The organism is Methylovulum psychrotolerans, assembly GCF_002923755.1.
GTDB lineage: Bacteria > Pseudomonadota > Gammaproteobacteria > Methylococcales > Methylomonadaceae > Methylovulum > Methylovulum psychrotolerans.
In genome coordinates this window covers 1,120,519-1,208,225 of the sequence record NZ_PGFZ01000001.1, presented here as the reverse complement: position 1 = coordinate 1,208,225, position 87,707 = coordinate 1,120,519, and the positions used below count along the sequence as shown (strand labels likewise).

The window sequence follows — 87,707 nt, the reverse complement described above, 5'->3', positions numbered from 1 at the left end:
AGTATTAGTTGAAATTATGGCTCTTTATGGAAAAGAGCTATGGTCGTTATTTGGCAACGCAATTGTTGCAGCTGATCCGATGACGCGGTATCAGTTCCAAAGTTTACTTGCCAGAGAAAACGGTTTCTCAAATGTGAAAGTTAGCGTATTTTCGGTGCTTCCTTTAGAGATTATAATTGACTGGTGTAAAGAAAATACAGATATTGCCCCTTATTTTGTGGCAAGAGCTATAAATATATTTGAAGAAAGTGAAAATGGTTCTAAAAAACCTACCAACCTATTTATTGAACTGCTTGAAAAATTTGGCTATTTGAATTCATTGGCAGGCGAGCTATCTGCAAATCTTAGCTCAAGAAGTTGGTCTGGTTCACTTGTTCCCTATTTAGAGTCAGATAAAAATGCTTTGCAATCTTTACTACAACATTCCAATCCTTACGTCAGAGATTGGGTTCAAAACTATATTGCTTATTTAGATAAATTAATTATTTATGAGTCAAGTCGAGATGATGAACATGATCTAGGGATTTATTAACCGACCAATGAATTGATGTGATAACCATAAGTTGTAAAATCGCCTTATATGCGTCTTTTAATATATCGGTACGCGCTAAACAGAGGCCTATCACAATGTGTTCGCCAAACACATCAAAAACTCACTACCGCTCCCCATGCAGCTTAGCCAACAACGCCGCCACTTTAGTTTGGATAATCCGTGTATTCTCCGGCCCCATGCGCAGCATTTGTTTGTTGACTGGGTTCATGGCTTCCAGTTGCGGGTCGGTGTAGTGGTAGTAGATGGAGTGCTTTATGACGCTGATATCGCCTTCGATAATCGGGGCGTTGAGGATGGCGGCGGCGGCTTTGCTTAATAAGGTATCGACGGTGTAGTCGTCTGGGTAGCCTAATTCGGCTAGGACTTGCTGGCCTAGGGGTTTGAAGGTTTGGTATACCCGCAGCACGGCATCCGCGTCGAGTTGGTCAATGGCCGAGACGAAGGGTTTGTAGCGTTGGTAGCTGGCGGGGGCGATAAGTGTGCCGGTGCTGTTGACGCTAAAGGGTTGGGACAGTTTCAAAAAGTCCAGGTGTTTGTTAGTGCGTTGGCTTTGGGATAGGTCGTTCGCTAAGAGTATGAATCTTCTGATCAGGTTATCGCCGACTAGCCACGGGGCAAGCTCTGGCGCGGCGGTGAGGGTTTGGGTACGGAACTGGTTGTCGCTGCTGTCCAAGGTCGGCAGGATGATCGGGGCGGGTGGCGGGCTGGTCGGCTCAAGTTCGGGGTTAGCGTCGGCAGGTACCGGGCTGGGGGTTAGCGGCGGCGGCGTGGCGGCTATGTCGGGGTGGACGGTTTTTGGGGTAATCGCCAATTCGGCTAGGTGCTTGAGGGGATCGACCAGGCCGTCGGCGACGGGTCTGAGGAAAAAGCCCGCCGCTATGCCTGTCAGCATGAGGATGATGGTCAGCCACGCCGGAATGCCGTTGGCCTGTTTGCCTTTAGAGCGTGAGTACCGCTTGGAATCCCGATCGTATCGTCCCATATCCGCCTCGCCGAAAAGTTAAGGTACTAATTTGATGCTAGTCTTGTCTAAGATGATTTTTTGGTCTTTGTATAACGCGCCGATGGCTTGTTTAAACACCTTTTTGCTGATGCCAAAGGCGGCATAAATCGCTTCCGGCGGGCTTTTGTCGCTCAGTTGCAGTTCCCCGCCGTTCGCGGCCAGTTTCGCTAAAATGGTGTCGGTCACTGAGGCGACTTTTTTATAGCCGGGCTGGTGTAAGGTCAGGTCGATTTTTAGGTCTTCTTCCCTGATTTGTTTGATGTAGCCGTCGATGTGCTGGCCGGGGGTGACGGTTTGGAACAGTTCGTTGCGGTAGAGCATCCCCCAGTGGGTCTGGTTGATGATGGCCCTGATTCCTAGGTCGGTGCTTTCGGCAATAATCAGAGCCACTTTTTCGCCAACTTTAAAATCAGTCGACGTTTCGCTTAAGAAACGGTTGATTTTGGTGGTCGCCAAAATCCGGCTTTTGTCGTCCAGAAACAGTTTCACCAAATACGATTGCCCGACCTGCATATCCAAATGCTGTTCGCTGAACGGCACTAGCAGGTCTTTACGCAAGCCCCAATCTAAAAATGCACCGACATAATTGACCGAGACCACGGGGAGCCAGGCAATTTCGTCCACTTGGGCGGTGGGGATGCGGGTCGTGGCGGCGAGATGGCCGTCGGTATCGACATAGACAAACACCTCCAGTTCCTCGTCGGCCTCATGGTTGGGGGGCAAGCGGTCGATAAGCAGGACTTTATTAGACGTTTCGCTGCCCAGATAAATGTCGGCGCCTTGTTGTTTGACGATTTTCAGGCGGTTGACTTTGCCGATCTGGATCATAAGGGAGGACTCTCTGAGGAAAGGGGATGGGGCTATTATACCGCAGTCTTGTGGACTTTTGGCGGGGGCTGTCTAAGCCCCGCCGTAATAAAGGCTGTTATGGCGGGGCGGGCGGCCTTGGTGGGGGCTTAAAATACAGAGGATTTTTTAGCGATCAGGTTCCAGGCCGCTAGCCAAGTTTGGGGGCGGTAGGTGTCGGCGGGTTTGCTCAGTTCGCCAGTTAAGACCATCGTTAAGGTGTTGTTGATGATGCCAAAAAAGTAGGTGTTCGCCAGCATGGGGTCAATGTTACGGATTTCTCCGGCACGGATGCCTGCTTGGATGATTTTGAGGATTTTAATAAAGGCTGAGGTTTGCTGGAGCGGCTTTTGTTCGGGGAGAAACTCATTGAGGGGCATGACCAGCAGAAATTTCATGATGGCCGGTGCGTCATCGGTGAGTTTAAACAATAGGTCGACCACGCCGCGCAATTGCTCGGATGATTTCTGCGTCCGCCGCCTGATGTCGTCTATGGACACGTTCAGGCTGTCGAGGATGTTGTCGTAGAGCTTGTTGGCGATGCTGTGTTTGCTGTTAAAGTGCTGATAAATGGCACTGACGGTTTTTATGTCCGCCGCTTCGGCAATATCGGTTAATGAGGTGTTGAAATAGCCTTGTTCCGCAAACAATTTGAGTGCCGCAACCAGTATTTCATTCTGTTGTTCAGATTTGCTCTGAGTAGTATTGAGTTCCTGTTCCATTTTCTTCTTTCACAGCCAGTTCAATAGGCTGTATCTTATAATTTGAGTGAAACCAAGGCACTATAGGCGGTGGTTTGTAATGTTTTAGGTTTTTGCTATCGCTATCAAGGCGGCTTTCAAATAGTTGACCATAGACCACAGCGTCAGTAACGCGGCGATATAGAGCAGGCCGTAACCGAGGCTGTTGACCGGGATGCCGAACAAATCGTCGCGGTATAAGAGCAGGCCGATGGAGACCATTTGGAAGGCGGTTTTCCATTTTGCCAATTGGGAGACGTTAACGGTCGCCCGTTGGCCGATTTCCGCCATCCATTCCCGCAGTGAGGCAATAGTGATTTCCCGCCCGATAATGACGGCGGCAGGGATGGCCAAACCCGGCGACCCCTGTTGCTGTACCAGCAAGACCAATACCATGGCGACCATCAGCTTATCGGCGACCGGGTCAAGGAAAGCGCCGAACGGGGTTTCCATGTTCATTTTCCGGGCCAAATAGCCGTCTAGCCAGTCGGTGATGCCCGCGACAATAAAAATCAGCGTACAAGCGACATTGGCATACTGCCAAGGCAAGTAAAAAACGACTGTTAAGAGCGGGATTAGCGCGATCCTTAACAGGGTTATATTGGTTGGTAAGTTAAATTCAATTGCCATCTTGATGATGAAAATGCTCGTAAATTCGTTGTGCCAATGGTTGGCTAATGCCGTCTATACTGCAAAGTGCGTCTACCCCTGCTTGGGCAATCCCTTGTAAGCCGCCGAACTGCTTTAATAATTGTTGCCGACGCTTAGGGCCTAATCCGGCAATGCCTTCCAAACTGGACTGTTTTTTGGCTTTGCCGCGCCGTTGCCGATGTCCGGTAATGGCAAAGCGGTGCGCTTCATCGCGGATATGCTGGATGAGCAATAGGCCGCTGGCGCCCGCTGTGATGTCCAAAGGGTGTTCCTGGCCGACCAAAATCAGCTGTTCCATGCCGGGTTTTCGGTCGGGCCCTTTGGCAACGCCGACTATCATAACATTGTTTATGGCTAATTCCTCTAGTGCCTTTTGCGCCGCTTTCACCTGACCTTTGCCGCCGTCAATAAATAAGATGTCCGGGGCGGGGTGTTCGCCCTGTTGCAGGCGTTTAAAACGGCGGGAAACGGCTTGGCCAATGGCGGCATAATCGTCGCCGCCGGTGATGCCTTCGATGTTAAAGCGCCGATAGGCGGATTTGACCGGGCCGTTTTGGTCAAAAACTACGCACGAGGCGACGGTTTGCTCGCCTTGGGTGTGGCTGATGTCGAAACATTCCAGACGTTGCGGCAACGTTGGGCAGCGCAATTGCTGTTGCAGGCTGAGAAAACGCCCGTGCAGGCTTTGTTTGTCGGCGAGTTTGGCGGCTAAGGACAGTTCGGCGTTGGTGACCGCCATTTGCAGCCATTTTGCCCGCTCCCCGCGTACCCGTGGGCTGATGGTGACGGCATGTTGGGCTTGGTGGCCGAGCATTTCCGTCAACAGTTCGGTTTCGGGCAGGGCGTGGCTGACGATCAGCTCGGCGGGGATGGGTTTGTTGAGGTAATATTGGGCGATAAAAGCCTGTAAAACGGCGCTGGCTTCGTGTTCGTCGCCTAGGCTGGGAAAGTAGGCCTTATTGCCCAATTGCTGGCCGTTACGGATAAAAAATACCTGTACGCAGGCACTATTGGCTTGGGTGGCGCAGGCGAGGATGTCGAGGTTGCCTTTTTCACCTTGGATATGGCTTTTTTCCAGCACCGTCCGCAGGCGGGCGATTTGGTCGCGGTGAGCGGCGGCTTGCTCAAATTCCAGGGCGGCTGAGGCCTGTTCCATGTTACGGATGAGCTGTTCGATCAGCAAGCCGCCTTGGCCGTCCAAAAACAGTTTGGTATGGGCGACATCTGTGGCGTAATCGGCGGCGCTGATGAGGCCGACGCAAGGGGCGGTGCAGCGGCCTATTTGGTGTTGCAAGCAGGGGCGGGTGCGGTTGTTATAAACGCTGTCTTCGCATTGGCGTACCGGAAACAGTTTTTGCAGCAGTTTCAGGCTTTCTTTAGCGGCGGTGGAACTGGGATAGGGGCCAAAATAGTGGCCGGCTTTTTTCTTCGCGCCCCGGTGCAAGGTGATGAGCGGGAATGCGTGGTCGCTAAGATAAATATAAGGGAAGGATTTGTCGTCACGCAAACAGATATTATAACGGGGTTTGTGGCGTTTGATTTGCTGGCATTCCAGCAATAAGGCTTCGCTTTCGGTGTGGGTGACGGTCACTTCAATGCGGCAAACTTTTGCCATCATCACCTGTTGTTTAGGTGAGGCCTGATTGTTTTTGTAGTAGCTGGAGACGCGGTTTTTGAGGTTTTTCGCTTTGCCGACGTAAATGAGTTCGTCTTGGCCGTTAAACATTTTATAAATGCCCGGCAAAGTGGTCAGGTTTTTTAAAAAGCTGGCGCTGTCAAACACCTGGCTGGGCGTAGTCGGTTCCACAATGGTTTGGCTGCAAAGTTGGGGGTAGTGTTAGGAATGGGTAGGAAATAATTTAGGCAAACGTTAAAAAGTATGGGTTTTGGAGCGCGGGCATCTTGTCCGCTCTTGCGGGCAAGATGCCCGCGCTCCAAAAATGCTTATGCCGAGGTTATTTTATGCACGTTCCTTAGGCGATAGGCGGTTAAAAGGCGGGTCTGTCACCGTTTACGGCATAACTGACCGCCATCCTCACTTTGCCGCCCGTTGCCGTCTGGCCTCTTTAGGGTCATGGTAAAGGGGGCGGTAGATTTCTACCCGGTCCCCGTCTTTTAAAGGTTGCGTTAGGCTAACCATGCGCCCGAAAATGCCGACGTTGAGGCTGGCCTCGGCCAGTTCAGGGCATTGCTGGGTAATCCCTGAGGCGTGGACGGCGGCGACGGCCGTGGCGGGTGCGGGCAATTCCACGGTGATGAGGAGTTGCCGGTCTGGTGTGGCGTAGCCGACTTCAATATGCAGCGGTTCAGACATACACTTGTTTGGCGCGGGTGGTGAAGGAGCTGACCATGGTGTTGCAGATTTGGTTAAAGACCGCGCCGAACGCTAGGCTGGCAAGCTTGCCGGACATTTCAAACTCTAAGTCCAGGCTGATTTTGCTGGCATCTTCACGCAAGGGCATAAAATTCCATACCCCTTCCAGATACGAAAATGGCCCGTCCAGTAAGGACACGGTGATTTTGCCGCCTTGGTCAATGCGGTTGCGGGTCGAAAAGGCTTTTTTAAAACCGCCTTTGGAGATGGATAATTCCGCTTCGACCACGCCGTCACCCCGTTTGATAATGCGGCTGCCGCTACACCACGGTAAAAACTGCGGATAAGCTTCTATGTCGTTAACCAAATCAAACATTTGTTGTGCCGAATATTTGACCAAGGCACTTTTTTGAACAAGCGTCATTCCTAGAGGACTCCTACAACGTGTAAAAAGACGAAAAACACACCCGCAGGTGCAAGATATTTAATCAGTAATTGCCAAATTTGATACTGTGGTTTAGGTAAGTCCAGTTCCGCTTCGCTATGGTCCGCCGTCATCATCCAGCCGGCAAAAATGGCAATGGCGAAGCCGCCTATTGGCAACATCAAGTTGGCGGTGACATAATCCAATAACTCGAACAGATTATGCCCGAACAGCTTAAATCCTGCCCAGCTATTGAAGGAAAATATACTGGCGAAGCCTAACAGCCAAGTCAGCAAACCGGCCCATAGCGCGGCTTTTTCGCGGCTAAAACCGCGTGCTTCGACCAGCCACGCCACCGCAGGCTCGATCAGGGCGACAGAGGAGGACAACGCCGCCAGCACCAGCATGACAAAGAACATAATGCCGAACAGCCAACCGCCAGTCATAGAACCAAACGCAATCGGCAGGGTTTCAAAAATCAGTCCGGGGCCGGAATTGACGGGCAGGCCGTTGCTGAACACAATCGGGAAAATGATGATCCCCGCCAGTAAGGCGACTACGGTATCGGCCAGGGAGACGATCACCACGGTTTCGGTGATGGAGACTTTTTTCGGCAAATACGCCCCGTAGACCATCACCGCACCCATGCCTAAGCCTAAACTGAAAAAGGCTTGGCCCATCGCGGTCAGCACCGAGCCGCCCGTTAATTTGCTGAAATCCAAATTAAACAAAAAATGCAGGCCTTGGAAGTAGCCGGGGGTGGTCATGGCGTAGCCGACCAACAAAATCAGCAGCACAAACAGGCTGGGCATCAGCCAACGCAGGGCTTTTTCCAAGCCGTTATGGATACCTTGTTTAACTATCCACATGGTTGCCAGCATAAACGCGGTGTGCCAAAAAGCCAATTGGATAGGGCTGCCGATAAAGTCGGCGAATTGCTGTTTGATGGCGGGCGCATCCGCGCCAAAAAAGCTCCCGGTAAAGGCTTTCAGGACGTAGCCCGATGCCCAACCTGCAATGACGCTGTAATAGGACAAGATCAGAATCCCGGCGCTGATGCCCATCCAGCCCAGATAATGCCAGTGTGGGTCGGCGTTGGCTTCGGCGGTCAAGGTCTCCATCGTGGTGATGGGGTTATGGCGGCCACGGCGGCCCATAAGGGTTTCCGCTATCATAATCGGCGCACCGATCAGCACCACACACAACAGGTAGACAAGCACGAAGGCGCCGCCGCCATTCTCACCAGTGATGTAGGGGAACTTCCAGATATTGCCCAAACCCACCGCTGAGCCAGTCGCGGCGAGAATGAAGGCGAAATGGGATGACCATTCGCCTTGAGGGGATTTTCTTGTGTCTGTCATGTGCGTAGCCTCAAAAACTCACTTTAATTATTATTATCGGATTATTATCGCGTAAAATAGCAAAATTATGCCGTTGCGTCAGTTTAATTTATCTGGCAAAGGCTTTATCCTTATCTATCAGTGTATTACCCGCCCTATGGCCGATAAAAATTCTAAAAAAGCAAAATCCCAACAAAACTCGACGATTGCCGTTAACCGCCAGGCGACCCACGAATATTTTATTGAAGAGCGGTTTGAGGCCGGACTGGTGTTGCAGGGCTGGGAGGTAAAAAGTCTGCGGGCGGGTAAGGTGCAGCTTAAAGAAAGCTATGTGGCGATTAAGCGCGGCGAGGCTTGGTTATCGGGGGCGCATATTTCGGCTTTGTTATCGGCTTCCACCCATATCAACCCTGAAGCGGTGCGCTCGAAAAAATTATTGCTCAACCGTTACGAGCTGAATAAGCTGATTGGGGCGGTGGAGCGCAAAGGTTACACGCTGATCCCTTTGTCGATGTATTGGAAAAGCGGCCGCGCCAAATTGGAAATTGGTTTGGCGAAGGGCAAGCAACTGCATGATAAACGCGCCGCGTCTAAAGACCGCGATTGGCAGCGCGAAAAAGCGCGGATTATGAAAAAAGGCTAAGGGCTTATGAATACACATCCTAATTTGGCGGCGGCGGCGAATAGCGTCCTTGTCGTGGTCGACATCCAAACCCGTCTGACCGCCGTAATGGCCGAAGCGGAGGCGGTGAGCCAGTGCGTGACGGTGTTGTTGGCGGCGGCGCAACGTTTGGCGGTGCCGGTGCTGGCGACCGAACAATATCCGCAAGGCTTGGGGGCGACCGAACCGGCACTGCTGGCGGCCTTGCCCGCACAGACACCCGTATTGGCTAAAACAGGCTTTTCCTGTTGCGCCGCACCCGGCTTTATGGAAGCGTTGCAGGTGACCGGGCGCAAACAGGTTATTTTAGTCGGCTTGGAAACCCATGTCTGTATTTTGCAAACGGCTTTGGAGTTGCTGTTTATGGGCTATCAGGTGCAGGTGGTGGCTGATGGTGTCTGTTCGCGCGATGCTGAGCATAAGCGCTTCGCGCTCAAACGCCTACGCCAGCAGGGGGCGACCATCACCAATTACGAATCCGTGTTGTTTGAGTGGCTGCGCGACGCCGCGCATCCTGAATTTAAACCCCTTTCCCGATTATTGCGTTGATTTATGTCCTTAACTTTGTTTCTTGAAAAATTAGCCCACCATATCCCGGTCAGTTTTGCCGAAACGATGGCTATTATTGAAAGTGCCTACCACTATACGCCCGTAGCCTTTTACAACGGTTTGGGCGAAGGCCGCCTGTTGAGTCCGGCGGGTAGCAATGAAGGCTCTTGTAAGATTTTTGCTTTTGCCCAGCTCCATCAGCTTGATGAGGCAACAACCTTAAGTTTGTTCGGGGACTATTACCGTTTGGATGTACTAAATGACCCGGATGGCCAGGGACATAAGAATATCAGAAACTTTATGAAGTACGGTTGGGCGGGGATTACGTTTGAAGCTGAGGCGTTAGCGGCTAAATAAAAACGGCCTGCTTCTGCCGGGATAGGCCGCGGGGTTATTTGAACATCCTTTGTATATCGGCTTAGCTTGCCCGAAATGCCTACAAGCCATTACCCTAATTCTGGCCCTTATAGGGCACAGGTTCGCAGGTATGGCAAATTACCATACAATTATTATGGTGTTTTTAGTCCAGCAAACCGTGCTTTAACGCATAACAAATAATATCGGCGGTTGAATGCAGGTGCATTTTGGCCATCAGCCGGGTCCGGAAGGTGCTGATGGTTTTGACGCTCAGCGTCATCTCTTGGGCAATTTCAGAAGTGCGCCTGCCCTTGGCGACGGCCAGAAAGACTTGGTATTCACGGTCGCTTAATTTGGTATGGGGCAGTTTGTTCTGGTCGGGGTTTAATTCCTCAATTAATTTATCGGTCATTGTGGCGCTGATATATTTACCGCCCTTCGCTACCTTACGGATTGCGGCGACCAATTGGTCGGGGGCGCTTTCTTTGGTGAGATAACCGTCCGCTCCAGATTTGAGCATTCTGATGGCGTATTGGTCTTCAGGGTACATGCTTAATATCAATATGGGTTGCTGCGGATTTTTCTGTTTGGCTAATTTGATCAGCTCCAGCACATTTTTGCCGGGCATGGCGATATCCAGCAGCAAAATGTCCCAGTTATCGGCCCTGAGCATTGCCAGGACATCATCACCTGAAGCCGCCTCCCCGGCGATTTCCATATCAGGCACATCGGCGAGGATTTGCTTTAAGCCCTCGCGGACAATCGCATGGTCGTCAGCCATCAGTATTTTAATCATTCATTGTCCCCACCGCCCTAAGCGGCTTGGATGGGCATGGACAAACTGAGCAGGACACCTTGTCCTGGCCGTCCGTCCAGCTTGAGTTCACCGCCAAAATAGCGGGCGCGTTCGTGCATACCTTTAATGCCATAGTGGTCGTGTTTATTGATCTGCGCATGCGTCATGCCACAACCGTTATCCAAAATATACATCTGTAAATTATTTCCGCTCACACTAATTTTAATGATGACCACAGTGGCCATAGAATGGCGGATAATGTTGGTTAACGCTTCCTGCATAATCCGAAATACCGCCATGCTGTGTTTGTCGTCGATGTCAATAGGGTGTTCCGGCATGGTTAACAGGCACTTCATTTGGGTTTGCTGGCGGATTTTTTCCAGATGCCACTCTATGGCCGCCAATAGCCCCAGATGATCGAGAATGCTGGGGCGTAGGTCGGTAATGATTTTTCTGACGGTTTGGATGGCATCGTCAACTTGTTCGGTCATATTGACCGTTTTGGCGCGGCATTTTACCCAGTCAGCGGGCAATTGTTTGTTTAGCCAGCTCAAATCCATTTTTAGGACGGTCAACAGGCTACCCAGTTCATCGTGGATTTCGCGGGCAATCCGGGCCCTTTCCTCTTCCCTGGCCAGTTCTAAGTGGCTGGATAGTTTCCGTAGCGCATCTTCAGCCTGTTTATGCTTGCTGACATCATGTACGGTACAGATAAACAAATGTCGGCTATCGACGTTAATTTCAATAATGCTTAAATCCATCGGGAATTTCGAGCGGTTTTTCCTCAGCCCGTAGGTTTCGTGCCCGGCGCAAATGACATTTTGGTCGCTGTCATTGTTTGTGCGGCCTAAATACGCATCGTGCCAATTCCACTCAGGATCGGTCAGCAGCAGGGTGATATTTTGGCCAATGAGTTCATGCGCTTGATAGCCGAATATTTTTTCGATGGACGGGTTAATGCTTTCAATAAGGCCTTGCTGATCGATAATAAAGATGCCGTCAAACACATTGTTGAAAATGGCGCGTAATTTGGCTTCTTTTCTGCTGAGTAAGGCCTGCATTTCGCAGCGTTCGGTGACATCTTTTTGCACTCCGACGAAATGGGTGATGACGTTATTTTGGTTGCGTATCGGCGAAATATGGATTTCATTCCAGAAGAGACTGCCATCCTTGCGGTAATTGCGCAGCACAACGTGTGCGTCGCAACCTTCATGCAGGGCGGTGCGTAATTGGGCAATTTCGGCTTGGTTATGGTCATGTTTATTCAAAATACGGCAATTTTGCCCGCGTATTTCCTCAAGGCGATAACCTGTCAAATTTAGGAAGGCATTATTCGCATAAATAATCCCATAATCTGTGTCGGCCAAGCCGGAGATGACGATGCCGTTACTGCTGGATTCGATCGCGCACTGCATCAGGCGCAATTGTTCTTCGGTTGCCCGCTCCCGCGTCAGGTCTTGAATGCTGCCGTAAATACGGATCACGTCCGCATGGGCCGGGTCACGGATAGGTAAGGCATAATCTTTCAGCCAGTAACAGCCGCCATCGTTGCCGATGACACGGTATTCGGCAATGTTTTCAAAGCCGGCCCGCAGTTGTGCAAACCGATATTGGATAATGTCCGTATCATTCGGATGGATGGCCAGTCCTGTGCCGTCAAGCGGTGCGGCGGCATCGTTTATGCTATCCCGACAATTGATGATGTGCTTAAATGATGGGCTCATCCACTCAAAGACCGGCTTATTATCAGGCCCTATGCGCATGGCATAGGTATAGTCGGATTTTAACCGTAAGATGCCTAATAACAGGCTATCGTTTTTATCCTGAAAGAGGGGAGGTAAGTCCGGCTTACAAAGGCTGGCGGTTATTGCGTCGCCTAAGGTATGGCGGTGGCTTTTGGGGATATAATCGGCCATGCCGCTTTTTATGGCGGCGGCGGCTAGCATTTCATCGCCATAGCGGGTCAGCATGATGACCGGTAGGACGGCATGGTCACGACGGATTTGCCGGAATAAAGCCAAACCGTCTGTCCAAGCCAGCCGGAACTCCGTCACCACCCCGTCGAAATCGGCTTGCACCATGCTGTGCGCGAAAGCGTCCGGGCCGGCAATTTCGACCGCCTCCAAGTCAGCAAATTGCTGGCTTAACACTTGGATGGTCAGGGCGCGTTCGGCGGCATCATCGTCAATAATTAACAGTTTCATAGGTTTTTCTGCGGTATGCCAGTTCCGTTCCGGCTTAACGTATGCCCCGCCCACCTAGGGCGGCATCAATTAACGGCCATTAAGCAAGCGTAGCGACAGCTCTTCGGGTAAATTGAATTGGCGCAGTTTGGCGATGACTGGGGCGTTGTCATAAGGCAGTCCTATAAAGGTGACTTGCTGTTGTTCTTTATCGTAAATGGCAAATTGGGCTTCTTGGCGGCCATTACGCGGTTGCCCTACCGACCCTGGGCAAACTAAGGCTTGTTGGTAGGTGGACAGCCGTACAGTTTGGCCAGTTTCGTGGCTGTCTTTATGTCTGTTACGCGCAAATACGCCGGGGATATGCGAGTGCCCGTGAAAGCATAGCGCCAAACCGTTTTGCTGCATATAATCCAGATTATCCTGGTAAGTCATAATGTAAACATACGCGTAAAAATAGTCCGCGTCCATCGGTGCGCCATGTACGGCATACCAGTCGTCCTGTTTGATAAACGGCGGCAATTCGCTAAGCCATTGGCGTTCGTCGGCGGACAATTGGCCGATTGTCCAATGAATGACGGCTTTGGAACTGCTGGAAAAGCTGCTTGGCGTATTGCCGCTCGCCACGCCTTCATCGTGGTTACCTTTGATGATATGGAAAGTGCTGTCCTGCAGGCGTTGTATACATTCTTTAGGGTCGGGGCCATAGCCGACAATATCGCCAAGGATAATGCCTTGGTCAATGCGCTCGGCGGCAAGATAATCCAAGACGCAGTTGAGTGCCGGATAGTTAGCGTGGATATCGCCCAGCAAGGCGAAAAAACGTCCGTTAGCGGGGCGGCGCACTACTTTAGGTGCTGGAGGGGCGGTCTCCACAATGGCCGCAGGGGGTGTTTTGGGGGGATGGTGCCGTAAGCTGCCGATTAAAGTGCGTAACAGGTACTCCTTATCGGCATTCGGCATGAAAACCGTTTGCAAGTGCGCGGCAATAGTCAGATGGGAATGTGTGCCAGGAAAAATGGTTTCGACCAGCACCTGTAATTTATGGCCTAATTCCTCTATAAAAGCATTGTCGAACCAGTGGTAAGTGCGGATATAGACACCGAGCATGACGGCAAAGGCGGTAAAATCATCCCAGCCATAATACTCGTCGTCCAAATAATACATGTCTCCCTCGGTGGAGAAGGCGAAGTTTGACAGGCCTTCATCCAATTTATGCCCTGTCGTTTTGGCCAAGTTTAGGTAAAGCTTGAATACAGCCATCAGCAAATCCAGATTATGCCGCCGATCCGCTGCGGATTTCAGGGCGATATTAACGGGATAAAGGCGCGGGCAAATGCTGCCGACTTGGCACTCCCCGGAAGGGGTCAGCAGTAACAGCCAGGTTTTATAGGGATGGTGCACGCGAAGGCGCTGCTCGTTATGCAGGGCTTGTTGTAGCCAAGCGCGGGCTTTGTCAACGGGCAAAGCCAGTTCGGTGCGCACTTTGATAACGTCAGTGTTGTTGACATACAGTTGTGTGCAGGGCCGGCCAACAAAGTCGCTCCCCAACGCTAAAGCTTGCGGGTCTGCATTTAACAGTTCGCCGACATATTTAGGGCTGTAGTGGGACTGTCCGTCAATAGAGCCGATAAGTTCGATAGTCCACATAAGGTTACGGGCAGCCTTAACTTAAGCGAAAAGTGCCGGAACGGCCAGCACCCTTAAGGTGCTGGCCGTTCCGCGAGGAATGCAGGGCAAGATGTTAAGGGCACAGCGGGGCAATCAGCGGCATATTTCTGCGCACGGCTGCCCAACCCATGCCTAAATGGGTTTTTCTGTTGGTGATTAAGACCACTAAGGAATCGGGTTTTTCTGGAACAATCGCCATAAAATGTAAGGTGTTTGCCGTGGTCATTTGCACTTCTTGGATGGTTTTTTCAACCACCTTACCGCGTTGGGTCGCCAGTAAAGACTCCACTGCCCGGACGTTTTTGCCGCGCAGCATATCGACAGCCGCCGCCGCGACGGCTTCCAGATAGGCATTGGTAAAGTAAGGCACATTATGCGCTGCGCCAATCAAAAGACCGGTCTCCAGATCAACCACGGCACATCCTAAAGCGCCGTCCACATCCGCGACAATGCTTTGTAAAAGATCATCTATTTTTGCCATTTTGAAGAATTCCTAAAATAATAAAGTTTTGGTAACGGCCTCTGGCCGGGGTGGGTACTGCTAGCCATGCTCAAGCAAGGCCAGCAAAGTATTCAGTAACAGCTTAATATCCGATAAGTTACGCGCATCGGCAGGGATAACTGGCCACGGGTCGCCGCGCTCTGCTAAGGCATCATAATAAGCGTCAAGCTCTGGCTGCTGAGTCTCATCGTAGTGGGTGACACCAATAATTGCCGGATTGTCGAGTAAGAAACGGTGGTTAAGGTTGAGGTAATAGTCCAGTTCCTGCAAGGGGTCGTCATGGCTATTGTCTATCAGGATAACCAGGCCTATTGCCCCTTTCGTCAGGATGTCGGTCATGAAATCAAAGCGGCGCTGACCGGGTGTGCCGTAAAGGTATAAGGTTTCACCGTTTCCTAGGCTTAGCGTCCCGTAGTCCATTGCCACTGTTGTTGATGGCTTGCGTTTGATGACGCTGGCTTCGGAAGGCTTAACATCGGTTGATATGGGTATGTCTTCGCTAATAGTCTGTATGGCGGTCGTTTTTCCTGCCCCGACACAGCCTGTAAAAACTATTTTGATTTTATTCGCAGTGTGCATTTATTTTAAACGGTTCCTGATTTTGTTCAGAAGGCTTTCCCGCTCGGTATTGGGGATTTTTTTATGTAATTGGATGGTCAAGCCTTTTTCAATTAAGCCGATTAAGAAGCACGCATTATAAAAATTGTAAATATCGGTCGCTGGCATTTTGACAGACGCGGCTATTTCTCCTAATGCTAAGGCGTTGCTGTGCATAAACGCCGCCAACCTGACATAATTGCCGCACTCCGGCAGTTTAAAATTGGGCCACTGGAGCAGGTTAACAATGTCTTCAGGGCTGCTGCCCTGTAAAAGGCGGCCTTGCGATGACTTATACGCCACATACCAAATAAGGTCTTTAAGCGGGCCGGTGGGCATATCGGCGTTGCTGACCGTGCGTTGTAAGTCGGCTGGCGTAACCGGATAGGCCGATAGGGAAGGAGGGTTGGCTAGACAATAAGGGGCGAGGTTTTCTAAGGCTTCAGATGAGTAGTAAACGTTGGCTACCGGATCAATCCACAGCTTAAGCGCATTAGCAGTAATAGCAAGGGGTTGGGCGGCGGATCTGGCTTCTAACAAGGCTTTTAACAGGCCTTGTTCTGGATAAAAAACCGTCGATGTGTCGGGTACTTCCGCTATAGTATCGGTGATAGGTGGTGCTGTAGCGGTTGCGGCTTGGGCATCGGCGTGGGGTTCTTCTTTGGTGGGTGCGGATGCCGGATCGGCTGGCTGAGGTTGTTTTTGCCGGTTGAGTACGGCCACCAAAGAGTGCAAACTCGGAATCATGCGGGTATTGACGAAAATACGCTGTTCGGCATTATTAGGGTCTTGGGTGCACAACAAACGCCGCTCTAAGGGGATGCTGGAGTCTATCGTTGCTTGCAATGGTTCTTCGGTGAAGATAAAAAAATCGGCTTGCCCTTCGCTGCTGACGATTTTCCATTGCTGTTGCAATTTAGATTCGGCCAGATTTAGGATGGACTCAAAATTAGAGCGTTGCGCTTCGTTAAATCCTACCAATTTGATAGTTAATTCACTAACAGACATCTATCGCATCTCCGATGGGCTTTAATTTTGTGGGTGGATAAATTAAAAAATAGCACTGTTGTGGTGTCACGCCCCTGATAAATTCAACTCAGTGAATATATAGGGACGTTTTCCGAACCTGTTAGCCTGTTTTTCTGTATTGGGCAGTTCTTATTCGGTCTGTAGTATTTTTTAATCTATTGCAATAAAAGCCATTGATGAAATTCGGTTTAATTAGCATATTAGAACCCACTATTATAAATTTAAAGATAGGGGTTTAAAAGCAGCTAAGGGCTTTAATATTTGTAGGAAAAACCTTACAAATATCAAAATATTCCTACAATTTAGTCTGATTTGTTAAAATCACTGAAGAGAAGCCCTGTTCGCCGCTTACAGCGGCACTTACACTTAAAACAGGCAATGCGCCGCTTCGTTTCCGCGCCATGCACAATTCTTTACGGTCAAAATGCCATTTTGCATAGTATTGCAATAGATTAAGCATTCCCCAGCATTTTATCCTTATCGGTTCTTACCTTCCCCCTTTCCCCCATTTGTCTGTTTATGATGCCTAATAAAAACCCCCATAGTAACTTCAATATATTTTTAAAATGGACTTATCATCATTTTCATCATATTATATATTTTCACCAGTAATCTGACGATTTTTACAGGCCGTAATCGATTTCTTTACTGAAAAAAACGTTGTCAGATTTATTTTGGCGGTAACGAATTAATTTTTATACAAAATAAACGATTTTTCAGGATGAATGGGGACATTAAATATGCAACAAGCCACCACATCAATTAGCGCTGTACAGATAGCTCATAACATCGAAAAACGTAGACTGTTTATAGAAAAACCGCAATCCCAAGCCCATGTAACCAATATGAAAGATGCGCCTATTTACAAAACCCGTCCGGCAGTTCTGCAACGCGCCCAAAACCAGGATAGAACGCCTTTATTAAAAGGAGAGCCTGTCAAAGAAGTCAAGATTATTCTGGCGGGTAATGTCGGTTCTGGCAAATCGACTGCCATTAGAGCCATTAGCGAAATCCCCGTGATTGGTTCCGATGCCAAGGCGATTGAACGTAATGCTTTGCATAATAAAGAGTCCACAACCGTCTCTATAGAATATGGCATGGCGTATCTGGATAATAGCAATCTGCATATTTACAGCACACCCGGACAAAGACGCTTTGATTTTATGGCAGATGTTTTATGCAAAGGCGCTCACGGTATGGTGGTGATGATTGATAACGGTTGCCGTGACCCGTTGAATGAAATGGACTATTATCTGCACCAACACGGTCGTTTTTTACAAAACTATCCGGGGATTATCGCCATTACCCATTTTGATGACAACAATACTGACACCAGTTTGTTGGATTACAGCACTTATCTTTTGAAACATGGGTTAGCTTGCCCTGTGGTGTCGCTTGATGCGCGTAACACACTTGAAATAAAACAGGTTCTGATGAATTTATTGTTACAAATTGGCGATTTTAAAACCGGAAAAAAGAGAGCTTAGATCTATGGAAAACAGCGTGGATACATTACTGCCTACATTGGATGACGGCATTAAGTGCAGTGCCATTACTTCCACAGACGGCTTGGTGCTTGCCCATACAGGCAGTGGGGCAACCTTGGATGAAGATTTCCTTGGGGCGATGGGGGCGGCGCTTTTTGCCTTTGGCTCAAAGAGTATTGCCAATCTGGTCGGTGGCAAAATGAAAGACATTGTTGTTGAGGGTGAGCAAGGTTTTGTAAAGGTCACTATCTTGAACGATAAGCTGTTAATGGTGACGGTTGCGGAGCCGCTTAAGCTTGAAAGTTAAAAATTTGGCGGGTTACCGCCTATAAAAAAGTGCTGGACTTATATACAATAAGCCTGTGAATTTATTTCAGGCCGCTATAAAGCACAGTATAATTCCGGTTGCGTGTGTTTGTGTGTTTTATAATGCGTAATTCAGTGTGGCCCAATAGCGAATGCAACATCGGTTCGACAAAAATACGGGCATCAGCTCATCCGTTAACAGATGTTTCCATAAAGTCTGCGTGGTATTTATAGCTATTGTAGAATGGTTATTTCGGCAATCCGCTTGAGCCTTTGGGCAAGCCGGAATGACGGCGTAAAAGTTGTGGGAATATTTTATGCTTTGGGGCTTTTAAGAAGGAAAGATCATGAAATTGATTTCAGCGCCATCGGTTTAAAGGCGATTATCAAACACCAAAAATAAAAAACTTATGAGTGAATCCAATACGTTAGAGCCTGAAAAATTTCTTTCCACCCGCGCGGCGGCAGCCAAGTTAGGCGTGGCGTTGTCAACAGTGCAGGTTTGGGTTGAGTCGGGGATATTGCCCGCCTGGAAAACTGCCGGGGGCCATCGGCGTATTGCCGTCTCGGCGGTCGAGGCCATGCACTTGCGGCAAAAGGCTATCCTGAGCACCGAATCGTCGCCGGCACCGGATCAGCTTCAAGTCTTGATAGTGGAAGATGATGCGGTACAGCGCGAAGTTTATCGCCTCCAATTTAACGAATGGCGTTTACCTGTCCGTTTGTTGACGGCAAACGATGGTTTTAAAGGGCTTATGATGATTGGCCGCCATAATCCGGACTTAATCATTATTGACTTGGTTATGCCGGAAATGGATGGGTTTAAAATGATACGGAGTTTGAAATCCCAGCCCGCCCCGACCCAGGCGACTATCATTGTCGTCACTGGCCTTACGGCTTCCGAAATTGAAGAACACGGTGGGCTACCGTCCGGCATTCCGGTCTATTCCAAACCGATTCCCTTTGCCGTTTTGCGTCCGCTAGTGGAGCATTTGAGCAAAAAGTTGGCATGATGGCAGCCTATTGCTACGGTGCACAACGGGTATTGCAAAGTCATAGACTTCAAACGGTCAAGTTTTCGGTTTTAGGATTAACCGAAAACTTGACCGTTCAGAGTATAGGTTGCCTGACGGAGAACTGTCTTGGCAAAAATCGATTCGGTTAGGCATAAGTAAAAGCTAGCAATGACTGACCAACAACATCAACCCCAACAACAGCGCATCGACAGCGTAGGGCAAGTGCCGGATGCAGCCGAACCCGTTAGCCATGCCAAGTTGGAAGACTTGGCTAATTGGGGGGACAAATTACGCGCACCGTTACACACTCTTCTTGCTCAAATCAACATTCTGCAAATGGATAGGGCGTTGGATGCCAACACCCGCCAGCAAATCGACAAAATTGCCAAAGGTGCAAAGCGGCTCGCCACATTGATTAGCGAACTGCCTGAACATATTGATTCCAACTGTTCAACGTCTTCTGAATCCGCCATCGTTACCACAACGGTAACTTCTGACAAGACGGGGCGGCGTTGTATCCTTGTGGCCGAAGATCGCCCCGCCAACCAAATGTTGCTACAAATGCAACTGGCGGCGTTAGGCTTTGATGCCGATATCGCCGCTGATAACACGGCGGCACTGTTCAAATGGCAGGAGGGTGGTCATGATCTGGTTCTCATCGGCCATCAGATACCCGATTTGGATAAGGTGAAATTAGCCCGCGCCATACGCGCCGCCAAACGGGCTAGTGGTGCGTATACACCTATTATCGCCATTACTACCGAACTGTACCCGAAAGGGCCGACAATTTGCCGGGAGGCGGGTATAGATGCCATGCTGGCCGAACCCGTCGAGTTGGATGCGTTACGCTCCCTATTGGAATACTGGTTGGACAAAACGTCGGTAAAGCCGGCAATCGCAATCCTAAATACCAGCAATTTGGTTAATCTTATCGGTGCCTCAGATGTCCAGCAGATGCGCGAGTTTGTCGGCCTGTTCATCACGACGGTACATACGGATATTGCCACTTGCCGCCAGCATTTTACCGAAGGTACGGCCCATGCGCTGGCTTTAGTCATGCATAAAATCAAATCGTCGGCGCGTATTGTTGGTGCGTTGCACTTTGCCAGCTTGGCGGAACGTATCGAGGCGGCCGCCAAAAATAGCCGCCTCGATACCGCACAAATGCTTTTTATCGAACTGGAAGATGCCTTGGAAAAGGTCGAAATTGCCGCTGAAAATCTCACCGTATCTGAGGCTTACGGTCTTGGCGATGCCGCATTGATGCCGGATAAGATAGGGACAAGCATGAAGGTAACAGAATCGCCAATAGTGGCAACCGTCAGTCCAAACCATTATCTTGGCTCAAGCACCTCCGTCCGGCCTACTACGCTAAGCATTTCGTCCAATGACATCTTGGCAGGCATTCGCCATGCCGAATTTCAGTTGTATTTTCAGCCTAAGGTGGACAGCAGAACGTTGCATGTCGTCGGTGTGGAAACGCTGGCGCGTTGGCAACGGCAAGGCGAATCACCGCCACCCGATGAGTTCTTCGCTATAGCCAAGAAATATGGTTTGGTCGCGCCGTTATCCGAGGTGCTGCTGACTAAGGCATTGATCAGCGGCATACAGTTTACGGAAGCAGGTTGCCCTTTGGCTCTCTCAGTTAATCTCTCGGCAAATTGGCTGGCGGATACCCGCTTTCCGCAATTTATCCTTGCCAGCATCCAGGCATTCAATTTTAAGGCCGAGAATCTGATTTTGGAAATTACCGACCTTGACATGATGTCGGACATGACAGCCATTCTGAAGGTTATGAACCACTTGCGGCTCGAAGGCTTTAAGCTGTCAGTCACCGATTTTGGCAGTGGCTATCCGCTTGCCGCGTTATTGCCGCATCTTCCCGTCAATGAGCTAAAATTTGATCGCCGTTTTGTGCGTGCCGCTAGCCAAAATCCCGCCGTCCACGCAACAATGGCGGCAACGTTAGCAATTGCCAAGAGGCTTAAGCTTGCCACTGTAGCGGCAGGGGTCGAAACTCAAGCGGATCTGGATAGGGTGCGTGATCTGGGTTGCGGTTTCGTGCAGGGCTGGTTTATTGCCAAGGAAATGCCGGAGGATCAGCTTCTTGAGTGGCTGAAGGGACACGTCGCTTAAATCAGGGGTTCCCTTGAAGGGCGCTCCATAATCCGGCGCAATCCGTTTTTAGGAACAATAAAAATGTCTTCAAGATCTGCCTGTTATTATGTAGGTGCTGCAAATGGCCGGGCGGTAGCTAAACCACTAGCAATCGGCAGGATGATGCCCCGCTTGGTATTTTGCCTATGCCTGTTGGCATCTGGCAGGTCGGGGGCGGATAACAAAGCTTTGCCTTTAACTTTGCACTATTTCGGAACGGCGGGTTTGGCCCATTCAGGCTCAGGGCAAGCCGAGTTTGTCCGTGACTTATCCCAGCCTGATGGCGTAAAAAGCGGCCAATGGTCCGCTACCGTGGATTCCTTAGCCGGCTTGCAGGCTAACTTGACAGTCAATGACCAACTTGAAATCGTCGGTCAAGGTGTCAGCCGCTATCACTTCGGCGGCACTTACCTGCCTGAACTGACGTGGGCTTACGCGAAATATTCGCCCCGCCCCGAATTGGATCTGCGGGGCGGACGGCTAGGTGTTGATTTTTACATGCGTGCCGATTCCAGGCTGGTGGGATATTCCTATCTCCCCGTCAGGCCAGCGGTGGACTATTATGGCGGCTTGCCTTATCAATACATTGATGGGCTGGATGGCACGGTCAAGCTGCCTATGGGTAAAGGCATTCTGCGGGCCAAGCTGTTCGGCGGCTATAGCCCTGAAAAAATCCCCCCGGCGTGGGATGTGAGCGGGGCGCTCGTGTTAGGCGGAAATCTGGGCTATCAGTGGGACAGTTGGCAGTTGCGCTTTAGCTACACGCAAATCCAGCACGCACGGGATTTGGCCAGAATACAGGAATTACTAGCGGCTTTACGCGGGATTCCCCGACCGGAAACTCAAGCCGCCGCCGATGCGCTGACGGTTCAGGATACCATCAGCCGCCATTATTCGCTGGGCATGACCTATGATAAAGGCCCTTGGCAAGTGGAATTGATGGTCAGCGGAGCGGTACATGAAACGGCCTCTTTGCAGGACAATTTTGCCGGCTATCTCTTGGCTGGCTATCGGGTCGGTGCTGTCACGCCTTATGCAGGCCTGTCATGGAGCCAAGCGGCCACCAATACTATTGGCAGGACAAAAATACCGTTGTTGGATGCGGCGGTGGCGAAGGCCATCGGCGCATCCCATAGTAACCAGCATACGTTCATGCTGGGTTTACGCTGGGATTTTTACCGCGGCATGGATGCAAAAATTCAATGGGATACCGTTCTTGGGAGTCCAGATTCGGTCTTTTTAGTCCGGGGCGAACAACCGGGTTGGAATGGGCAGACGGATGTCCTCTCGGCAACCTTAGATTTTGCTTATTGAATATGGATATTTTAGCCAAGCTATTAACCTTTCTTATGCTGGTTTTAATGCTAGTGGGGGTTAATGCGGTATCGGCGGATATGGTACTGATCGCCAACGCCAAAATTTCCGTAGCTAGCATTAGCCGTGAAGAAGTGATCAACATTTACATGGGCCGGTTGCGTCGGATGCCTTCAGGTGCTGCCGCGCAGCCCCTGGATTTGCCGTCAGACAGTGAGGAAAAAGCCCTTTTTTATCGCCTTTTAGTGAATAAAGAGATGGCGGATATTGATTCTTATTGGGCGCGGCTGATATTTTCCGGACGGGCTTCGCCGCCGCGTGGAGTAGCAGACCAAAAAGCCGTACTCGAAAGTGTGGCCAGCGACCCGAATACTATCGGTTATGTAGAGCGTGCCATTGCGGACAAACGGGTAAAGATCATCCTGGAATTGCAACCTAAAGGCGGCAAATAATGCGTCATTGGTTCCCTGCCAATATATTGGCCCGCACGTTACTCTTTCTGCTGGTGGTTTCCGGAGTGACGGGAGGCGTGTTTATTGCCTTTGCCTCTTCGGTCATTGCCAATTATTCATACCGCCAAACCCAGGGGCGTCTAAATGAATTGATAGACACGGTGGAACGGACTGCCAGCATTGCTTGTTACTTGAATGACCAACCACTAGCTGCCGAAGTGGCGCAAGGGCTGATGAAGAATAGCGAGGTTGCGTCGGTCGTGATTTACGATATCGGCAAAGCGGAGTTGGCTAACTTTTCGCGTCCTGGCCATTTTCTGGAGAGCGGCATATCCGAAATAGCACCGATTCATCGGTTAATCCTATCCCCGTTCAGTCCCGATAAAGTGGTCGGCGAATTGGTTTTAGTCCCGAACCCTTTAAAAATAACACAGCGTATCGACTTGGATGTGGGCTTTGTCAGGAATCTGCTGATTTTCGAACTGGTGGTATTGGGCGGCGTAGTGCTGGTGATGGTGTCGTTTTTCGTGATCCGGCCCATCGGGCAGGTTTCGGATAACTTACACGCAATGGATGCCTGTGCGGGCGATACGCTGGCTTCACCGCGTGGCCATCAGGATGATGAAATTGGCCGCCTAGTGGACGATGTCAACGCCTTGGCAAAGCAACTGGTGTCCGCCCTGCATGAAGAGCAAAACCTTCGGCTACAGCATGAGGCCGGCGAAAAAAAATATTTGGCTATTTTTGACAATGCCAAAGCGGGGATCTGTCTGCTGGATAGTAACAGCCGGATAGTGTCCTGTAATCCTGCTTTTATCCAGATGATAGGCATGGATGTTGCATTAACCGCCGAACCAAATGCTACCTTCCTGAATGCGCTGTGTTGCCGTGACCCTAACAGTATAGGCAAGGCTTTGGCGCGATGCCAAGACCAACGGGTCACGGTGACGGAGGAAATTGAATTGCCGCGCCCCGATAGCAGTAGCGTCTGGTTACATCTGAGTTTGACACCGATTAGGCAAGGGCTGGTGCAGTGCATCATTAACGACATCACCGAACTGACCTTAGCAAAGCAAGCCGCAGAGAACGCTAACCGTGCCAAGTCCGAATTCTTAACAAACATGAGCCACGAATTGCGTACGCCGCTCAACGCCATTATCGGGTTCGCGCAATTACTGGAAATGGGTGGGCTGTCGCCGCTCATAAACGAACAAAAACTGGCGGTTGGACACATCATAACCAGCAGCCGCCATTTGCTGATCCTCATCAACGAAATCCTCGATCTCGCTTGCATCGAAAACCAAAAACTGAACCTTTACACCGATAAAGTCGCCTTAGTGCCGTTGCTTGAAGAGGTGGTGTTGCTATTGCGGCCTACCGCAACGGCACGAAATGTCACTATTATCCCATCGTACCAAAGCGAAATGGCCATCTACGCCGACATGTTGCGGGTGCGCCAGGTTATATTGAATTTATTGTCCAATGCGATCAAATATAACCGAGAGGGGGGTAGCGTGGGCTTATCCTGCGAAGTGTCTGGGGATTTTGTGCGCATTACTGTCGCCGATACGGGCTTAGGTATAGCCGAGGGGAGATATACAGAAATATTTCAGCCATTCCAACGCTTAGGGGCGGAAACAACAAGTGTCGAAGGTACGGGGATAGGGTTGGTTGTCAGCAAGCGGCTAGTCGAAGCGATGGGAGGCAGCATTGGTTTTGACAGTGTTATGGGAGTCGGTAGCCGCTTCTGGGTTAATTTGCCTAAGGCAGCCGTTAACGATAGGTCTGCGGGGATAGCAACTAAAGCGGCCATGGATCTTTCCGATATCAGCGGGCGTGTTATCTATATTGATGACTGTCTTATCAATATCAAGGTTATGTTACATATTTTCCGAAAGCTTCCGGGTGTCGAATTGCTAACCGCCAACACTGCCGAATGCGGCTTGGAGCTAATCTGCCAAGAATCGCCAGATCTTGTGTTGATGGACATCAACCTGCCAGAAATGAGTGGTTTGGAGGCTCTGCATTTGCTTAAAGCCAATCCTGGTACAGCCCTGATTCCGGTGGTTGCTGTCAGTGCCGCCGCCATGCCGAAGACCATTGATGAAGGTTTAAAGGCAGGTTTTCTGGCCTATTTGACTAAGCCGTTCGATGTGCCGAATTTGCTTGAGCTGGTCATTGATATTTTAAAGAAAAATAAGTAATAGGCTATGCTTTAGCCTTTTTCCTTAACACAAAGATGCCCATGCGTACTTTCCGGGATAGGTAACTCTGTCGGTGCAGGGAATTTGCAGCTGAATTCAGCCGTTTTTTGAAGTATAGCGAGGATTGCTTTACAGTTGAGGCGTACACCAGAAATAATAAAGGCGGCAATGATTGCCGCCTTTATTGCTTTGCAAGCGCTTGCAAGCAAAAACCCTCCGGCTTAAGTGCGCGGAGGGCTTTTGGTTTTATTTGCCAGCTATTTGAGCAGCTGTAGAGTTGTTGCTGGTGTGTCTTTTTTCTATTTTAGAAAAGGTTTCAGTTTGAAGTGCCGCAACAGCACCGCTTTGCAAATGTTTGGTTTCGTCTTTTTTCAATAAAACGACCAACAGAACGATTGCAGCGATACAGCCACCAACGATGAACCACAGTGAATTGTCTTCTTGTACTTCAGCCATTTTTAAATCCTCATCTATAGTTATTAATATTTTTGTTATTTCCCTTTCCTACAAGGGAGCAACTCAGCTTGTATGAGTCGGTTGTCGAAAGTTTTCTTAAACAACGGTGCAATTTTTATCACGATAACCGTGTTGTGTCAAAACTATAAATTAAAAAAATAATAGCGGAATCGGTATGCGATATGCGTGTATTTTGCAACAAATTGAATATAAATAAGAAATAATTTAAAAAGAAAATCTGTGCTGTAAAGGTAACTTATTTTTTGCCGAAAAAGCTTTCGGTCAGGCGTAATGGCTGCATCTGTGCTTAGCTAGGAAAAGTGTCTATTAAGGGTTATCATAAGCCTAGATGCTAAGCTAGCGGCAGGGCGGCGGCTGTGTGCCGAAAAACTGTCCCCTTCTTGTTTTTGGATCATTGCATCCCCATCTATAGATGAACCTGACCATCACTAAAATGAACGGAGATTGATTTTTATGAGTATTTCCTTAAGCAAAGGCGGCAACATCAGTTTGTCCAAAACCGACCCGAGCCTAAAAAATGTTATCGTCGGTTTAGGCTGGGATGCCCGGCCTACGGACGGTGCGGATTTTGATTTGGATGCCAGTGCCTTTATGGTCAACAGCGACGGTAAAGTCCGCTCGGATGCCGATTTTATTTTTTATAACCAGCCCAAATCCGCTTGCGGTTCGGTCGAGCATACTGGCGATAACCGCACGGGTGCAGGCGACGGTGATGACGAATCCATTATCGTCTTGCTCGATAAAATTCCCGCCGACATCCAACGGGTTATTTTTACCGTGACCATCCACGACGCGGAACCCCGCAAGCAAAATTTTGGTCAGGTTAGCCAAGCCTTTGTCCGTATCGTCAATAAAGATTCGGGCGTGGAAGTCACCCGGTTTGATTTGAGCGAAGATGCCTCTATCGAAACCGCGATGATTTTCGGCGAAATTTACCGCCACACTAACGAGTGGAAATTCCGTGCGGTCGGCCAAGGTTACGCGGGCGGCTTGGCGGCTTTGGCTCGCCAATATGGCATTAATGTATAGTTTTAACAATTTTAGTATAAAGTTATAATTTTAATAGTCTAAAAACAACTAAAGAGGACATGGCATCATGGCAATATCACTGACAAAAGGCGGCAACGTAAACTTAAGCAAAGAAGCGCCAGGCTTGAATAAAATCATCGTCGGCTTAGGCTGGGACGCACGCGCTACCGATGGGGCGGCATTCGATCTGGATGCGAGCGCCTTTTTGGTGAAAGCGGACGGTAAAGTCCGTTCTGACAGCGATTTCTGCTTTTTTAACAATAAGGTCGTTGCCGACGGTGCGGTCGAACACATGGGCGACAACACCACAGGCGTAGGCGACGGCGACGATGAAGTGGTCAAAGTCCAATTGTCCGCCGTTCCCGCCGATTTGGACAAAGTGGTGTTCACGGTTACGATTTACGATGCCGAAACCCGTAAACAAAATTTCGGCCAAGTCAGCCGCGCTTATATCCGTATAGTCAACGAAGAAAATAGCCAAGAAATTGCCCGTTACGATTTAAGTGAAGACGCTTCTGTCGAAACCGCAATGATTTTTGGCGAAATTTACCGCAATGGTGGCGATTGGAAATTTAAGGCGGTCGGCCAAGGCTTTGCGGGCGGTTTAGGGCCATTGGCCACTTCCTTTGGCGTTAATGTTTAAACGACGAGGAACGTGACGATATGTCCGCCCTGAATGCCGACTCTCAGGTACTGGCAAAAGGGCGGCGGGTCGCCCTAGAGCAACTGTTCGCTAACTATGCGCCAGCAGAGCGCTTCCAGATAGGTGTGTCTATAGCAGGTCTGTCGGTAGCGGTAGATTTTGCTTGTTTTGGTCTGGATGCCCAACAGAAGCTCTCTGATGACCGCTATATGACCTTTTTCAACCAGCCCCAAACACCGTGCGGGGCTGTCGCTTTAGCGGCACCGGCAGGCGATATGGCAGGATTTACTTGCCAATTGGCGCTCTTGCCTGCCACGGTTGACCGCTTGGTGTTTACGGCGGCAGTGGATGGCAACGGCACGATGCGCCAGATGCAAGCAGGGTATTTGCGCCTGTTGACCGGATTAGGGCAAGAAGTGGCGCGGTTTGCTTTTAACGGCAACGATTTCGCCGATGAAAAAGCCCTGATGGTCGGCGAGTTGTACCGCAAAGACGGCACTTGGCGTTTCAATTCGATAGGCCAAGGCTTTAACGGCGGTTTGGCGGCGTTGGTCAAGCATTTTGGCGCGGAAGTGGCAGAGGAAGTCCAGCCGCCAAAGCCAGTAGAGCCTAAAGTATCCCTGTCAAAAATCACCTTAGAAAAACGTGGCGACAAAATTTCTTTGGATAAACCTAAAACGGCCAGTGGTTACGGACGCATTGTCTGCAATTTGAATTGGTCGGCGCAGCAAACCCAGAAAAAAGGTTTTTTTGGCGGCAAGAGTGCCGATAAGGCGGTTGACCTTGATCTGGGGTGTTTATACGAACTCAGTGATGGCACTAAGCATGTGGTGCAAGCGTTAGGCAATTGTTTTGGGTCTTACGAAGATGTGCCTTATATCCACCTCGCGGGTGACGACCGTTCCGGCGCAGTTGCCGAGGGCGAGTTTCTGTACATTAACGGCAAGTATTTTGACCGTATCCGGCGCATTTGCATTTTTGCCTTTATCTACGAAGGTGCGGTGAGTTGGACACAGGCTGATGCCGTTGTTACCCTGACCGTCCCCGACCATCCGGTCATTGAAGTGCGTTTGGATTCCCAAGGCAAGGACTCGAATATGTGTGCCATAGCGATGTTAGAAAATAGCCATGGCGCGTTAAAGCTGATGAAGCTGAACGAATATTTTGGCGGCCACGAGAAGCTGGATAAGCATTATCAATGGGGGATGAAATGGCGTAGCGGTAGCAAATAGTTTGGACATCATGCAGTTAACAATAATTATTCACTATTGAGCAAATAAAATGGCTATCAGTTTACAAAAAGGACAAAAAATCTCTTTGTCCAAAGAATCCGGCGGGGCCTTAAGCAAAGTGGTTATGGGCCTGGGTTGGGATGCGAAAAAATCCGGCGGTGGGATGTTGAAAGGCCTGTTTGGCGGCGGCAACAGTGAGTCTATTGACTTGGATGCCTCGTGCGTCATGTTTGATGACAATAACAAAGCCGTGGATACGGTGTATTTCGGTCATCTGAAAAGCAAAGACGGTAGTATCGTCCATACCGGCGACAACCGGACTGGTGCGGGTGACGGCGACGACGAGCAAATTATCGTTGAGCTGGATAAAGTACCCGCCCATGTCAAATCTTTGGTTTTTACGGTCAATTCTTTTACCGGACAAACGTTTAATGCGGTCGAAAATGCCTATTGCCGTATAGTCGATAGTGCCAGCAAAACTGAAATCGCCCGTTATACGCTGAGCTCCCAAGGTTCGCATACCGCGCAAATCATGGCAAAACTCTATCGCCACAATGGCGAATGGAAAATGCACGCTATCGGCGAAAATGGCACCGGACGTACCATTGAAAACTTGCTGCCACAAATTGTCGTCCATCTTTAAACGCTGATGCGCATTTGGTTTAATAAAACATTCTCTACAATTAGTGCGGTTTTTAATAATTTGCACTTGGCCTATAGGCCAAGTGCCGTAACGATTATCTGCACCCACACCCACACCACCGCTTCGGCTTTTTTAGCCGCTGACGAGAGCTATCTGGAGCCTAGCGCTCTGGTCGGACAAGACTATCTGGATTGGTGCTTAGAATTTTGCCAACGCCACCGCATTGATTTGTTTTGGCCCGGCAAAGAAGCGGCTTTTATTAGCCTGCATCAGGCGCAGTTCCATGCTCTGGGGATTCAAGTGCTGTCGGTGGCGGATTACGACACTTTAAGCTTATTGGATAACAAAGCGGCTTTTTATGCCGCGCTAGACCCCGATGTCGCCCAGACAATGGAGTTTATCGCCGTCGATAATTTGTACGCTTTCGACCATGCGGTTGCCGAATTGTCAAGACGGCATGACAGCTTGTGCGTTAAGCCTTCGGTGTCGGTATTTGGCTTAGGGTTTCGGGTTCTCGACACCCGCCGCGACAGTATCACCCATTTGCTAAAAGGCGTGGAATACGAAATCCCGTTGCAAGAATTGCGGCAAGGCATGATGAATACCCGCTCGTTCGATACCATGCTGGTCATGGAGCATTTGGACGGCCATGAGTGGAGCGTCGATTGCGCCGGACGGCACGGCAAATTGCTGTGTGCGGTACAACGCCGGAAATCGCTGTTATTAGGCCACGGTCAGGAAATTGACAATAACGCTGAAATTGCCGGCATGGTGGAGCGTTTGACTGCCCATTACTATTTGAACGGCTTGTTTAATATCCAGTTTAAAAACGGCAAGGATGGCCCACGGTTGCTGGAAATTAACCCCCGCCCGTCGGGTGGTTTCGGCATGGCCTGCTTGGCGGGGACTAACCTTGCCAAGTTGGCTTTACAGGCGTTTAAAGGCGAGAAGGTTAGCCCGCCTGAGATACATTATGGCTTGAAGATTGCCGAGGTTAACACGCCTGTGGTGTTGCGGGATAAGGTGTGATGGGGCGGCGGTAGCTTATGGCTAGGATTGAGGGGATTTGGATACAGAATTTTAAGTCCTTAAAACATGTAGTTCTAGGCAAACTGCCCGATACAATTGGAGAGGGATGTGAGCCGTTAACCCCCATGACGGTTGTGATTGGTAAAAATGGTGTCGGTAAGAGTACATTGTTTGATGTGTTTGGTTTCTTGGCGGATGCCCTTAAGTTTGGTGTAGAAGAAGCCTGTGATTTACGTGGGCGGGGGGGATTTGAAAAAATCCGCTCTCAAGGGCAAACAGATTATATCTTATTTTCAATTGCTTATAGGGAGGATGAAAATGCGCCTCTCTTAACCTATGTAATCGATATTGGCGTTGAAGATTTTGGCAGACCCGTCGTAGAACGGGAGCTTCTTTTTCAAACCCCCAATAAAGATATATTTGAAAATTCTACGGTTTTCTTAATGCTGGCAAATGGGAAAGGTATTGTATGTAAAGGGGGGGGCAAGGGACTTAATGGCTTTAGTTACCGCGAAACGGTTGATATTTACGTTACTGGCGGTGATTTTGAACAGCTAATTGATGAAAAAGTTTTAGAAGCGGAAAAAGTGACTCTGGCGGATACCAGAAAACTCGGCCTAGCCACCCTAGGCGCATTGAATGAACACCCCAAAATCGTCGCCTTCCGGCAATTTATAGAAAGCTGGTATCTCAGTTACTTTACCCCCGATGCGGCAAGAACCTTGCCTCTGTCAGGTGTACAGCAGCACCTTAACAGTAAAGGCGACAACCTCGCCAATGTGGTGCAGTTTATGGAGCGTGAGCATCGGGATAAATTCCAAAGCATCTTAAACCGTATCGCCGAAAAAATTCCTGGCATAGACACAATCGACACCGAAAAAACCTCTGACGGGCGTTTGTTGTTGCGCTTTAATGATAAAGGCTTTATCGACCCGTTCTATGCCCCGCAAATGTCCGACGGCACGTTAAAAGTCTTTGCCTATTTGCTACTCTTAGAAGACCCCGACCCCGCGCCGTTTATCTGTATTGAAGAGCCGGAAAACGGTTTGTACCATAAATTATTGGAAACCTTAGCCGCCGAATTCCGCAGCCACGCGACAGGCCGTAAAGGCGGCTCGCAATTGTTTATCACGACCCACCAGCCGTATTTTGTCGATGCGTTAGAGCCGGAAGAAGTGTGGATTTTAGAAAAAGGGTCGGATGGTTTTGCCACTATCCGCCGCGCCAGTGATGACGCTTTAGTTAAAAGCATGGTGGCCGAGGGCTTGCCTTTAGGAGGGCTGTGGTATAGCGATTATCTGGACGCAAGCTAAACTATGCACTTTGAGATACTCGTGGAAGACCAATCAGGCAAAGCGGCCTTGGATATTTTAATCCCGAAAATGATTGGCGAGGAACATAGTTTCGCTGTCAAAGCGTATAAAGGGGTTGGGCGTATCCCCAAAAAGCAGCATTCGGCAGTAGAGGCCAGCAAGCGTATTTTATTGGATAATCTGCCCAGATTATTGGCGGGTTATGGTCGGCAATGGCAAAACTATCCCGCTGCGGTGATTGTGGTTTGTGATTTGGACGACAAATGTTTAACAAGCTTCCGTCAAGAATTGCTGGCACTGTTACAGGCTTGTAACCCGCAACCGGAAACCCGTTTTTGTATTGCCGTGGAAGAAGGCGAGGCGTGGTTTTTAGGCGACCGCACCGCGCTGAAAACAGCCTACCCGAAAGCCAAGGAAGCCGTGTTAAAAAATTATACCCATGATGCCATTTGCGGCACTTGGGAAAAGCTCGCCGATGCCGTTTATCCGGGTGGGGCTAAAGCGTTAAAAGAGAAGGGCTGGCAAGCGGTAGGGGCGGAAAAATTCCAATGGGCTGAGGCGATTAGCCCACACATGGACATCAATAACAACGCCTCGCCCAGCTTTAATTATTTGCTGGGTAAGCTTAAGGAATTGGCTTTGGCTGATAGTCAAATTAACAGATAAGGAGAGGCTATGTCCGGCGTTAGTTCGCTAACCATAATGGGTTATAAATCCATCCGTGAATTACGCGATTTTCCGCTCAATAACCTGAACGTGCTGATTGGCGCAAATGGTGCGGGGAAAAGCAACTTTATCGGTTTTTTTAGGCTATTAGCGGAAATAGCCGAGCAAAATTTGCAACTTTATGTGCAAACCCAAGGCGGGCCGGATAGTTTGCTTCATTTTGGCCGTAATGGTACTGACTCATTGTTAGGGCAGTTTTTTTATGCCGAACATACTTATAGTTTCCTGTTGGTGCCAACCAATGACAACCGTTTAATTGTTTCAAGTGAAACGGGGCTTAATGACACAGCGCTTTTTGATGATGCGGCTCCGCTTTTGGGAAATTTTTTCCACGGAACAAATCGAAACGAGTCCGTCTTAAAAACCTCTCTTGACCCCTATGCCCGGCAAGTAAAAAATTGGATAAGCAATTGGCGCATCTATCATTTCCACGACACGGGCGAGAGGGCAAAAGTTAAGCAACCCCACGGGGTTAATGATACCTTACGCTTAAAAAGTGATGCCGCGAATCTGGCGGCGTATTTGCGGATGCTGTATAACGGTTATCCTAGCCATTATCAGCGCATTGTTGATACCATCCGCTTGGTCGCCCCGTTCTTCGGTGATTTTGTCCAGCGTCCGGGTACGCCGGATTATATCGAGTTGGAATGGACGCAAAAAGGCCAGCAGGACACGCCATTTAAGGCGCATGTCTTATCAGACGGCACGTTGCGTTTTATCTGTTTGGCAACCTTGTTGTTGCAACCTGTGGAATTGTTACCCGATACCATTCTGATTGACGAACCGGAACTGGGCTTGCATCCCTATGCCATTAGCATCTTGGCGGATATATTTAAACAAGTCGCGGAAACGAAGCAACTGATTGTCTCCACGCAATCGGTCGAGTTGGTCAATGAATTGTCGCCCGAAGATGTTATCGTGGTCGAGCAAGAAAACGATGCTTCCGTGTTTAAACGCTTTTCGTCGGCGGAATTGTCCGGTTGGCTGGAAGAATATGCTTTGGGCGAGTTGTGGAAAAGCAATGTCTTGGGTGGGCGGCCTTAAAATGGTGGAAGTGATTGTTTTTGCCGAAGGCCAAAGTGAAGAAGCGTTTATTAAGCACATTGTTGCGCCGACTTTGCGCCCTGCGCAGATATACTTAAAGCCGCAATTATTGCCGACATCAAAAGGTGCCGAGGGCGGGGCGGTCAGTTTTGAGCGCCTTAAATTTAATGCCAGAAATACCTTAAGGCAACATCCGCAAGCGGTACTGACGACATTTTTGGATTTATATGGTTTGGCGGGCGATTTTCCGATGTTTCACGAAGCCAAGCGGGTCGGTGATGTCTATGGCCGCTTAGACATCATGGAACAGGCTTTAGCAGCAGCCATTAGCAATCATGTAGGATGCCGCCCAGAACGGTTTATTGCTTATATCCAGCCGCATGAGCTTGAAGGGCTATGGTTTTCTGATGTCGGGGCTCTAGTCCGTACCGAGCCAGACTGGCAGAAACATCTGGCAAGCTTGCAAAAAGTGCGGGCTTGCTTTACAAGCCCCGAACACATTAATGATGGTTATGACACTAAGCCATCCAGACGCTTGGAAGACATCTTAAAACCTGCCTACAAAAAAACTCGCCATGCCCCGCTGATTGCCGGACACGTCACGCTTGCCACAATCGAGCAAGAATGCCGGCATTTTAAACACTGGCTAGACCAACTGCGTGGTTTGGCCCAAGCATAAACGCTGTAAACTAACGAGACCCCATGCCCAAAAAACTCTCCATCCAACTCGCCACCGGCACCCTCCATCTTGACTTAAGCCCTGGGCGCATTCCGCTTAAACGACTGCTGGGTTTTGCCGCGCGGGTCAGCAGTAAGCGGAAATTTTTATTGGTCAGCAAGGTGCTGGGTAAGCATTATCCGGTGTCGCCGCGTTTGATGTATTGGTCGTATCGGGCGTTGGCGCGGTTGGTGTTGGCTGATGGTGTCGGGGTGGGTTCGGTATGGATAGGTATGGCGGAGACCGCGACCGGGTTGGGTTATGGGGTGTTTGCCGCCGCCAGTGACGAGGGGGTGCAGGGGGCGTTATTTCTGCAAACCACCCGTTATGTGCTGGAAGGCCACGATTATTTGGCGTTTGAAGAGGCGCATAGTCATGCTACTGACTTTTTTCTGTATTATCCTGAGCGGCCTGAACATCGGCAACAGTTTTTGCAAGCGCGGACGCTGGTGCTGATTGATGACGAAATCAGTACGGGTAAGACTTTTTTGCGGCTGATTAAGGCCTATCAAACCGTCAACCCGTTACTGGAAAAAGTCTTTATTGTCAGTCTGGTTAACTTTGCCCATCCTGATGACCGCGCGGCGTTGGAAAATGAAGCGGGCGTGGCGGTGGTGTGGGTGTGTTTCCGCGAAGGCGTGTTACGTTTTGAGGACAGCTATAATGCCGCCTTGGATGAAGTGACCATCAATGTCTCCGGTGACGGGGCGTGTAAAAAACATTTGTTGGCCTGGCCTGGGCGCTTAGGTATGGACGCGCCTTTGCGTTGGCAAGCCGATACCATAGGGCGTTTGTTGCCGTTGTTGGCGGCGGAAGACCCGCGCCCTTTGTTGGTGTTAGGCACGGGCGAGTGCAATGCGCCTGCGCTGATGCTGGGGCGGGCCTTGGAATTGGCGGGGTTTGCGGTTAAAGTACAAAGTACCACCCGTTCGCCCATCCATCAGGGCAACGATATTGCCGCCGTCTGCCAATTTACCGATAACTATGCCGACGGCATCCCTAATTTTCTTTACAATCTCGATTTGGCACAGTACCGCCAAGTGATTTTGTGCCATGAAACCCCCTTGTGTGCGGCATTGTTGGGGCGTTTGCACGCTTGGCAAGCGATCAGTGCGCGTTTTGAACTTAGCCCGACCAACGGACACGATGCAACGTTACATTTTTCTCGACCTTGACGACACCCTGTTCCAAACTTTACGCAAATGCGCCAATGGCGCGGCTGATCCGGCGCTACAAGTACGGGCGCGGTTAGCCGACGGTAAGGCCAATTCTTTCGCTACCGCTAAGCAACAATGGCTCTGGGATTGGCTGAGCCAAGGCTTCCGTATTGTGCCGGTCACAGCGCGGGAAATGGCTTCGTTCACCCGGGTGGAATTGCCGTTTGTGGAGGAAGTGGTCATTAACCACGGGGCGGTGATTTTGGATAAGCAGCGCCAAGCCGACCCGGTGTGGATGGCGCAGATGCAGCAAGCCTTAGCCTTGCACCGTGCGCCATTCGTCAGCTTGTGGGCGGAGATTGAAGCCTATTGTCGGCAGGATGAGGGCTATAAAGCCCGGCTGGTAGTGGATTTTGGTGTGACCTGGTATGGCTATGTCAAACACCGTGCGGGTACGGAAGACATTTTACAGCACCTGCTCGATACCTTAATCAAACCGCATCCGGCAGTTTTGGACGGCAGTTTGTATTGGCATATTAACGGCAATAATTTGGCCTTGTTGCCCCGTTGCATTAATAAGGAAAGTGCGGTGGCGTATTTGCTGGCGCGTTACCAAAACCAATATGGCGAGTTGCTGACCTTCGCCGCAGGCGATAGCCGCACTGATGCGCCGTTTCTTGCCTTATGCGATTACGCGCTAATTCCTAAGCAGACGCAATTGGGGGCGATATTGGCGGCGGTGTCATAATAATCACCCTTAAATTAGCTTACATTTAGGAGATGACCATGTCTGAAACGGTTCTGCTGTTCCGCCCAACCGGCCCCGAAGAAATAGCCTTGGTCGCCGCCAGTGATTATCGGGCTTGGCCGCCAAGATTGCCGGAACAGCCGATTTTTTATCCTGTCACCAACGAAGCCTACGCTATCGAAATTGCTAGCGATTGGAATGTCCAAGCGAGCGGTTACGGTTGCGTCACACGCTTTGCCGTGAAGAAGGCTTTTATGGATAAGTACCCTATCCAAAAAGTAGGCGGCGCACAGCATACAGAGTGGTGGATTCCCGCCGAGGATTTGCCTGAACTTAACCAAAATATTGTCGGAAAAATTGCCGTGATCCACGAGTTTAAGGCATAGCAAGCTCCGCGATAGGTTTAGGCGTGTTGTACACCACCCGCACTTGCCAATATCTTTGAATATCAAATAAACCCATTACCGCCACTGGAAGCCATGACCCCATTCACAGGAAGTTACCCTGCCGACGATGTGCAGTTTTTACTCAAACCGATGGCTATTAGCGATACCCCGGTCGCTGTTAAGGAGGCCTTGATCCAATCCGGCCAGAAACATTATTCCCAAATGCTTTCGCATGAGTCGGTGCCGTCTGAGTCTTACCTACAGTTATTCCATCAGGCCTTAGCCGCGAATAAACAGCGGGTGGCGGCGGATATTATCCGCTTGAGTGCGGGGATTGTCGCGACCCGTCCGCACGGTGTCACCTTGGTGTCGTTGGCGCGGGCAGGTACGCCGATTGGCGTGTTGCTCAAGCGGGTGTTACAGCGTTATTATGGTATCGGCGCGGCGCATTACAGCATTTCCATTATCCGGGATGTCGGCATCGACCAAAACGCCTTACGCCATATCCTGCAACACCATGCCCCAGAAACTATCGTCTTTGTTGACGGCTGGACGGGCAAAGGCGTAATAGCCCGGCAATTGGCCGCCAGCTTGGCCGCGTTTGCCGTCTCGGATGGGGTTAATATCCCCGCCGAATTGTATGTGCTGGCGGATTTGTCCGGCAGTGCGGCGGTGGCGGCTTCGGCGGAAGACTACCTCATCCCTTCGTGCATCTTAAACGCCACCGTGTCCGGCTTAGTCAGCCGCTCGGTATACGACCCGCATACTGCCGGGCTTGGCGACTTCCATGGCTGCTTGTACTACCAAGAATTTGCGCCGCACGACTTATCAGGGTATTTTATTGACACGATTCTGGACAGTGTCGGTGAGCAATGGCCTAGCGCTATCACACCGTTCAGCCCACCCCCCCAGCTTGTTGGGCAAGCCGTTGCCCAAGCTCTACTGAAAGCTTTGGCGGAACGTTATCAGGTCAGCCAAGCCAATTATATTAAACCGGGCATCGGTGAAGCGACGCGGGTGTTGTTACGCCGCGAAGCCAGATTATTATTGTTACAGGATAATAGTGCCGAAGCCACCCTGCATTTGCGGTGGTTGGCGCAAGCCCGCGCCATTCCGGTCGTGGTCTGTAACGATTTGCCTTACCGTGCCGTGGCCCTAATCAAAGAGATAGCCTTATGACTTTTTTACATCCCTCGCTTCCTGAACCCTTTTCGCCGTGGATGTTGGGTGCGCCGCTGTATATGCCGGCCCATCGGCGGGATTTGGTGGACATCGCCAACGGTGAGAAGCTTAAATTTCTCCGCTCAATGATTTTTTGTACTGAAGACGCGGTTTCGGATCAAGACATTAGCAGTAGTTTGCAGCATTTAGGCGCGTGCTTGCCAGATTTTGCCGATAATGCCGGACGCTACCGCTTTATTCGGGTACGCAATCCCGACGTGTTGGCGCGGCTGTTAGAACTGCCTGCCATAGATAAAATTGACGGCTTTGTATTGCCTAAATTCTCCGAAGAGGTGTTTGATGCGTATTTTCAGCATTTGCACGGCACACCGTTTAAAGTGATGCCCACCTTAGAGACTCGCGCCGTGTTTGATAGCCAAGCCATGCTACGCTTGCGCGAGCGGCTGGTGCAGCCGGATGTGTTCCCGCGCATCTTAATGTTGCGTATCGGCGGCAATGATTTGATGAACGTGTTAGGCTTGCGCAGGCCGCGCGGCCTGACCTTGTATGATACGCCGATGAGTTATGTGATCGCCCAATTGGTGACGGTCTTCAAACCTTACCAGTTTGCCCTGTCCGCCCCCGTGTTTGATTATCTTAACGATACTGCCACCTTGCAAAAGGAAATTGTGCTGGATTTGGCACATGGCCTGACGGGTAAAACCGCCATCCATCCCGACCAAATCGCCGCGATTGAAGCCGCGTATGCCGTGGATAGGGATGATTATGAAATGGCCTTGAGCTTAAGTGATGACGATGCCCCGGCGGTATTTCGGATGCACAATGCCATGTGCGAAGTCGCGACCCATCAGCAATGGGCAAAAACTATACTGAACCGACAGAGCTGTTACGGGGTCACAGCTTCTAATAGGCTAGACGACTATGCGGATATGTCCAGTTAATTGGGCTTACGTCAGCCAAGCCACAATATTATAGCTAACGCAGTATAAATTGATTGTAAAGCCGTTCGCCTGTCGCCAGCCCCCCCTTGTGGGGGAGCTTGTCGAAGGGCTATGGTGGTCTGACGACCAACGGAAGTCCCTGTGGGACAAGCTCACCACGAACGACATCATTTTATTGTGCTTTAGCTATATTACAAGGGCAGCCGCCCTGACTTTTCCAGCCATTATTATATAAATACAGGAGCTAATTATGAGTTTTGACAGTTTTTTAAGCCAAATAAAATCTAAGGCGAGCGAGCTAAAGACCGATGTCTTAAAATTTAAAAATAAAGATTTCCTCAATGCCGCCATGGCGGGTTCCGCCTTGATTGCTATGGCGGACGGTAGCGTCAGTGCGGAAGAAAAACAAAAAATGCTCAAATTCATCGAAGGTAATGAGGCTTTATCGGTATTTTCCACTAGCGATGTGATTAAGGCATTTAGCGATTTTATCGGCCAATTGGAGTTTGATAAGGACATTGGCGAAGCCAAGGCCTACCAAGCGTTAGGCAAGATGAAAAACAACGTCGAAGCGGCCCGCTTACTGATCCGCATGATTATCGCCATCGCGGCGGCGGACGGCAGCTTTGATGTCACCGAGAAAAAAGTCGCCCAGAAGATTGCTCAGGAATTGGGCTTGAATCCGGCCGATTTTGAGTTGTAAGCCGAATCAAGCGGTGTGCCGCTAGAGGTGGGGTTAACCGCAGCTGCATAAAAAACCCGCCAAGCAGTTCGGCTTGGCGGGTTTTTGTGTTTAGGATGGACTTAAATATCGGCCAACCGCTGAGTTTGCCGTTACTTATTGTCCGGCGTTGGAGCAGAATGTCGTTGGGGTGGTGGCGGCGGGGATGCTTTGTAAATACGCATAAACTGATTCTAAGTCGGTGTCGCTCATTTGGCCGACGATAGGCCACGGCATGACTTGTAACAATACGCCCGCTGGGTCGTCGGGCGAGTGGCCGGTGCGCAGGGTGCTTTTGAATTGTGCTAAGGTCATCCCGGCGGGTTTGCCGGTGCTGTCGGGGGTTAGGTTACGCGAAACAAACGGCCCGAACGCCACCCCGCCTGCCAGATAGCCAGTTGGGTTGAATTGTTTGCTTTTGCCTTGGAAGGGGTTGTGTCCGGCTTTGTAAGTCGGGCAACTGTGGCAGTCGGCGCAACTGCCTTGGGTATTGACGATGTAGCTGCCGGTATAGACTTGGGTGGCGGATTTTCCGGCCAAGTTCAGGGTAATGGGCAATACCGCCGCCGCGCCGCCTGTGACGATTTTTTGGCCGATGAGGGCGCGGGTTGCGTCAGGCGTGCGGACGACGATAGTGCCTTTCATAGTCGGATGGATAGCACAATGGTAGGTATAGGTGCCGGCGGTTTTAAAGACCCGTGCAAATGAGGCCCCACCTGCAAGGTTGCCTGACCATAAGCTGGTTTTGTCTTCAGTGGAGGTGTGGGTAAAACTGTCTTTATTGACCCATTTGACGGTATCGCCTTGGTCAACCGTTATGGGGGTCGGGGTAAAGGCAAAGTTTTGGATGTTGACGGTAACGACGCTGTTGTCGGCTAAGGCGGGCAGGCTGGCCAACATTAGCACAAAGCTTAGGATAGGGCGGGTGATGCGGTTCATAATTCCTCCGACAGTACAGTCTATTTAGTTGTTTTAGATTTTTTGTTTGTCCAAGGCCTTTACGCAGGTATAGGCCGATTTAAGTGCATGATGGCAACCTCCTGGGCTAAGGTGATGGTATAAAGCAGTTTCACGGTAAAGGCTATTAAGCTATCTTGGCCAGTAGGTTTGTCTTGACACGGGCCAGCAATTCTTCCCAAGCATCTGCCTCGGTTTGCCGGAACAGCGTCATGCTTGGATACCACAAGCTCTCTTCGCCCGCTATGCCCCACCGCCAATCGGCTTGTTTATCGACTAACAGCCAAGTCGGTTTGCCTAATGCCCCCGCCAAATGCGCCACTGAGGTGTCGACGCTGATGACCAGATCCAATTGCGCCAATAAGGCGGCGGTACGCGCATAATCGGTCAATTCGGCTTCTAGGTTGCTGACCGCGTAGTCTGCCAAGAGCTGGGCATCGGTGCTGGTCACTGGCGTTTGTAGGCTATAAAACGCCACGGAGGGTACGGTAAATAGTGGTAACCAGTGTGGCAGCGGGCAAGAGCGGTGGCGGTCGTTTTTGTGGCTGGGGCTACCCGCCCAACAAACGCCGACCTTGAGTGCTGAAGCGGGCGGCAGGCTGACCACTGTAATGTATTCGGGAATAGGCAGATAAGGTTCATTCATGGCCAAATTTTTTTCGTCTAACCCTAGGGTATGCGGCAGGCTGAGTAAGGGGCAGAGAATGTCGAAGCTGTCGAGCGCGACCATACCGGGTAGCCGTGCTTCGCTAACCCCTGGAATATGCGCCAGCAATGGGCGCAAGGCTTCGGGGCAGGCTAAGATTAATTTTTGGCAACGTTGTGCCGCCAAAGATAAGAAACGGGCAAATTGTAGGGCATCGCCCGCACCTTGTTCGGTATGCACCAGCAAGGTTTTGGTACGGATGTCTTCGCCTTGCCAACGCGGTTGCGGGCAGGCAAACGGCGTGAAGGCCGGGGTTTGCCAACGCCATTCGTAGGCGGCCCAGCCGTCGCGGAACCGTCCCAGTTTGAGCAGGATCATGGCACGGTTCATTTGCGCGACGGCATATTGCTGGTCGGCGGCGAGGGCGAGGCCGAACTGGTCTAGGGCTTGCTCCCATTGTGCTAGGGCGGCATAACACAGGCCCAGGCTATTATGGGCTTCGGCATGGAGGGGTTGCCGCGCCAGTAAGGCCTGTAATTCGCTGATGGCTTCTTGCCAACGTTCCATATCGGTTAAGGCCACGCCCAAATGGAAGCGGGCGGGCAGATGGTCGGGGGCTTGTTGAAGTAAAGCCCGATAGTCGGCGACTGCCGCTTCCCATTGGCCTTGGCGGTGTTTGTAGGTGGCAGCTTCAAAGGCGACGGCGAGCGGTTCGGGGGCGGCGACTTCGGCCAAGGCGGCATCGGGCAGCGAGTAGGAATTACGCAGTAAGGGGTCGTCCATATCCAATAACACCGGAAAGCGGTGCGGCACGACTTGTACGGCAAACACTTCTTGTACCGAGCCGGTAAACACCACGCAAGCGACAGTTTGCCCATTGTCAATATCCACCACCCAGACCCCGCAGTGCCGTTCACCTGGTTGCGCCGTTAGCGGCAAGCCGGAAAATACCGCCGTCTCGCGGACTTGTGATAGGCCGATAAACGCATAACGGCCCACAAAATCCAAGCCACGGGTAAAACCGGGGACATGGGCTATGACGGTGCGGGTTCCGGTGCGCGGGTTAACGGTACACAATTGCCCCGCGCCTGATTCCAGATACCATAATTTATCCTGATACCAGCGCGGCGAATGCGGCATGGACAGTCCGGTGCAGATAATGCGCCCGTCGCTCACATCCATTAACAGGCCGCCAGAGGCTTTGTTCGCCCGCCAGCCAGCGGCGGTGTCGGTTTTACCTAAGGCGGTGACAAAGGCGGGGGCACCGTTTTTAAAAGCCAAGCCGTTCAGGTGGCAGCGGTCGGTAAGGTCGTAGGCGCTGACGAAAGGTGGCCGCCAACGCGGTACGACGCTATAAGCGGGGTCTAGGGTGCATAAGCAGGACATGCGGGTGTTAACTAACCATAATTCGCCGTCTTCGGTGTACGCCAGTTCGTGGATGTCAATATCGCCCGTGATGTGGACCGTGCGCGGCAGATAACAGGCATCGTGCGGGGCAGGGTCGGTGAGTTTGGCGGCGACGGCGGGCAGATTGGCGTATTCCCTGAGCTGGTAGCCTGTGCCTACAGCCAGTTTCTCCCGATGCGCCGCCATGCCCATGGGCTTTTCCAGGCCGCAGAAATGGGTGTTCAGCACGTCATCTTGGGTGCGCAGGATAATCAGTTGTCCGGCCTGATAAGTGGACACTAACACCGATACGCCCAAAAAATTCAGTAAGGCGGGGAAGGAAGGGGTGTGTTGGCTGGCGAAGGGGATGCTCATAATGCGTGGCGGGTACGGTTAGGGTAGGTTTGGGGCGAGTTGCCCTAGCGGTCAGATTCCGCTAGGGCAGCGGTGTGTTACGGACAAGCCCAGTCTGTGCGCAAGCTGTCAATCTGGCCTTTTAAGGCCGCCACTTGGCTACCCGTCACATAATCATTCGCATCTGGGCTGTTATCGGTATCTAAGCGGCTTAGGGCTTTTGTCAATTGTTGGCAGGCTTGGGTATCTAACAGGGCGGCTTTATTGTCACCCGCTGTCAACAGTTGGTTGCGTAAGGCTTGGGTTTTTGGCACCGCCAGTTGCCCGATGCCGATAATGCTGTGGTTAGCGGTTTGTGCGTCGAAAAAATGCACTAATGGCGCAATGGCGGCGGCAGGGGTTTTGATCTGCTCAAACGCGCCGATGTCGCAAACGCCGCCAGTAGGCTGGGGGCGGCTGACATAGCGTTGGTCGATTGCTACGCAGAGCGCATTGGCGATGTTGATGGCCGGGCTACCCGTGTGTATAGCATGGGTAAGGGTGGGGCCACCGTTGTCCAAGAGCGGCGCGAGTTTGGCCGGGCCGCTGAGAGTGGCGTTACAAGTGCCGTCAGCGATCAGATTTTGGCCTTGGAACACCGTTGTGCCGCCATAGCGGGTATTGGTATAACAATCGCCGCCGTTTTGGCTGTTGGCAATCAGGGTGTTAGTTAACGTCAGTGTGCCGGTATTTTGAATGCCGGCGACATTGCCGTAGCCGGTGCTGTTGTGGGCGATGGTGCTGTGGTTTAAGGCCAGTACCGCGTCGCCGCCGTTGCTGATGCCGCCGACACCCCAAGCCCCTAGGCTACGGTTGTGGGAGACAGTGCTGTTGGTCAAGACCATGACTCCACCATTGCCAATCCCACCAATCCCACCGCTACTGGCTTCGTTATGGTCGATGGTACTGTTGTTGATGGTGGCGGTCGCGCCAGGAAAATTCATAATGCCGGCACCGTGGCTGGCTTGGTTGCCTGTGACGGTGCTGTTGTTAAGGGTCAGGCTACTTTGGTACATGGTGGCGATGGCACTGCCGATGGCACCAGTCCCTACACTGCTGTTATTGGTGAGGGTGCTGTCGTTTAAGCTCAATGTGCCGCCGTTATTCAGAGCGCCGCCATATTGGTAGGCGGTGCTAAGGTGTCCGCCTCTAATGGTCAGGTTGTTGATGGTCAAATTGCCGCCGTTGATCCGTATTAGCCGGAAGTCCGCCGTACCCGCCGCGTTATTGCGCCGTAAGGTCGCACCGTTACCGTTAAGGGTGATGGTGCTGGTGATTAAGGGCAAGCCGTTCGGGCCGGTCGAATCTTGGTTGTTGACGCTATTGACGGTGTAAATGGCGTTGGCTTTCAGATTTAAGGTATCCGCGCCGTTACCCGCCGGGCAACCGCCCGTGCCGTCGGTATCGGTATCGGTGTTGGCATTATTGATGGCGTTAATTAAAGTGCACGGCGCGGTCACCGCCATGGTGGCGGCTTGTGCCGAACCCGCCAAGGCGAGTGCTAACACTAAGGCGTGGCGGCGATAAGGCAGCGGTTGGGATGGTTGGGCCATTATAAATCTCCAAACAAAAAGGGTAAGAGTTAAGCGGGTGGGGGGTATTTTAACTCTTCTTGACAAACGCCGTGTGAATGGCGGCAAATCGCTTTGCCGCCTTGGTGGCAGGGTTTGTTTATGGGCATTTCCAGGTGCTATGAAGGTCGTTAATGGCGGTCAGTAACACTACGGCCTGGTCGCCTGTGGCATAGTCGTCGGCTTCTGGACTATGATCCGGGTCGATGCGTGCGGCACTGCGTTGGAGTTGGCTACAGGCCAGTGGCTTTTGGTGGTGGGCACGCAAATCGCCCGCCACTAGGAATTGGTTCATTAGGGCATTCAGTTGCTGCATCCCTAAATTAGTGCTTAGGGTCGGCCTGAGGTTGCCGCTGGCGAGTAAGCCCTGAAAAATTTGCATAATGTCGGTAACTGGCGCGGGGATGAAGCGGATCTGTTCAATAGCCCCTATGTCGCACCGCTTGTCCGAGGTTTGGGGGCGGCTGACATGGCGCTGGTCGGTGGCGGGGCACAAGGCGGAACTGGTGGGTTTAACCATTTTATGCGGGTAAATGGCATGGGTGGCGGTTACGCCGCCATTATCGAGTAAGGCATCTAGGTTGATGTTGCCGCTTAAGGTTGCGTTGCAAGAGCCGTCTTCAATCCAGTTTGAGCCTTTAAGGATAACCGCGCCGCTGTTGAGGCAATCGCCGTTGCTGTTGCCTGCAATTAGGTTATTGGTGAGTATCGCGGTCGCCTGATTGTTTAGCCCGCCGCCTTGATTCTTGGCGATGGTGTTGTGGCTGGCGGTGAGTGTCGAGGCAAGGTTGCCAATACCGCCGTTTTGTTGCGCCTTATTGCCCGATATGGTGCTGTTGCTCAGGGTGACGGTCGCTTGCTGGTTACTGAGGCCGCCGCCGTCATTGGCGGTGTTGCCGGACAGTGTACTGTTGCTGAGGCTGACGGTGGCGTGGTCGTTCATCATGCCGCCCGCGATAAAGGCCTTATTGCCGGAAACGCTGCTGTCCACTAAGGCCGTCGTGCCGTTGACGGTGATAATGCCGCCGCCGACTGCGGCACGATTGGCCGTTATCCGGCTGTTGCTGAGTGCCAGTGTGCCGCCAAGGTTGGCAATGCCGCCGCCATTGTCCACTTGGTTCTGGTCGATTTGGCTGTTGCTGATGGTCAGCGTACCGTGGTTAAGGATAGCGCCACCGTAGAGATAATCGCCGTCGAGGTTGCCGTTGCGCAAGGTCAGCTTGTCTAGGGTCAAATTGCCGTTGGCGGCGATGTGCAGGAAGCGGAAGTCGGGGGTGTCGGCAGTGTTGGCGCGTTGCAGGGTCGCGCCGTTACCGTTGAGGGTAATGGTACTGGTGATGGAGGGTAAGGCATTTTCGCCTTCGCCGTCGGCATAGTTGTCGGGGCTGCTTAAGGTATAAACGCTATTGGCCTTGAGTTTGATAATGTCCGCACCATTGCCCGCACTACAGCCGCCCGTGCCGTCGGTATCGGTGTCGGTGTTGGCGTTATGGATAGCGTTAAGCAGCGTACAACTGCCGCTGACCGTTAGAGTGGCGGCAGATGCCGCCCCGCTGGCGAGCGCCAGTGCCAGCACTAGGGCATGGGGGCGGAAAGGTAAAGCTGAAAGTTTGACAGGCATAAGAGATTCCTCGTCATCATTAATGTGTTGGTGAAGTTGCGCCTAGGGGTAAAGCCGCATAGGCGCAGCGTCTTATCGGCATTGCCACGCGGTGCGTAGGGCGGTGATGTTTTGCGCAAAAGTGGCGGCGGCGCTGCCTGTTATATAGTCGTTTTGGTCGGGTGTGCCGTCAGTGTCGATATAGGTCAAGGTTTTATGCAGTTGGCCGCAGGCTGCGGCGTTCTGGTGGCGGTCTTGGTATTCGCCCGCCACCAGCACTTGTCGCCGGACAGCATCTTGCTTGGCTGGGGTAATGCCGATCAGGGCGTTAATTGACGCTTGGTTATCAAAAAATTGCAGCAGGCCGCTGGTGCTGGCGGGCAGGAATGTCAAACGTTGGTAAGCGCCGATGTCGCAGGCTTGGTTGACGGCAAGCTGGCGGTTAACGTAGCGTTGGTCGGTTTTCGGGCAGAATATTTCCGTCGCCTTATTATTGGCGGGGCTGCCAGCCAGCAAGGCTTGGGTCGGGGTGGGGCCGCCGTTATCCAATAAGGGCCCCAGTTTGGGGTTGCCGCTGAGCTGGGCGTTACAGGTTTTATCGCCGATGAAGTTGGTACCGTTGCTGGCAAACACTTCGGCATGGTTGGCGCAGTCGCCCGTATTGGCGGCTAAGAGACTGTTGCCGAGAATCAGCACGCCGTGGTTATCGGCGCCGCTGCCGCTATTATTGGTCAAGGTGCTGTTGACTAGGGTAAGCTGGCAACGCTCTTGGATATAATAGCCGCCGCCACCGTCATAGTAATTGTAATGCTTTGTGCTATTGATCTGTTGGTTTTGGATGCCCATGCCTTTATTCCCGGACACTGTACTGTTCAACAAGCTGGCGCGGCCATAACAGCCGTAAAAATAGCCGCCCCCGGCATTAGAAACCGCTGCGCCGTTGCTGGCGGTATTGCCGGAGACCGTGCTGTTGGTTAAGGTCATGGTACTGTCTTTATTCCAAAGGGCGCTGCCGTCTACGGCGTGGTTGGCGCTGATGTGGCTATCGGTCAGGGTCAGTTTGCCGAGTGAGGCGATGCCGCCGCCATTCGCCCCGGCACGGTTGCCGGAAACGAGGCTGTTGTTGACGGTTAGGTTGCCCAAGTTGTGAATGCCGCCACCGTCATTGCCGGCACGGTTATCGGTAATGGTACTGTTGTTAAGGCTGACGGTGCCACGGTTGTAGATGCCGCCGCCCCGGTGGTAGTTATAATAGGCTGGGGCTTTGCCGCCCGTCACTTGCAGACGGTTGAGGGTCAGGTTGCCGGTGCTGCCGACATGCAGCAAGCGCATAGCGGGGGTGTCAGGGGCGGTGCTGCGTTGCAAAACGGCGTTGTTGCCGTTGATGGTAATGACACTGGTGATGGAGGGCAGGGCATTGTTGCCGTCGGTGTTGTTATCGGTTTGGCTAAACGTATAGGTGCTGTTGGCCTTAAGGTTAAGGGTGTCGGCACCGCTACCCGCAAGACAACCGCTGGCACCGTCAGTATCGGTGTCGGTGTTGGCGTTGATAATGGCGTTGCGTAAGGTACAGCCCTCTTTAACGGCAATGGTTTGGGCATGGCTGGCGGTAACCGCCAAGGCTAAAGCGAGAACTAGGGCATGGCGGCGAAAAGGTATTGGGTGTGCTGGGCTATTCATTAGGATAATCCTGAGCATAAAAATGAAGAGGGGCTAAAGGCCTTACTGGCAAGACCAAGGGCCAAAGAGTCCGGCAAGTTTTGCCGCTAACGCGGTGGCGTCGCTACCCGTGACATACTCGCCAGAACTTGGCGTATTGTCGGTATCGATGCGTTTTAGCGTCCGGCTAAGTTGGCTACAAGCGGAAGCGGTTTGGTTTTGGTTTTTATAACGTCCGGCGGCTAAGAGTTGGTTGCGCAAAGCCGAACTGAAAAGCGGGCTTTGCTTGGTGTTGCCCGTACCGACTAAAGTGCCGGTCAAAATACCGTTGTCAAAGAATTGCACAACACTGGCGACGGTATTGGGGATACTGGTCATCCGCTCAAACGCACCGATATCACAACCGCCCCCACTCGGTTGTGGGCGGCTGATACCACGCTGGTCTTGATTGGTGCAGAGCGGTTTATTGGCGGTATCTAAGGCCGGGCTATCGGCAAGCAGGGCTTGGGTGGCGGTGATGCCGCCGTTATCTAACAGCGTCACCAGTTTGGGGTCGCCCATGATGTCCGCACCGCAACTGCCGTCTTCAACCAAATTAACGCCTTGTAGGGTAGTGATGCCGCCGCTTTTGTTCACGCAATCGCCGCCGCTTTGGCTATTGGCAATCAGCGTGTTGGTCAGGGTCATGTTATGTAAGTTAAAGATGCCGCCGCCGTTGCCTTTGGCCGCTTGGTTGGCCGATAAGGTGCTGTGCGTCAGGTTTAATACGCCTTTATTGGCGATACCGCCGCCGCTGTTGCTGGCTTTGTTGGCCGACACCGTGCTATTGCTCAGATTGAGGACTTGGGCATTAAAAATGCCGCCGCCCCCAGTTGCTTGATTATTGACGACGGTGCTGTTGGTCAGGGTCAGGGTGTTGCTGGAAAAGATAAAGTGGCCGCTGTAGATACCGCCACCAGACGGGGCGTTATTGTGCGAGACGGTGCTGTCGGTCAGGGTCATCGTACCCCGGTTACGGATGCCGCCGCCTTCGCTGTCGGCGCTGTTATTGGCTACGGTGCTGCCGTTGAGGGTCATGGTACCAAAATTGATAATGCCGCCGCCCATAGGGCCTTCGCCCCGATAATGGCTGCCGAGGGTTTTGTTATTGCTTACGGTACTGTTGGTTAGGGTCATGACCCCGCTGTTGTAAATGCCGCCGCCCCGACCACTGTCGCCATTAATCGAATAGCCCGCATCGGCAGTGTTGTTGGAAATCTTGCTATTAGTAAGGGTTGCCGTCCCGCTGTTAAAGATGCCGCCGCCGTAACTGCCAAAGCAATAATAATCACAGGCTGCATAAACGCCGTTTCCGGTAATAGTGCTGTCATTCAGTTGCAATTGGCCACGGTTGAGAATGCCGCCGCCTTTCTGTTCATAACCATTCTTTACGGTCAATTTATTCAGCGTCAAATTCCCCGTGTTAGTGATGTAAAAGGCACGGGCGTAAAGGGCTTTACTGTCGATGGTGGCGTGGTTGCCATTGATGGTGATGACGCTGCTGATGGTCGGCAACAGTTTGTTGGCTAAAGCATAAGTGGCTTTTTTGGCCAAATTGATAACATCAGCACCATTGCCTGCGGGGCAGCCGACATTGGCGCCGTCGGTGTCAGTGTCGGTATTGGCGTTGCTGATGGCGCTATCAAGGGTGCAAGTGCCGCTGACGTTAAACGTGGCGGCGGAGAGTGTGGGACTGGCTAGTGCTAAGGTAAGCGCTAAAACTAAGGCATGACGGCGGTAAGGTAAAGTAGGGCTTTGGGTCGGGTTCATCAGATGTTCCTCGCTCGGTGAAAGGGGTTAAAAAAGTAAATCCTTTTTTTGGCGATAGCGTGTTAACACAGCAATGCCCTATCTGCCCAAATTCCTGTGTTTAAAATGAACTGTTTGTATGAAAATCTGATGACAACAAACCGTCTGAACGCCTAAGGTAACTTCATTTTTTATAATATAATCAATTAATAATGGCTTGGTTGAGGCCGTGTAGTCATATTTTGGCAAAGTTCATTTTTACTTGCCGAGCATAAGCTAAAATGCTGTCAGTAGGCTGTGATTTATTACCCAAACTGGGTCTGTCGCCTATAAAAAGCCTAACCGACCAGTTGCCTGATGGCAACGGTTTTAAGCTTTTTAATTTATTTGCCGCATTGGGGGCAAAATGTCTGTAGCATAGGCACAATGCCAACCCAAACTTCGCCGTCCCTAGCAACTGGGAGTCTGCGGTAAATGACCCTTAAAACGCTGGATTTTTGGTCAGATGGGGCAGGATGCATTTTAAATGCCCTCTTTATTTACTGATTTTCAGACTTATCATGCACACTACAGACCTCCAAGCCTTGCCGATGCCCGCTATTGGGGTTGGGGCTATTGTTTTTAATGGCGGGCATGTCCTAATGATTCAACGCGGCCAGCCGCCCGCGCACGGCCTATGGTCGATACCTGGCGGTAAGCAGGAACCGGGGGAGGGTTTGGCCGAGGCTTGCTGCCGCGAGGTTGCCGAAGAAACGGGTTTGGCGGTAACGGTGCAGCAATTGGTGGCCGTGGCGGAAAGGCGGCTGGAAGGTTTCCATTATGTAATTTTGGATTTTTTGGCGGTATTGGCTGATCCCGCCGTGGCGGAACCGCAAGCCTATAGCGATGCGTTGCAGGCCCGCTGGGTCGCTTTATCGGACTTGGCGGATTATCCGATGGTGGAAGGCTTGGCAGTGATTATCACGCGCAGTTATAAGCTCTATAGAAACGGCGGCGCGGCAGGTTTAATAGCGGCCTTGCCACCGTACAGCGATTTTATTTTACCCGCCCAACCCTAGGCCTAAAGCCGTAACCCTGAACCAGCGAGGATAGCAAAGTTCCATGTCGGAAAAGCTTATTTATAAAGTGACCTTAGTCAGTCATGAGCAAATCTATGAACTCTATGTCAAAAATGTCTACCAGAGCGAATTGTATGGTTTTGTGGTCATTGAGAATTTCGTGTTCGGCGAAAAAAGCGCGATAGTGGTCGACCCGTCCGAGGAAAAACTCAGGATCGAATTCGAAGGGGTCGAGCGCTCGTTCATACCCGCCCACAAAATTATCCGTATCGACCAAGTCAAACAGCAAGGCAAGGCCAAAATTGTCGCGGCCGGGAAAAGCGAAGGCGAAGGCGAAGGGGGCGGTAAGGTGTCGATGTTGTATAGGCCGGATAAGAGTTGATTATTTGCCTAGTCCTTGGCGTACATAGAGTAAGCACAGACCCGCTATCCCGGCCACGAGACACAGGCTGTGTAATGTGTCGATGGCGATAATACCGAGGAGCGGGTTGGCATCGCTAAACGGTGCGAACGGGCGGATGTCGGTGTGCATGACGCTATCGAGCAAGACGTGGGAATAGCAACCCGCCGCCGCACCGAAGGTAACAGCGGCGGGGCTTAAGCTTTGCCAAGTAAACCAGTTTGGTAGCCAGCGGCTGAGTTTGCGGGCTAAGACAAACAATGCCAAGGTGGCAATGATGATGATAGATGCACCGAGATAAGTGTGCAGGAACCGATGGATAGGATACTGGGCGTTAAGTATGAAATACAGCGGTTCAATATCAATCAGGACATTGGCCGCACAAAAGCTTAAAAAGCTGATGTGTTTAGGGGCTAGGGCATTGATCGCCGCCCCAGGACCAAAATGCAGCGGTGTGAAGGGCATAGGGGCGGCTAGAGGCAGGCGTTATTTGACCACGCGCAAATTGGGCCGACCGGTAGGCGGCTTGTGTTCGGGTGGCGGCGCTTCGGTTTCGGGATAGTCTTCAGGATCAAAGCTCATGCCCTTGTTAGTTTCTTTGGCATAAATCGCCAGTACGGCAGCAACCGGAACGATGACCAACATCGGTTTGCCGCTAAAACGGGCGTTAAATTGGATGTCGTGATTGCCTAATGCTAAGGCATCGACCGCTTGCGGTCTGATGTTCAGGACAATTTTTCCGTCGTCGACAAACTGTTGCGGCACGACCGCTTGGCTATGCTGGGCATCGACCAGCATGTGCGGGGTCAGGTTATTGTCAATAATCCAATCGTAAATGGCACGGATTAAATAAGGTTTTAAAGAAGTCATGTTGGGGCTATGGGTTATTTGATAGGGTCTGCCATTTCTTTTTCGGCATCGCTCAGGCTGCGTTTAAAGGCGGTGCGTTTAAACAGGCGTTGGGCGTAGTTGCCGATGATTTCGTTTTGCGACATGACATCAATACCGACACTGGGCAAGCGCCATAATAATGGGGCAATGACGCAATCAATTAAAGAAAATTCGTCGCTCATAAAATAGGGCCGGGCACCAAAAACCGGCGTGGCCGCAATCAGGCTTTCGCGTAACAATTTTTTTGCACGCGCGGATTTTTTCTCGCCTGATGATGATATTTCGTCCAGCAACTGATACCAGTCTTGGTCAATGCGCTTAATGACCATGCGGGCAGTGGCGCGTGAGACCGGATCCATTTGGTGTAAGGGCGGATGCGGGAAGCGTTCGTCCAAATATTCCATGATGATACGGGAATCGTATAACACCAGTTCGCGCTCGATTAAAGTGGGCGACACACCGGTCGGGTTGAGTTCGAGCAAATCTTCCGGCGGATTGGCCGGGTCGTAATATTCTATGTCGGCGGTGATCGCTTTTTCGTGCAGGACGAAGCGGGCGCAGTGGCTCATCGGACAGGTTGCGGATGAAAAAAGCGTCATTACAGATTTACGAGTAATAATATTTGCCACAGATAACAACCTCTTTGACGTATGTAGGGCGATAAAATTGGCTATTATAGCATGAATCGTAAAGCTTTTTGTGGCTTCCTTCCGATTGCCTGCGACAGGACTTAAGGATAAGAAAACATCCTTGTCTTCTTATGCACTTAGGGTGGAAAAGACCGGGTACTAATGGCTTTAATGGATGTCTTTCCAATATTCTTTTTTCAGCAAGTAGCCGATGACAAAGAAAATCAATAGGAAGAACAGTACATATTTACCCATTTGTTGCCGTTCCAATTGAACGGGCTCGCCGACATAGACTAAGAAATTGACCAAATCATTTACCATGGTATCAAACTCTTTTTCAGTCAGGGTACCCGGATCATGTTGGACCAGTTCGATATGTTCGCCGTAAATGGTTTTCCTGACGGTGGCGTGTTGCTCGCCCTGCAATTCCCAGAACGGGTTAGGCATCGCCGTGTCTTTGAAAATCAGGTTATTGACCCCAAATGGCCGTTTCGGATCCAAATAATAGCTTTTTAAGTAGCTATAGAGCCAGTCTTGGCCGCGTGAGCGGGCAATTAGGGATAAATCAGGCGGTTGGGTACCAAACCATTTTTCGGCATCGTGCTTGTTCATGGCGCTGTGGATTTGGTCATAAATCCCAGCACCTTCAGGGGCGATGTCGTTCAGGATGACTTTTTCATCCACTTCCATGTCTTTGGCGATACGCAGGTAACGCATTTGCTTGATGGAGTGGCAGCCTAAACAATGGGTGACAAAATGCTTGGCACCGCGCAATAACGACAGGTTATCGGTTAAATCAATGTCCGCGCTGTCCAGCTTGACACTTTCGGAGGCGTTGACGCTGAGCGATACCAAGAGTAGTGATAAAGTGAGAAATTTTTTCATATTAGTCGAGGCTCTCTACCAGTTTTTTTGCAAAGCGAGTGAGGACATGGCGTATACCGGTAGGGTTAGGCCGTCGGCTGAAGAAAGAACTTCTGAACACGCCATGGTCAGGTTCGCCTGTTTCGGGTTTGAGTTCAGTGATTTCTTCAAATAATGCCGGCAATTGCTCGTCAAGCGAATGGTGTTCGGTAACGCGTGTCGGGACGGGTTTGGTGCGTTCCCAACGGGTGTAAATGGGCATCAGTAAAAAGAAGCCGAAGTACATGGCGGTAAAGATACGCGCCACGATAGTCGCGCTGGGTGTCGCGGGTTGGGTGCCTAAATAACCCAGCACCAAGAAGCTGATGGCAAACATGACCAAGGCTTTTTTATACACGCCGCCCCGGTAACGGATGGATTTGACCGGATTACGGTCCAGCCACGGCAACAGGAACAGCACCACAATCGCTCCGCCCATGCCGATGACACCGGCAAATTTGTCGGGGATGGCGCGTAAGATCGCGTAGAACGGTGTGAAGTACCAGACCGGGGCGATATGCTCAGGGGTTTTTAGCGGGTCGGCCGGAATAAAGTTGGCGTGTTCGAGAAAATAACCGCCCATTTCCGGCATGTAAAAAATGACGGTGGCAAAGAAAATCATAAACACGCCGACCCCGGCAATGTCTTTAACGGTGTAATAGGGGTGGAAAGGGATGCCGTCTAAAGGAATGCCGTTTTCATCTTTATATTTTTTGATTTCCACGCCGTCAGGATTGTTGGAGCCGACTTCATGCAGGGCGACGATGTGCAGGAACACCAGCATGACCAGCACCAGCGGCACGGAAATGACGTGGAAGGCGAAAAAGCGGTTTAAGGTGGCATCGGACACTACATAATCGCCGCGTACCCACAGCGACAACTCGTCGCCGATGACCGGAATGGCGCTGAACAGCGAGATAATGACCTGTGCGCCCCAGTAGGACATTTGCCCCCAAGGCAACAAATAGCCCATAAAGGCTTCCGCCATCAGGGCGACAAACAGCAACATGCCGAAAATCCACACCAATTCGCGCGGTTGCTTAAACGAGCCGTACAGCAGGCCACGGAACATGTGCAGGTAAATGACGATAAAAAACGCCGATGCCCCGGTCGAGTGCATATAACGGATCAGCCAGCCCCAGTGGACATCACGCATGATGTATTCCACCGAATCAAACGCCAATTTGGCATCGGGCTTGTAGTTCATGGTCAATAAAATGCCGGTGACAAATTGGTTGACCAACACCAGCAGCGCCAGCGAGCCAAAAAAGTACCAGAAGTTGAAGTTTTTCGGCGCGTAATAATGCGCCATGTGATCGTTCCACAATTTAGTGAGCGGGAAACGGTCGAGAATCCAGTTACCGGATTCGGTAAATCGGTTAATTTTCATGCGTTTTTCCTTATGCCTGTTCGCCGATGATGAGTTGCGTGTCGCTTACATAACGGTAAGGGGGAACTTCCAAATTGGTCGGTGCCGGTACGCCTTGGTAAACGCGCCCCGCCAAGTCAAACCAAGAGCCGTGGCAAGGGCAGAAAAAGCCGCCTTTCCAATTTTCACCCAAATCGCTAGGGGCGATTTCCGGTCGGAAGGTCGGCGAACATCCCAAATGGGTGCATAAGCCCACTGCGACAAAGACTTCCGGTTTGATGGAGCGGGCGGGATTTTTGCTGGATTCAGGCTGTAGGGACTGCGACGACAGAGGGTCGCGTAGCTGCGAATCCAAGGTTTTTAAGGTTGCCAGCACTTCGGGTGTCCGGTTCAAAACCCATACCGGCTTGCCGCGCCAAGCAACCCGTAGCAATTGCCCAGGTTCCATTTTGCTAATATCTATAGTAACAGGTGCGCCCGCCGCCATGGCCTTAACGCTTGGCTGCATCTGCGCGAGAAAAGGCACCGCTATAAAGCCAGTGCCGACTGTGCCAACCACGGTTAAGGCCGAGGTCAAAAACTGGCGTTTAGACTTATCGACGCCTTCATTAATCATTACAAAGCTCTCCTCATTGTTATGTGCTGTGCTGCACTTTTTTTATCCGCGCCAATATACCACCAGAACCTAGTGGATTTGAAGAGCTTATGTAAATTGTTTGGCAATCGCTGAACTGTAGTGAGAAATGTTCCTATTTAGAGCGTTTTTTTTGGAGAGTATGCGGCTCGAAGAACAATAAAGCCGGTTAAATATTCGGGGCTTTGGATTAGGGTTTAAATGCAATTGCATTTTATTAGTATATCAAGGTGTTTTTTAACCGGTTGTTTTGTAAGCTTGTCTGGATAAATACGGTTCTTAGCTGTTTAGGCAAAGGTTGGGTGGCTCTTGTTATCGGTTACTTGGAACATGTAGTTTTGAAAATAGGAATCAGAAGTTTTGGGTCTGGCTTATACCGCTATGCTTTTCGGTGGCGAAGTGGCCGGATGATCGGCTAGTGCGGTTAGAATATCTTGTACCGCAGAACTTGCCGCGTTGAGGTTGTGAGGTCTTACCGGATAACGCGGTTAATATTTAGGATTTACATAGGTTATATGTCGCTGCCAAAAATAGTTCTTGGCTTTATCATGATGTCTCCCGTTCGATGAACGAATTACTTAATTGAGGACAATAATCATGTTAAAAAATATTCAGTTATCTTCTTGCTTGTCTGTCGTTGCCATGACTGGCCTGGGGCTGTTATTACCCGATTTGGGCAAAGATTTGCAAGCGGCTCCTATTACTTTCCAGCCTAAGGCAGATTATGCCACGGATGCTACCCCCATTGATTTGGCGGCAGGCGATGTCAATTTGGATGGTAAACCTGATCTGGTTACGGCGAATATTGGTGCGGGTACGGTCAGTGTATTGCTCAATAATGGCTTTGGGGTGTTTTTGCCGAAAGTGGATTATACGGCGGGGGCTAACACCAATGCGGTGGTGATCGGTGATGTCAACAGTGACGGTAAAGCCGATTTGGTGACGGCAAATTATGCGGCGAACACCGTGAGCGTGTTGATAGGCAACGGTAACGGCACGTTTCAACCGAAGACCGATTATACGACAGGCCTAAATCCCTATTCGTTGGCTATCGGCGACGTTAACCGCGACGGTAAGGCGGATTTGCTGGTCACCAATGCGGGCGGCAATAGTGTCAGCGTATTGTTGGGTACAGGTGGTGGGGTGTTTGGGGCGAAAAACGATTTCATCGTTGGGGCTTTTCCCCAAGCGGTGGCAGTGGCCGATGTCAACCGTGACGGTAAGCCAGATTTGGTGACGGCAAATTACAGCGCCGATACGCTAAGCGTATTGATCGGTAAGGGTAATGGCAGTTTTAATTTTAAGGTCGATTATAGTACCGGCACTAGCCCTTCTATGGTTGCGGTGGGTGATGTTAACCGTGACGGCAAGTTGGATTTGTTTGCCCCCAACGCCAACGCCAATACGGTTAGCGTACTGCTGGGTAAGGGTAATGGGGTTTTCAATGCCAAAGTTGATTATGGTACTGGCGATAGCCCTTATTCAGTTGGCATTACTGACATCAACCGTGATGGCAAGCCTGATCTGGTGGTGGCTAATGGTGTCAGCAATACCGTCAGCGTGTTGCCGGGTAAAGGCAATGGCGTATTTTTGGCCAAAACCGATTATGCGGTAGGGGCAAATCCGAGCGCTGTTGCCGTAGCGGATGTGAATGGCGATAGCAATGTTGATGTTTTAACGGCAAACCTTAGCGACAGTACAGCCAGTGTGTTGGTGAATACTACGCCTTAATATCGCGTGAGGCTGCTTATTTTAATTGTTACGCACGTTCTTGAATTCGCACCAGTATGGGATTTGTTTTCCTGTATTGGTGCAATTTTACTGAGAGTTGCCGGTTAATGTGCAGCAGAGAATGTATTTGCACCAATAAAGGACTGCTTTGGTCGCTTATGGTATGAATAGTGCTTAATTTTGGTGCTAAATACCCTTGATTTGGATTCTATAATGCCATCGCAGACCTTTAACCTCTTTTCTTTTTCGGGCAAAATGAAAATTTTGCACCTTACTTGGCTGGCTTTTTTTATTAGCTTTGTCGTCTGGTTTAATCACGCACCACTGATGTTGGTTATTGCCCAATCATTGGGCATGGATGCGGCTCAGATCAAAACCATTTTGCTTTTAAATGTGGCGCTTACTATTCCGGCGCGGATTGTTATCGGCATGTTGGTTGATAAATTCGGCCCTAAGCGGACATACTCGACGCTCTTGGCAGCGGGTAGCGTGCCGTGTTTTATGTTTGCGTTTGCCAGCAGCTTTGAACAACTGGCTCTGGCGCGGTTTTTACTGGGCTTTATCGGCGCAGGTTTCGTGATTGGCATCCGTATGGTCGGCGAATGGTTTCCAGCCAAGCAAGTGGGGCTGGCCGAGGGCATTTATGGTGGCTGGGGCAATTTTGGTTCGGCGGCGGCAGCGGGGCTATTGCCGATGCTGGCTCTGTGGTACGGCGGGGCGGACGGCTGGCGGTATGCGGTAGCGACGACGGGTATGATGGCTTTGATTTATGCGGTCGTGTATTTTTTTAGCGTGACCGACACCCCAAAAGGCTCGACCTATTTTAAGCCCAAAAAAGCCGGGGCGATGGAAGTGACCAGCCGGGTCGATTTGTATTTGTATATGCTGATGACTTTGCCGCTGTATTCGGCATTAACTTTGCTGACCTGGAAGCTGTCTAACGGAGTGACTGCTTTACTGTCAGCGGCGGCAGCCGGGGTGATCTATGCCGTGGTGTGGCTGGTATTTATCCTCAATATCAGAAAGATTTTCCACGTCAATAACGGACTTCTTTCGCAGGAGATTGAAGCTATTCATCGTTACAAATTCAAGCAAGTCGCTATTTTGGACTTGGCATATTTCATTACCTTTGGTTCGGAATTAGCCGTGGTGTCGATGTTGCCGATGTATTTTTTTGAGACTTTCCATGTGTCGCAAGGCATTACTAATGTGCAGGCGGGTTTGTTGGGCGGCAGCTTCGCTTTTATTAATTTGGTGGCACGTCCGGCAGGCGGTTGGCTGAGCGATAAGTTTGGCCGCAAGCTGTCCTTAAGCATTTTCATTGCGGGTTTGGCGACAGGTTATTTTGGTATGTCCCTGATCACTCCCGATTGGCCTATCCCTTTGGCGGTACTGTTGACGATGGCCTGTTCAAGTTTTGTGTCCGGCGGTTGCGGGGCGGTGTTCGCTATGGTGCCGTTGATTAAGCGCCGCATGACCGGACAGATTGCCGGTATGGTCGGCGCTTACGGCAATGTCGGTGGAGTGCTGTTTTTGACTGTGCTGGCGTTTGTTTCGCCCGCCGAGTTTTTTGTTATCATTGCTGGTGTGGCTATCGTGGTTTTGCTAGCTGTGCAATGGGTCGACGAACCGAAAGGCCACATGGCGGAAGTGCAGGAAGATGGCTCGGTGGAAATGATTGAGCTGAATTGATGGGCGGTAACGCTGATTTAAGGCATAACCCTTTCGGCAATTTTTAGTGGATTAACCATGACTCTTGCGGTACGGCCTGAATTGGCGATTGATATAGGCTCGGCCAGCGATAAGGGCGTTAAGGCCGATAATGAAGACTGTTGCGGGGCGTTTATCCCGACTGACCGCCAGCTCAGTTATAAGGGGATCGCTATTGCCATTGCCGATGGCATGAGCGGCAGTGAGGCGGGCAAGCAGGCCAGCCATTGCTGTGTGGTGGGCTTTTTAAGCGATTATTACAGCACCCCCGATTCGTGGTCGGTCAAACAAGCGGGGCAGAAAATTCTCTCGGCGACCAATTCTTGGCTGTACAGCCAAGGCCAGGTGCGCTATCAATCGGCTAAGGGCATGGTCAGCACTTTGAGCATTTTGGTGCTGAAATCGACGACGGCGCATATTTTTCATATCGGCGATTCGCGGATTTACCGTTGGCGGAACGGCAATTTGGAGCAGATCACCCGCGACCATCGGGTCTGGTTGGCGAACGATAAAAGCTATCTGAACCGGGCGATGGGCATAGAGCCGCGCCTAGAAGTCGATTATAAGGCCATGCCCTTAGTCATTGGTGATGTGTTTTTATTAACTACGGATGGCGTACACGATTTTTTGGACGCGAAAGCCTTAAAAAAGCAGTTGCAAGACGGCGGCGATTTGGCGGTGTTGGCGGAGGCGATGGTGCGGCAGGCTTTGGCGAACGGCAGTGATGATAATTTGACCTGCCAACTTGTCCGTATTGTCGCTTTGCCGGAGGCCAAAGAGGATGAAATACTGCGCCGCCATGCCAATTTGCCGTTTCCGCCGCCTTTGGCGGTGGGGGCGGTATTGGACGGTTACCGTATCGAAGCCGAACTGCACGCCAGTAAGCGCACACAAATTTATCGGGCTTTAGATATGCGTAGCGGTGTGCAGGTGATTTTAAAAACCCCGTCGGTGCTGTATGACGACGACACCTTGTATATCGAGCATTTTCTCCATGAAGAATGGGCGGGTAAGCGCCTTCGGCATGATCATGTGTTGCAGGTGCTGGGTATCGACCGGGTTAAAAGCTGTATTTATTATGTCACTGAGTATCTGTCGGGATTGACGCTCAGGCAGTGGTTGGCGGTGCATCCGAAGCCGGATCTGGATACGGTATCGGTGATTGTCGGGCAAATCGCCAAAGGCCTGCGTGCTTTCCACCGTATGGAAATGCTGCATCAGGATTTAAAGCCCGAAAATATTATGTTTACGGCGGACGGTACGGTGAAGATTATTGATTTTGGTTCGGTGAAAATTGCCGGTATCGCCGAATTGGCTCCGTTGGCCGACCAGGAAGAAAATATTTTGGGGACGCTCAATTATACTGCGCCCGAATACCATTTGGGTCAGCGGGGCAGTACCCGCTCAGATTTGTTTTCTTTGGCGGTGATCACTTATGAAATGCTGAACGGCGCTTTACCTTATGGGCCGATGCCATCCCAGCCCGACAAGCATAGTCTGGCAAAGTTGGTCTATGTGCCCAGCTTCCACCATAACGATAGGGTCCCGGTCTGGGTGGATGGGGCGTTAAAAAAAGCCACCGCGCTGAATCCGCAATTGCGTTACGGCGATTTGTCGGAGTTTCTCTACGATTTGGGCCATCCCAATCCCGCTTTTTTAAATACCCCCCAGCACCAGCCGCTGATGGAGCGCAACCCGTTACTGTTTTGGCAAGGGCTGTCACTGTTGCTGCTGTTGGTTAATTTTATTTTACTGTATTTCGTCAGCAGGTGATGGCCGCGTTTTTTAGGGAACTCCGATACCGGCTATTAGGCAACGCCACACCCTTGGCTTGCCTAGTCAAAGCAAGGCCGTTACGAACGGACGCTGTTGCGGAATCTGGCTATGTAAGCCGCCGCAGGGCCGAATTCTTGTAGACGACGCGCCGCAAGGCATTGATGCTGCCAAGCGGTTCATGCGCTTGCAAACAATGCCAAGGATTGTAAGACAGCCGCTCACCTTCTGTGAATAGTGCGGTTGCCAAAATATCCTGTACTGGAAAGGTTAAGCGTCCGACAAGATGCGTAGGGCTTTGCCAAACTTGAAACAGGTCGTCCACCAAATCTGTTGCCAATGTTTTTGGCTGAATGAAAAAATCGAACACCAAATCGGTTTGCAACAAATGCGAGTGTAGCCGTTCACGCAGAGTGCGGCCTTTGCCCATTGGTGTGCTCGCCGGGCGGAACTGATATTTCATGGCGCTTGTGCCGAGCCGGTAAGGGGAGAGGCTGTTGTATTGGTATTGCGTGATGTCCCGCCGCCGGAAGGCTTGGCCTAAGGTGCAGAGCATTGCCTGCACAAAGCCCCATCGCGCCTTTAGCGGATTTAAGCTAGGAAAGGTGTAGGTCGGCGGCGCGACGTTAAAAGGGGTCAGCTCTTTCACTCCGTCCATTTTGCGCATAAACGCCAACATATCTTCCGCATCCCGCGCAATAAAGGTCGGTTGGTTGATGGTAACAATCGTATGTTCGCCTTCGGGTGCCTCTTCACAAACGGGGCCACTGACAGCGTGTATTGTCAACGCCATCCCTCGTGCGTCAGGGTAGTTTTCATTGGCAAAAAGCGAACTGGAAAAACGTGCCGTGACTTTGTAGGTTTTGGGTTCGAGAAACAGTCCAAGCCGATATGGGGTAGGCACGGCAGAAAAAATTTCCAGTTCGCCTTCTAGGTTGGCAATCAGCGGGGCATGGAAGGTTCGCCGATAACTGCCATCGGGTTGGATTTTTTGAAAAGTTTTCGCGCAGATGCTGTTAATCTCATCCGCCATCGCTGCGAACGGGCAGGTCGTTTTCATAATGGGTATCCTAGTATTTTTAAGCCCGGTTCACACGCTTGGGTAAGCGCAAGCCGCTCCGCTTCGGATAACTCACGGTATTTTGAACGTGTCGGCCTAGGGATTTGCGACACGGTATCCAACCAGTGGGCATCTTCCAGTTCCGGGCTGATAAACCGGATCAATTCGTTCAGTTCCTTTCTGGGGTCTTGCTGGACGGCTTCAAATTTTACGGAAAGCAGACGGTCTTTAGGAAGGGTAGCCAAAATGGCGCTGCCTGCCAGAATCATGTTGCTCCATAGTTTTCCGTATTCCACGAGCGGAAATTCTTGTGATTTCATCTGCCGGGTATTGAAAAAAGGCATCAGCAATTTTTCAAGCCACAGTTTTTGTGGCCCGATGTGCGGTTTATGCCAAGCCTTAAAAACATCGATGCCTAGGCTTTGGCTTTTCTGTAGCATGGCCAACAAGAGACGAAAATTGTGATGCTGGCTCATCGACAAGGCGGTGTCGCGCCCATCCCGAAAGACGTGGATGACTTTGGCCTGTGGGAACAGTTTCAATAAAGTCGCGGCGATCATAAAAGAACCGCCTGAGCGCTCGACCCAGACATCACGTTGATATTTATTCGCCAAAGCCTCAAATAAAAACTGATACTGTTCCGCAAGCGGACAACGTGGACGTGCCTTTACAAGCAATTCCAATTCATCGTACAGGGCTTCGTGTGCGTCGGTCAGGTGCGGAAGTGCCACCGACAGAATGGGTGGGATATTTTTTGGGGTAAACCGCGCCTGCGGGCTATTAAACGGATATAAGCCTTCATCGACAACAATGCCATCTTCCAACATCATCCGCAAAGCGGGAGTTTGTTGGCTCAATATCTGCCACATTTGCGGCCCGGTAGGGGCTTTGTTTGAAAACGCCGCTGACCCTAAGGGGACAAAAAACTCCGATAGACTGAGCACTTTCGGATGCTTGCCCAGTATGTCCGAAATCATTGTGGAGCCACATCGCCCCGTGCTCAAAATTAAGATAGGGTCGGTTTTCATAATTCTTGATCTTGTTCAGCGTATAAATGCCCTGGCATCCGGTAGCGGATACCATTCTGATTGTATAAGGAAACCTCTAGTAGCTGCATAAACTGCCCGCTACGGCTACGCTTTTCCAGGCTTGGAAACAGGCGTTGCAACAAGTTGCCCAGGCCATTTTTGAAACGGAAAAACGCCAGCACCCCAAAGGGGTTATGGTTCGGAAAATTCAATTGATCAGCTAACTCCGTGCCGATCAAGGCGCGTGAGATCCGATAAATGTAGTTTGCCAAATTGCGCCGTGCTTTTGGCTCTGTGATTCCGGCAACAATAGGTGCGGAATTGATCAAGGCGTTTGCCATGATGATCGATTCATAAGTGGGGGAGGGCTCACACATCGCGCCGACCCGTTGTAAATGCAACGCGCTTTGTTCCGAATCAAACAGGATGCTTTCAGGAACGCCCATCAGATAACCAGTATAACGCCAAATCATCATGAAGCTTTCCCGCTCTTCCTCGGATAGGTTTACCCCTAACGATTTCACACGCTTGAGCAGTAACGCAGAAAAAACCGTTGTTGCCAAACCGATGTGCGCGGCACTGATTGGCACACCCCAGGCCGCTGTATCCCAATCTTGCGAGTGGCTCAACATTAACCGGATGCGTGCATGGATCAGGCGCAAGCGCATGGACAGTTTCCAGCCGTCGCCGTACCGCTCCAAGCCGCCGGGTAACATGATTTCCATCAAATGCAGGTTATTTTGTTTCAGCCGCCGTACGCCCTGATCAATAACCCGCCCAGTGATACAAAAAGATTTGCTGATTAGCGTCGCAAAGCCTTCCACCAAAACCCCGGCGACAAAAGCCCCTACAAACATCGTCGAATGGCGGTGAAATGCCGCACAGCCTTTATTGACTTTTTGGGGGTCAAACCACGCAGGTACCGTCTCCATTTTCGTAAAAAAATCACGCACCTCATCGGGCGCATCGGCTAAGCCGTCCAGGCCAATTTCTATGCCTTGGCGTAGCCAATTTTCCGCTTCTTCAGGCGATAACGTGGAGAGATAGGCAATCAGGGCATCGGCATCAGGATCACCGATAAGCGTGTGGCGTATATAGTTTTCGGCGAGTGCCTCATCAATTAACTTGCCTTGTATAAAGCCAGCCCGATAGTCGGTCGGAATCTCGTTTTCGTTAAGCCGTTCAGTCATTTCTGCATCTCTTTTATGGAAGGCAATCCTTATTTATTCGGCAAGCTTCCTAGTTATGCCGGGAAGCTGATAATGTTTTGGCACATCGGAGAATTATCGGGAAGCTTTGCCTATTTGTAAAAGCGTAAACGATAAAGCTGTCGGAAAGTTTAAATCATACAAACTAGAAATGTAAGTATCCCCCTCCAATACTTTGGACGGTTTGTGTAAAAGTGGCGGCGATATTATTCGGGATGGGATAGCGCTTCTTGCACCGTCTGTCCTTGAATAAAAGTTCAGCTACTCAATGTGTTAGGCTAAGAAAAAATGGGCGCTTGTTATGTCAAAAATAGCTTACACGCCACTTGTGCAACTTCGGGGGCTGATGGGTTAATGTCCGCCTGAGTATGGATGAAAAAATGGGCTATAATATACTTAAGTATCTATATGGGTTTTGAAGTCTTTTTGCCGTCGATAAATATGATGTCGATTACCCCATCCCTCTCCGGCCAATCTCTTGGTTTCTGAGAAGATGCCGGAATAACGGGTATTTTGGAGATCGCCATGCTTATTAACGGCTTAGCGCTACACCTCTAGCAAAATGATTCTAAAACCCCTATAGACAGGGCTTATCTCAACTAGGCTTTTTTCGTATCGGTAGCGGCTTTGCCGACTAGACAGTAGCCCCATTAGCAACTATGCTGAATGGATTATTGGGTAGGAGAATTAGCTGTAAGTGATGCTGGCTGTTTATGGTTACGCGCATATTTATCATTAGGAATTTCCGGCAGCTAAATTTATCTGTTAATTCCGTTAATGTTTGCGGGTTAGGTTGAAAAAGCCAGCGGATTTAGGAAGTTCAGACAGCGTGTTTTATGCCTGCTAAGAATTCACTTATAAACATTTGCGGTTAACCATCAAAATAGTTCAAGAGAGGCCTTAAGATGTATGCTTTGCTTTCTGCGTTTAACAATACAGACCCCCGTATTCAAGCGTCTGCCGTCACATCTATAGATGGGGTGGCGCTGGGCTATGCGCACCAGTATGGCGGCAATGAAGACCATGTTTGCGGTATGGGTTCAGCCCTTTTTGCGGTCGGTAAAAACAGTATCGCCACTCTGCTGGGCGGCGACTGTAAGCACCTTGTTGTTACGGGCGAACAGGGTTATGTGTTAGTTGCTTTATTGAATCAGGATGTCTTATTAGTGGCGGTAACACAAGAAGGTGTTGATCTGCCAAAACTAATGCAGGCGATGGATGGCTTTCGGGAGGATTTTTTGCTTGCGCAATAAAGGCTTGTCCGGCTTTATCGCTTTGCACACCCGTGTGTGGACTAAAATGTACGCGGCTGATAGCGTATACAAGCGAAGTGCCTTAATTTTCGTAGGTAAACCTTAATTAGTTGGTTAAGGTTAATGCTCCATTTTGCGGGGGGAGGGGGCTATATACTTCAAACGGCCAGATTTTCGGTTTTTTTGGTAGGGTACAGCGTACCCTACGGTGAATTGTAAAAGCCGAAAACTTGGCCGTTCACAGTATATTTGTCAGTTCAGTAACCGTTCATTCTGTTTTTTTTAAGATAAGCTCAAGCCGGACAATAAGGGTTGTACTTAACCGATTGCTTGGCGATTACCGCGCTTTAATAGGCTTTTTGTCTTGTTGTGGGCGGTTTTTGACGCTTTTATCATTTTCAGGCACAATCTATGGTTAAAATCCTTATAAATCTTGTTGGTTATGGTTTAAATAATTTCTTACAAGTTTTGTATCGCGTGTAAAATAAGGGGCGCAAAGCTTTTTTGCCGCTTTGTGTTAATCCTAAATGATTTCCGTTGGATTCAAAACATCCTCCACAAACAAATTCCCGCATCCCCCCGATGAAAACAAAAATAGCTACTGTATTGGCACTTACTTTGCTGGTTATGATTAATTTCAGCATTTGGAGCTTTGTCAACAACCCCTTGCAGTTACAGCCGTGGACAAAAACCACGATGGGCTTGACCTACGATCCGACCCGTAAGACGGATGACCCCCGCGACAATATCTTTGTCAGTGAAGAAGACATGGACAAAGACTTGACCTTGCTGGAAAACAAAGTCCATGCTATCCGTACTTACAGTATGTTACGCGGCCAGAATAAAATTCCTGACATTGCCGCCAAACATAATCTGAATGTGACAATGGGCGCGTGGATAGACGGCAATTTGGAGAAAAACCGCCAGGAATTGGAGGCGCTGATTAATGTCAGCCGCCAAGACAATCCCAAAATCATCCGCGTGATGGTCGGCAACGAAGTCTTGTTGCGTAACGAAATCCCGGAAGATGCGTTGATTGAATATATCCGCGAGGTGAAAAAACGTAACTGGCGGCCAGTCAGTACCTCAGAAACTTGGGCGGAATGGTTAAAGCACCCTAAAGTGGCGGCGGAAGTGGACTTTATCGCCGTGCATATCCTGCCGTATTGGGAAGGTATTGCCGCCGAAGATGCCGTGGATTATATTTTCGACCGCTATCATCAAGTGCAACAAGCCTATCCTGATAAGCCGGTCATCATTACCGAATTAGGTTGGCCCTCTGACGGCCAGCCCGCCAAACACGCCACAGCGTCGGTGTCTAACCAAGCAAAAATATTGCGGGAATTCTTAAACCGCGCCGACCAAGAAAAAATCACTTATTACATCGTCGAAGCCTTCGATCAACCGTGGAAGCAATCCATTGAAGGTTCTGCCGGGGCCTATTGGGGTATTTTTAATGCCGACCGCCAAGCTAAATATCCGATGGACGGGGATGTCCTGACCTTGCCAAGCTGGAGCCATTGGGCGACGGGTGCGGCGGTGTTAAGCGTGGTGCTGATGGCCCTATTCCTGTTCACCCGCCGCAGCTTGAAACTGCCGGGTATGGTATTTTTCGGCTTGATCACCAACTTGGCGGTATCGACCATTTTTTGGTCGCTGTCGATAGGCGCACAACAATACCAAACGCCGTTGACCATTATTTTTTGGGTGGTGTTGATCTTAATGCAGGTGCTGGCGGCGATTATCTTGCTGATTGAATCCTTAGAGATTGCCGAAGTTATCTGGCATAGGAAAACCGCGCGTACCTTCCAGCCTTTAACGCCGTCACCCGATTTCAAATACCCAAAAGTCTCCCTGCATTTGCCCATCCATAACGAACCGCCACTGATGGTGCGTAAGACCTTGGAAGCCTTGGCAAAAGTCGATTACCCCAATATGGAAGTTTTGGTAATGGACAACAACACCAAAGATGCAGGGATTTGGGAGCCGGTGCGCGACGATTGCGAACGCTTAGGGCCGATGTTCCGGTTCTTCCATTTGGAAAACTGGCCCGGTTTTAAAGCGGGGGCGATTAACCACGCACTGGAGCAAACCGCCGCTGATGCCGAAATCATCGCCGTCATTGACAGCGACTATATTTTGTCGCCGGATTGGCTGAACTGTATGGTGCCGTATTTTGATAATGAAAATGTCGGTTTTGTGCAGTCGCCGCAAGATTACCGCGACCGCCACCAAAGCACCTTCAAGGACATTTGTTATTGGGAATATGCCGGTTTCTTTAATATCGGTATGGTGCAACGTAACGAATATAACGCCATTATCCAACATGGCACGATGACGATGGTACGGAAATCGGCCTTGCTGGAAGTCGGCAAATGGTCGGAATGGTGTATTTGCGAAGACAGCGAACTGGGTTTGCGCCTGTATGAGGCCGGGTATGATTCGGTCTATGTGAAAGACTCGTTTGGCCGTGGCCTGATGCCGGATACCTTCTCCGGTTACATGACCCAACGCTTCCGTTGGGTGTATGGCGCGATGCAAATCATTAAGGCGCATTGGCGCAGTTTCTTGCCGACGCAAAAATCACCGCTGACCTCGGCACAACGCTATTATTTTGTTGCGGGTTGGTTGCCGTGGTTTTCCGACGCGCTGGCTTTGGTGTTCACCATTACCAGCTTGTTATTGACCGCGATTATCGTTTATGACCCTATCCATAGCGAATTGCCGATTAACGCCTTCTTGTTGCCGACTATCGGCCTGTTTACCTTTAAGGTGTTGCGCGGGCTGTGGCTGTATCAGGCGCGTGTCCCGTGTTCGTTCTGGCAATCCTTGGGCGCGGCTCTGTCCGGGCTGTCGTTGACCCATACCGTAGCGCGGGGCACTATCCAAGGTATGTTCACATCGGGCAAGCCGTTTATGCGTACTCCTAAATATGAAAAACAAGGGCCTTTATTTGCGGGTCTGATGATTATCAGGCAAGAAGTGATACTGATGCTGTTGTTGGCGGCGGCAATGATCGCCATGGCCTCCTTAGAGCATTTTGATAACCTCAGCGGCAGATTATGGATTTCTATCCTGGCTGTCCAAGCCGTGCCGTATATCGCCACGGTGGCGACTTTGTTGATTAGCATTGCTCCGCATTATGGCAAAAATGCCAAATTGGCCGAGGAATTGGATGAAGTGTAAGCGGCACAAGATACGCAAGGCATAGCGTTGTTGGGTCTTCTTGCTGGTTTAAAAGCTGGCAAGAAGGCCTGATGTTATTATGCCTATTCCCTTCTTTCCCCTATATCTGCCGTTAGTTTGGGCAGTTTCTTTTTGGGCAAGGCGCAGGTTCCCTCCGCTCCTATAAGCCCTATCCATACGCTTAATTTCCCCTGCCGAATGGCTGGCCGCCAAAACAGCCGCTAAGATAATGGTAAAGGTTATTGATAGCGGACGGTAGCAATGATAAGGTTTAGGGCATCTTTGCTTAACCGATACCCTCCCTGCGCTTTATACATGATGATCTTAGCCATTAACCGAACCGCCATTCTTTGCTGTTGCTTGGTCTTGCTGTCTGCTTGCGGGGCGTGGGAGAGTGTTCCGGATGCCAGTCGGGGGGCGGCGAAAGCCTTTAGTGTGCCTGACCGTTCAACACGCTATTCGGAAACCAGCGCCATCGAAGCGTTTAAAACCGACACCAAAAGCGTTACCGATTATTTGTTGTATGATGGTGACGACATTAATATTGAAGTCATCGGCAGACCAGAATTATCGGGCTTACAGCGTATCGGCCCTGACGGGCAAATCACCTTATCGGTGGTCGGGTCGGTATCAGTGCGCAACATGACCCGCGAACAGGCCGCCACCACCATCAATAACGCCTTGTCGCCGTATTATCTTAACATTTACACGACGGTGCGGGTTGAGCATTACAATTCAAACCGGGTCGTGATTATCGGGCGGGTCGAGCATCCGGGGGAATTGCTGTTTAATACGCCGCCTAATTTGCTGGATATTCTTGCCCAAGCGGGCGGTATGCCGTTATTGCGTAAGGAGCAGGTCTTGACCCGCTGTGCGATTATCCGTAAAGAGAAAATCCTTTGGATAGACCTGACCCGCCTGTTGACAGGCGATATTAGCTTAAATGTACCGTTGCAGCGCAATGATGTGGTGTACATCCCTGATGCTACCGACACCTCCGTGTTTGTGTTGGGGGCGGTGAATGCGCCAGGGGTATTTCGTTTGACCCCGCAAATGTCGTTTATGGATGCCCTAGGGCAAGCGGGCGGCATGACCAAGGACGGCAACACGCATGATATCCATTTAATCCGCCCCAGTGCCAATGCCAATATGCAAATTGATTTGAGTGATTTGTTAAAACCTCATGGGCAATTAAATGTCGCCATTAACGAAGGTGACATTATTTATGTGCCTAAACACAACGTCAGCAAAATTGGTTATATCGTGCAACAAATCAATCCCTTCAGTACCTTGTTTACTATCAGCCAATTAGGCGCGGTCATCCCATAGCCCATGTCTGAGTCCGCCTTAACACCGACGGCTAGCGAATCGGTTTCGACCGGGGCGATTATGCCTCTGGTCAGCCTAAAAAAACATTGGAAAATCAGTGTAGGCATCTTTGTCACTTTGGCGGTGCTAGGGGTGCCGATTGCCTGGAAAAAGGGTACGTTGTACTATTCGGTGACGGCGGTCGTCCATGTCGCGCCGCGTATCGCCAATATCCTGCAAGACAGTAAAGAGCAAGAGATCCCTTCTTATCAGCAATATCTGCAATTTTTGACCCAACAAGCCAGTACCGTCGCCCGCTATGATATTGTTTTGTCGGCCTTACAAAAACTGGGCGACAAACGCTTTGTTTGGCAATTGCCGAATGAAAGCGAGCGTCATGCCGCCGAACGCTTGCAAGCGGCCTTAGTGGTTAAGCCGGTTAAAGATACTTATTTGTTTACCGTCACGCTGGAGTCGGACAATAAGCAGTATCTGGACGAGTTGGTCAATACTGTTGTTGCCGAATATTTTGAGGCATCGCGTAAAGATTTGATGCTCTATGCCTCAAAAGAGCGGCTGGCGTTTTTATACGGGCAGCGGGAGAAATTCCAAAAAATTATTGCCGAGAAAAAGCAACGCTTAGCAGACATCACCCAGGCGATTAGTGTGACGACCTTTGTCGATAATGCCCCTAACCCTTATGACGATTTGCTGGCCGATAGCCAAAAAGCCTATTCGGTCGCGCAACGCGAACGCATGGCGGCCGAAGCGGGCCTGCAACTGTTTGAAAATCCCAAAGATGCCAAAGCCACGGCGGCACTGGAATCTATGGTGTCCGAACAAGTCTACAAAGACCAAGGCTTATACAGTTTAAAGGCCAATATGTATTTGCGGCGCAGTAAGCTGGTTGAACAAATCAGCGGCTTGGATGTAAAGCATCCGTGGCATGAGCAAATCAAAAAGCAATTGGAAGTGATTGAGGCGGAAGTGGTCGAGGCTACCCAGCAGTTAAGCAATGATGTCAAGCGGATGCTGATTGAAGAACGCCGCTCTAAAGTGACCTTGACACGGCAAATCGAGCAGGGATTATTAGCGCAAATTACTGAACAAAAGCAACGCGCGGCTTGGTTTTCCTCTAACTATAACGAGGCCTTGAGCCTGACCCAAGAAATCAAGCGCAATTACAGCCAATTGGATACCGTAGAAAACCGCATTAATTTTATTGAGCTGGAATCCAATGCGCCCGGTTATATCCGTATGGAAAGTTACGCCCGGCCACCTGAACAAGCCATACGCGGCGGCAAGAAAAAAATCATGGTGATGATGGCGGTAGTGGGCGGCATTCTTGGCCTGATTGTGCCGATTATTATGGATTTGTTAAACAAGAGTATCAGGACTGCCGGACAAGTCGAAAAGCTCTTAGGCTACAAACCCTTGGCGGCGTTGTTGGAAAGCGGGCAGGCGGGCGTGGCGCCGCAAGTGCTTGCCGACCAACAGCGCCGCTTGGCTTTGGCTTTAAACCGAGAACGCTTGCGTACAGGTAAATCGGGCAGTGTGGTGTTATTGACGGCGGTGACCCATCACAGTGCGCAGACTTCGTTAGCGTTTGAACTGGCGCAAAATTTTCAGGCTATGGATGTACGGGCCGTGGTGGTGGAGGTCAATACCTTAAAGCCTGATACCCGTTATGTTTGTAGTTCGGCCAGCGCAGGCCTGTTCGATGTCTTGGTTGATTCCGACATTACCCTGCAACAGGCGCTCAGTCCGGCAGATGCTGAATATCCCGATCGGATTGCCATCGGTTTGCCTGCCGAAGGTTTGTTATTCGGCTACCACCGCTTACAGACCCTGTTAGAACAGCTTGCCGAAAGCTATGCCTTTGTTATTTTAGATGCCGCGCCGCTGTTGTTGTCGGCGGATGTGGAGTTTTTCGCCAGCATCAGCGATATTACCTTGCTGCTGATTGCGGCGCAAACCACCCAACCCGGCGAGATCAAGCGTTCGGTGCAGATGCTGGAGCGGGTTGACCCTAAAGTCATCAGTTTTATTGTCACCCGCTTGCAAATTTTTCACGGTGGCGGCTATTATTCTAAAGTGTATACTAAACCGCCGAAAGGGTAGGGGGCTGGCACGCTAAAGATACCTAGCTCTGATAGAACGCGTTTTACCCAACAGCAAAACATAAAGGCCTAAGAAAACCTATTTTTAGGCCAGAACAATAACAATTGCTTTCAGGAGAACAACGATGGCGCAACCCACACAGCTGCTGTATCTGTTACACAGCGGCAACTTATACGGTACCGAGCGCATGGCTTTGGTCACCTTGGAGGGATTGCGCGATCAGTTGCAGCCCGTCTTGTTCGCTCCGCCCGGTCCCGTTCATGTCGCCGCGCAAGCGGCGGGCATCGCCACCCATGTTTTTAACGGCAGCCTCGATTTGCTTAAGCAACTGCCGGGCTTTTTGCGTGGCCGCACCCGCATAGCCATTTGCGCCACAGGCGTGTCGCATTCGCTGATTTTCTTGCTGTTAAACCTCCGCTTTCGGCTACCTAATGTCCATTTGCACTTGGTGCATGGCGGTACGGATGAACGGCTCAGTTACGGCAGAAAAAAGCTGTTAAATTTCCTGCCTGTCACTTTGGTCGCCGTGTCCGAGTTTGTCCGTGAGCGCTTGCTGGCGCACGGTGTCCGGCCTGCGCAAATTCAGGTCTTAGAAAATTTTCTGCCCGATGCGCAAATCGCCACCACCTTGCAACGGCCCCGGTTTAACCTTGCCGGTATCCGCAACGTGCTGGTGGTGTCGCGGGTCGATCCCATCAAACGGCTTGATGTGTTATTGGACGCATTGGATATTGCCCCGTCCTTACAGCGGTTAACTATCCGTATCCTCGGTACGGGTTGGGATTTGGATACCTTACGCGAACGCGCCCGCGCGTATCCAAACGTCACCTTTGTCGGTTTTAGCGAGCAGGTCGCCGAAGAATTAGCCACCAGTGATTTATTACTGCATTGCTGTCCGGTCGAACCGTTCGGTTTGGCCATTTTAGAGGCGATGGCGGCGAAAGTCCTCGTATTATTGCCCGATCAAGGCGGCGCGGCCAGCCTAATCCCAACCTACAACTTGGCGGATGAAGGCGTGGCAGGGCTGCATTTTACAGCCAATGACCCGCAGGACTTAGCCCGGCAGCTTAACCTTCTGCAAGCCGCCACTGCCGAACAATTAAACCGGATGGCTGACAACGCCGAACAACGCCTGTGGCAACAGTATTCCAGCCAAGCGCGTTTACAGGCTTACCGTGAACAATTTGCCAAGGTGATGCTATGAATGCCCCTAGCGTGTCCGTCGTGGTCATAGGCCGCAACGAAGGCCAGCGTCTGGCCGAATGTTTGGCCTCCATCCAAACCATTAGCCCTATCGGCGGCCCTATTGAAGTGATTTATGCCGATTCCAATTCTCAAGACGGTAGCCCCGAATTGGCGGCCAGCTACGGCGCAAAAGTCTTGCGCGTCGTCCCCGCCCGGCCTTGCGCGGCGATAGGCCGTAATGCCGGGTGGCGGGCGGCTAGTGCGCCGCTGGTGTTATTCTTAGACGGCGACACCCGTTTGCACCCCGACTTTTTGCCCGCCGCGCTCAAAGCCTTGGCAGAACAGCCCGAAGTCGCCGTCGTGTGGGGCCATCGCCGTGAACGTTATCCCGAACGGACGCTCTATAATCGGGTCTTGGATTTGGATTGGATCTACGCCCCCGGCATCACGGATTTTTGCGGCGGCGATGCCTTGATGCGCCGCTCGGTCTTAGTGGCGACCGATGGCTTTAGTGAAGACTTAATCGCCGGAGAAGAGCCGGAACTGTGCCAACGCATCCGCGCCTTAGGCCACAGCATCCTGCACATCGACCAGCCCATGACAGACCACGATTTGGCGATGGGCCGCTGGCAAGCCTATTGGAAACGCGCCCTACGCGCAGGCCATGCGTATGCGGAAGTATCGCAACGCCTGAAAAACACCGACTTCCCGCTCTGGGTCAGCGAATGCAAACGCAACGCCATCCACGCCGGGGTTTTACTGGCTATGCCCATTGCCGCCCTTGCCTTAGCCGTGCTGATGGGCGATGTGTTGCCGTTACTGGGCTTGCTGCTGGCCTATCTGTTTTTGATTGTGCGTTCGGCTTACAAAGCCCGCTGGAAATGCCGCCAACCCGTGACCTTATTGTTGTATGGGCTACATTCGCATCTGCAACAAATCCCGATTGCTTTAGGGCAGATGGGTTATTGGTATAACCGCTTGAGAAATCGGCGGCAGGGGTTGATTGAGTATAAGTGATATTTTGAACAAGGTTTTACATTATTAATGGCATAATTGTAGGTGTAAGATTGGTGTGATTTTTTTGATATAAATTACTATTGGATTTCAAATGATTAGCGATAATGTTCCGTATTCTGATTATTTTGTAGCTTTTCTTGATGTATTAGGATTCAAAGAATTGGTGATGAGTAAGGCGCCAAAAGATAAGAAAAAAATAAGCGAATATTTTCAGCTTATTGAAGAGGTTACTTATGGTATTCGCCGTTTTGAATTAAAAAAAGAAATAGCTACAATTACAATTAGTGACTCAGTTATCATTGCTATACCAATGGATATTAATGATAGTCAAAACCTTAATAACTTAAGGCAACTTTGCATAGCTATACAAAAAATACAATTCAAATTGGCTGAAAAGAACATTTGGTTAAGAGGTGCAATATCCTCAGGAAAAGCATATTTTAATGCTGAAAAGAGTCAAGTTGTAGGGCCTGCCTATATTAATGCCTATCTCTTAGAGGAAAGGTTAGCGATAAATCCTAGGGTGATATTAGATAATAAGCTAATAAGTGCGCTTAAGTTTAAAAGTGCAGGAGAGCTGATAAATACAATTAACAATCATGGTCTTTCCAATTCAGAATATAATCTGCAAGAACGAGATATTTTGTTTGACTGGACGGGGGTTGGACAACCAATAGAAGGTCTAAATAAAGATGTGGCGTTATTTATAAACTATTTGAGTTACGCATTTCAAGATGAGAATAAGTTAGGGGCGATAGTTGAAAATATAGAAAAATCCATTTACACAGATACTCAAATTTATCCAAAGTATAAATGGGTTGTTGATTATCTTATAATGCTTTGTAGGCATCCTCTTATTACAAGCAACATTAATGGTCATTTAATAAACCAGTATTGTAAAAGACTTCAAAACCTTTAGTTTTATGCCAAATATTCTTTTTTCATACATGATTTCTATTATAGGGTTGTTGAATACAATGTTTTCGATGCCCGTATCTTTACAATAAAATGTAGGCTCTATATAGGGTTCAGCGTCTTTTGTCTATTAATCAACATAACGACCTTCAAAATACTCGTCATTCCGGCAGATTTCCGGAATCCAGTTTACAGGGATGTGAACAGTTACAATTACGCCAAAAAATAGAAGTTCGACTATTTTAAAAGTTCGTTGTGGAACAAATGCCATCCATGGCATCTGGATTCCGGCAATCTGCCGGATTTAAGGTTGCCATGCTTATTAATAGCTTACCGTACCGTACAGTTTTAGCAAAAGAGCCTAAACCCTATATAGAGCCACAATAATTTAGGAGTAAAGTCATGCAATCCGTACGCAAAGTCATCTTTGACGCGCCTGAATTCATCCCCAACCCCGTGGAATTTCAGCATCGTGATATTGAATTGATTATTAAACCATTGGATGACGTTGAGGCAATAACGGAAAAGCGTAAACCTACTTTTTTAATTGCCGATGTAGATTATATTGTTATGCTTTCTAGGGAAGAGCGGAATGCCTGAAATTGATTTTTGTTGTATGTTTTGTACCTTTTGGATTCATACCGTATTAGCGTAGCAATTACCTGAACAAAGGGGGCTAAATCTATGTTAAATTATCCTTTAACTCAATTTAACTCCTAATAAAACCCATGGTAGATGTAATTAATTATGCAGAAGGCAATAAAAATAGTGAGCTATCCGTAATATTAAGCGAACAAAAGTTTGCCGATATGATACTGAATTTTCTTGGAAAAAAAGAAAAGCTAACTTATCACCTTAAAAAAACCGCTTTTTTGATAAGGCAAAATGACATAGAACAATTTTACTATTTACTAGATTCAAAAATAGCGAAAGAACATCATGTTTATATAGACCATTTTTCAGTGAATATATCTTATAATGATAGCACTTCAAGAGAAATTTCGGGTATAGAGTCACTAAATAAATTTCTTGAAACACGAGATGTTATCCCATCTGATGTCACGATGTCGTGGAATATAATTATCAAATATCCAAAATCAGACACTATTGAAAATCAACGTGTACAGCTTTCCTTTATTAAGGGCAATAATTCTGATAATTATGGTAATGGCGAAGTTTTGTTAGTTATTGAGCATACTAATCAAGCGTGGGGGGTGGAAGTATTGAATCTATTTAAGGATAAAATTGCGGAATTATCTATAAAACAAACAAAGAAATTTAATTTTATAAAATCGTGCATGGAAATTGCCAGGGTCGGTGGGTTTTATATTATGTGTTTTATTGTTCTTATCTCTCTTGTGATTATGAATGATGTGTCTATGTCGAATTATACGACAGATAAAAAAAACAATGATTTGTATAAGCTGATCTCTTTTTATAGTAAAGGGAATGGCCTTGTTGAAAATGATACAGCAAGTTTTATTGAAAAAGATATTGCATTTTTTCGGTTTTAAATCTTAAAAGTGATTTTTTAAAAAAGAATGTCAATGATATAGTGCGCAATCCCGATCTTAAAACAATACTAATTGATATTTCTGATGATAGTAGATTGTATTCATTAAAGAATACAATTTTATTTATGGCTTTTTCTATGCTTGCTTTAGCAGTGTGTATACCCATTTACCTTAAAAAAGCCATTTCATTCTATCAAGTTCAAAGTTTTATTTTAATTAGTCGAAGGTCTGAATCTGAATATCAGCAATATATAGACAGTAAAAATAAAACGCAGTTTTACTCTATTATACTTACTTTTTTTTCGGCACTATGCGGGGTTATTGGTAATTTTATATATCAACTAATTATCGAATTAATTAAAACCATGCCGAGCGGTTAAGTAATATTATTTGCCTATCTGTATGGCTTTCAAATCTCACTCTAAAAAGCCCTCATGAGCCAACAATTAAAAAAAATCCTCGTAAAAGCCCTGCAACCTATCGCCGCGCTGACCAATAAACTGGAGGCTTGCAGCCGTTTGTGGGCTAATGCGCGTTTAAACAGTGCTTTAAACGGTAAGCTGCACCCGTCGGTGGTGGTGTTGAACACGCCTGAGTTGCACGGCACCAAAAACATTGTATTAGGCAAAAACCTCTATCTTTACCGCGATTTGTATTTTGAAACCCAGGAAGCCGGGCAGATTGCCATTGGCGATGAGGTGGTGTTGTCGCGGGGGGTGCATTTGGTGGCGTTTGCGGGCATCACCTTGGAAGACGGGGTGATGATTGGCGAATATTCCAGTTTGCGGGATGCCAACCACCGTATTGTCAGTGACGGTTCCATGCGCCATAGCGGCCATGTCGGTCAGCCGATTGTGGTGCGGCGCAATGCTTGGATAGGGCGGGGGGTGACGATTTTGGGCGGGGTGACGATAGGCGAGGGCGCGGTGATTGGGGCGAATGCGGTGGTGACCAAAGACATCCCCGCCGGGGCGGTGGCGGTGGGTATCCCTGCCCGTGTCATTAAGGCCTGAATGTTATCGTATATCGCGTATTTGCCGGGGCTGTGGGCGTATTATGTGGCACAAAACCAATCGGTGACCAAGGCGTTCATTTGGGTGTATATCCCGACCTTATTGCTGTTGCCGGACTATTACCGCGCCATCACCCCTGGTTTGCCTGACCCGTCGTTTAACCAAAGCGCGTCGGTGGCCTTGTTTGCGGTGTTTGTCATGCAAGGCTCGCCGGGATATAAGTTTAGCCTGACCGATTTGCTGGTCGGTTTTTACGCCTTTTCGGTGTCGTTTTCCGAGTTTCTCGCTTCCGGCTATGCCGACGCGCAGAATCTGATGTTTTTTGAACTCACTTCGGTGATGTTCCCGTATATTTTCGCCAAAAGCCTGATTGAGCCGTTTAATTTGCGCTATGACTTCGCCAAAAGCGTGGTGCTGTGTTTGTCGTTCGTGTTTGTGCTGAATTTGTTCGAGAATAAGTTTGGTTTCAATCTCTGGCAAGCCTATCTGGGGATGTTTTTTCCTGGACAGGGCTTGGGTTGGATTACCACCTTCCGGTTTGGTTTGGCGCGGGCGGCGGGGCCTTATGGGCATTGTTTGCTGGATGGGGTGATTATGGCGGTCGGCTACCGTTTGCAACGTTGGTTGCAGTGGTCGGAGGCGTGGCCTGAGAAAATGAAGCATTTGACATGGTTGAAGGCGTTCAAGCTCAAGCCGGGGCAGTTTTTTACGCTGATGATTTTTGGCGGCGTGTTGTCCACCTTAGGCAAAGGCCAGTGGTTAGCGGGGATTGTGGCGGCCGGGATTGTCATCATTGGCCGCTCCAAGCAACGGGTGGCGGCGGTGACAGCGGTGGTTGCGGTGATGGTGTTCATCGGTTTGCCGTTGCTGCTGGCGTTTTTAAGTTATGCGTCGGTCGGGCGTAAGAATGCCAAAGATGATAACCAAGAAACCGCCGCCTACCGTTATGAACTGGTGACGGAGTACATGGATGTTGCCAGCGAACGCTTATGGTGGGGCTGGGGACTGATGAAATGGCCGGAAGTGCCGGGCTTTGAGTCCATCGACAACCATTTTTTGCTGACCTATTTAAACCACGGCGTGATTGCCTTAATGTTGCTGCTGGTTATTATGCTGGGCATGATGGTGCGCCTGATTATCCACGGCATGTCTCGGCCCATAACCGAGCCTAGGGGCAGTTCTTTGGCGTTCTCGTTATCGGCGATTTTTTTGATGTATTTTATCGCCGTGGCGACCGTGGCGATGATGAACCAAAGCTGCACCTTGTTTTTTATTATTGTCGGCCTGTCGGATGCGTATCTGCGCTTAAGCACTTGGGACGGCGACCAAGGCGGCGGCAAAACGCGGCAGGAGCCGGATACCCGCAAGTTTAAGTTCCGTAAGGTGTTGTAAGGGACGCGTCTAAGCCGTATTTTTGGAGCGCGGGCATCTTGCCCGCGCTCCAGGCTTTTGCCTTATTCGCCCACCGTCTCGGTTTGGTCGGTATAACGGGCTAATAAGCCATAGCCGTTCGCCCCTGTCGGCAAGGGTATTTTGACTTCGTAACCGCCGCCGGAAGCTTCGTGCATGGCTTGCCCGTGCAGGTTCTCCATATGTTCAACAGTAATATCCTGATTGCCTTCCGGCAAGATCAATTCCAGCTTATCCCCTACTGAAAATTTGTTTTTCACATCAATAGTCGCCAGCCCAGTCGCTGGGTCGTAGTCTCTGATTTCGCCGCAAAACTGTTGCTGGTGGCTTTTTGAGTAGCCACTGATGTAGTTTTGTTGTTCGTGGGTGTGGTGGCGTTGGTAAAAGCCGTCGGTATAGCCCCGGTTAGCCAGGTTTTCTAACACGCCTATCAGTTCCGGTTGGAACGGGCGGCCTGCCTGGGCATCGTCAATGGCTTGGCGGTAAGACTGTGCGGTACGCGCGACATAATAATGCGATTTGGTGCGGCCTTCGATTTTTAGGCTGTCCACACCGATGTCGACCAAGCGATGGATATGCTCAATGGCGCGTAAGTCTTTGGAGTTCATGATGTAAGTGCCGTTTTCATCTTCCATGATCGGCAGCAGTTCGCCTTTGCGGCCTTCCTCTTCCAGAAAATAAATATTGTCGGCTAAGGGGTGGCGTTCCGCGCCGCCGCAACTGGCGGTGCTGATGTCGGCTAGCGATAAGGAGCCGCCTGCCAGTACGGTGTCGCCTTCGGCATTTTCATGTGCGGGCAGGGTGTCGTATTTCCAACGGCAGGAGTTGGTGCAGGTGCCTTGGTTGGGGTCGCGGTGGTTGAAATAACCGGACAGCAAACAACGCCCCGAATAGGCGATGCACAACGCACCGTGGACAAACACTTCCAATTCCATATCAGGGCAACGCTGGCGGATTTCGGCAATTTCATCCAAGGACAATTCCCGCGACAAAATCACCCGCTCAACGCCCATACTTTTCCAGAAATTGACCGCCGCATAATTGACGGTGTTGGCCTGTACCGACAGGTGTATCGGCATGTCCGGCCAGGTTTCCCGTGTCATCATCATTAAGCCGGGGTCGGCCATGATTAATGCGTCCGGCTGCATGGCGATAATGGGGGTCAGGTCTTTAATAAAGGTTTTGACTTTGGCGTTATGGGGGATGACATTGGTCGCCAAAAAAAACTTTTTGCCTTGTTGGTGGGCTTCATTAATGCCTTTCGCCAAATTATCGGCGAGAAAGTCGTTGTTGCGCACCCTAAGACTGTAGCGCGGCAGGCCTGCGTAAACGGCATCGGCACCAAAGGCGAAGGCATAGCGCATGTTTTTGATGGTGCCGGCGGGGGATAGGAGTTCTATGGGTTTCATGTCGGTCAGGTTAATCAAATGGGTTAAGCTGTATTTTTAGTACCGTCATTAATCGCGGCACCGAACGGTATCGCCTAAGGCTGGTGCCGTATAAGCGCGAGGGGCGTTAAGCCGGGCATAGCAGGCCGGAAAAAGGCGGGGTCTGCACCGCAAAAGATGGGTGTAGGCAGAAAACGGCTGGCGGTGTGGGGGCACCGCCAGTGACAAAGTGGCTAGGTGTTTGCAGATTGCGGCAATCTGCGGCCTAGGGCTGCCTTAACCTTCTTGCTGGCTGTTCTGTGATTGTTCCATAGCGGCGACGCGTTGCTCTAAGTCTTCCAATTTGCTGCGGGTTTTGGCCAGCACCATTTTTTGCACTTCAAACTCTTCACGGGTTACCAGATCCAGTTTGCTTAACGCGCTTTGCAAAATGGCGTGGAAGTTTTTTTCCAAGTCTTCTTTAAAGCTGTTCAGGCCGGGCGGGATAGCGCCTGCCAAACGGTTGGCGATGTCATCAATGGCTTTAGGGTCAAACATAAGGGCTCTCACTATAAAAAGGGTCTACTAGGGGGAGGTGGCAGTAGAGGGGCCAAAGCCGTCAGCAAGGACATGCTCACGGCAAATTTTAACCGAATCGTTTTGGCTTAAGGGCAGTTGGGTCAAATTGCAGAGATAGTGGTTTTCCACCTCAACAAAATTGATGCACGAATGGCAAACCCCAAAACTTTTGGCATTGTTAGCTTTTTGCAGTTCAATCAAGACGCTGTTTAAGGCATCTTCCAGCGTCGTAAAGTTATGCGACGAAATAATGGCCTGGGCTTGGGCAAACACGTCTATTGGCTTAATTTCTTCCAATAATTGCCTGCCGGCTTCCGATAAGGCCAAATGCACCACCCGTCCGTCCTCGCTATCTTGGCTTTTGCTGACATAGTCTTTACGCTCCAGCACTTGTATGGATTGGGAAATGGTGCCTTTGGTCAGGCCTAAGTATTCGGCGACCGCCGCTGGCGTATCGCTAAAGCGGTTGCAGGTGGACAGGTAATCCAAGACTTGGATATGCACAGGCTGCAAACCGATAGCGGCAAATTTTTTTCGCTCTTCCGAGCGCAACAGGTTACTGATACGCTCTATAAGCCTAAATGTATTCAATTCCTGCATCCGGTTTTTTTATAATGAAAACGCTTTTTTGAAAAATTCGGGTTGTGCCAACGCCGCTCTATGAATATCAACATTGTAATAAGTGGTATCAAAGGGCTTATTGGCGGCTTCCAATTCACGGAATTTTGCCAAGCTGGCTTTGCTGGCAATGGTCGCGCTCCACCAACCCGAAGGGTAGATGCACTGCGGGAAGAACAGGGTTTGCAAATGCCCGAACCCCGCCGATGCCATTGCCCCGCGCATTTCGCCGATCAGTTTCAGATGGTAGAGCGCCGATTCGCTTTGTTGGACGACCATGCCGTGTTCGGACAGGCAGTTAAAGCAATCGTGGTAAAACGCTTTGCTGAACAGGCCTTCGGCAGGGCCTACCGGGTCGGTGCTGTCGACAATGATAATGTCTACTGAATTTGGCTCGGCCTCTTTGACCCATTTAATGCCGTCGATAAATTTCAGTTCCGCACGCGGGTCGCCGTTGGACTCGCACAATTCGGGGAAATAAATTTCCGCCAAACGGGTCACGCGCTCGTCAATGTCAATTTGTACGGCGTGTTCGACAGAGTCATGTTTTAACACTTCTTTTAAGGTTCCGCAATCGCCGCCACCGATAATCCAAACCCGTTTTGGGTTAGGGTGGGTGTACAGGGCAGGGTGGCTCATCATTTCATGATAGAAGAAGTTATCACGCGTAGACACCATTGTACAACCGTCAATCACCATCAGGTTGCCGAAGGTTTCGGTTTCGTAAATCTCTAAAAATTGGAAAGCCGATTGTTCTTCGTGTAATTTCTTTTTGATTTTTAAAGAAAAGGCTGAGTCCGCTCCGGGGAGCTGTTCGGTAAACCATTCTGAGGGGTTCATCTATGTTTCCTGAAAAGTAAATAAGTTAAGCGGCTATTATATTAGAATTTGTTCGGGTTTAAGTATATTTGTCGGCACTACTTAATGTTACGGTTATGTTAATGGGCAATAGCCCGCCGCGTATCGGAGTTATAGGGAGAAGGGGCGGGTAGTATTGCCCCAAAAGATCAACCAATACTACCCGAAACATCTTTGCATATACTTCAAACGGTCAAGTTTTCGGTTTTTTGGTAGGGTACAGCGTACCCTACAGTGAATTGTAAAAGCCGAAAACTTGGCCGTTCACAGTATAGATGCGATGTTTGGCGATTTTAAAGGCCGGAATTGCCAGTGGCAAACGAATAGGGTCACGCGGGCTTCTAAACGGGTTTTGTGCCTGCTGAAGGGGTTCCCCACTTTGCATGTCTTTAATTTTTTTGTATAACTAATTGATAAACGACAATTATTCTTATAAAAAAAGCGTTCGGTAGCAAAGCTATTCAAAGCCATTTAATCAGTTTTTTTGCCTTAGGCACAAGCCTGAAATTAATTTTAAAGGTAACTCTTTATTTTCTTGCATACCGCCCTATACCTGTTATACTGAGGTTACTTTTTAATAATTGAGCAATTTATGACTAAGAAAAAAGATAAACGGGGACGTAAGGCCTTACCGCCGGAGCAAAAGAAACCGCCGCAACCGACCTTAAAAATCAATCCCGCGCTACATCCTTTTGTTAAGCAGTTAAAACGCCATTATAAAGCAGGTCTTGTCGATGCTGATAAGCTCGCCGCCTTAACGGCCTTATTGCTTGACGACAGTCATCAGCCTTCTATTGAAGAGCAGGCAGCTCTTCCGTCGGGTGACGACGTTTTTCCAGACACTGACGAAATGCCCCCAGAAGACGGGGGCTAGGGTGTTGTAAGCCGTCCGATCGAATAGCTTCCGTTTATTGTGATAATGAATGTCGGGAGGTATCTGATGATGAAACGAGTAAAAAAACAGTTTGATGAGTTAAAGTTATTTTGGGTTTTTGGCCTAGTGGTGGTAAGCGTCATGTTTTTCACCGTATTTTTTGGCAACGTTTAATCATACTCCTCATCCAACCCGCAGAGCCTCAACCCTTGTGGCTCTGCCCACAAAGCCCCCTTAAATACCCCCGCACCATTGTTTATATCTCGCCCAATCGGCTGGGGTGTCCACATCCCATTGTTCCCGCAATTCATAGCATTGTAGTCCTAAACGCTGGCTACGTGCACGGGTTTCCGGCAGCACTTGCGGCGTACTCCACGGCATAGCAGCAAACAGTTCAGCAGCGGTTTGGTTTAGGCCAATTAAGCTATAGCCGCCATCTTCGGTCGGTGCTAATACACTGTCATAGCCTTTCTGTAACACGGTTAATGCCTGCGCCAAATCCGCCTCAGTCAAGGATGGGCAGTCGCAGCCAATCAGGAGCGCGTGGGCGTAGTTTTGCAAAACGTCCTGAAATGCGTCCGCCATCCGTGCGCCTAAGTCATTGCCTTGCTGGGTTTTTAACGTCACGCTAAAATTCTGCGCTGCGGCCTGAAAAAAAGGATGCGCTGGCGATGGTGCGCACCATAATTGTACGGCGCATAAAGGCCGTTTAGTTGCTATATGCAGGGTATGGCGGGCAAGGGCGATATGTGCGTCGGCGGCTTGCCTAGCACTGAGGGTGGGGATTAAGCGGGTTTTAACCTGCCCTGGGACAGGGGCTTTGCAGAACACCATTAATACTGCGTCGGGATAGTGATAAGTCATAGCATCAAAAGTAACGAGTGTATTTCATAGGGCATGACAACAAAGCAAAGAGATACTGTGAACGGCCAAGTTTTCGGTTAATCCTAAAACCGAAAACTTGACCGTTTGAAGTATACATAGAATACCCGATCAACTACACCTGCACCAAACATCCTACAATTCAGATTGAAAGGTAAAGTGATGATGGCCTATGTGGTGAATAAACATAATTGTATAAACGCCCTTATTGATGAACAACGCCATTTTTCAAGTGTTTGATTATGCTTTGCTGTTCATTAGGGAATTCTTGGCGGCGGTTGCTTACATGGGTATCAAAACGGGTTATTAAACAATTCAATGTGAAAGGGTTTCAATAGCGGGTCGCTGTGTTTTAGTAGTTGGTTGCTGCGCAAATGCTTATTTTCCGATAAATCCAGTAAATCCAGTGCTTAGCTGATGTTATACAGCAAAAAATTGGACATTTTCTCTGCTCAGAGTATATATAACAGGTTAACATGGGGTGTTATGGTTTTAGGATTTAAAGATCCCGCACTTCGGCAGTCAGGTTGCCAATGGGGGCGGGCTGATTAAAAAAGGTGCAGATATGAAAATGATATGTCCGGCTTTCTTGGTGTCCAAGCTGCCGGTTGAGCCGTTGCGCGGGCATAGTGCTTGGCGGTTGTTGTTGGCGGTGTTAATGCCGGTGTTTGCCGCTGTGCTGCAATGGCTGTTGTGGCCTTATCTGCCGCCGTTGACGTGGCTGTTTTTGTATCCGGCGGTCTTTATCAGCGCTTGGGTGGGCGGTTTTATCGGCGGCCTGATGGCGACTGGTGTCGCCATCGTCCTAGGCATTTATATCTTTATTCCCACTCAGTGGTCTTGGGTTATTCAGGACCCCCGGCATCTGTATTCGGCATTGGTGTTTGGGGTGATGGGGGTGATGTTCAGTGTGGTACATGGGCTTTTGCAAACGGCTTATGCGCAATTGCGCCATATCAGCACGCGCAATTTGGATGTTAGCCAATCCCGATTGCGCCTTGCCCTGGAAGCCGCCGAGGCCGGGTTGTGGGAATGGGATGTCAGGACTAACCGCAATGAGTGGTCGCCCAACCTTTGGGGGCTTTATGGTTTGGTGCCTGGGAGCGCCGAGCCGTCTTATGAGCTGTGGTTATCGTCTGTGCATCCTGATGACCGGGAAGCGGTGCTTAAGCGTCTGAATGAGGCCGTGCAAAGCGGTACAGGTATTGTTTTGGAATGGCGCGTCGCCGGCTGTCCGCCCGGCCAAGAGCGTTGGCTGATGTCGCGCGGGCAGGCGGATGCCGATGCGGACGGGGCGGTGATGCTGTATCGCGGTATCGTCATTGATATTAGCAGCCGGAAAAAGCTGGAGCAGCACTTGCAAGATAGCGGGCAGCGTTTGAATTTTGCCCTTAGCACTCTGCAAGTTGGGGCTTGGGAGTTAGACTTGCTGACCCATCAGTCACAACGCACGGCCTTGCACGACCAGATTTTTGGTTACTCGACCCCGCTTGATAGTTGGACTTATGAGCAGTTTTTGGAGCATGTTGTGCCTGAGGATAGGTTGGGTGTCCATAGCTGTTTTCAGGAGGCGACCCAGACCCGATCGGATTGGGATTTTGAGTGCCGGATACGCCGTGCCGATGGGGTGGTACGCTGGATTCGTGCTAAGGGTGGCCACCGTTTAGACCCGCAAGGCGAGCCGCTGCTATTAGCGGGTATTGTTGAAGACATCCAAAACCGCAAAGAAGCCGAGCAAGCGTTGGTCAGAAAAGACCAAGAGTTGCTGGAGACGCAACGGCTGGCGGGGTTGGGGAACTGGCGCTGGGAAGTCGCCACCGATACGCATACTTGGTCGGAAGAAACCTACCGCATTTACGGGCTGGATCCGGCACTGCCCGCGCTCACTTATCCGGCTGTCCAGACGCTTTTTACCCCTGAAACTTGGGCGCAACTTACCGTTGCTGTCGAAACGGCTTTGGCGGCGGGGCTGCCTTATGAGTGCGATGCTGAAGTGTTGCGGGCGGACGGTGGCCGCCGTTGGATTACCGCGCGGGGTATGGCAATACGGGCGGCTAATGATACGATCACTAGCTTGTATGGCACAGTACAGGACATTACCGGGCGCAAACAGGCGGAATTGGCGGCCCAGCTCAGCGAACAGGCACTGGCGGCCAGTGAGCGTGAGTTTCGCTGGTTGGCGGAATCCATGCCGCAAATTGTTTGGGCCACTGACCGTGAGGGTATGACGTATTATTTTAATTCGCAATGGTGCGGGTATACCGGGCTGGGTTTGGCGGAAAGCTATGGCGACGGGTGGAGCATTCCGTTTCATCCTGATGAGCGGCAACAGTCTATAGCGGCTTGGCATCAGGCGGTGCATCACAACGGCATCTATTCGCTGGAATCCCGTCTGCGCCGTGCCGACGGCGAGTACCGTTGGTGGTTGGTGCGGGGCGTGCCGGTTCTCGACGGGTCGGGGGCTATTTATAAATGGTTTGGCACTTGTACTGACATCCATGAGCTAAAGCAGGCGGAGGAAAGCATCCGGGCTTCCGAAGCTTATTATCGGCTAATTTTTGCGGCCAATCCTGTGCCGATGTATATTTTGGACTATGAAACGCTGATGTTTCTGGATGTTAACAGTGCTGCCTTGCTTAAATACGGCTATACGCGCGAGGAATTTTTAGCGCTGAGTATTAAGGATATTCGCCCTGAGACGGAAATCGAGCGGACGCTGGCGGCAATTGAAATGACCTTGAGCGAATTTGACCGGCCAATCAATTTGGGTGAGTGGCAGCATAAAAAGAAAGACGGCACGTTATTGTGGGTGCAAATTAATATCCATGCCTTGATCTTGCATGGCCGTCCGGTGATGGTGGTCTTGGCGAATGATATGACTGAACACCGCCGCTTGCTGGAGAGCTTGCGGGCTTCGGAAAATCTGACACGCTCGGTGATGAATTCGCTGGACAGTTCTATTGCCGTATTGGACGATCAGGGTACGATTATCCATGTTAACCAAGACGGCCAAAACTTTTCCACAGCCGCTAGCCATGGCATATTACAGCCAGAAGATATTGGCCATAATTATTTTGCTATGTGCCGTGATAGCACCGACCAACAGCAGGCCACGCAAATTTTGCAGGGCTTACAGGCGGTGCTGAATGGCGACCAAGCGCGTTTTTCGCAAGAGTTCCTCTTGGCTATTGGCGATGGGCAGCGTTGGTTTAGGCTCGATGTCGTCCCCTTGCAAGGAGCTTTTAAGGGCTTGGTGACGCATCTGATTGACATTAGCGGGCGTAAGGCCATAGAGGACTCCCTGCGCGAGCAAGAACGGCTGTTGGCGGCCTCACAGGCGATTGCCCATATCGGCAGTTGGTTGTTGGACATTAAAACCGGGCAGCTCCGCTGGAGTGAGGAAACCTTCCGCCTGTTTGGCTTGTCGTCGGCAACCGATGCACCGCCTAATAAGGAGGCTTTTGGGGAGTTGGTTTATTCTGATGACCGCATGGCTGTCCAAGCGTGGCGGGAGGCATTAATAGCAGGGGGTGAGCCAGTCAGTTTGGAATTCCGCAGCCGCCCCATCAATGGCCAGTACCGTTGGTTATTGGCGTTTGCCGAGCTAGAAAAAAATGCGGACGGTGTACCGTTGCGGATGATCGGGGCGGTACAGGATATTACTGCCCAGAAGCGGACAGCGGCTGAGTTGCAGCGCTGGGCAGATGCCTTCCACTATTGTGCCCACGGTATTGTCATCGGCAACCCGTTGACTAACGGTATCAATTTTTGTAATCCGGCTTTTGCGTCTATGCAAGGTTACGGTGATCCTAGCGAACTGGTGGGTTTGCCGATTGCTGCTTTATATCCGCCTGAGGAACAGGCGGCGATTAAGCCCCATTTACAGGTTGCCGATACCTTGGGTTGGATCAGCTTTGAATCGCGCTACCAGCACAAAGGCGGCTATGTGTTTGATGTACAGGTTGATTTAGTCAGTGTTAAGGATGGTGCCGGAACGATTCTTTATCGGGTCGCCACCGTGCAAGACATTAGCCGCCGCAAACACAGCGAAGCCGAGTTGCTGCATTATCAC

At 50.3% G+C, this 87,707-nt stretch carries 79 protein-coding genes (1 of these 79 running past the window's edge); 44 read left to right on the top strand and 35 right to left on the bottom strand.

Features of this window, described 5'->3' with window-relative positions:
• A partial coding sequence (locus tag AADEFJLK_RS05595; RefSeq protein ID WP_211299147.1) for a hypothetical protein occupies positions 1 to 532 on the top strand: 532 nt, incomplete at its 5' end.
• 124 nt (positions 533 to 656) lie between these two features.
• Here AADEFJLK_RS05595 and AADEFJLK_RS05590 read toward each other — a convergent pair.
• From AADEFJLK_RS05590 to AADEFJLK_RS05555, 8 genes are all read right to left on the bottom strand, one after another.
• Entirely contained in the window at positions 657 to 1,535 is an 879-nt protein-coding gene (locus AADEFJLK_RS05590) for a DUF3014 domain-containing protein (protein ID WP_103973563.1), read from the bottom strand.
• An 18-nt stretch (positions 1,536 to 1,553) separates the two neighbouring features.
• Positions 1,554 to 2,384 (bottom strand): CvfB family protein, encoded by an 831-nt coding sequence (locus tag AADEFJLK_RS05585; RefSeq protein ID WP_103973562.1) that lies wholly within the window; start codon positions 2,382 to 2,384, stop codon positions 1,554 to 1,556.
• Between the two features lie 128 nt (positions 2,385 to 2,512).
• Entirely contained in the window at positions 2,513 to 3,124 is a 612-nt protein-coding gene (locus tag AADEFJLK_RS05580; protein ID WP_103973561.1) for a TetR/AcrR family transcriptional regulator, read from the bottom strand.
• Positions 3,125 to 3,208: 84 nt separating this feature from the next.
• Complete coding sequence (pgsA, locus tag AADEFJLK_RS05575) at positions 3,209 to 3,772, bottom strand: CDP-diacylglycerol--glycerol-3-phosphate 3-phosphatidyltransferase (RefSeq protein WP_211299146.1); 564 nt, start codon at positions 3,770 to 3,772, stop codon at positions 3,209 to 3,211.
• Positions 3,762 to 5,600: an excinuclease ABC subunit UvrC gene (gene uvrC / locus AADEFJLK_RS05570; protein ID WP_103973560.1), complete on the bottom strand. Its 1,839-nt coding sequence runs from the start codon at positions 5,598 to 5,600 to the stop codon at positions 3,762 to 3,764. Before uvrC ends, pgsA begins: the two co-directional genes overlap by 11 nt.
• Before the next feature lie 228 nt (positions 5,601 to 5,828).
• Complete coding sequence (locus AADEFJLK_RS05565; RefSeq protein ID WP_103973559.1) at positions 5,829 to 6,107, bottom strand: RnfH family protein; 279 nt, start codon at positions 6,105 to 6,107, stop codon at positions 5,829 to 5,831.
• Positions 6,100 to 6,531: a type II toxin-antitoxin system RatA family toxin gene (locus AADEFJLK_RS05560; RefSeq protein ID WP_088620485.1), complete on the bottom strand. Its 432-nt coding sequence runs from the start codon at positions 6,529 to 6,531 to the stop codon at positions 6,100 to 6,102. Before AADEFJLK_RS05560 ends, AADEFJLK_RS05565 begins: the two co-directional genes overlap by 8 nt.
• A gap of 2 nt (positions 6,532 to 6,533) precedes the next feature.
• Complete coding sequence (locus tag AADEFJLK_RS05555; protein WP_103973558.1) at positions 6,534 to 7,892, bottom strand: sodium-dependent transporter; 1,359 nt, start codon at positions 7,890 to 7,892, stop codon at positions 6,534 to 6,536.
• Between the two features lie 136 nt (positions 7,893 to 8,028).
• Here AADEFJLK_RS05555 and smpB point away from each other — a divergent pair, with 136 nt between their 5' ends.
• The 3 genes from smpB to AADEFJLK_RS05540 are packed head-to-tail and all read left to right on the top strand — an operon-like array spanning position 8,029 to position 9,438.
• On the top strand, positions 8,029 to 8,514 hold the full coding sequence (gene smpB / locus AADEFJLK_RS05550; protein WP_088621673.1) for an SsrA-binding protein SmpB: 486 nt from the start codon (positions 8,029 to 8,031) through the stop codon (positions 8,512 to 8,514).
• Between the two features lie 6 nt (positions 8,515 to 8,520).
• Positions 8,521 to 9,081 carry an isochorismatase family protein gene (locus AADEFJLK_RS05545; protein WP_103973557.1) on the top strand — a complete coding sequence of 187 codons (561 nt, stop codon included), beginning with the start codon at positions 8,521 to 8,523 and terminating at the stop codon, positions 9,079 to 9,081.
• 3 nt (positions 9,082 to 9,084) lie between these two features.
• Positions 9,085 to 9,438: a HopJ type III effector protein gene (locus AADEFJLK_RS05540; protein ID WP_103973556.1), complete on the top strand. Its 354-nt coding sequence runs from the start codon at positions 9,085 to 9,087 to the stop codon at positions 9,436 to 9,438.
• A 163-nt stretch (positions 9,439 to 9,601) separates the two neighbouring features.
• On the opposite strand, the gene AADEFJLK_RS05535 is transcribed toward AADEFJLK_RS05540, so the two are convergent.
• From AADEFJLK_RS05535 to AADEFJLK_RS05510, 6 genes are all read right to left on the bottom strand, one after another.
• Complete coding sequence (locus tag AADEFJLK_RS05535) at positions 9,602 to 10,234, bottom strand: response regulator (protein ID WP_088620489.1); 633 nt, start codon at positions 10,232 to 10,234, stop codon at positions 9,602 to 9,604.
• Between the two features lie 17 nt (positions 10,235 to 10,251).
• The gene (locus AADEFJLK_RS05530; protein WP_146054514.1) at positions 10,252 to 12,438 is read right to left on the bottom strand and encodes a PAS domain S-box protein; all 2,187 of its coding nucleotides are present in this window, start codon (positions 12,436 to 12,438) and stop codon (positions 10,252 to 10,254) included.
• 69 nt (positions 12,439 to 12,507) lie between these two features.
• Positions 12,508 to 14,067 carry a metallophosphoesterase family protein gene (locus tag AADEFJLK_RS05525; protein ID WP_103973554.1) on the bottom strand — a complete coding sequence of 520 codons (1,560 nt, stop codon included), beginning with the start codon at positions 14,065 to 14,067 and terminating at the stop codon, positions 12,508 to 12,510.
• A gap of 94 nt (positions 14,068 to 14,161) precedes the next feature.
• Positions 14,162 to 14,569 (bottom strand): hypothetical protein, encoded by a 408-nt coding sequence (locus tag AADEFJLK_RS05520; RefSeq protein WP_088620492.1) that lies wholly within the window; start codon positions 14,567 to 14,569, stop codon positions 14,162 to 14,164.
• A 60-nt stretch (positions 14,570 to 14,629) separates the two neighbouring features.
• Complete coding sequence (locus tag AADEFJLK_RS05515; protein ID WP_103973553.1) at positions 14,630 to 15,169, bottom strand: GTP-binding protein; 540 nt, start codon at positions 15,167 to 15,169, stop codon at positions 14,630 to 14,632.
• The gene (locus tag AADEFJLK_RS05510; protein ID WP_103973552.1) at positions 15,170 to 16,195 is read right to left on the bottom strand and encodes a hypothetical protein; all 1,026 of its coding nucleotides are present in this window, start codon (positions 16,193 to 16,195) and stop codon (positions 15,170 to 15,172) included.
• Positions 16,196 to 16,956: 761 nt separating this feature from the next.
• Between AADEFJLK_RS05510 and AADEFJLK_RS05505 the strand changes: the two genes are divergently transcribed.
• From AADEFJLK_RS05505 to AADEFJLK_RS05475, 7 genes are all read left to right on the top strand, one after another.
• Positions 16,957 to 17,703 (top strand): GTP-binding protein, encoded by a 747-nt coding sequence (locus tag AADEFJLK_RS05505; RefSeq protein ID WP_170065037.1) that lies wholly within the window; start codon positions 16,957 to 16,959, stop codon positions 17,701 to 17,703.
• 16 nt (positions 17,704 to 17,719) lie between these two features.
• Positions 17,720 to 18,010, top strand: a complete 291-nt coding sequence (locus AADEFJLK_RS05500; RefSeq protein ID WP_170065036.1) for a roadblock/LC7 domain-containing protein — start codon at positions 17,720 to 17,722, stop codon at positions 18,008 to 18,010.
• A 409-nt stretch (positions 18,011 to 18,419) separates the two neighbouring features.
• Positions 18,420 to 19,022, top strand: coding sequence for a response regulator (locus tag AADEFJLK_RS05495; RefSeq protein WP_088620497.1), 603 nt, complete (start codon positions 18,420 to 18,422; stop codon positions 19,020 to 19,022).
• Between the two features lie 171 nt (positions 19,023 to 19,193).
• A complete protein-coding gene (locus AADEFJLK_RS05490; RefSeq protein ID WP_103973549.1) occupies positions 19,194 to 21,161 on the top strand; it encodes an EAL domain-containing protein in 1,968 nt (655 codons plus the stop codon).
• Between the two features lie 210 nt (positions 21,162 to 21,371).
• Positions 21,372 to 22,496, top strand: a complete 1,125-nt coding sequence (locus tag AADEFJLK_RS05485; RefSeq protein ID WP_211299145.1) for a hypothetical protein — start codon at positions 21,372 to 21,374, stop codon at positions 22,494 to 22,496.
• Between the two features lie 35 nt (positions 22,497 to 22,531).
• Positions 22,532 to 22,948 carry a hypothetical protein gene (locus AADEFJLK_RS05480; protein ID WP_146054513.1) on the top strand — a complete coding sequence of 139 codons (417 nt, stop codon included), beginning with the start codon at positions 22,532 to 22,534 and terminating at the stop codon, positions 22,946 to 22,948.
• Positions 22,948 to 25,152 carry an ATP-binding protein gene (locus AADEFJLK_RS05475; protein ID WP_088620501.1) on the top strand — a complete coding sequence of 735 codons (2,205 nt, stop codon included), beginning with the start codon at positions 22,948 to 22,950 and terminating at the stop codon, positions 25,150 to 25,152. The genes AADEFJLK_RS05480 and AADEFJLK_RS05475 overlap by 1 nt, the downstream gene beginning before the upstream one ends.
• Before the next feature lie 246 nt (positions 25,153 to 25,398).
• Here AADEFJLK_RS05475 and AADEFJLK_RS05470 read toward each other — a convergent pair whose 3' ends face one another.
• Positions 25,399 to 25,608, bottom strand: coding sequence for a hypothetical protein (locus tag AADEFJLK_RS05470; protein WP_019864563.1), 210 nt, complete (start codon positions 25,606 to 25,608; stop codon positions 25,399 to 25,401).
• A 474-nt stretch (positions 25,609 to 26,082) separates the two neighbouring features.
• Between AADEFJLK_RS05470 and AADEFJLK_RS05465 the strand changes: the two genes are divergently transcribed.
• The 15 genes from AADEFJLK_RS05465 (at position 26,083) to AADEFJLK_RS05395 (ending at position 39,123) form a co-directional block, all read left to right on the top strand.
• Positions 26,083 to 26,658 (top strand): TerD family protein, encoded by a 576-nt coding sequence (locus AADEFJLK_RS05465; RefSeq protein WP_088620502.1) that lies wholly within the window; start codon positions 26,083 to 26,085, stop codon positions 26,656 to 26,658.
• 67 nt (positions 26,659 to 26,725) lie between these two features.
• A complete protein-coding gene (locus tag AADEFJLK_RS05460) occupies positions 26,726 to 27,301 on the top strand; it encodes a TerD family protein (RefSeq protein WP_088620503.1) in 576 nt (191 codons plus the stop codon).
• A 20-nt stretch (positions 27,302 to 27,321) separates the two neighbouring features.
• Positions 27,322 to 28,533 (top strand): TerD family protein, encoded by a 1,212-nt coding sequence (locus AADEFJLK_RS05455; protein WP_103973546.1) that lies wholly within the window; start codon positions 27,322 to 27,324, stop codon positions 28,531 to 28,533.
• Positions 28,534 to 28,582: 49 nt separating this feature from the next.
• A complete protein-coding gene (locus tag AADEFJLK_RS05450) occupies positions 28,583 to 29,176 on the top strand; it encodes a TerD family protein (protein ID WP_088617734.1) in 594 nt (197 codons plus the stop codon).
• Positions 29,177 to 29,242: 66 nt separating this feature from the next.
• A complete protein-coding gene (locus AADEFJLK_RS05445) occupies positions 29,243 to 30,205 on the top strand; it encodes an ATP-grasp domain-containing protein (RefSeq protein ID WP_249027978.1) in 963 nt (320 codons plus the stop codon).
• Positions 30,206 to 30,330: 125 nt separating this feature from the next.
• Complete coding sequence (locus AADEFJLK_RS05440; RefSeq protein WP_103973544.1) at positions 30,331 to 31,518, top strand: AAA family ATPase; 1,188 nt, start codon at positions 30,331 to 30,333, stop codon at positions 31,516 to 31,518.
• A gap of 21 nt (positions 31,519 to 31,539) precedes the next feature.
• Positions 31,540 to 32,184: a DUF4276 family protein gene (locus AADEFJLK_RS05435; protein WP_249027977.1), complete on the top strand. Its 645-nt coding sequence runs from the start codon at positions 31,540 to 31,542 to the stop codon at positions 32,182 to 32,184.
• Positions 32,185 to 32,193: 9 nt separating this feature from the next.
• Positions 32,194 to 33,288 (top strand): AAA family ATPase, encoded by a 1,095-nt coding sequence (locus AADEFJLK_RS05430; RefSeq protein WP_103973542.1) that lies wholly within the window; start codon positions 32,194 to 32,196, stop codon positions 33,286 to 33,288.
• The gene (locus AADEFJLK_RS05425; protein WP_249027976.1) at positions 33,266 to 33,967 is read left to right on the top strand and encodes a DUF4276 family protein; all 702 of its coding nucleotides are present in this window, start codon (positions 33,266 to 33,268) and stop codon (positions 33,965 to 33,967) included. The genes AADEFJLK_RS05430 and AADEFJLK_RS05425 overlap by 23 nt, the downstream gene beginning before the upstream one ends.
• Before the next feature lie 23 nt (positions 33,968 to 33,990).
• Entirely contained in the window at positions 33,991 to 35,181 is a 1,191-nt protein-coding gene (locus tag AADEFJLK_RS05420; RefSeq protein WP_103973540.1) for a phosphoribosyltransferase domain-containing protein, read from the top strand.
• On the top strand, positions 35,153 to 35,911 hold the full coding sequence (locus tag AADEFJLK_RS05415) for an HAD family hydrolase (protein ID WP_103973539.1): 759 nt from the start codon (positions 35,153 to 35,155) through the stop codon (positions 35,909 to 35,911). The genes AADEFJLK_RS05420 and AADEFJLK_RS05415 overlap by 29 nt, the downstream gene beginning before the upstream one ends.
• 38 nt (positions 35,912 to 35,949) lie before the next feature.
• Entirely contained in the window at positions 35,950 to 36,297 is a 348-nt protein-coding gene (locus AADEFJLK_RS05410) for a hypothetical protein (RefSeq protein WP_103973625.1), read from the top strand.
• Between the two features lie 93 nt (positions 36,298 to 36,390).
• Positions 36,391 to 37,476, top strand: coding sequence for a cysteine protease StiP domain-containing protein (locus tag AADEFJLK_RS05405; protein ID WP_103973538.1), 1,086 nt, complete (start codon positions 36,391 to 36,393; stop codon positions 37,474 to 37,476).
• Positions 37,473 to 38,420 (top strand): HpcH/HpaI aldolase/citrate lyase family protein, encoded by a 948-nt coding sequence (locus AADEFJLK_RS05400; protein ID WP_088617743.1) that lies wholly within the window; start codon positions 37,473 to 37,475, stop codon positions 38,418 to 38,420. The genes AADEFJLK_RS05405 and AADEFJLK_RS05400 overlap by 4 nt, the downstream gene beginning before the upstream one ends.
• 250 nt (positions 38,421 to 38,670) lie before the next feature.
• Positions 38,671 to 39,123 (top strand): tellurite resistance TerB family protein, encoded by a 453-nt coding sequence (locus AADEFJLK_RS05395; protein ID WP_088617745.1) that lies wholly within the window; start codon positions 38,671 to 38,673, stop codon positions 39,121 to 39,123.
• A 135-nt stretch (positions 39,124 to 39,258) separates the two neighbouring features.
• On the opposite strand, the gene AADEFJLK_RS05390 is transcribed toward AADEFJLK_RS05395, so the two are convergent.
• The 6 genes from AADEFJLK_RS05390 to AADEFJLK_RS05365 all read right to left on the bottom strand — a co-directional run bounded on the left by AADEFJLK_RS05390 (position 39,259) and on the right by AADEFJLK_RS05365 (position 49,162).
• Positions 39,259 to 40,080, bottom strand: a complete 822-nt coding sequence (locus tag AADEFJLK_RS05390; RefSeq protein WP_103973537.1) for a cupredoxin domain-containing protein — start codon at positions 40,078 to 40,080, stop codon at positions 39,259 to 39,261.
• 145 nt (positions 40,081 to 40,225) lie between these two features.
• Entirely contained in the window at positions 40,226 to 42,505 is a 2,280-nt protein-coding gene (locus tag AADEFJLK_RS05385) for a TIGR03032 family protein (RefSeq protein ID WP_103973536.1), read from the bottom strand.
• A 77-nt stretch (positions 42,506 to 42,582) separates the two neighbouring features.
• Positions 42,583 to 44,076 carry a right-handed parallel beta-helix repeat-containing protein gene (locus AADEFJLK_RS05380; protein WP_088617748.1) on the bottom strand — a complete coding sequence of 498 codons (1,494 nt, stop codon included), beginning with the start codon at positions 44,074 to 44,076 and terminating at the stop codon, positions 42,583 to 42,585.
• A 118-nt stretch (positions 44,077 to 44,194) separates the two neighbouring features.
• Positions 44,195 to 45,715: a choice-of-anchor Q domain-containing protein gene (locus AADEFJLK_RS05375; protein ID WP_103973535.1), complete on the bottom strand. Its 1,521-nt coding sequence runs from the start codon at positions 45,713 to 45,715 to the stop codon at positions 44,195 to 44,197.
• A 72-nt stretch (positions 45,716 to 45,787) separates the two neighbouring features.
• Positions 45,788 to 47,374: a choice-of-anchor Q domain-containing protein gene (locus AADEFJLK_RS05370; RefSeq protein ID WP_103973534.1), complete on the bottom strand. Its 1,587-nt coding sequence runs from the start codon at positions 47,372 to 47,374 to the stop codon at positions 45,788 to 45,790.
• A gap of 42 nt (positions 47,375 to 47,416) precedes the next feature.
• Positions 47,417 to 49,162, bottom strand: coding sequence for a right-handed parallel beta-helix repeat-containing protein (locus AADEFJLK_RS05365; protein WP_103973533.1), 1,746 nt, complete (start codon positions 49,160 to 49,162; stop codon positions 47,417 to 47,419).
• Positions 49,163 to 49,701: 539 nt separating this feature from the next.
• Here AADEFJLK_RS05365 and AADEFJLK_RS05360 point away from each other — a divergent pair.
• Both AADEFJLK_RS05360 and AADEFJLK_RS05355 read left to right on the top strand, forming a co-directional pair.
• Positions 49,702 to 50,199, top strand: a complete 498-nt coding sequence (locus tag AADEFJLK_RS05360) for an NUDIX hydrolase (protein WP_088621462.1) — start codon at positions 49,702 to 49,704, stop codon at positions 50,197 to 50,199.
• Positions 50,200 to 50,242: 43 nt separating this feature from the next.
• On the top strand, positions 50,243 to 50,581 hold the full coding sequence (locus tag AADEFJLK_RS05355) for a DUF1820 family protein (RefSeq protein WP_103973532.1): 339 nt from the start codon (positions 50,243 to 50,245) through the stop codon (positions 50,579 to 50,581).
• Here AADEFJLK_RS05355 and AADEFJLK_RS05350 read toward each other — a convergent pair whose 3' ends face one another.
• From AADEFJLK_RS05350 to petA, 6 genes are all read right to left on the bottom strand, one after another.
• Positions 50,582 to 51,064 (bottom strand): metal-dependent hydrolase, encoded by a 483-nt coding sequence (locus tag AADEFJLK_RS05350; RefSeq protein ID WP_103973531.1) that lies wholly within the window; start codon positions 51,062 to 51,064, stop codon positions 50,582 to 50,584. It lies immediately after the preceding gene.
• A gap of 21 nt (positions 51,065 to 51,085) precedes the next feature.
• A complete protein-coding gene (locus AADEFJLK_RS05345; protein WP_088617759.1) occupies positions 51,086 to 51,469 on the bottom strand; it encodes a ClpXP protease specificity-enhancing factor in 384 nt (127 codons plus the stop codon).
• Between the two features lie 14 nt (positions 51,470 to 51,483).
• On the bottom strand, positions 51,484 to 52,089 hold the full coding sequence (locus AADEFJLK_RS05340; protein WP_198328422.1) for a glutathione S-transferase N-terminal domain-containing protein: 606 nt from the start codon (positions 52,087 to 52,089) through the stop codon (positions 51,484 to 51,486).
• 198 nt (positions 52,090 to 52,287) lie between these two features.
• Positions 52,288 to 53,004, bottom strand: coding sequence for a cytochrome c1 (locus AADEFJLK_RS05335; RefSeq protein WP_088617760.1), 717 nt, complete (start codon positions 53,002 to 53,004; stop codon positions 52,288 to 52,290).
• A 1-nt stretch (position 53,005) separates the two neighbouring features.
• Complete coding sequence (locus AADEFJLK_RS05330; RefSeq protein ID WP_088617761.1) at positions 53,006 to 54,412, bottom strand: cytochrome b; 1,407 nt, start codon at positions 54,410 to 54,412, stop codon at positions 53,006 to 53,008.
• A 10-nt stretch (positions 54,413 to 54,422) separates the two neighbouring features.
• A complete protein-coding gene (gene petA / locus AADEFJLK_RS05325; RefSeq protein WP_088617762.1) occupies positions 54,423 to 55,007 on the bottom strand; it encodes a ubiquinol-cytochrome c reductase iron-sulfur subunit in 585 nt (194 codons plus the stop codon).
• Positions 55,008 to 55,622: 615 nt separating this feature from the next.
• Here petA and AADEFJLK_RS05320 point away from each other — a divergent pair.
• From AADEFJLK_RS05320 to AADEFJLK_RS05310, 3 genes are all read left to right on the top strand, one after another.
• A complete protein-coding gene (locus AADEFJLK_RS05320) occupies positions 55,623 to 56,756 on the top strand; it encodes an FG-GAP repeat domain-containing protein (RefSeq protein ID WP_103973530.1) in 1,134 nt (377 codons plus the stop codon).
• Between the two features lie 213 nt (positions 56,757 to 56,969).
• Positions 56,970 to 58,448: a NarK family nitrate/nitrite MFS transporter gene (locus AADEFJLK_RS05315; protein ID WP_103973529.1), complete on the top strand. Its 1,479-nt coding sequence runs from the start codon at positions 56,970 to 56,972 to the stop codon at positions 58,446 to 58,448.
• A 57-nt stretch (positions 58,449 to 58,505) separates the two neighbouring features.
• Entirely contained in the window at positions 58,506 to 60,239 is a 1,734-nt protein-coding gene (locus AADEFJLK_RS05310; protein ID WP_103973528.1) for a bifunctional protein-serine/threonine kinase/phosphatase, read from the top strand.
• Positions 60,240 to 60,348: 109 nt separating this feature from the next.
• Here AADEFJLK_RS05310 and AADEFJLK_RS05305 read toward each other — a convergent pair whose 3' ends face one another.
• Genes AADEFJLK_RS05305 through AADEFJLK_RS05295 form a run of 3 tightly spaced genes read right to left on the bottom strand, consistent with a single transcriptional unit; the run spans position 60,349 to position 63,517 of the window.
• Positions 60,349 to 61,299, bottom strand: a complete 951-nt coding sequence (locus AADEFJLK_RS05305; RefSeq protein ID WP_103973527.1) for a catalase family protein — start codon at positions 61,297 to 61,299, stop codon at positions 60,349 to 60,351.
• Positions 61,296 to 62,327, bottom strand: coding sequence for a sulfotransferase (locus AADEFJLK_RS05300; RefSeq protein ID WP_103973526.1), 1,032 nt, complete (start codon positions 62,325 to 62,327; stop codon positions 61,296 to 61,298). The genes AADEFJLK_RS05305 and AADEFJLK_RS05300 overlap by 4 nt, the downstream gene beginning before the upstream one ends.
• Positions 62,324 to 63,517, bottom strand: coding sequence for an oxygenase MpaB family protein (locus AADEFJLK_RS05295; protein ID WP_103973525.1), 1,194 nt, complete (start codon positions 63,515 to 63,517; stop codon positions 62,324 to 62,326). Before AADEFJLK_RS05295 ends, AADEFJLK_RS05300 begins: the two co-directional genes overlap by 4 nt.
• Positions 63,518 to 64,440: 923 nt before the next feature.
• Here AADEFJLK_RS05295 and AADEFJLK_RS05290 point away from each other — a divergent pair.
• The 11 genes from AADEFJLK_RS05290 to AADEFJLK_RS05235 all read left to right on the top strand — a co-directional run bounded on the left by AADEFJLK_RS05290 (position 64,441) and on the right by AADEFJLK_RS05235 (position 78,439).
• Positions 64,441 to 64,788, top strand: a complete 348-nt coding sequence (locus AADEFJLK_RS05290) for a roadblock/LC7 domain-containing protein (RefSeq protein WP_088617769.1) — start codon at positions 64,441 to 64,443, stop codon at positions 64,786 to 64,788.
• 582 nt (positions 64,789 to 65,370) lie between these two features.
• Entirely contained in the window at positions 65,371 to 67,974 is a 2,604-nt protein-coding gene (locus AADEFJLK_RS05285) for a glycosyltransferase (RefSeq protein ID WP_103973524.1), read from the top strand.
• 315 nt (positions 67,975 to 68,289) lie between these two features.
• Positions 68,290 to 69,303, top strand: a complete 1,014-nt coding sequence (locus tag AADEFJLK_RS05280) for a polysaccharide biosynthesis/export family protein (RefSeq protein WP_249027975.1) — start codon at positions 68,290 to 68,292, stop codon at positions 69,301 to 69,303.
• A gap of 3 nt (positions 69,304 to 69,306) precedes the next feature.
• The gene (locus tag AADEFJLK_RS05275; RefSeq protein ID WP_103973523.1) at positions 69,307 to 71,403 is read left to right on the top strand and encodes a GumC family protein; all 2,097 of its coding nucleotides are present in this window, start codon (positions 69,307 to 69,309) and stop codon (positions 71,401 to 71,403) included.
• A gap of 124 nt (positions 71,404 to 71,527) precedes the next feature.
• The gene (locus AADEFJLK_RS05270; RefSeq protein ID WP_103973522.1) at positions 71,528 to 72,607 is read left to right on the top strand and encodes a glycosyltransferase family 4 protein; all 1,080 of its coding nucleotides are present in this window, start codon (positions 71,528 to 71,530) and stop codon (positions 72,605 to 72,607) included.
• Positions 72,604 to 73,605, top strand: coding sequence for a glycosyltransferase family 2 protein (locus AADEFJLK_RS05265; RefSeq protein ID WP_103973521.1), 1,002 nt, complete (start codon positions 72,604 to 72,606; stop codon positions 73,603 to 73,605). Before AADEFJLK_RS05270 ends, AADEFJLK_RS05265 begins: the two co-directional genes overlap by 4 nt.
• A 91-nt stretch (positions 73,606 to 73,696) precedes the next feature.
• Positions 73,697 to 74,524: a hypothetical protein gene (locus tag AADEFJLK_RS05260; protein WP_103973520.1), complete on the top strand. Its 828-nt coding sequence runs from the start codon at positions 73,697 to 73,699 to the stop codon at positions 74,522 to 74,524.
• 398 nt (positions 74,525 to 74,922) lie between these two features.
• Positions 74,923 to 75,120 (top strand): hypothetical protein, encoded by a 198-nt coding sequence (locus AADEFJLK_RS05255; protein ID WP_103973519.1) that lies wholly within the window; start codon positions 74,923 to 74,925, stop codon positions 75,118 to 75,120.
• Between the two features lie 128 nt (positions 75,121 to 75,248).
• Positions 75,249 to 76,034, top strand: coding sequence for a hypothetical protein (locus tag AADEFJLK_RS05250; RefSeq protein ID WP_103973518.1), 786 nt, complete (start codon positions 75,249 to 75,251; stop codon positions 76,032 to 76,034).
• Positions 76,035 to 76,468: 434 nt separating this feature from the next.
• Positions 76,469 to 77,047, top strand: a complete 579-nt coding sequence (locus AADEFJLK_RS25825; protein ID WP_103973516.1) for an acyltransferase — start codon at positions 76,469 to 76,471, stop codon at positions 77,045 to 77,047.
• Entirely contained in the window at positions 77,048 to 78,439 is a 1,392-nt protein-coding gene (locus tag AADEFJLK_RS05235; protein WP_088617777.1) for an O-antigen ligase family protein, read from the top strand.
• A gap of 62 nt (positions 78,440 to 78,501) precedes the next feature.
• On the opposite strand, the gene trhP is transcribed toward AADEFJLK_RS05235, so the two are convergent.
• The 4 genes from trhP to speE all read right to left on the bottom strand — a co-directional run bounded on the left by trhP (position 78,502) and on the right by speE (position 81,861).
• The gene (gene trhP / locus AADEFJLK_RS05230) at positions 78,502 to 79,866 is read right to left on the bottom strand and encodes a prephenate-dependent tRNA uridine(34) hydroxylase TrhP (RefSeq protein ID WP_103973515.1); all 1,365 of its coding nucleotides are present in this window, start codon (positions 79,864 to 79,866) and stop codon (positions 78,502 to 78,504) included.
• A gap of 255 nt (positions 79,867 to 80,121) precedes the next feature.
• Positions 80,122 to 80,382 carry a ubiquinone biosynthesis accessory factor UbiK gene (gene ubiK, locus AADEFJLK_RS05225; RefSeq protein WP_103973514.1) on the bottom strand — a complete coding sequence of 87 codons (261 nt, stop codon included), beginning with the start codon at positions 80,380 to 80,382 and terminating at the stop codon, positions 80,122 to 80,124.
• Positions 80,383 to 80,409: 27 nt separating this feature from the next.
• Positions 80,410 to 81,003: a MarR family winged helix-turn-helix transcriptional regulator gene (locus AADEFJLK_RS05220; protein ID WP_088617780.1), complete on the bottom strand. Its 594-nt coding sequence runs from the start codon at positions 81,001 to 81,003 to the stop codon at positions 80,410 to 80,412.
• Between the two features lie 9 nt (positions 81,004 to 81,012).
• Complete coding sequence (gene speE, locus AADEFJLK_RS05215) at positions 81,013 to 81,861, bottom strand: polyamine aminopropyltransferase (RefSeq protein WP_103973513.1); 849 nt, start codon at positions 81,859 to 81,861, stop codon at positions 81,013 to 81,015.
• Between the two features lie 610 nt (positions 81,862 to 82,471).
• Here speE and AADEFJLK_RS05210 point away from each other — a divergent pair.
• Positions 82,472 to 82,753: a hypothetical protein gene (locus AADEFJLK_RS05210; protein ID WP_088617783.1), complete on the top strand. Its 282-nt coding sequence runs from the start codon at positions 82,472 to 82,474 to the stop codon at positions 82,751 to 82,753.
• Positions 82,754 to 82,987: 234 nt separating this feature from the next.
• Here AADEFJLK_RS05210 and AADEFJLK_RS05205 read toward each other — a convergent pair whose 3' ends face one another.
• Positions 82,988 to 83,617 (bottom strand): TIGR04282 family arsenosugar biosynthesis glycosyltransferase, encoded by a 630-nt coding sequence (locus AADEFJLK_RS05205; protein ID WP_103973512.1) that lies wholly within the window; start codon positions 83,615 to 83,617, stop codon positions 82,988 to 82,990.
• 583 nt (positions 83,618 to 84,200) lie between these two features.
• On the opposite strand from AADEFJLK_RS05205, the gene AADEFJLK_RS05200 reads away from it, so the two are divergent.
• On the top strand, positions 84,201 to 87,707 hold the 5' portion of the coding sequence (locus AADEFJLK_RS05200) for a PAS domain S-box protein (protein ID WP_103973511.1). The gene runs 2,271 nt beyond the window's last position; 3,507 of the gene's 5,778 nt are visible here — the first part of the coding sequence; the start codon lies at positions 84,201 to 84,203; the stop codon falls past the right edge of the window.

Bases quoted from the DNA above. Each gene is read 5' to 3' on its own strand.
- AADEFJLK_RS05590 (WP_103973563.1), bottom strand. From the start codon at position 1,535: ATGGGACGATACGATCGGGATTCCAAGCGGTACTCACGCTCTAAAGGC.
- AADEFJLK_RS05475 (WP_088620501.1), top strand. From the start codon at position 22,948: ATGCGTCATTGGTTCCCTGCCAATATATTGGCCCGCACGTTACTCTTT.
- pgsA (WP_211299146.1), bottom strand. From the start codon at position 3,772: ATGGCAATTGAATTTAACTTACCAACCAATATAACCCTGTTAAGGATC.
- AADEFJLK_RS05495 (WP_088620497.1), top strand. From the start codon at position 18,420: ATGAGTGAATCCAATACGTTAGAGCCTGAAAAATTTCTTTCCACCCGC.
- AADEFJLK_RS05350 (WP_103973531.1), bottom strand. From the start codon at position 51,064: ATGCCCTTCACACCGCTGCATTTTGGTCCTGGGGCGGCGATCAATGCC.
- AADEFJLK_RS05425 (WP_249027976.1), top strand. From the start codon at position 33,266: ATGTCTTGGGTGGGCGGCCTTAAAATGGTGGAAGTGATTGTTTTTGCC.
- AADEFJLK_RS05520 (WP_088620492.1), bottom strand. From the start codon at position 14,569: ATGGCAAAAATAGATGATCTTTTACAAAGCATTGTCGCGGATGTGGAC.
- AADEFJLK_RS05420 (WP_103973540.1), top strand. From the start codon at position 33,991: ATGCCCAAAAAACTCTCCATCCAACTCGCCACCGGCACCCTCCATCTT.
- AADEFJLK_RS05370 (WP_103973534.1), bottom strand. From the start codon at position 47,374: ATGAATAGCCCAGCACACCCAATACCTTTTCGCCGCCATGCCCTAGTT.
- AADEFJLK_RS05450 (WP_088617734.1), top strand. From the start codon at position 28,583: ATGGCTATCAGTTTACAAAAAGGACAAAAAATCTCTTTGTCCAAAGAA.
- AADEFJLK_RS05210 (WP_088617783.1), top strand. From the start codon at position 82,472: ATGACTAAGAAAAAAGATAAACGGGGACGTAAGGCCTTACCGCCGGAG.
- AADEFJLK_RS05275 (WP_103973523.1), top strand. From the start codon at position 69,307: ATGTCTGAGTCCGCCTTAACACCGACGGCTAGCGAATCGGTTTCGACC.
- AADEFJLK_RS05340 (WP_198328422.1), bottom strand. From the start codon at position 52,089: ATGACGCTTTTTTCATCCGCAACCTGTCCGATGAGCCACTGCGCCCGC.
- AADEFJLK_RS05265 (WP_103973521.1), top strand. From the start codon at position 72,604: ATGAATGCCCCTAGCGTGTCCGTCGTGGTCATAGGCCGCAACGAAGGC.
- AADEFJLK_RS05580 (WP_103973561.1), bottom strand. From the start codon at position 3,124: ATGGAACAGGAACTCAATACTACTCAGAGCAAATCTGAACAACAGAAT.
- AADEFJLK_RS05565 (WP_103973559.1), bottom strand. From the start codon at position 6,107: ATGTCTGAACCGCTGCATATTGAAGTCGGCTACGCCACACCAGACCGG.
- AADEFJLK_RS05480 (WP_146054513.1), top strand. From the start codon at position 22,532: ATGCTGGTTTTAATGCTAGTGGGGGTTAATGCGGTATCGGCGGATATG.
- AADEFJLK_RS05490 (WP_103973549.1), top strand. From the start codon at position 19,194: ATGACTGACCAACAACATCAACCCCAACAACAGCGCATCGACAGCGTA.
- AADEFJLK_RS05535 (WP_088620489.1), bottom strand. From the start codon at position 10,234: ATGATTAAAATACTGATGGCTGACGACCATGCGATTGTCCGCGAGGGC.
- petA (WP_088617762.1), bottom strand. From the start codon at position 55,007: ATGATTAATGAAGGCGTCGATAAGTCTAAACGCCAGTTTTTGACCTCG.
- AADEFJLK_RS05510 (WP_103973552.1), bottom strand. From the start codon at position 16,195: ATGTCTGTTAGTGAATTAACTATCAAATTGGTAGGATTTAACGAAGCG.
- AADEFJLK_RS25825 (WP_103973516.1), top strand. From the start codon at position 76,469: ATGAGCCAACAATTAAAAAAAATCCTCGTAAAAGCCCTGCAACCTATC.
- AADEFJLK_RS05315 (WP_103973529.1), top strand. From the start codon at position 56,970: ATGCCATCGCAGACCTTTAACCTCTTTTCTTTTTCGGGCAAAATGAAA.
- AADEFJLK_RS05385 (WP_103973536.1), bottom strand. From the start codon at position 42,505: ATGAGCATCCCCTTCGCCAGCCAACACACCCCTTCCTTCCCCGCCTTA.
- AADEFJLK_RS05455 (WP_103973546.1), top strand. From the start codon at position 27,322: ATGTCCGCCCTGAATGCCGACTCTCAGGTACTGGCAAAAGGGCGGCGG.
- ubiK (WP_103973514.1), bottom strand. From the start codon at position 80,382: ATGTTTGACCCTAAAGCCATTGATGACATCGCCAACCGTTTGGCAGGC.
- AADEFJLK_RS05300 (WP_103973526.1), bottom strand. From the start codon at position 62,327: ATGAAAACCGACCCTATCTTAATTTTGAGCACGGGGCGATGTGGCTCC.
- AADEFJLK_RS05365 (WP_103973533.1), bottom strand. From the start codon at position 49,162: ATGAACCCGACCCAAAGCCCTACTTTACCTTACCGCCGTCATGCCTTA.
- AADEFJLK_RS05270 (WP_103973522.1), top strand. From the start codon at position 71,528: ATGGCGCAACCCACACAGCTGCTGTATCTGTTACACAGCGGCAACTTA.
- AADEFJLK_RS05545 (WP_103973557.1), top strand. From the start codon at position 8,521: ATGAATACACATCCTAATTTGGCGGCGGCGGCGAATAGCGTCCTTGTC.
- AADEFJLK_RS05375 (WP_103973535.1), bottom strand. From the start codon at position 45,715: ATGCCTGTCAAACTTTCAGCTTTACCTTTCCGCCCCCATGCCCTAGTG.
- AADEFJLK_RS05525 (WP_103973554.1), bottom strand. From the start codon at position 14,067: ATGTGGACTATCGAACTTATCGGCTCTATTGACGGACAGTCCCACTAC.
- AADEFJLK_RS05250 (WP_103973518.1), top strand. From the start codon at position 75,249: ATGGTAGATGTAATTAATTATGCAGAAGGCAATAAAAATAGTGAGCTA.
- AADEFJLK_RS05530 (WP_146054514.1), bottom strand. From the start codon at position 12,438: ATGAAACTGTTAATTATTGACGATGATGCCGCCGAACGCGCCCTGACC.
- AADEFJLK_RS05380 (WP_088617748.1), bottom strand. From the start codon at position 44,076: ATGGCCCAACCATCCCAACCGCTGCCTTATCGCCGCCACGCCTTAGTG.
- AADEFJLK_RS05555 (WP_103973558.1), bottom strand. From the start codon at position 7,892: ATGACAGACACAAGAAAATCCCCTCAAGGCGAATGGTCATCCCATTTC.
- AADEFJLK_RS05285 (WP_103973524.1), top strand. From the start codon at position 65,371: ATGAAAACAAAAATAGCTACTGTATTGGCACTTACTTTGCTGGTTATG.
- AADEFJLK_RS05260 (WP_103973520.1), top strand. From the start codon at position 73,697: ATGATTAGCGATAATGTTCCGTATTCTGATTATTTTGTAGCTTTTCTT.
- AADEFJLK_RS05405 (WP_103973538.1), top strand. From the start codon at position 36,391: ATGACCCCATTCACAGGAAGTTACCCTGCCGACGATGTGCAGTTTTTA.
- AADEFJLK_RS05305 (WP_103973527.1), bottom strand. From the start codon at position 61,299: ATGAAAACGACCTGCCCGTTCGCAGCGATGGCGGATGAGATTAACAGC.
- AADEFJLK_RS05415 (WP_103973539.1), top strand. From the start codon at position 35,153: ATGCAACGTTACATTTTTCTCGACCTTGACGACACCCTGTTCCAAACT.
- AADEFJLK_RS05390 (WP_103973537.1), bottom strand. From the start codon at position 40,080: ATGAACCGCATCACCCGCCCTATCCTAAGCTTTGTGCTAATGTTGGCC.
- AADEFJLK_RS05470 (WP_019864563.1), bottom strand. From the start codon at position 25,608: ATGGCTGAAGTACAAGAAGACAATTCACTGTGGTTCATCGTTGGTGGC.
- AADEFJLK_RS05220 (WP_088617780.1), bottom strand. From the start codon at position 81,003: ATGCAGGAATTGAATACATTTAGGCTTATAGAGCGTATCAGTAACCTG.
- AADEFJLK_RS05320 (WP_103973530.1), top strand. From the start codon at position 55,623: ATGTTAAAAAATATTCAGTTATCTTCTTGCTTGTCTGTCGTTGCCATG.
- AADEFJLK_RS05295 (WP_103973525.1), bottom strand. From the start codon at position 63,517: ATGACTGAACGGCTTAACGAAAACGAGATTCCGACCGACTATCGGGCT.
- AADEFJLK_RS05430 (WP_103973542.1), top strand. From the start codon at position 32,194: ATGTCCGGCGTTAGTTCGCTAACCATAATGGGTTATAAATCCATCCGT.
- AADEFJLK_RS05410 (WP_103973625.1), top strand. From the start codon at position 35,950: ATGTCTGAAACGGTTCTGCTGTTCCGCCCAACCGGCCCCGAAGAAATA.
- AADEFJLK_RS05465 (WP_088620502.1), top strand. From the start codon at position 26,083: ATGAGTATTTCCTTAAGCAAAGGCGGCAACATCAGTTTGTCCAAAACC.
- trhP (WP_103973515.1), bottom strand. From the start codon at position 79,866: ATGAAACCCATAGAACTCCTATCCCCCGCCGGCACCATCAAAAACATG.
- AADEFJLK_RS05440 (WP_103973544.1), top strand. From the start codon at position 30,331: ATGACGGTTGTGATTGGTAAAAATGGTGTCGGTAAGAGTACATTGTTT.
- AADEFJLK_RS05460 (WP_088620503.1), top strand. From the start codon at position 26,726: ATGGCAATATCACTGACAAAAGGCGGCAACGTAAACTTAAGCAAAGAA.
- AADEFJLK_RS05345 (WP_088617759.1), bottom strand. From the start codon at position 51,469: ATGACTTCTTTAAAACCTTATTTAATCCGTGCCATTTACGATTGGATT.
- smpB (WP_088621673.1), top strand. From the start codon at position 8,029: ATGGCCGATAAAAATTCTAAAAAAGCAAAATCCCAACAAAACTCGACG.
- AADEFJLK_RS05280 (WP_249027975.1), top strand. From the start codon at position 68,290: ATGATGATCTTAGCCATTAACCGAACCGCCATTCTTTGCTGTTGCTTG.
- AADEFJLK_RS05330 (WP_088617761.1), bottom strand. From the start codon at position 54,412: ATGAAAATTAACCGATTTACCGAATCCGGTAACTGGATTCTCGACCGT.
- AADEFJLK_RS05515 (WP_103973553.1), bottom strand. From the start codon at position 15,169: ATGCACACTGCGAATAAAATCAAAATAGTTTTTACAGGCTGTGTCGGG.
- speE (WP_103973513.1), bottom strand. From the start codon at position 81,861: ATGAACCCCTCAGAATGGTTTACCGAACAGCTCCCCGGAGCGGACTCA.
- AADEFJLK_RS05400 (WP_088617743.1), top strand. From the start codon at position 37,473: ATGACTTTTTTACATCCCTCGCTTCCTGAACCCTTTTCGCCGTGGATG.
- AADEFJLK_RS05360 (WP_088621462.1), top strand. From the start codon at position 49,702: ATGCACACTACAGACCTCCAAGCCTTGCCGATGCCCGCTATTGGGGTT.
- AADEFJLK_RS05355 (WP_103973532.1), top strand. From the start codon at position 50,243: ATGTCGGAAAAGCTTATTTATAAAGTGACCTTAGTCAGTCATGAGCAA.
- AADEFJLK_RS05310 (WP_103973528.1), top strand. From the start codon at position 58,506: ATGACTCTTGCGGTACGGCCTGAATTGGCGATTGATATAGGCTCGGCC.
- AADEFJLK_RS05395 (WP_088617745.1), top strand. From the start codon at position 38,671: ATGAGTTTTGACAGTTTTTTAAGCCAAATAAAATCTAAGGCGAGCGAG.
- AADEFJLK_RS05540 (WP_103973556.1), top strand. From the start codon at position 9,085: ATGTCCTTAACTTTGTTTCTTGAAAAATTAGCCCACCATATCCCGGTC.
- AADEFJLK_RS05205 (WP_103973512.1), bottom strand. From the start codon at position 83,617: ATGACTTATCACTATCCCGACGCAGTATTAATGGTGTTCTGCAAAGCC.
- AADEFJLK_RS05560 (WP_088620485.1), bottom strand. From the start codon at position 6,531: ATGACGCTTGTTCAAAAAAGTGCCTTGGTCAAATATTCGGCACAACAA.
- AADEFJLK_RS05290 (WP_088617769.1), top strand. From the start codon at position 64,441: ATGTATGCTTTGCTTTCTGCGTTTAACAATACAGACCCCCGTATTCAA.
- AADEFJLK_RS05335 (WP_088617760.1), bottom strand. From the start codon at position 53,004: ATGAAAAAATTTCTCACTTTATCACTACTCTTGGTATCGCTCAGCGTC.
- AADEFJLK_RS05255 (WP_103973519.1), top strand. From the start codon at position 74,923: ATGCAATCCGTACGCAAAGTCATCTTTGACGCGCCTGAATTCATCCCC.
- AADEFJLK_RS05505 (WP_170065037.1), top strand. From the start codon at position 16,957: ATGCAACAAGCCACCACATCAATTAGCGCTGTACAGATAGCTCATAAC.
- AADEFJLK_RS05235 (WP_088617777.1), top strand. From the start codon at position 77,048: ATGTTATCGTATATCGCGTATTTGCCGGGGCTGTGGGCGTATTATGTG.
- AADEFJLK_RS05585 (WP_103973562.1), bottom strand. From the start codon at position 2,384: ATGATCCAGATCGGCAAAGTCAACCGCCTGAAAATCGTCAAACAACAA.